The sequence below is a fragment of the Pseudorhodobacter sp. E13 genome (assembly GCF_003991405.1).
In the GTDB taxonomy this organism is placed as follows: Bacteria; Pseudomonadota; Alphaproteobacteria; order Rhodobacterales; family Rhodobacteraceae; genus Pseudorhodobacter.
In genome coordinates, this window is the sequence record NZ_RPEN01000157.1 from 226826 (window position 1) to 313005 (window position 86180).

Annotated in this window: 92 protein-coding genes (1 of these 92 cut by a window edge); 52 read left to right on the top strand and 40 right to left on the bottom strand. The window is 60.1% G+C overall.

Annotated elements, in window-relative coordinates; genetic code table 11:
- A protein-coding gene (locus EGN72_RS13360; protein WP_127048380.1) for a hypothetical protein crosses the window boundary here: on the top strand, positions 1-2143 show its 3' portion. It extends 425 nt beyond the left edge of the window; 2143 of the gene's 2568 nt are visible here — the last part of the coding sequence; its start codon lies off the left edge, out of view; it ends in the stop codon at positions 2141-2143.
- Between the two features lie 15 nt (positions 2144-2158).
- Positions 2159-4975 (top strand): hypothetical protein, encoded by a 2817-nt coding sequence (locus EGN72_RS13365; RefSeq protein ID WP_127048382.1) that lies wholly within the window; start codon positions 2159-2161, stop codon positions 4973-4975.
- A gap of 6 nt (positions 4976-4981) precedes the next feature.
- Here the strand turns inward: EGN72_RS13365 and EGN72_RS13370 are convergent, their stop codons facing one another.
- Together EGN72_RS13370 and EGN72_RS13375 are read right to left on the bottom strand one after the other, a co-directional pair.
- Entirely contained in the window at positions 4982-7075 is a 2094-nt protein-coding gene (locus tag EGN72_RS13370) for a serine/threonine-protein kinase (RefSeq protein WP_127048384.1), read from the bottom strand.
- Positions 7076-7159: 84 nt separating this feature from the next.
- Positions 7160-7741 carry an OmpA family protein gene (locus EGN72_RS13375; RefSeq protein WP_127048386.1) on the bottom strand — a complete coding sequence of 194 codons (582 nt, stop codon included), beginning with the start codon at positions 7739-7741 and terminating at the stop codon, positions 7160-7162.
- A 208-nt stretch (positions 7742-7949) separates the two neighbouring features.
- Between EGN72_RS13375 and EGN72_RS13380 the strand changes: the two genes are divergently transcribed.
- From EGN72_RS13380 to EGN72_RS13390, 3 genes are all read left to right on the top strand, one after another.
- Positions 7950-8822: a M15 family metallopeptidase gene (locus tag EGN72_RS13380; RefSeq protein ID WP_127048388.1), complete on the top strand. Its 873-nt coding sequence runs from the start codon at positions 7950-7952 to the stop codon at positions 8820-8822.
- 158 nt (positions 8823-8980) lie between these two features.
- A complete protein-coding gene (locus EGN72_RS13385) occupies positions 8981-10450 on the top strand; it encodes a caspase family protein (protein WP_233587137.1) in 1470 nt (489 codons plus the stop codon).
- 37 nt (positions 10451-10487) lie between these two features.
- The gene (locus EGN72_RS13390) at positions 10488-11291 is read left to right on the top strand and encodes a hypothetical protein (RefSeq protein WP_127048391.1); all 804 of its coding nucleotides are present in this window, start codon (positions 10488-10490) and stop codon (positions 11289-11291) included.
- Between the two features lie 32 nt (positions 11292-11323).
- Here EGN72_RS13390 and EGN72_RS13395 read toward each other — a convergent pair whose 3' ends face one another.
- The 5 genes from EGN72_RS13395 to EGN72_RS13415 form a co-directional block, all read right to left on the bottom strand.
- On the bottom strand, positions 11324-11767 hold the full coding sequence (locus EGN72_RS13395) for a molybdenum cofactor biosynthesis protein MoaE (RefSeq protein WP_127048393.1): 444 nt from the start codon (positions 11765-11767) through the stop codon (positions 11324-11326).
- Positions 11768-11771: 4 nt separating this feature from the next.
- Positions 11772-12020, bottom strand: coding sequence for a molybdopterin converting factor subunit 1 (gene moaD, locus EGN72_RS13400; protein ID WP_127048395.1), 249 nt, complete (start codon positions 12018-12020; stop codon positions 11772-11774).
- Entirely contained in the window at positions 12017-12682 is a 666-nt protein-coding gene (gene pgsA, locus EGN72_RS13405; protein ID WP_127048397.1) for a CDP-diacylglycerol--glycerol-3-phosphate 3-phosphatidyltransferase, read from the bottom strand. The genes moaD and pgsA overlap by 4 nt, the downstream gene beginning before the upstream one ends.
- Before the next feature lie 177 nt (positions 12683-12859).
- Positions 12860-14098 (bottom strand): saccharopine dehydrogenase family protein, encoded by a 1239-nt coding sequence (locus EGN72_RS13410; protein ID WP_127048399.1) that lies wholly within the window; start codon positions 14096-14098, stop codon positions 12860-12862.
- 12 nt (positions 14099-14110) lie between these two features.
- Positions 14111-15205, bottom strand: coding sequence for a carboxynorspermidine decarboxylase (locus EGN72_RS13415; protein WP_127048401.1), 1095 nt, complete (start codon positions 15203-15205; stop codon positions 14111-14113).
- 155 nt (positions 15206-15360) lie between these two features.
- Between EGN72_RS13415 and EGN72_RS13420 the strand changes: the two genes are divergently transcribed.
- Complete coding sequence (locus EGN72_RS13420) at positions 15361-16536, top strand: glycoside hydrolase domain-containing protein (protein ID WP_158623195.1); 1176 nt, start codon at positions 15361-15363, stop codon at positions 16534-16536.
- Between the two features lie 84 nt (positions 16537-16620).
- Positions 16621-17091, top strand: a complete 471-nt coding sequence (locus EGN72_RS13425; protein ID WP_127048404.1) for a DM13 domain-containing protein — start codon at positions 16621-16623, stop codon at positions 17089-17091.
- Between the two features lie 276 nt (positions 17092-17367).
- Here the strand turns inward: EGN72_RS13425 and EGN72_RS13430 are convergent, their stop codons facing one another.
- The 4 genes from EGN72_RS13430 to EGN72_RS13445 all read right to left on the bottom strand — a co-directional run bounded on the left by EGN72_RS13430 (position 17368) and on the right by EGN72_RS13445 (position 19572).
- Positions 17368-17655 carry a barstar family protein gene (locus tag EGN72_RS13430; protein ID WP_127048406.1) on the bottom strand — a complete coding sequence of 96 codons (288 nt, stop codon included), beginning with the start codon at positions 17653-17655 and terminating at the stop codon, positions 17368-17370.
- Between the two features lie 193 nt (positions 17656-17848).
- Positions 17849-18421 carry a hypothetical protein gene (locus EGN72_RS13435; protein WP_127048407.1) on the bottom strand — a complete coding sequence of 191 codons (573 nt, stop codon included), beginning with the start codon at positions 18419-18421 and terminating at the stop codon, positions 17849-17851.
- A 169-nt stretch (positions 18422-18590) separates the two neighbouring features.
- Positions 18591-19295, bottom strand: coding sequence for a helix-turn-helix domain-containing protein (locus EGN72_RS13440; protein ID WP_127048409.1), 705 nt, complete (start codon positions 19293-19295; stop codon positions 18591-18593).
- A complete protein-coding gene (locus tag EGN72_RS13445) occupies positions 19267-19572 on the bottom strand; it encodes a hypothetical protein (protein ID WP_370323292.1) in 306 nt (101 codons plus the stop codon). The genes EGN72_RS13440 and EGN72_RS13445 overlap by 29 nt, the downstream gene beginning before the upstream one ends.
- 175 nt (positions 19573-19747) lie before the next feature.
- On the opposite strand from EGN72_RS13445, the gene EGN72_RS13450 reads away from it, so the two are divergent.
- The 4 genes from EGN72_RS13450 (at position 19748) to EGN72_RS13465 (ending at position 23571) form a co-directional block, all read left to right on the top strand.
- Positions 19748-20230, top strand: coding sequence for a hypothetical protein (locus EGN72_RS13450; protein WP_127048410.1), 483 nt, complete (start codon positions 19748-19750; stop codon positions 20228-20230).
- A gap of 114 nt (positions 20231-20344) precedes the next feature.
- Positions 20345-20983: a ribonuclease HII gene (locus EGN72_RS13455; protein WP_127048412.1), complete on the top strand. Its 639-nt coding sequence runs from the start codon at positions 20345-20347 to the stop codon at positions 20981-20983.
- An 86-nt stretch (positions 20984-21069) separates the two neighbouring features.
- Positions 21070-22188: a site-specific DNA-methyltransferase gene (locus EGN72_RS13460; RefSeq protein ID WP_127048414.1), complete on the top strand. Its 1119-nt coding sequence runs from the start codon at positions 21070-21072 to the stop codon at positions 22186-22188.
- Between the two features lie 294 nt (positions 22189-22482).
- The gene (locus EGN72_RS13465; RefSeq protein ID WP_127048416.1) at positions 22483-23571 is read left to right on the top strand and encodes a bifunctional 2-polyprenyl-6-hydroxyphenol methylase/3-demethylubiquinol 3-O-methyltransferase UbiG; all 1089 of its coding nucleotides are present in this window, start codon (positions 22483-22485) and stop codon (positions 23569-23571) included.
- Here the strand turns inward: EGN72_RS13465 and EGN72_RS13470 are convergent.
- Together EGN72_RS13470 and mutY are read right to left on the bottom strand one after the other, a co-directional pair.
- A complete protein-coding gene (locus tag EGN72_RS13470) occupies positions 23568-24707 on the bottom strand; it encodes an alkane 1-monooxygenase (RefSeq protein WP_127048417.1) in 1140 nt (379 codons plus the stop codon). The two genes, EGN72_RS13465 and EGN72_RS13470, sit on opposite strands and share 4 nt — an antisense overlap.
- Positions 24708-24754: 47 nt before the next feature.
- Positions 24755-25777, bottom strand: a complete 1023-nt coding sequence (gene mutY / locus EGN72_RS13475; protein WP_127048419.1) for an A/G-specific adenine glycosylase — start codon at positions 25775-25777, stop codon at positions 24755-24757.
- Positions 25778-25858: 81 nt separating this feature from the next.
- Between mutY and EGN72_RS13480 the strand changes: the two genes are divergently transcribed.
- The 9 genes from EGN72_RS13480 (at position 25859) to EGN72_RS13520 (ending at position 33840) form a co-directional block, all read left to right on the top strand.
- Positions 25859-26401, top strand: coding sequence for a DUF721 domain-containing protein (locus EGN72_RS13480; RefSeq protein ID WP_233587138.1), 543 nt, complete (start codon positions 25859-25861; stop codon positions 26399-26401).
- Positions 26398-27027 carry a DsbA family protein gene (locus EGN72_RS13485; RefSeq protein WP_127048421.1) on the top strand — a complete coding sequence of 210 codons (630 nt, stop codon included), beginning with the start codon at positions 26398-26400 and terminating at the stop codon, positions 27025-27027. The genes EGN72_RS13480 and EGN72_RS13485 overlap by 4 nt, the downstream gene beginning before the upstream one ends.
- A gap of 3 nt (positions 27028-27030) precedes the next feature.
- Complete coding sequence (locus EGN72_RS13490; protein ID WP_127048423.1) at positions 27031-28164, top strand: CaiB/BaiF CoA-transferase family protein; 1134 nt, start codon at positions 27031-27033, stop codon at positions 28162-28164.
- Positions 28165-28319: 155 nt separating this feature from the next.
- Entirely contained in the window at positions 28320-28928 is a 609-nt protein-coding gene (locus tag EGN72_RS13495; RefSeq protein ID WP_127048424.1) for a CDP-alcohol phosphatidyltransferase family protein, read from the top strand.
- Positions 28929-28939: 11 nt separating this feature from the next.
- A complete protein-coding gene (locus tag EGN72_RS13500; RefSeq protein WP_233587139.1) occupies positions 28940-30127 on the top strand; it encodes an ABC transporter substrate-binding protein in 1188 nt (395 codons plus the stop codon).
- On the top strand, positions 30124-31827 hold the full coding sequence (locus EGN72_RS13505) for an ABC transporter permease (RefSeq protein WP_127048428.1): 1704 nt from the start codon (positions 30124-30126) through the stop codon (positions 31825-31827). Before EGN72_RS13500 ends, EGN72_RS13505 begins: the two co-directional genes overlap by 4 nt.
- On the top strand, positions 31824-32453 hold the full coding sequence (locus EGN72_RS13510; protein ID WP_127048430.1) for an ATP-binding cassette domain-containing protein: 630 nt from the start codon (positions 31824-31826) through the stop codon (positions 32451-32453). The genes EGN72_RS13505 and EGN72_RS13510 overlap by 4 nt, the downstream gene beginning before the upstream one ends.
- A 36-nt stretch (positions 32454-32489) precedes the next feature.
- Positions 32490-32831: a DUF2794 domain-containing protein gene (locus tag EGN72_RS13515; RefSeq protein WP_127048432.1), complete on the top strand. Its 342-nt coding sequence runs from the start codon at positions 32490-32492 to the stop codon at positions 32829-32831.
- A 7-nt stretch (positions 32832-32838) separates the two neighbouring features.
- On the top strand, positions 32839-33840 hold the full coding sequence (locus tag EGN72_RS13520) for a P1 family peptidase (RefSeq protein ID WP_127048434.1): 1002 nt from the start codon (positions 32839-32841) through the stop codon (positions 33838-33840).
- Between the two features lie 54 nt (positions 33841-33894).
- On the opposite strand, the gene gyrB is transcribed toward EGN72_RS13520, so the two are convergent.
- From gyrB to EGN72_RS13575, 11 genes are all read right to left on the bottom strand, one after another.
- Positions 33895-36345, bottom strand: a complete 2451-nt coding sequence (gene gyrB / locus EGN72_RS13525; protein WP_127048436.1) for a DNA topoisomerase (ATP-hydrolyzing) subunit B — start codon at positions 36343-36345, stop codon at positions 33895-33897.
- 92 nt (positions 36346-36437) lie between these two features.
- Complete coding sequence (locus EGN72_RS13530; RefSeq protein ID WP_127048438.1) at positions 36438-37058, bottom strand: LysE family translocator; 621 nt, start codon at positions 37056-37058, stop codon at positions 36438-36440.
- The gene (locus EGN72_RS13535; RefSeq protein WP_127048440.1) at positions 37055-37858 is read right to left on the bottom strand and encodes a nucleotidyltransferase domain-containing protein; all 804 of its coding nucleotides are present in this window, start codon (positions 37856-37858) and stop codon (positions 37055-37057) included. Before EGN72_RS13535 ends, EGN72_RS13530 begins: the two co-directional genes overlap by 4 nt.
- Positions 37855-38280, bottom strand: a complete 426-nt coding sequence (locus EGN72_RS13540) for a VOC family protein (protein ID WP_127048442.1) — start codon at positions 38278-38280, stop codon at positions 37855-37857. Before EGN72_RS13540 ends, EGN72_RS13535 begins: the two co-directional genes overlap by 4 nt.
- Positions 38277-39371 carry a DNA replication/repair protein RecF gene (recF, locus tag EGN72_RS13545; RefSeq protein WP_127048443.1) on the bottom strand — a complete coding sequence of 365 codons (1095 nt, stop codon included), beginning with the start codon at positions 39369-39371 and terminating at the stop codon, positions 38277-38279. Before recF ends, EGN72_RS13540 begins: the two co-directional genes overlap by 4 nt.
- A 77-nt stretch (positions 39372-39448) precedes the next feature.
- Positions 39449-40567, bottom strand: coding sequence for a DNA polymerase III subunit beta (gene dnaN / locus EGN72_RS13550; RefSeq protein WP_127048445.1), 1119 nt, complete (start codon positions 40565-40567; stop codon positions 39449-39451).
- A gap of 159 nt (positions 40568-40726) precedes the next feature.
- A complete protein-coding gene (gene dnaA, locus EGN72_RS13555) occupies positions 40727-42076 on the bottom strand; it encodes a chromosomal replication initiator protein DnaA (protein WP_127048447.1) in 1350 nt (449 codons plus the stop codon).
- 489 nt (positions 42077-42565) lie between these two features.
- Positions 42566-42841 (bottom strand): 30S ribosomal protein S20, encoded by a 276-nt coding sequence (rpsT, locus tag EGN72_RS13560; protein WP_127048449.1) that lies wholly within the window; start codon positions 42839-42841, stop codon positions 42566-42568.
- A gap of 243 nt (positions 42842-43084) precedes the next feature.
- Entirely contained in the window at positions 43085-43861 is a 777-nt protein-coding gene (locus EGN72_RS13565; RefSeq protein ID WP_127048451.1) for an enoyl-CoA hydratase, read from the bottom strand.
- Between the two features lie 62 nt (positions 43862-43923).
- Positions 43924-44775 carry a bifunctional DNA-formamidopyrimidine glycosylase/DNA-(apurinic or apyrimidinic site) lyase gene (gene mutM / locus EGN72_RS13570; RefSeq protein WP_127048453.1) on the bottom strand — a complete coding sequence of 284 codons (852 nt, stop codon included), beginning with the start codon at positions 44773-44775 and terminating at the stop codon, positions 43924-43926.
- Positions 44753-45388: a hypothetical protein gene (locus tag EGN72_RS13575; RefSeq protein ID WP_127048454.1), complete on the bottom strand. Its 636-nt coding sequence runs from the start codon at positions 45386-45388 to the stop codon at positions 44753-44755. The genes mutM and EGN72_RS13575 overlap by 23 nt, the downstream gene beginning before the upstream one ends.
- Before the next feature lie 97 nt (positions 45389-45485).
- Here EGN72_RS13575 and ubiE point away from each other — a divergent pair, with 97 nt between their 5' ends.
- Together ubiE and ubiB are read left to right on the top strand one after the other, a co-directional pair.
- Positions 45486-46238 carry a bifunctional demethylmenaquinone methyltransferase/2-methoxy-6-polyprenyl-1,4-benzoquinol methylase UbiE gene (gene ubiE / locus EGN72_RS13580; protein WP_127048550.1) on the top strand — a complete coding sequence of 251 codons (753 nt, stop codon included), beginning with the start codon at positions 45486-45488 and terminating at the stop codon, positions 46236-46238.
- The gene (gene ubiB / locus EGN72_RS13585) at positions 46239-47768 is read left to right on the top strand and encodes a 2-polyprenylphenol 6-hydroxylase (RefSeq protein WP_127048456.1); all 1530 of its coding nucleotides are present in this window, start codon (positions 46239-46241) and stop codon (positions 47766-47768) included. It begins immediately after the preceding gene.
- Here ubiB and EGN72_RS13590 read toward each other — a convergent pair.
- Genes EGN72_RS13590 through EGN72_RS13600 form a run of 3 tightly spaced genes read right to left on the bottom strand, consistent with a single transcriptional unit; the run spans position 47765 to position 51722 of the window.
- On the bottom strand, positions 47765-48589 hold the full coding sequence (locus EGN72_RS13590; RefSeq protein ID WP_127048458.1) for a phosphotransferase family protein: 825 nt from the start codon (positions 48587-48589) through the stop codon (positions 47765-47767). The two genes, ubiB and EGN72_RS13590, sit on opposite strands and share 4 nt — an antisense overlap.
- Before the next feature lie 57 nt (positions 48590-48646).
- Positions 48647-49303 (bottom strand): flagellar hook capping FlgD N-terminal domain-containing protein, encoded by a 657-nt coding sequence (locus EGN72_RS13595; protein WP_127048460.1) that lies wholly within the window; start codon positions 49301-49303, stop codon positions 48647-48649.
- A 28-nt stretch (positions 49304-49331) separates the two neighbouring features.
- A complete protein-coding gene (locus EGN72_RS13600) occupies positions 49332-51722 on the bottom strand; it encodes a flagellar hook-length control protein FliK (protein ID WP_148114250.1) in 2391 nt (796 codons plus the stop codon).
- Between EGN72_RS13600 and EGN72_RS13605 the strand changes: the two genes are divergently transcribed.
- The 6 genes from EGN72_RS13605 (at position 51701) to EGN72_RS13630 (ending at position 55727) form a co-directional block, all read left to right on the top strand.
- Complete coding sequence (locus EGN72_RS13605) at positions 51701-51991, top strand: rod-binding protein (protein ID WP_127048552.1); 291 nt, start codon at positions 51701-51703, stop codon at positions 51989-51991. The two genes, EGN72_RS13600 and EGN72_RS13605, sit on opposite strands and share 22 nt — an antisense overlap.
- Entirely contained in the window at positions 51984-52328 is a 345-nt protein-coding gene (locus tag EGN72_RS13610) for a hypothetical protein (RefSeq protein ID WP_127048464.1), read from the top strand. The genes EGN72_RS13605 and EGN72_RS13610 overlap by 8 nt, the downstream gene beginning before the upstream one ends.
- 220 nt (positions 52329-52548) lie before the next feature.
- Positions 52549-54081, top strand: a complete 1533-nt coding sequence (locus EGN72_RS13615; protein ID WP_127048466.1) for a flagellin — start codon at positions 52549-52551, stop codon at positions 54079-54081.
- An 82-nt stretch (positions 54082-54163) separates the two neighbouring features.
- Positions 54164-54538, top strand: coding sequence for a flagellar biosynthesis regulator FlaF (flaF, locus tag EGN72_RS13620; protein ID WP_370323299.1), 375 nt, complete (start codon positions 54164-54166; stop codon positions 54536-54538).
- Positions 54535-54939, top strand: coding sequence for a flagellar biosynthesis repressor FlbT (gene flbT / locus EGN72_RS13625; protein WP_127048468.1), 405 nt, complete (start codon positions 54535-54537; stop codon positions 54937-54939). The genes flaF and flbT overlap by 4 nt, the downstream gene beginning before the upstream one ends.
- A complete protein-coding gene (locus EGN72_RS13630; RefSeq protein ID WP_127048470.1) occupies positions 54936-55727 on the top strand; it encodes a DUF1217 domain-containing protein in 792 nt (263 codons plus the stop codon). Before flbT ends, EGN72_RS13630 begins: the two co-directional genes overlap by 4 nt.
- 18 nt (positions 55728-55745) lie before the next feature.
- Here EGN72_RS13630 and EGN72_RS13635 read toward each other — a convergent pair whose 3' ends face one another.
- Positions 55746-57068 (bottom strand): FliI/YscN family ATPase, encoded by a 1323-nt coding sequence (locus EGN72_RS13635; protein ID WP_127048471.1) that lies wholly within the window; start codon positions 57066-57068, stop codon positions 55746-55748.
- 84 nt (positions 57069-57152) lie between these two features.
- Here EGN72_RS13635 and EGN72_RS13640 point away from each other — a divergent pair, with 84 nt between their 5' ends.
- Genes EGN72_RS13640 through EGN72_RS13680 form a run of 9 tightly spaced genes read left to right on the top strand, consistent with a single transcriptional unit; the run spans position 57153 to position 61609 of the window.
- Positions 57153-57536, top strand: coding sequence for a FlgB family protein (locus EGN72_RS13640; protein ID WP_127048473.1), 384 nt, complete (start codon positions 57153-57155; stop codon positions 57534-57536).
- Positions 57537-57539: 3 nt separating this feature from the next.
- Positions 57540-57920: a flagellar basal body rod protein FlgC gene (gene flgC / locus EGN72_RS13645; protein WP_127048474.1), complete on the top strand. Its 381-nt coding sequence runs from the start codon at positions 57540-57542 to the stop codon at positions 57918-57920.
- A 12-nt stretch (positions 57921-57932) separates the two neighbouring features.
- Positions 57933-58223, top strand: coding sequence for a flagellar hook-basal body complex protein FliE (gene fliE, locus EGN72_RS13650; RefSeq protein WP_127048476.1), 291 nt, complete (start codon positions 57933-57935; stop codon positions 58221-58223).
- Positions 58220-58486, top strand: a complete 267-nt coding sequence (locus tag EGN72_RS13655) for a flagellar biosynthetic protein FliQ (protein ID WP_127048478.1) — start codon at positions 58220-58222, stop codon at positions 58484-58486. Before fliE ends, EGN72_RS13655 begins: the two co-directional genes overlap by 4 nt.
- Before the next feature lie 2 nt (positions 58487-58488).
- Positions 58489-59199, top strand: a complete 711-nt coding sequence (locus EGN72_RS13660; protein WP_127048480.1) for a flagellar hook-basal body complex protein — start codon at positions 58489-58491, stop codon at positions 59197-59199.
- A gap of 9 nt (positions 59200-59208) precedes the next feature.
- Positions 59209-59994, top strand: coding sequence for a flagellar basal-body rod protein FlgG (gene flgG / locus EGN72_RS13665; protein ID WP_127048482.1), 786 nt, complete (start codon positions 59209-59211; stop codon positions 59992-59994).
- A complete protein-coding gene (gene flgA, locus EGN72_RS13670) occupies positions 59994-60416 on the top strand; it encodes a flagellar basal body P-ring formation chaperone FlgA (RefSeq protein WP_127048483.1) in 423 nt (140 codons plus the stop codon). Before flgG ends, flgA begins: the two co-directional genes overlap by 1 nt.
- 13 nt (positions 60417-60429) lie before the next feature.
- Positions 60430-61149: a flagellar basal body L-ring protein FlgH gene (gene flgH, locus EGN72_RS13675; RefSeq protein WP_127048485.1), complete on the top strand. Its 720-nt coding sequence runs from the start codon at positions 60430-60432 to the stop codon at positions 61147-61149.
- Positions 61150-61156: 7 nt separating this feature from the next.
- Entirely contained in the window at positions 61157-61609 is a 453-nt protein-coding gene (locus EGN72_RS13680) for a flagellar basal body-associated FliL family protein (protein ID WP_127048557.1), read from the top strand.
- Between the two features lie 4 nt (positions 61610-61613).
- Here the strand turns inward: EGN72_RS13680 and EGN72_RS13685 are convergent, their stop codons facing one another.
- The 6 genes from EGN72_RS13685 to pheT all read right to left on the bottom strand — a co-directional run bounded on the left by EGN72_RS13685 (position 61614) and on the right by pheT (position 69148).
- A complete protein-coding gene (locus EGN72_RS13685) occupies positions 61614-61946 on the bottom strand; it encodes a hypothetical protein (protein WP_127048487.1) in 333 nt (110 codons plus the stop codon).
- Complete coding sequence (locus EGN72_RS13690; RefSeq protein WP_127048488.1) at positions 61943-63034, bottom strand: flagellar biosynthesis protein FlhB; 1092 nt, start codon at positions 63032-63034, stop codon at positions 61943-61945. The genes EGN72_RS13685 and EGN72_RS13690 overlap by 4 nt, the downstream gene beginning before the upstream one ends.
- Positions 63031-63810, bottom strand: coding sequence for a flagellar biosynthetic protein FliR (locus tag EGN72_RS13695; protein WP_127048490.1), 780 nt, complete (start codon positions 63808-63810; stop codon positions 63031-63033). The genes EGN72_RS13690 and EGN72_RS13695 overlap by 4 nt, the downstream gene beginning before the upstream one ends.
- The gene (gene flhA / locus EGN72_RS13700) at positions 63807-65879 is read right to left on the bottom strand and encodes a flagellar biosynthesis protein FlhA (protein WP_199743746.1); all 2073 of its coding nucleotides are present in this window, start codon (positions 65877-65879) and stop codon (positions 63807-63809) included. Before flhA ends, EGN72_RS13695 begins: the two co-directional genes overlap by 4 nt.
- A complete protein-coding gene (locus tag EGN72_RS13705) occupies positions 65876-66562 on the bottom strand; it encodes a lytic transglycosylase domain-containing protein (RefSeq protein ID WP_127048492.1) in 687 nt (228 codons plus the stop codon). The genes flhA and EGN72_RS13705 overlap by 4 nt, the downstream gene beginning before the upstream one ends.
- A gap of 168 nt (positions 66563-66730) precedes the next feature.
- On the bottom strand, positions 66731-69148 hold the full coding sequence (gene pheT / locus EGN72_RS13710; protein ID WP_127048494.1) for a phenylalanine--tRNA ligase subunit beta: 2418 nt from the start codon (positions 69146-69148) through the stop codon (positions 66731-66733).
- 117 nt (positions 69149-69265) lie between these two features.
- Here pheT and EGN72_RS13715 point away from each other — a divergent pair, with 117 nt between their 5' ends.
- Together EGN72_RS13715 and EGN72_RS19510 are read left to right on the top strand one after the other, a co-directional pair.
- Complete coding sequence (locus EGN72_RS13715) at positions 69266-69589, top strand: hypothetical protein (protein WP_127048496.1); 324 nt, start codon at positions 69266-69268, stop codon at positions 69587-69589.
- Between the two features lie 110 nt (positions 69590-69699).
- The gene (locus EGN72_RS19510; RefSeq protein WP_233587140.1) at positions 69700-69858 is read left to right on the top strand and encodes a hypothetical protein; all 159 of its coding nucleotides are present in this window, start codon (positions 69700-69702) and stop codon (positions 69856-69858) included.
- Positions 69859-69880: 22 nt separating this feature from the next.
- Here EGN72_RS19510 and EGN72_RS13720 read toward each other — a convergent pair whose 3' ends face one another.
- Together EGN72_RS13720 and EGN72_RS13725 are read right to left on the bottom strand one after the other, a co-directional pair.
- A complete protein-coding gene (locus tag EGN72_RS13720) occupies positions 69881-70531 on the bottom strand; it encodes a DUF4304 domain-containing protein (protein ID WP_127048497.1) in 651 nt (216 codons plus the stop codon).
- 177 nt (positions 70532-70708) lie between these two features.
- The gene (locus EGN72_RS13725; RefSeq protein ID WP_127048499.1) at positions 70709-71554 is read right to left on the bottom strand and encodes a GyrI-like domain-containing protein; all 846 of its coding nucleotides are present in this window, start codon (positions 71552-71554) and stop codon (positions 70709-70711) included.
- A 119-nt stretch (positions 71555-71673) separates the two neighbouring features.
- Here EGN72_RS13725 and EGN72_RS13730 point away from each other — a divergent pair, with 119 nt between their 5' ends.
- Together EGN72_RS13730 and sugE are read left to right on the top strand one after the other, a co-directional pair.
- Positions 71674-72633 carry an acetyl-CoA carboxylase carboxyltransferase subunit alpha gene (locus EGN72_RS13730; protein ID WP_127048501.1) on the top strand — a complete coding sequence of 320 codons (960 nt, stop codon included), beginning with the start codon at positions 71674-71676 and terminating at the stop codon, positions 72631-72633.
- A 3-nt stretch (positions 72634-72636) separates the two neighbouring features.
- Positions 72637-72954, top strand: coding sequence for a quaternary ammonium compound efflux SMR transporter SugE (gene sugE, locus EGN72_RS13735; protein WP_127048503.1), 318 nt, complete (start codon positions 72637-72639; stop codon positions 72952-72954).
- A gap of 16 nt (positions 72955-72970) precedes the next feature.
- Here sugE and EGN72_RS13740 read toward each other — a convergent pair whose 3' ends face one another.
- Both EGN72_RS13740 and EGN72_RS13745 read right to left on the bottom strand, forming a co-directional pair.
- Positions 72971-73510 (bottom strand): histidine phosphatase family protein, encoded by a 540-nt coding sequence (locus EGN72_RS13740; RefSeq protein ID WP_127048505.1) that lies wholly within the window; start codon positions 73508-73510, stop codon positions 72971-72973.
- Positions 73511-73519: 9 nt separating this feature from the next.
- Entirely contained in the window at positions 73520-74128 is a 609-nt protein-coding gene (locus EGN72_RS13745) for a pyridoxamine 5'-phosphate oxidase family protein (RefSeq protein ID WP_127048507.1), read from the bottom strand.
- A 198-nt stretch (positions 74129-74326) separates the two neighbouring features.
- On the opposite strand from EGN72_RS13745, the gene EGN72_RS13750 reads away from it, so the two are divergent.
- Positions 74327-75151 carry a PRC-barrel domain-containing protein gene (locus EGN72_RS13750; RefSeq protein WP_127048509.1) on the top strand — a complete coding sequence of 275 codons (825 nt, stop codon included), beginning with the start codon at positions 74327-74329 and terminating at the stop codon, positions 75149-75151.
- A gap of 66 nt (positions 75152-75217) precedes the next feature.
- On the opposite strand, the gene EGN72_RS13755 is transcribed toward EGN72_RS13750, so the two are convergent.
- A complete protein-coding gene (locus EGN72_RS13755) occupies positions 75218-76066 on the bottom strand; it encodes a universal stress protein (protein WP_127048511.1) in 849 nt (282 codons plus the stop codon).
- Positions 76067-76263: 197 nt separating this feature from the next.
- On the opposite strand from EGN72_RS13755, the gene ccoN reads away from it, so the two are divergent.
- The 5 genes from ccoN to EGN72_RS13780 all read left to right on the top strand — a co-directional run bounded on the left by ccoN (position 76264) and on the right by EGN72_RS13780 (position 80327).
- A complete protein-coding gene (ccoN, locus tag EGN72_RS13760; protein ID WP_127048513.1) occupies positions 76264-77865 on the top strand; it encodes a cytochrome-c oxidase, cbb3-type subunit I in 1602 nt (533 codons plus the stop codon).
- A 12-nt stretch (positions 77866-77877) separates the two neighbouring features.
- Positions 77878-78603 carry a cytochrome-c oxidase, cbb3-type subunit II gene (ccoO, locus tag EGN72_RS13765; RefSeq protein ID WP_127048515.1) on the top strand — a complete coding sequence of 242 codons (726 nt, stop codon included), beginning with the start codon at positions 77878-77880 and terminating at the stop codon, positions 78601-78603.
- Between the two features lie 11 nt (positions 78604-78614).
- Positions 78615-78812, top strand: coding sequence for a cbb3-type cytochrome c oxidase subunit 3 (locus tag EGN72_RS13770; RefSeq protein WP_127048517.1), 198 nt, complete (start codon positions 78615-78617; stop codon positions 78810-78812).
- The gene (gene ccoP, locus EGN72_RS13775; RefSeq protein WP_127048518.1) at positions 78809-79687 is read left to right on the top strand and encodes a cytochrome-c oxidase, cbb3-type subunit III; all 879 of its coding nucleotides are present in this window, start codon (positions 78809-78811) and stop codon (positions 79685-79687) included. Before EGN72_RS13770 ends, ccoP begins: the two co-directional genes overlap by 4 nt.
- Positions 79688-79769: 82 nt before the next feature.
- Entirely contained in the window at positions 79770-80327 is a 558-nt protein-coding gene (locus tag EGN72_RS13780; protein ID WP_127048520.1) for a uracil-DNA glycosylase family protein, read from the top strand.
- A gap of 2 nt (positions 80328-80329) precedes the next feature.
- Here the strand turns inward: EGN72_RS13780 and EGN72_RS19200 are convergent, their stop codons facing one another.
- On the bottom strand, positions 80330-80485 hold the full coding sequence (locus tag EGN72_RS19200) for a hypothetical protein (RefSeq protein WP_158623197.1): 156 nt from the start codon (positions 80483-80485) through the stop codon (positions 80330-80332).
- A 96-nt stretch (positions 80486-80581) separates the two neighbouring features.
- On the opposite strand from EGN72_RS19200, the gene EGN72_RS13785 reads away from it, so the two are divergent.
- The 5 genes from EGN72_RS13785 (at position 80582) to ccoS (ending at position 86119) form a co-directional block, all read left to right on the top strand.
- The gene (locus EGN72_RS13785; RefSeq protein WP_127048522.1) at positions 80582-81463 is read left to right on the top strand and encodes a LysR family transcriptional regulator; all 882 of its coding nucleotides are present in this window, start codon (positions 80582-80584) and stop codon (positions 81461-81463) included.
- A 256-nt stretch (positions 81464-81719) separates the two neighbouring features.
- Positions 81720-83150 (top strand): cytochrome c oxidase accessory protein CcoG, encoded by a 1431-nt coding sequence (gene ccoG / locus EGN72_RS13790; RefSeq protein WP_127048524.1) that lies wholly within the window; start codon positions 81720-81722, stop codon positions 83148-83150.
- Positions 83151-83181: 31 nt separating this feature from the next.
- The gene (locus EGN72_RS13795; RefSeq protein WP_233587141.1) at positions 83182-83748 is read left to right on the top strand and encodes a FixH family protein; all 567 of its coding nucleotides are present in this window, start codon (positions 83182-83184) and stop codon (positions 83746-83748) included.
- Between the two features lie 3 nt (positions 83749-83751).
- Positions 83752-85956, top strand: a complete 2205-nt coding sequence (locus EGN72_RS13800; protein WP_127048526.1) for a heavy metal translocating P-type ATPase — start codon at positions 83752-83754, stop codon at positions 85954-85956.
- 4 nt (positions 85957-85960) lie between these two features.
- Positions 85961-86119, top strand: a complete 159-nt coding sequence (gene ccoS / locus EGN72_RS13805; protein ID WP_127048527.1) for a cbb3-type cytochrome oxidase assembly protein CcoS — start codon at positions 85961-85963, stop codon at positions 86117-86119.
- The last annotated feature ends 61 nt before the right edge of the window (positions 86120-86180 follow it).

Consider the following 86180-nt stretch of genomic DNA (forward strand, 5'->3'; position numbering starts at 1 on the left):
GACGCGTGGCCGCTATGACGCCAAAGAAGCGCCGGTTCTGGCCGAGATAACCGAGGCCACCGGCAATGCCGTCACCTTGCCCATGGGCCAAGCGTTTGAGCAGGGGATGAAAGCCCTGCACGGCAAGATCGCGGCGGTGGATGCCACCGGAGATCTGGCCGCCGCGACAACGGCGCTGGACGCCATCAAAGCCGAGGCAGACCGCCTGCTGGCCACCCAGCTTGACGCGTTGGCCACCTATGCCGGTTCACCTGCCAAGGCGCAAACCATCGAAGTGGGGCAGATGGATGCCCGCCTGCGCAGCGATCTGTCCATCGCCACTTCCAACGCCGCGCAGATGATGACCTGGGGCATCCCCGATGCCAAGGCTTTCGCCGCCGATGTCGAGGCCGCGCAGAAACGCGGCGACCTTTTGTTCCGCGAAACCGCCTTTGCCGATCAGAATGCCGCCGATACTGCAAAGGCCGCGCGCAAACTGCTGGCCGATGATCTGGAGGCGCTGAACAGCCGCGCGGCAAACGCCATTCAAACCAAAAAGGCATCCTTCGGGCAGTTGTTCCGCGATGTCGAGGCGCGCTTTGCCACCGTAGAACGCGCCTTTCGCGATATTGATGATGTCAGTTTTGCCAAGGGCCAAAAAGAACCGATCGAGGATATTCTGGCGCTGACCCGGACCGCGATCAACGATCTGAACGGTTATAACACCGATGCTTTGGTGGCCGCGAAAAAGCTGGTTGACCGGGCCGCTGTCATCGTCGGGGCCGCGCAAAAGGCAACCGATACCAATGCCGAACTGAAAGACGCGCTCAAGAAGCTGGATATTCAGGTGGATCAGGGCAACCGCAAGGGCAACCCTCTCATCACGAAATTCGCGGCTTACAAAACCGAACTCGCAGAGCTGTCTGTCCGATGGCAAACCATGTTGCTGCCCGAGGCGATACGGGCGGTCGCTGCGTTTCGCACCCGGGTTGAGGCGGATGTGCAGCTTGCCAAGGATCTGGAGACGCGACGCGCCAATGCCCATGCCGACCTGAAAGCCGCCAAATCCGAATTGGCGCAATTCAATCTGGCCTATGGCAAAATGCTGAAGGCCAATGGCCGCAAGCCAAAGCCGTATGAGGGCAGCGTCACCTCTGATCTGGCCTCGGCCGAAGGCTGGATTGATACCAAAACCACCCTGTCTTTTTACGACACGATTGACGGGATGATCCTGCGGTCGCGCAAAACGCTGCAAAGCCTGACGGTGGGCCTGCAAAATACCGAAGGCAAAACCGACGATGAGATTTATGCCGAGGCGCTTGAACTGCAAAAGCAGTTGGACGCCGCCGCCGCGCAAACCTTGCTGGATATGGAAGCCAGCGGCGTGGCCCCGGACCCGACGGTGATCGCCAACGCCCGCGCCTCGGTTGATGCGCAGATCGCCCTTCTGGCCACCCGCAGCGATCTGCTGGCGCAAGACAACGCGACAGAGCGTCAAAAGGCCGAAGACGCCACCCGCAAGGAAACCTATCTGACCGAGGCCAAAGCCTATGTCAAAAAGATCAAGGAGGAGGTGAAAGCCGCCCCCGAAAATTCGGCGCTGGATCATTACAAGGACGATGTGAAGGGCCATCTGACCCGGATCGAAGAGTCGATCAAGCTGGTGGAAAAAGGCGGCATGGTCCGCGCGGCGCAATCCGAACTGACCTTCCTGCAAAAGACCATCGAGGGCATCAAGGCGCGCGGCCCCCGCACCGACAAGAACAAGCTGGACCAGATCGGAACCGAATGGGCCAATGCGGTCAAAGGCTTTGAGGGCAAATGCACCGAAATGCAGGCCGCCGTGGAAAAATATCTGGCCGATAATGACCTTGGCACAGATTATGCCGCCGCCCTGACGGCGCTGGGCAAGGCCTTGGGCGATATTCAAACCCGGCTGGACCCTGCGGCCTTTATCCGCGTGGCCAACCGTTTCCGTGACCCCACCCAATTCAAGGCCGCCCGCGAAGAGGCGCTGCAACGCGTGCGCTATTTCAACGATCTTCTGCTCAAGGATCCGGTGATCCAGCAATGCGTGCGCAACCCCTTTGGCATCCGTGATTTTGCCACACCGCTTGCCAGCCGTCTGCGCCAGATCGAACTCAACGTCCTGCGCGCGGCCTAGAGAGGAACCTGACCCATGCCCGATAGCACCCCGCAAATCGAATGGCTGACCGCGATCACCGGAAGCGCCGCGAAATCCGCGAAAGCGGGCGAACTGGCCGACCAACGCAAGGCGGCGCAGGACGCGATGAACCTGGCCTTGCCCGATACCGAACGCGCCGAAATCCGCGAGGCGCTGCTGGGCCTGTCCATCAAGGTGAAAGGCAAGATCGGCAGTTCCGAGCTTGCAATCATGTCGGCGGATGGCAATGCGATGAAAGAGGTGGATACCGTGCATCACGGTGCCAAAACCACCGAAGGGCTAAGCGCCGAGGATATCAAGATCCTCAACACCCAGATGGACAAGATCTTTGCCATTCAGGCCGAGATGCTGAAAAATCCGGCCTATACCCCGCCCGCCCCCGAATTCCCGCCGCTGCCCGAAGACCCGCAGGCGCTGAAAGCCGCGCTGAAGGAACGCGCGCGGCTGGAGGCGGAATATGACCGCGCGGTGCTGGAAGGGCAGGCGCGGCTGGCCGAGGATTTGTGGCTGCCGCTGAACCGTCAGGGCATCATCCCCGAAAACTTCATCCCGCAAAAACATTCCGCCGTGGCGGCACAGTTCAAAGCCTCGTCCGAGTTGTATGAGGACCGCTTGCAGGACTATTCCGCCAATCTGACCGCCAAGGATATTCTGAAAGAGAAGTTCGAATTCGGCATGTCGCTGGGCAAGGCCTCGTTGAAGCTGATGACCGCAGGCGTCGATCTGACAGGCAGCATCGCCGAGGTTGCAGGCGATGATGGCGTGAAGCTGGGGGCCGAGGAGGCAACGCTGATCCTTGGCCATATGGCCACCGCGCTAAGCGTGGTCGACAAGGCCGGGAACGCCGCGCTTTCGGACCGCGATTTTACCTCGGTCGGTGATGCGGTGGCGGGTGCGGTCAGCGAGATTGTCGCGGCACAGGTGGGGGATGACGCTGGCGGCAAGGAAATCGGCGCTTTGGTTGGTGGGGTCATTTCCTCGGCCACGCGGGGGGTGCGCACGGCGCAACTGCTCAAGGCCGGAGATTTTGCGGGGGCCGCGCAGGCGCTGGCCGATGGCATCGCCAAAGGGCTGGAAGGGGCCGATAATTCCGACGGCAAATGGATGACCGCGCTGGGCGCCCATATTCAGGTCGCGGTGCGCAGCACGGTCAACAGTTGGAACGCGCTGGAGGCATATAACCGCGGCGGCTCTACCTCGGACGTGTTGAAAGCGATGATCGCCGAGTTTTCGACGATTGCCGAAGCGGCGGCCAAGTCCACCGTGGGCACCTTGGTCAAGGAAATTGCGGAAACGGTGAAAACCGATGTGACGGGCAAAGCGCCGGAAGACGAAAAGGAAAAGACAGCCGAAGAATTGCGCGCAGAGGCGCTGGACGAAGCGGCAGAGAAGGTGAAAGACGCAACCGGCACGGAAGACCCCAGCCTTGGCGAAAGCTGGGGCAACCGGCGTGCCGCGCAAAAGGTCATCGCGGCCAAGTTCGACATGACCGCGCTGAAGGCCCTGCGCGATGATGCGGCCAAGAAGCAGGCCGAAGATATGGAAGCCCTTGCCAATGAGGGTGATGAGGAATTCCGCCTTGCCCTGATCACCGGTTTTGCCATGCCCGGCGATGATGACGAAGCCGTCAATATCGAGGAAAGCAACCGCCTTGCGTCGATTGATTATATCATGGCGGTGCAGGCCAAGAATGACGCCACCTTTGCGCTGTGCAAATCCATCGCGGAAAAGGGTGCGGCCTTGGTGGTCAAGCTGTGCCCCGGCGCGTCGATCGTGGAAAGCTGCCTGACGCTGACCTTCACCATTCAGGATGCGATTGCCAAAACCGAAGAACTGATCATCTGGCAGGATAATTTCAAGGATGCGCAGCGCGCCTCCTCGGCGCAGGTGGATGCCTTTATGAACCGCAAGGGGTTGCAAACCAAGCAAACCCTGAAAGCCGCGATTCAGGTGGCGCTGGATGCCGCCAAAGTGGTGGCCGAAGTGTTGAAAATGACGCCCGCCGCCCCTGCCGCCCCGATCGTCACAGCCTCCATCAACACGACCGAGGCGCTGATCGAGGTGGCCGAGATCGTGGCGACCAAGGCGCAGATGGATGCGGCGTGGAAGGTCTATGTGCGCGCCCGCGAAAACCCGGCAGATCGCTATCTGGCCCGCAAGGCCACGCAACAAAACCCGACACTGGCGAAATATGCGATGGCTTGGGGGGCGACCATGGGCGACCCGATTGCCGTGGAAGGCATGCGCCGCTGCGGCTTGAACGAACACACGCTGGCCCTGCCGGAAACCAATGTCGCCAAGGTCGTCGCCTATCTGGAGGCGAAATATGCCGATGATCCGATCTTGCTGCGCGCGGTTCCGGTCAAGCAGAAATGGCACCCCGGCAAGGTGGAGCTAACGCTGCAAAGCTGGGCCAGCTTTTACCAGATGGCGACGATCAAGGCGGAACCCTTGGTTTCCAAGACCAATGACATCAGCGGAATCAACGCCGCCTTTGGCAAGCTGGACGATGCCGAGGCCGCGTTTTCCGATGCGGTGGATGCGCTGATGAAAGCCAATGCCAAACGCACGCCGAAACAGGTCGCCAAATCGCCGGGAGAGGTGGAGCCTGCAATCGTCGCCACCCTGCAAGCCGCGATCTATACCCTGCGCGATGTTTTGCGGCGGTTCAAATCGCTGGACGTAGACGGCGGGCGCCATGTTGAAATGGCGTCTTATGTCGATGCGCTGGTGGCCTTGACCGAAACGCGGCTGACCGCCGTAGACCGGGTGCTGGATGAGGCGATCTGGGCCAAGGTCAGCGCCGCCTGACCTCGGTTATTTCGCCTCGGTCGTCAGGATGCGGCTGTCGATAGAGAACACTTCGGCCATTTCATCGCCGGTTTCCTCGCTGGCAAGGGCGGCGGCAAAGCTGCCTGTCGATTCCGAAATCGGGCGCAGGCTTTCAAACACCGGGCTGTCGGCGTGCAGCACCACAACCTTGCTTTTGCCCAGCACCGAATCATCGACCATAAAGGCCATCTTGGTGGTGCCTTTCGCTTCCTCGACCCCGAAGGCCACGCGCACCACCACATCGCCGCTCTGGCCCGCGCGCAGCCCCTCGACCGTGTTGTCGGGGCGGTTAAGGTTGGGCAGCAGGTGAAAGACCGATCCGGTCACATCAACGATAGACACCCATAGAAAGCCGCTGGTCACATCCGCCGGGATCACCACGTCAATCGCCGGGTTTTCCCCTACGAAATAGCGGCCTGCGGGGTTCGGGTCTGGCCGGTCGCCAAACCCGAAGATCACGCCAAAACCGTGCGGTTCGGCGCGGGGCAGCGCTTGTTCAATCTTGCACAGGTTCTGGTTCAGGATTTCCACGTCAATCAGCACATCGCGGTCGCCTGCGACCTCTTTCATCGCCTCGAACACCCGCACCCGAGAGCCTTGCTCTGCCAGCCGCCCGCGGATCACAATCTGATCCCCCAGCGCCCAATTGCCTTCGGGTTTTTTGCCAAAGCTGAGCGGCCCGCAATCTTCATGCGCGCGCAGCACGGCCAGCGCAGGCTCCAGCGGCAGGATGCGCGGCGCAAGGTCCAGCGCAACCGAGGTGGTCAGCGCACCGCCGGCAATCGCCGCTTGCACCGCGTCCCGCGTGGCCCGGTCCGGGGCCAAACCGGTAAGCGTGGCACTGTCATCCGAAACGGAAAGCGACCATTCCGGCAGGGTCGAAACCTGATCCAGCAGCGCCAGCACATCCGCGCCCCATGTCGGGGCCACCGTGCCTTGTGCCTGCGTCACGGCACCTTCGCCAAAGCGGGCTTGCAGCGCCGTCAGGGCCGCCTCATCGGGGGCAAAACCCTTGGCGGTTTCCACGCCATCCTTGCGCGCGGCTTCAAAGGTAAAGGGGCTGATGCTTGGCAGGTCCGGTGCCAGCAGCGACTGGAACGCCCCCGACACATAGCCACCAAGCCCCAGCACCACCACAGCCGCCAGCGCCAACAGGCCAAACAGCCCGCCGCGCCCTTTCTTGGGGCTTTTGGCCGCCGCCGGGGGGGTCGTTCTTCGGCCCGGCGATTCGGTCTGCACCACATGGTTTGCCACATAGCTGGGATCAATCGCGCGCAGCACATCCTCGGCGCTTTGAAACCGATCCTCGGGCACGGGCGCTGTCATCTTGGTAATCAGGGCTTTCAGCGGCTCTGGCACGCCATCCACGTTCAAGGGTGCCTGTTTCAGCCGCAAAAGCTGCATCGGGTTTTCGCCTACATCCGGTGGCTCGCCCCGGAAGGTAGACAGCAGCAGCGCCCCAAGCGAATAGATATCCGACCGCGTGTCGGATTTGCCGTTCAACTGCTCGGGGGCGGCATAGGCGTATTTGCCCGCGAACTCATTGCCCACCACGGTTTCGGCACCGGGGTTTTCATCCTTGGCGATACCGAAATCAATGATCACCGCCTCTTCGGGGCGGCCATTGCGCAGGATGATATTGTCGGGCGAAAGGTCACGGTGGACGATGTTCTTGGCATGGGCCGCCACCAACCCCTGCAATACCCGCGCCGCGATCTTGATCAGATCATCCGCAGACATGCCGCCGGTCATCAGCTTTTCTTCCAGCCCCACACCATCGACATAATCCATCACCAGATACACAAGCCCCTCGGCGGTGCGCTGGTTTTCGGAATAGCGCACCACGGCATCATGGCGCACATCGCGAATCGCCTCCTCGCGCGTCATCAGGCGCAGGTAGCTTTCATTCTTGGACAATTCGGTCTGCAAGACCTTGATCGCGACCAGCCGGCCCGAAATCTCGGACCGCGCGCGATAGACATCTGATGTTCCGCCCCGCCCCAGAAGCTTTTCAATCCGGTAGGTATTGTTCAAAAGGTCGCCGCTTTTGAACGTGTCAGAGGAGCGGGGGTCGGTCATGTAAGCCCTTTCAACGGGACAAAACGATTCAGGCGGGCGGGCGCATCGCCTTTGACCGGTTGCCCCCGATCAAAGGCCATAGGCTTAGCTGAGCGCCTGAAATTCAACCCGCCGGTTCTCGTCGGCTTTGGGGTCTTCGGCGTTGAACAAAAAGCGCTTGCCCATGCCCACCGCCTCCAGCCGCGCGGCATCTATCCCGCAATCATCGACCAAAAAGCGCCGCACCTCTTGCGCGCGCAGCAGCGACAGCTTTTCGTTATAGGCATCGGTTCCGGCCGCATCAGTATGGCCAACGATGCGGAACAGCTCCACATCCACCGCTTTCATCGCGGTGCAAAGGGTGTTCAGCTTTGGTTTCTCCTCGGCCCGCAACACCGCGCTGTCAAAGTCAAAGGTGATGCGCACGTTGATCTGGGCATCCTTTTCAATCTCGGAATAGGCGACGGGGGCGACCGCCGTGCCGCCTTGATCCGAAACCGTCGGCACCACAGCGGCATCAGAGTTGGGCACCAGTTTCAGCCCACGGGTCTTTTGCTTTTGGAACAGGGCCTGCAACTCCTCGGCCGTGGCGGTTGCGGCATCGGCCCCTTGTGCAGAGGCCGGGCCAGACGCGACAAGTGCCGCAATGGCGAGGACGGGAATCAGAAGTAATTTTCTGGTGGTCATGGCAAAATGCCTTTCTGATGAAAAATGAATACGACAAAGTTATACCAGACCCCGCCGTCAAACAATGTTTTTCGGGGCCATCCGCGCGGATCGGCGCGCTTGCGCGCAGCAAAAACCCGGGGCCGGGCTTGGCAAATTTGTTCCTTTGGTCGATAAAATGGGCTATGACTAACGACGTATTGAATTCATTGAAGTAACGGCTGTTTATATGCGTCTGGTTCCTGCCCTTGCTATCGCTGGCGCCGTTTTGGCGCTGCCGCTGATCTGGATCGGCTCGGCCTATATGTTCGCGCCGGACGATGGCACCAGCAAACCTTTGTTCTCTGACGCGCCCGCAGGCTCTGCCGTGGACAGTGCCGCGCGGATCGAGATTGAGATTTTGCGCCAGCAAATGGAAGATTTGCAGCAGCGACTCGGCACTGTCGAGGAGGAGCTTTCGCGTCTGCAAAACATGCCGCGCAACGATCAGCCCTTTGATTTCGGCGGTCAGGATATGAACGAACCGCTGGAACGGCTGGGCGAAAACCAGATCGTTGACAGCTATGCCCAAACGGTTCTGATCGCCGGGCGTCGCAAGATCAACGAAGGGTTGTCCGTCTCTCGGCCCAGTTTTCTGGTCGAGATGTTCGGCCTCCCCCGCGAGGTTCTGTCGGATGATTGCGAACCGATGACCAACCCCAAGCTGAAAGACATGCTGATCACTGGCGATGTCGGGCCGATCAGGGTGTCCATGCTGCGGCCTGCGGTCGAATCCATGACGCGGGTGTTCGAAAAGGTGAAACAGGTCGATGTGGACCTGTATAACCGCATTTCCACTGCGGGCGCGCTTTGTGTGCGACGTATTCGCGGCTCTCAATCCTCGGTGTCTACCCATGCGTTTGGCCTTGCGGTGGATCTGAACATCGACGGCCACCTTGATACGCTGGGTGATGGCAAAACCCAGTTGGGCCTGACCATCCTGTCGGATTTCTTTCAGGAAGAAGGCTGGTTCTGGGGCGCTGCCTTCTCCCGCGAGGACAGTATGCATTTCGAAGTCGCCAAGGAAACCATTGAGAAATGGCGCGCCGCGGGCGACATCTGACCCACGTTTTCGCGATATTTTGACAGGCGGGTCCAGCGCCGCCCTTGCAAAGGGGTTCCCAGAGGAACAGCATGGGTCTACATTAACTTTATTGAAGAGAGTCATAATCATTTGATTTTGGGGGGGCGATGCTCCGACTTATCAGGACAAGCCTGTGTTTGGCGCTATTTGTAATTTGCCTCGCGGTGCCCCAAGCGGCGCTGGCCAATCGCGTGGCGCTGGTGATCGGTATCGCCAAATACCAACATATCGAAAGCCTTGATAACACGGCCAATGACGCGCGGCTGATCGCCGACACGCTGCGCGGCATCGGGTTTGATGTGACGCTGGTGGTCGATGCGGGCTATGCCGAACTGGCGCAAACGATGGACAGTTTCGCCTTCGAGGCCGAAACCGCCGAGCTTGCGCTGATCTATTTCGCGGGCCACGGGATAGAGGTGCAGGGCGAAAACTTTCTTGTGCCTGCCGATGCGGATGTGCGGTCAAACCGCGATGTGCAGCGGCAATCAGTGTCGCTGGATAACCTTCTGGCCACGGTGGACCGCGCGCGGGTGATGCGGATCGTCATTCTGGACAGTTGCCGCAACAACCCCTTTGGTGATACGATTGACCCGAATGCCGAAGTGACAACCCAAGCCGCAGAACCACCAAAGGCGCCCGCAGGGGGCCTTGCCCCACCCAGCCCTGACCGGGGCACGCTGGTGGCCTTTGCCGCGCGTGATGGGCAGGTGGCACTGGATGGGATCGGTGCCAACAGCCCCTTTGCCACAGCGCTTGCCGAAAAGATGAAGATTCCGGGGTTGGAAATCAGCCTGATGTTCCGGCAGGTGCGCGATCAGGTGCTGGCCGATACCTTCAACCAGCAAGAGCCGCATACCTACGGCTCTCTGTCCGGGGTGCCGTTCTATCTGGCAGGCCCCGCCGAAGGCGATGCGCCCAGCACGGGTGACTTGCGCGTGGCATGGTCTGCTGTGCGCCCCGATCAGGAACAGCAATTGGTGGCACTGGCGGAATTGGGCGACACCCGTTCAATGGTCGGCCTTGCCTATATGCGCCTGAACCCCGAAGCCGACAGCTTTGATCCGGCAGAGGCGGTGGGCCTGCTGACCCGCGCCGCCGAGGCAGGCTCTCCCGAGGCGCAGTTTGAACTTGCCAAACTGTATGAGCGTGGGCTTGGCGTGCCGCAGGATTTCCCGCGCGCACTGGCGCTGTACCAGCAAGCGGCAGATCAGGATTTTGCCGATGCGATCAACGACCTTGGCTTTTTGTATTATCAGGGTGAATTGGGCCTGACCGCCGATGCCGATGCGGCCTTGAAACTGTTTGAACGCGCCGCCGATCTGCGCCACCCGCAGGCCTTGTTCAACTTCTCGGCCTTGATCGACGATGGTTTGATCGCGGGCAAAGGCCCGAATGATGCAGCGGGTTATTTGTATGAGGCGCTGCGCAGTGGGGCCAAGGATGTGCTGAACCTGCTGGAAGAACGCCCGAACATGTTTACCCCCGATGCCCGCCGCGCCTTGCAGAAACGGCTCGCGGATGCCGGGTTTTACAATGGTGCGATCGACGGAAGTTTTGGTCCGGGCACCCAAAAGGCCATTCGCCTTGCCTTTGGCCTGAAGGCTTGAATTTGAATTTTGAACCATGTTGCAGAAAGGAAGAATTATGAAACTAAGGTTGTTTTCCGCTTTTCACGTCTCCTTGGCGATCTGTGCAGGCTTTGGCCTGATCGCCCCCGCCGGCGCTGACCCAAAACCGCTGATCTGGCCACCGGTGGCACAGGTTGGCGCGCAATATGATATGTTCACGCTGGAATTCGAAAGCCTTGGCGCCGATGACGGGGACGTCATCATCCCGGAAGAACCCGATGGAGGCTGCACCGGCGAAGGCTGCACCGAGTATCCTGAGTATCCGGAATACCCCGAGGTTCCCCCAGTCACCGAAGTCCCGGAGCGTTCGGAACCCGAGGGCCGGGAGCCACCAGCCGCTACGATCAGCCAGACAAATCTGATCTTGGCCAACCTGCAAGGCACGGCCAATTTCTGTGACAGCAATTATCCGTTGAAAGATAAACTCGAATTTCAGAAATACCGGATTGATTGCCTGCGTTGGGAATTGCACCGCATTGCTCAAGGCATCCCAAGCAGCGGGGATTATGCCGATATGCGCGACGCAATTTCTGCCGCATCCGGCGAACTGGCCGCGATTGTCGCCCAAAACGCCGATCCCGCGCCGCCCGTTGCCCATGTGGGTCGCAGCCGCAGCAACAAAGCCCGGCCCAGTGCGCGCCGCCTGAAGGCGATTGCCCCGGCACGGCAGGCGCGCGCCAACGCTCAGGCCGAGGCCGTCTTGGACAAGCTGTCAACGCGGCTGTTGCGCTCGGCTTCCAGCTCGGCCTCCAAGCGGGTGCATTACGAGCGTGCGGCCCAAGCCATCAACAGCACCAAGGTGCTGCTGCGGTCAACCTGAGGGGCGGCGCACCTAAACGGGCCGCGCGGGCGTTACCAACGCTTTAGCGCGGCCTCATCCTCATCCCGTGCCGCAACCCAATCGGCGCCGCTTTGGGTGATTTCCTTTTTCCAGAATGGCGCGCGGGATTTCAGGTAATCCATCAGAAATTCAGCGGCGGCAAAGGCATCGGCGCGGTGACGCGCGGCGGTGGCGACCATCATGATCGGGTCGGCGGCCTGCAAGCGGCCATAGCGATGGATCACAAGGCAATCAGCCAGCGACCAGCGCGCCATCGCTTCCTCGGCGATTGTGGTCAGGGCGCGTTCGGTCATGCCGGGGTAATGTTCAATCTCCATCACCTCCAGATCGCGCTGCGCCGTGTCGCGCACGATCCCGGTAAAGGTGACAACCGCGCCCGCGCCGGCCACGCCTTTGGCAAAATCATTCGCCTCTGCCCCCAGATCGAAAGGCTTGGCCTGCACCACGATCCGCATCCGGTCAGCCCCCGGTCATGGGCGGAAAGAAGGCAACCTCGCGCACACCCGCCAAGGGCGCATCAAAGTCTGCAAGCTCTTGATCCACCGCGACCCGCAGGCTGGCCAGATCGGAAAAGGCAAGCGCGTAACGCTCCTCTCGGGCGGAAAGTTCGGCGATCAGGTCTTGCACGGTTGCGGCATCCGTTTCCACTTTTTCGCGTGGCACGCCAATGCGTTCCCGCAGCCAAGCAAAATACAGCACGTCAATCATGGATCATCCTTGAGATGGGGCAGCGCCTTGAAAAAGTAATCCAGCCCGGTGATCAGGGTCAGCGCGGCCGCGATCCAGATCAGCACGAAGCCCGTGATCCCCGCATACCAGCCGCCATAGGCGATCATCCAGAGTGTGTTGAAATCACTGCTACCGGCTGCTAGCAGCGCATCATATTCGGCCGGGTTCATCTGATGGTAGGTTTCAAGATGCAGGTATTCCAGCCCGGTGCCCAGAAACAGCACCGCAATCGCCACCATCTGCGCCGTGGTCTTCCATTTGGCCAGTTTGGTGACCTTGAGCAGCCCCGCCTTGGCACCCAGAAATTCGCGCAAGCCCGAGACGAAAACCTCTCGGAACAGGATCACGCTGGCGGGCAGGATCAGCCAGGGGTTCATGCCAGAATAGCCGGTGATGACCATGATCGCGATGACCACCATCGCCTTATCGGCAATCGGGTCCAGCATCGCGCCGAATTTGCTTTCCTGTTTCCACAGCCGGGCCAGATAGCCATCAAAGTAGTCGGTGATCGCGGCCGAGATGAACAGGGCAAGCGCGAACCAATCGGCCCATGGGCGATGGAAATACAGAAACATCACCGCCACGCCGGGGGCGGCGAGGAGGCGGAGGACGGTCAGAATATTGGGTAACGTCCATCTCATGGATTGATTGGTAGCTTAGCTGCGGCGCGGGGGGAAGGGCATATTCGACCCATGCGCAAGGGTTTGCGCCTGTGGCCGGGCGGGGAAGGGGGGCTGTCTGCCCCCCAAACGCCGGGCCGCTGGTGCGGCCCGGCGACCCCCCGAGGATATTTTTGCCGAAAAGAAAGCCGAAATATTTTAAAGCGGGAGCGGGCGATCGCCCTTGGCATCCTTGATGCGGCTGGGCAGGCCGATTTTGTCCAGCAATTTCAGGAAAGGTTTGGGATCAAGGTCTTCGACATTGGCCATATGGCCCACATCCCATGTGCCTTCGGCGATCAGCATGGCGGCGGCAACCGGGGGCACGCCTGCGGTATAGGAAATGCCCTGAGAGCCAACCTCGGTGTAGGCGTCTTTGTGGTCGGACACGTTATAGACGAACACCTCGACCGGTTTGCCATCCTTGGTGCCTTTGACGAAATCTCCGATGCAGGTTTTGCCGGTGTAATTGGGGGCAAGGCTGCTGGGATCGGGCAGCACGGCCTTCACCACTTTCAGCGGCACAACCTCCAGCCCTTCGGCGGTGGTGACGGGTTGTTCCGACAAGAGGCCAAGGTTTTTCAGCACGGTAAAGACATTGATATAATGGTCGCCAAAGCCCATCCAGAAGCGCACATCGGCCTGGGGGTAGCGATTGGCCAGCGAATGCACCTCATCATGGCCCGACATGTAGGATTTCTGCTTGCCCACCACGGGCAGGTCATCCTCGCGCCCCACCTCGAACATCTTGTTTTCCTGCCATGCGCCGTTTTGCCAGCTATAGACGGTGCCAGTGAACTCGCGGAAGTTGATTTCCGGGTCGAAATTGGTGCTGAAATACTTGCCGTGGTCGCCCGCGTTGATATCGACGATGTCGATGCTGGTGACCTCATCCATACATTCATCAACGGCATAGCGGGCAAAGGCGTTGACCACGCCGGGGTCAAACCCCGCGCCCAGAACGGCGGTGACGCCTGCGGCGCGGCAGGCCTCGCGCTTTTTCCATTCGTAATTGCCATACCATGGCGGGGTTTCGCAGATTTTGGTCGGGTCTTCGTGGATCGCCGTGTCGATATAGGCGGCCCCGGTGGCGATGCAGGCATCCAGCACCGTCATGTTCACGAAGGGAGAGCCGACATTGATCACGATCTGCGCGCCCGATTGGGTGATCAGGGTTTTCACCGCCTCCACATCCATCGCATCCAGCGCATAGGGGGTAAAGGCGCCCGGCACTTTCATCGCGGCCTTGTCGCGCACAGAGGCGATGATGTCTTCGCATTTGGCAATCGTGCGGCTGGCGATATGCAGATCGCCCAGAACATCATTATTCTGCGCGCATTTATGGGCCACCACTTGCGCCACGCCTCCGGCACCGATGATCAGAACATTGCGTTTCATAGTCAGCCTCCCTTAGCCCAAATTGCCTTCGAAATCCGCGTAGTCAAAGCTGCGGGCCACGGTCAGCGAACCATCCAGCTCTCGCAGCACGATTGAGGGCATCTTGACCCCGTTGAACCAGTTTTTCTTGACCATGGTGTAACCCGCCGCATCCGCAATGCTGAGCCGGTCGCCGATGGCCAGCGGCGCGGGGAACCGGAATTCGCCAAAGATATCGCCCGCAAGGCAGGATTTGCCGCAGATCATATAAGGGTGATCGCCTGCCACCGCCATCTTGGCAGCTTCGCGGTAAATCAGCAAATCGAGCATATGCGCCTCCACCGAGGCATCCACGATGGCAAGGTCTTTGCCATTGTTGAGCAGGTCCAGCACCGTTACCTCAAGGCTGGCGCACCCTGTGATCGCGGCTTCGCCCGGTTCCAGATAGACCTGCACGCCAAAGCGAGAAGCAAAGGCGCGCAGCCGTGCGCCGAGCGCCTCCAGAGGATAGCCCTCTCCCGTGAAATGGATACCCCCACCAAGGCTGACCCATTTCAGCTTTGCCAGAAAGCCGCCGAACTGGGCCTCGATCCGGGTGAGCTGTTGGTCGAACAGGTCGAAATCCCCGTTCTCGCAATTGTAATGGATCATCACGCCCGAAATCCGGTCGGCCACGGCGTTCAGCTTGGCCAGATCCCATTCGCCCAAGCGGCTGAACGGGCGGGCCGGGTCTGCCAGATCGAAATGCGAGGTGGAAAACTGCGGGTTGAGCCGCAATCCCCGCGCAATGCCAGAGGTCTTGTTGTCAAACCGGTCCAACTGGCTGATGGAGTTGAAGATGATCTTGTCGGCATAGCTGACCGCCTCATCCACCTCATCCTCGGCCCAGGCAACGGAATAGGCGTGGGTTTCCTTGCCGAATTTCTCGCGCCCCAAGCGCAGCTCATACAGGCTGCTTGACGTGGTGCCATCCATATGGTCGCGCATCGCGTCAAAGGCAGGCCATGTGGCAAAGCATTTCAGCGCCAGCAGACATTTCGCGCCAGAGAGGTCGCGCAATCGGTCCATCTTGGCCATATTCTCGGCCAGTTTGGCCTTGTCGATCAGGTAGTAAGGCGTCGGTATCATGGCGTCCCCCCGAAACTGGCAAGAAGTGGGCGATATAGGGCAGCATCCCCCCCGGTGCAAGCGATCCGATGCGCAAACGGGTGCAATCTGCGCCGGGTTTTGCTATGCTTGGGGTGTTACAAACCCATGACGTTTTTACAGAAAGCCCCTTGCCCGTGTTCCGATTCTTGCTGTTTTTGTGTCTTCTACCCGCCGTTGCCGCAGCCCAGACCCGGCCTGCGATCATTGATACCTCGGTCGATACGCGGCCCCATATGGCGGCGCTGTCGGGCTCGGGCGTGCAGGTGGTGGCCCGCTACCTTGCCCGTTGCACGCAACCCATCGCGGGGCTGGAAAGCAAACGGCTGATCGACCAAGGCCCGCGCTCCGACCCGCGCAGCGAGGTATCGCAACTGCTGCAAGGCCGCTTTGCCATCCTGTCGGTCTATCAGTTCTACAATGGTTCCACCGCCAAGCTGTTCGGCAAAGTGGGCGAGAATTCCTTGCCCGATGCCAATTGCAACCCCGCGCCCCCCGGGGGCCGCAGCGCCGATGCCGAGGCCGCGCTGGATGCCATCGCCGCGATAGAGCAGGCCCGCGCGCTGGGCCAACCGCAAGGCTCTGCGATCTATTTCGGAATGGATTTCGAATATAACCCGGCCTCGGACGGGGGCGAGATTGAGCGCCGCATCATCGCCTATTTCACCGAATTGAACCGCCAGCTTCGCCCCGCAGGCTACCGGGTCGGGGCCTATGGTAACGGCTATGTGCTGCAATTGCTGCTGGATCGCAAACTGGCAGAATTCACATGGATATCGGCTTCGGCGTCCTTTCATGAAACCTCCAAATTCTACTCCTCGGGCAAGTGGCACCTGTTTCAGCATGAGGTGGATACCGAATGGTTTGGCCAGCCTGCCGGGGATCGGTGCAGCGAGGGGCTGATACTGGATGCTGACGTGCAAAACCCGCTTTTGCCCGATAGCTATGTGGGGTTCTGGGATGCGCGGGGGCTGTTTTCCATCAACCCGATTTTCAACGAACTCATCGCCAATGATCGCCGTTTTGTCTGCAACGGCGATGCCGTGGTGCGGCGCGAGCCGGGTTCAAAGGCCAGTGACGTCACCCAAGCCCGCGCCTGCAAAGGCCGCAAACATCAGGTGTTGAACCCCGTGGCGGGCTATTCCTATCCGGTCGTCGTCGGGCAAATCTCGGGTGATATGGTCGAGGTGGATGTAGACGACGACGGCAGCTTTGACGGCTGGACGGCTCTGTCCAACCTGACCCCCGATTTCCGGCAAAAACCGGACTGGATCGGGGCCACGGCGACACGCAAGGCCGCGAAATGTGAGTGACCGAAGGCTTCTCTGACACCGCAATCCACTCTGGACCTGCGCGCCGGGTTCATTAAGATCCACGCATTCCAGAAAGGACCTATTATGCTGCGACGTGTTGCTCTCGGCCTGACACATCTCCTGGCGCTTGCGCTGGGCTTTGCGCTGGGCGTCTATTTCCTGCCCATTCTGACCGCGCCTCCCTCGCTCGGTGCGGCGGCGTTGCAGCAAGAGGCGCAAGGCGCGATGTTCACGGCGAACTTTAACCGCGCGTTGCGCGGCAGTGATTTCTTGCATTGGGGCGAAGGCAAGATCAGCGTTCTGTCGGATCGCATCGTGCATGAAGGCAGCCTCGCCCCCGGGCCGGATTACAAGATGTATCTGGTGGCGGAATTCGTTGAACACGAAGATGAATTCCTGCCTCGGAAGGCGGGGGCGCAATTGATCGGTGATGTGAAAACCTTCGATGGCGTGGTGGTGCCGGTCCCCGAGGGCGTTGATGTAAGCCAGTTCACAACCGTCGTCATCTGGTGCGAAAGCTTTGGTGAATTCATCACATCGGCACAATACCGTTGACAGGGGCCACTCCCGCCATTCGTTGACGCGTTCCGCGTCGCCTCAATGTTGGGCCGGGCCGCGCGTGCCGCGCGGCGGCAGGGCCAGAATGACGCGCGGCAACCGAATTTCTGCAATGTACTTGATCTCCGATATCGGAGTGGAGGGAAAAACCTTCAACCACTTGGGTTTTGCACGGGGCTTACGGCAGCATGAAACAAAGAGTATTGCTGGCGTGCCAAAAAGGAGCGTTTTTGAGAGAGCTTTGAATGGCAGCTGTGTGGACGGGGCGGACATTCAGTCAGTCTTGAAGCAAACGTCAATTCCCAGCTCTGCTTTGGCTTCTTCAAAGAGCGATTGCACCCGGTTCAGCAGTGTTGCCAATTCCGTGGGCACGCTTCGGCTCCCACGAACCTCGACATGGTAAGGCGGTGTTATCTCGTTGATATCATCACCGGCTATGCTGTCCCAGAGGGCGTCCAAATTGTGCCCATGCCAGTCCGGGGCGCCAAGCTCAGACAGCAACACCCTGAAAAAGGTGTCTGTGGTTCGGCACTCAGAAACATCAATGCAGATTCGCTTCATCGAAGAATAATCGCACGATCCTTGAACGGCGACTATAGGCTCAAACCTGCCGTTCGCGGCTTTCCAAAAACAACCGTTTTTTGAACGGTCAGGAATTTGGGTGATCAGGCACCTGTTTTTCGAAAGTGGCCATCGGCAAACCCACTGCTGAAGCGTAGTTCGCCCAGCTGAGAAGCCCCTTACATAAGCCGCCTCAATGCATCCGCGCCATCATCGCCTCTTGCGCGGAAACGATGCCGCGTGCGGCAAGGTCGGAAACCTCGGCGGCGTGTTTTTGCAAGGCGGCTACGGTTTCGGCATCGGCAGAGGTCTGGATGACGATGATGCCTGTGTCGGTCGGCTCCATCTCTGTCACGATCAGCGCGCGGTTCTTGAACAGTATATCCAACGTCAGGCTTTGGATCATCACGCGCGGGTCGCGGCCTTGGTCCACGCGGTCGATCATGCCGACGACGTGGCTGACCAATTGGTCGCGCAATTCGGGATTGGCTGTCTCGGTCACGGTGCGAATGCCGTTGGGCAGGTTTTCCACCCTGCGGGTGATTTGCGCGTGGGCGTCAAACATGGCGCGCAACTCGGCCTCCTCGGCCTCGGTCGTATCGACACCTTGGAACATATGGCCCATGCCCATGCCGCCCATATGCCCCGCGCCCATGCCATGCATCCGCGACATGACCATATGTTCCAGCGGATAGCGGTTGGCATAGGCCAGCCCGCCCAGCAGGACAAGCGCGCCTGCGGTCAATAGAATCGTGCGGCGTTTCATGGCGGCCCCTTTTCACATTCAATCTTTTTAATGTATTTGGCGGTGCGCCAGAGGTCAAGCCGCGCTGCTTTGGCGCCGCGGGCGGGTTAATTTTGGGTTAATTTTTCAGAGAGTATCGTTTTTAATCAGTGTCTTATGCCCAATTCCGCGCGCGATTCACCGCGCGGCACTACATCATCCGGATCACATCCTTACCCACGGCCAGAACATAGCCCCGCCTTGCAATCGTCTTGACCAGCAATTCGCTGACCAGTTGGTTTCCCAAAGCATCGCGCAGCCGTTTCACCCGCGTCGCCCCCGCCGCCTCTTCACAATCCGAGGAATCGCGGCCCGAAATCACCGCCTCAATCTGCGCCCCGGTCATCACATCATCATCCATCCGGGCCTCGGCCAGAACCGACAAGGTTTCAATCGCGGCCTCGGTCAGTTTGAATTCCAGATCGTTGATATAAACAGCATTGCTTTCCCGGCTGATCAGCAGGCTGGACACCTGAATCCCCGAGCGCTGGATCGCCGAAATCCGCCGGTTCAGCGCGATGATTGTCACCAGAAAAACCAAGGCGGCCACCATCAAGGCGGTCGCAAACATCAGCAACACGAAAATCACCACGCGGTAGCTGGCCAGAACATCGGAAAAAGCGGTGCCCGACTGGGCAAGGATTTCCAGCAGCTTGATCTCGGCCCCGGTGGTCAGCCCATCATTTTCAACGAAAATCCGCTCCACCCGCGCATTGAAAGCGTTGGCATCGGGCAGGTTCAGAAACAGAAACAGCGCCGCTCCGAACAGGATCAGGACAATCGCCCCGATCCCGCCCGCAACCACCCGGTTACCCGCCCGCAAACTGTCAGAAGGAGAGGTAGTATGCGCCTGCACTGGCTTTCCTTTCAGCAAGACCCTCCGGGCCAAAGATGGAGAGGACGTTCAGCAGTGTCCAGCCCTGCTGGGCCAGCCGTGGGGCAATCACCCCTGCCGCCGCCGCGACCGAACAGGCCGAGTCGGGCAGCGCGATCACCCCGTAATGCAGCCGCAGGGGGGGCTCTTGCTTGGCCTTGTAGTCGGCATAGCATTCCGCCTGGGCAGCACCGGCGAAAGTGACGGCAAGGGCAAGCGCCGCGATGCCGGTTTTCAGTTTTTGGATGGAAGGGGCCACAATCGCGATCCTCCTGATCTGCGGGTCTGCCCTTATCTGCACGCAAGCGGCGTTGTTATTCAATATCAACGGGCGGCAAAGGCGGGGTTATCGCATAACTTCGGGCCGATATTGCCTGTCAGCGCGGGGTCGGTCGAGGGTGAAGCATCCACTTCATCCGCAAAGGAGCACCCCGATGACCATGCTAGAAAATCCCGCCGTCCGCCGCTTTACCGCAACTGTTGCCGCCGCTGCCACCGCGCTGGCCTTGATGACAGCCGCCGCCGTGCCTGCCCGCGCCGGGCAGAACGGGGATGACCTTGCCAAGGCGCTTGCTGCGGTTGCTGCAATTGCAATCATCGGGTCCGCGATCAATGACCGCAATGATAACCACCGCCAACCCGCCCGCGTTGTCGAGCCACCGCGCCGGGATGTTTATGATCATCACCGCGACCGCCGCACCAGCGTTTTGCCCGCGCAATGCGCCGTGCAGATCCGCGGCCACCGGATGAGCGAAACCGTCTACCTCGAACGCTGCCTGCGCCGCGCCGGTGTGGATCGTCGGTTGCCGCAGCGCTGCGAGGTCAGCCTGCAAGGCCGGGGCCGTGAGCGCACCGCCTATGAAGAAAACTGCCTGCTGAACGCGGGCTTCCGGAACCAAGGCCGCCGCCGTTACTGACGCTGCGGCCGGGGCGCGCCGCCCGTCCCCAAACAGGCGCGCCTTGACTGGGGCGGAGGGGTGAGCAGCCTCCGCCCCCTTTTCTTTTTGCGCCCAATCGGCTTTGGTCGCGGCATGAAAAAGCAAGCCCCGAATGACGACTATGAAACCGCCGCCCGCAATCGGGGGGCCTTGTGTATCGCGGGGGTGGATGAGGTGGGGCGCGGCCCGCTTGCTGGCCCGGTTACGGCGGCTGCGGTGCGCCTGTTGCCGGGGCAGGTGCCTGCCGGGTTGGGCGACAGCAAGACCCTGACCGCCAAGCGCCGCGAGGCCCTGTTCGACCAGATCATGGCGCAGGCCGAGGTTTCCATCGCCCATGCCACGGTAGAGGAGATTGACGCGCTGAACATCCTGCGGGCCAGCCATCTGGCGATGGAGCGCGCGCTGCGCGGCCTGCCCACCCCGCCGGACCATGCGCTGATTGATGGCAACCTGCTGCCGCGTGATCTGCCCTGCCCCGGAGAGGCGATTATCAAAGGCGATGCGCTTTGCTTGTCGATTGCTGCGGCCTCTATTGTGGCAAAAGTGACACGCGATCGGATCATGGTGGATTTGGCGCAACAGCACCCCGGCTATGGCTGGGACAGAAACGCTGGATATCCGACAAAAGAGCATCAGTCGGCGCTTCTAAATCTTGGGGTCACCGCGCATCATAGACGTTCCTTCAAACCCATACACAATATCTTGTATCAAGAAAAATCTGTAACCCCTTGATTCAATAAAGAATTTGACGGCGAATCAGGAATGACTCATCTTTGACCTCAACAAGACGACGCAAAATGCGCGGAACAGAGGCAGAGATGACGATCAAAATGAAAGCGCCGGAGGCAGCTACGCTGCCGCTGAACCAGATCCTTGCAGGTGACTGCATTGAAGCCATGAACAGCCTGCCTGCGGGTTCGGTTGATCTGATTTTCGCAGACCCGCCCTATAACCTGCAATTGAAGGGCGATTTGCACCGCCCCGACAATTCGAAGGTGGATGCGGTCGATGACCATTGGGACCAGTTTTCCAGCTTTGCAAAATATGACCAGTTCACTCAAGCCTGGTTGGCGGCAGCGAAACGCTTGCTGAAACCGAATGGCGCGATCTGGGTGATCGGGTCTTATCACAATATCTTCCGGGTTGGCGCAACCTTGCAGGATCAGGGCTTTTGGCTGCTGAATGATGTGGTTTGGCGCAAATCGAACCCGATGCCGAATTTCCGGGGCAAACGCCTGACCAATGCGCATGAAACGCTGATCTGGGCCAGCCGGGACGAAGGCGCGAAATATACCTTCAACTATGAGGCGCTGAAGGCGCTGAACGAAGGGGTGCAGATGCGGTCCGATTGGGTGCTGCCGATTTGCACCGGGCATGAGCGGCTGAAGGATGAGGCGGGCGATAAGGCCCATCCGACCCAGAAACCCGAAAGCCTGCTGCACCGTATTCTGGTCGCGACAACCAATCCGGGCGATGTGGTGCTGGACCCGTTCTTCGGCACAGGAACCACAGGGGCTGTTGCAAAAATGCTTGGCCGTGATTTCATCGGGATTGAACGCGAAGAAGCCTATCGCAAGGTCGCGGAAAAGCGGATTGCCAAAGTGCGCAAATTCGATGCCTCGGCGCTGGAGATCACAGGCTCCAAGCGGGCAGAGCCGCGCGTGCCCTTCGGGCAGGTGGTGGAACGCGGCATGCTGCGCCCGGGCGAGGAATTGTATTCCATCGGCAATCGCTACAAGGCCAAGGTGCGCGCCGATGGCACGCTGGTCGGCAATGATGTGAAAGGGTCGATCCATCAGGTTGGCGCCGCGATGGAAGGTGCGCCAAGCTGCAACGGCTGGACCTATTGGCACTTCAAACGCGAGGGCAAGATGGTGTCTATCGACATCCTTCGGCAGCAAATCCGCGCCGAGATGGATGAGAGCCGCCCGCACTAAGCTACAGCGATAGTCAAAGTTTACCGCCTGTGTCAGGGGCCGCCCCTGACACCACTTTCCCGCCATGCTTGCATGGCGGGCTTTTTTTGTTACGGTGAAGGGGCTGGCTTTGAGGCCATGTTACCCACGCGCGCCGTTAAATTTCTGAATTAAAAAAAGAAATCGAATTATCTGGAACAGCAGTTCCGCCAAACCCCTTTTGGGCCTTGCCCGCAACTGGCCGCCTTGATGCGCATTCAGCCTCTCTGCCGACCTGTCGCCCGTATAGCGCCGCCGAGTCTGGAGTGAACGAAGATGCGAGATGTAAGTGATCCTCAGACCCTGTGGGACAAGTTTGATGCGGCGATGAACCCGATAGCGGTGCAGTTGGAACGCCAGATGCGGATGCAACGCGCGCAGCGGCGCGGGTTTTCGGGGATGATCGGCAAGTTTGAAAAGCAACGCATCCAGTTTCGAAATGAGCTGATGGTGATGGAGCGTGACCTGCGCCGCAGCTTGAAAGGGCCATTGGCCAAGCATGTTGACAGCGCCGATGTGCGCCTGCTGCGGCTGTTGCGGCGGCGGTTGCATATGATGCAGCGGATCACGGACACGATGCAGCTTATCTCGAAGGGCAAGGCGCGTCCGCTTTATCCGCCGCTGCGCAAGGTGAATGATGTAGAGCGCGTGCAAGCCTTTGCGATGGATACCGCGATGGCCTTCCTGCATCGCTTGATCAACCCAAACCCGCAATCTGACGCGGCCAAGGAGATTGGCTGTTATTCGGATATTCCGCTAAGCAGTTCGGCCTTTATTGCCCATGCCCATGCTGCCTTCCGGGTGGCGCTGGCACAAAAGCGGCCAGAGCCGTTGCGCTTTGTCGATGTGGGCTGTGGCGGCGGGATGAAGGTTCTGCTGGCCGCCGAGATCTTTGAGCAGGCCGACGGGTTCGATTTTGATGCCCGCTATGTGGACACCGCCCAAAAGGCGATGCAGCAGATGAACGTGCCGCGCTGCAAGATATTCGAGGCGAATGCGCTGACCTTTGAAGGTTACGACCAATATGACGTGATCTATTTCTATCAGCCGATGTCTGACACTGACCAGTTGGAGGCGTTGGAGAAGCGGATTGCGGAAACGGCCCGGCCCGGCACCATATTGATCGCGCCCTATCTGCGCTTTGTGCAAAGCGCGCAGGCGCTGAATTGTGGGCGGATCGAAGAGGCGGTGTATGTCACCGGAACCCCCCAAAAGGAGGCGGATTTTCTGCGGGCGCAGGCTGAAAAGATCGGGCCACAAATCTTGCGTCCGGCCCAGATTATCCGCACGCATGGGGTGGATTGGTTGCGCGGGCTGGTTCTGGCCTGTGCGGTAAATGGCCATCTGGTTGAAAAGACGATCTAGCGCGGGCTGGGGTTCAGCGCTTTGTTATAACTGTGCCAATCGGTGATATCGGGGTAATATTTGCGCCGCCATTCGCGCACGCGGGGGTTCATCATCCGTTTGTAAAGCGGTGGCACCATCGCGGCGGCGGTCATGACCGGATAGCCATAGGGAAGCTGTGGCGCATCCTCGGCCGTGTAGGTTTGCAGCAGGGGAAAGCGGCGATCCGGTTTGTAGTGATGGTCGGAATGGCGTTGCAGGTTGATCAGCAGCCAGTTCGATGCCTTGTGATCGGCGTTCCACGAATGGCGCGGCAAAACATGTTCGTATTTGCCATCGCCAAGGTGGCGGCGGGTCAGGCCGTAATGCTCGATATAATTCACCAGTTCCAACTGCCAGATCGCGGTGAAGGCTTGGTAAATGAACAAGACAAGCCCGACCCAGCCACCAAGGGCAAAGGCCAGCACAAGCATGGCGATCTGAAGTGCGCCATAGCGCCAGAACGGGTTGCTGGGGTGTGTTACGGGCAGGTTGCGGCGGGCCAGCATCGCCTTTTCCGCCTTCCAGCTAGAGGTCAACGATTGCCGCAAGACGCGCGGGAAAAAGCGGTGAAAGCCTTCGTTGTAGCGGGCAGTCACCGGGTCACGCGGGGTGCCGATATAAAGGTGGTGGACACGCAGATGTTCAGACCGGAAATGGGAATACAGAACCGAGGCCAGCAGCAGATCGCCCAGCCAGCGTTCCAGCTTTGATTTCTGGTGCATCAGCTCATGGCTGTAATTGATGCCGACGGTGCCCGAGATGATGCCCATGCCGAAAAAGATCAGGATGGATTCCAGTGTGCCAAGATGGTCCGCGCGGGGCACATAATACAACAGCCACAGCAGCAGGGCGAATTGCACGGGAAACCAGATCAGCGTGATGGCCCGATACCAGCCAAGCCCGTCCTCGGGGGTTTCAAGGTCGGGGTTGTCCGGGCTTTTGCCAACGATGGCGTCCAGCAGCGAAAACATCCCCCAAGAGGCGATGGGCATCAACAGCACCGTCCAGCCGCCCACCAAGGCGCTGACAACCGAGACGGGCACCAGGCCCAGCGAGAGCCAGAAGGGCAGGGCGTGGTTGATCCGGGTCATTTCTGCGGCGGGAATGGTTGTCATGGGGCACCTGTTACTTTGCCGCATGATGGGTGGCGCAGGTGTTTGCGTCAACGCGGCAAAAGGGTCGATGACGCAAGATCATAGGCTTTGCGCATCAATGTCGGCAGATCATCAGGGTTAATGGCTTGAAACATCCCGTGATCGGGGGGCGCTTCGGTTGTGGCGGCCAGCACTGTCATATCCGCGTGGAAATGGGTGAAGGTGTGGCGCACTTTGCCCATATCCTGCCAGTTGGCAATGACGGGGGGGGCGCCTGTGCTTTTGTCCCATCCGGTGCCGGGAAAGCCCAACATACCGCCCAGCAACCCTTTGGGTCCGCGCTGTTCCACCAGCCATCGGCCATCGGGGTGACGGGCCAGCCAAAGCGTGCCTTGTCGGGTCGGCTTTTCGGGCTTGGGGGATTTGCGGGGCAGATCAGCTTGGGTGCCTGCCGCTTGGGCCGCGCAAAACGGGCGAAGCGGGCAAAGGCCACAGGCCGGGTTGCGGGGCGTGCAGATGGTGGCACCAAGGTCCATCACCGCTTGGGCATAATCGCCGGGGCGGTCTGTCGGTGTCAGACTGCTGGCCAAAGCTGTCAACTCCGGCTTGGCTTGCGGTAAGGGCGTCTGGACATTGAACAGCCGCGCCATGACACGCTCTACATTGCCATCCACCACGGTTGCAGGTTGGTCAAAGGCAATCGCGGCCACCGCCGCTGCCGTATAGGGGCCGATGCCCGGCAAGGTCAGCAAGCCCTCATAGCTTTGCGGGAACTGGCCTGCGTGATCCTGCGCCACCGCGCGGGCGCATTTCAGAAGGTTTCGGGCGCGGGCGTAATATCCCAGCCCCGCCCATTCGGCCATCACCGCAGCATCCTGCGCCTGCGCCAGTGCCGTTACCGTTGGCCAGCGTTCGGTAAACCGCAGGAAATAGGCGCGCACGGCGGCAACCGTGGTTTGTTGCAGCATCACCTCGGACAGCCAGATCCGATACGGGTCGGGCCGCGCGCCACTGTGCGGCGGGCAGCGCCACGGCATCACGCGGGCGTGCCGATCATACCAAGATATCAGGGCCGCAGCCTCGTCACGCAAGTTTTAACCCTTTTCCCAGCGATTGAATTGGCAGGGGCCGCCTTGTGCCGTTAAGATAGGGGGAACGAAGGAAATGACCAGATGAAGCAGCCGACAGGTGGCCAATTTCAAAGCAAAACCCGGCGGATGCGCGGGTTTGAAGCGGCGTCGGGCCTGCTGAAAGAGCGGATTCGGTCGGCGGGTGAGGCGCGGGGATTCGCGGTGACGCGGCTGCTGACCGCCTGGGCCGAGATTGTGGGCCCGGATTTGGCGGCGATCACGCGCCCGGTGAAAGTTGGCTATGCCAAGGGCGGTATGGGGGCAACGCTGACGCTGCTGACCACCTCGACCAATGGGCCCATGGTGCAGATGCAGCTTCCCGCGATCAAGGAAAAGGTAAACGCCTGCTATGGTTACGCCGCGATTTCCCGCATCAGCCTGACCCAAACCGCCCCCAGCGGCTTTGCCGAGGGGCAGGCGATGTTTACCCCCGCGCCCAAGCAAACCCCCGCCCCGGACCCCGCGATCAAGGCCGAGGCGAACCGCGTGGCCGAGGGTGTTCACGATAATGCGTTGCGGCAGGCCCTTGAATCCCTGACCGAAAACTTCTTATCTCGGTCCAAATCACAAAGAGGCAGAACATGAACCGCAGAGATTTCACCCTGACCCTTGGTGCCGCACTGGCCCTGACCGCGATGCCTGTCTGGGCGCAAACCACCAGCACCGCAACTGAGGCGGCGCTGCCCGAGGTGCCGGATATGGTGCTGGGCAACCCCGAGTCGAAGGTGGTTCTGACGGAATATGCCTCTTACACTTGCCCGCATTGCGCGAATTTCCATACTGCCGTTTTCAAAGAGTTGAAGCGCGACTATATCGACACCGGCAAGATCAAGTTCGTTTACCGCGAGGTGTATTTTGACCGTTACGGATTGTGGGCCGGTATGGTGGCGCGCTGCGGCGGCGAGATGCGCTATTTCGGGATTCAGGACATTCTTTACAGCACCCAGCAGGAATGGGCTGCATCGGATGATCCGGCAACCGTCGTGGAAAACCTGCGCCGCATTGGCCGCACCGCCGGGCTGGAAGATGCCGCGCTGGATGCTTGCCTGAACGATGGGCCAATGGCGCAGGCGATGGTAGCGAAGTTTCAAGCCGATACTGAAGCGGATGACATCAATTCCACCCCCTCGTTCATCCTGAACGGCACCAAGCATAGCAACATGGCCTATGCCGAGCTGAAGGCGCTGCTTGACGCGGAATTGGCGAAGTAAGCGATGAATGCCCCGCTCAAAGGTGTGAAGGTCATCGAATTGGCCCGCATTCTGGCAGGCCCTTGGGCGGGTCAGACGCTTGCAGACTTGGGCGCGGATGTCATCAAGGTAGAGGCCCCGGAAGGCGATGATACCCGCCGCTGGGGCCCCCCGTTCATTGAGCGCGAGGGTGATCGCTCTGCCGCCTATTTCCATGCGACCAACCGGGGCAAGAAATCCGTCACCGTCGATTTCCGCAGCCCGGACGGGCAGGAAACCGTGCGCCGTCTGGTGGCGGATGCCGATGTGGTGATTGAGAATTTCAAGGTCGGTGGCCTTGCAAAATATGGGTTGGATTATGCGTCCTTGGCGCGGGTGAACCCTGGGCTGATCTATTGCTCGATCACGGGTTTCGGCCAAACCGGCCCCTATGCCCATCGCGCGGGCTATGATTTCATCATCCAAGGCATGTCTGGCCTGATGTCGGTGACCGGAGAGCCGGAGGGCCAGCCCCAAAAGGTCGGTGTTGCGGTGACGGATATCTTTACCGGGGTCTATGCGGCCACGGCGATTCTGGCGGCACTGCATCAGCGCGCCGCGACCGGGGCGGGCCAACAGATTGACATGGCGCTGCTGGATGTGGCCACGGCGATCATGGCCAATCAGGCGATGAACTATCTGGCCACCGGCACAGCCCCTACCAAAATGGGCAATGCCCACCCCAATCTTGCCCCCTATGCGGTGTTTGATTGCGCGGATGGCTGGATCATCATCGCCACTGGAAATGACAGCCAGTATCGCAAACTCTGCGATCTACTGGGCCTGTCCGCCCTTGGCACGGCACCCGAATTTGCCACCAATGCCGACCGCGTGGCCAACCGCGCCGCCATGACAGAGGCGTTGACCCGCGCCACCAATCAGCGCAGCAAGGCCGACCTGCTGGCAGCGTGTGAGGTGGCAGGCGTGCCCGCTGGCCCGATCAATGATCTGGCCGAGGTTTTCGCTGACCCGCAGGTGATGGCCCGCGCCATGCAGATCACGCCCGACGGCTTGAAAGGCGTGCGCTCGCCGATGAGCTTCTCTCACGCGGCGCTGGCGCTGGACCGCCCGGCCCCGAAACTCGGCGAACATCAGGCCGAGATTCTGGGCGAATCCTGACCGTTTCATCTGGTCAGACTATCCTCGCCGAAGGTATCTGACAGCGTCGCTCGCGCCGCGCTAACAGCATTGTGCGCGCCTGTAACAACGTAGGGGGCTGACAAGCGGGCGGGCGCTGGGTTAGGCCAAGTGCGACAAATCGACAAGGCCATACCATGATTGATGCCGCCCTTTTGCCCACCGTGCGGGCCGTGCTGGAAGCCCCGGCGCGGCGGCTGGTGGCGCGGGGGATCACGGCTGATCAGGTCAGCCTCGCCGGGTTTGGCGTTGGCCTTCTGGCCTTGCCCGCCTTGTGGCTTGGCTGGTTCCCATTGGCCTTGGCCCTGATTTTGCTCAATCGTATCGCTGATGGTTTGGATGGGATCATGGCGCGGAAGGTTGGGGCCACGGATCGCGGGGCCTTTCTGGATATCGCGCTGGATTTCGTTTTCTACGCCACCGTGCCCTTGGGCTTTGCCCTTGCCGCGCCGGAAAATGCGCTGGCGGCGGCGGTGTTGATCTGCGCTTTCGTTGGCACCGGGTCCAGCTTTCTGGCCTTTGCGGTGATCGCGGCCAAGCGCGGGCTGCGGGCCGATGCCTATCCGGCCAAGGGCATCTACTACTTGGGCGGGCTGACCGAGGGCACTGAAACCATCGTGATTTTCGTGCTGATGTGCCTGTTTCCGGCGTGGTTCGTGCCGCTGGCATATGGCTTTGCGCTGGCCTGCGCGCTTACCACCGTTTTACGCTGGCTTCAGGGCTGGCGTGCGTTTTCTGATCAATAGAAAAAGGATAGATGATGCGTTCACTGATGATTGCGGCCCTCGGCCTTGGCCTTGCCACCCCCGCGCTGGCCGATTGGCAGCAAACGCTGGAGGCCGCGCGCGGCCAGACGGTATATTGGAACGCATGGGGCGGCGATGCGCGCACCAATGCCTTTATCGCTTGGGTCGGGGAACAGACCGAAGCGAAATACGGGGTAAAGGTGGAACAGGTCAAACTGACCGATACGGCCACAGCCGTGACGCAGGTCATCTCGGAGAAGGCGGCGGGCAAGGATAGCGGCGGTTCGGTCGATATGATCTGGATCAACGGCCCGAATTTCCTGTCGATGAAAGAGCAAGGGCTGCTGCACGGCCCCTTTGCCAATGACCTGCCGAATGCGAAATACCTTGATCTGTCGCCCAATTCCGCCGCTGCGGTGGATTTCACGGTGCCAGTCGAAGGCTACGAGTCTGCTTGGCGTTTGGCGCGCTTTGTCTTTACCTATGACAGCGCCGTGGTGGCCGAGCCGCCGCGCAACATGGCGGGCTTTCTGGACCATGCCAAGGCCAATCCGGGGCGGGTAACGCATCCCGATGTCAGCAATTTCATGGGGGCGACCTTCCTGAAACAGGCGCTGATCGAATTCGCGCCAGACCAAGCCGCCTTGCAATTGCCCGTCACCGATGCTGCCTTTGACGCGGCGACCGCGCCGCTTTGGGCATGGTATGACGCGCTGCGCCCCTTCATGTGGCGCGAGGGTGCGACCTTTCCCGAAAACCAATCCGTGCAGCAGCAATTGCTGAACGATGGCGAGGTGGATTTCGGCGTTTCATTCGATCCGGCCTCTGCGGCGGGTGCGATTGCCGAAGGCTTGCTGCCCGAAACCGCGCGGGTTTTTGTGCCGGAGGGCGGCAGCATCGGGAATATCTCCTTCGTGGCGATCCCCTATAACGCGGCCAATCGCGAAGGGGCGGAGGTTGTGGCAAACTTCCTGCTCGACCCCGCAACGCAGGCGCATCAGCAAAACATCGACGTTCTGGGCAGTTTCTCGGTGCTTGATCCCGCAAAGCTGAGCGCCGAGGACGCGGCGCTGTTTGCGGCTTTGCCGACCTCGCCCGCCTTGCCGAAGCTGGAAGATCTTGGCCCGACCTTGCTGGAACCGCATGCAAGCTGGATGACTAAGCTGGTCGCGGCTTGGGGTGACCGCTACACCAAATGAAAGAGGGTCGCGCGCTTCGGGCTGTGGTGGCCTTGGCCTTGATGGGTGGCGTTGTGCTGCCCATTCTGGCCGGGTTTGCCCAGACGGGCCGCGCGGCCTTTGGCATTCTGCCCGCGATTGGTGCGGTGGAATGGTCGTTGGCCCCGTGGCAGCAGTTGATGGCGCTGCCGGGGTTTGGCACCAGCTTGCGGTTGAGTTTGGTGACGGGGCTGGGCTCTACCCTTCTGGCCTTGGCGCTGGCGGCGGGGTTTTGCGCGCTGATGCATGGCCGCATAAGCCATGGGGCGATGGGGCGCATCTTGGTGCCGTTTCTGGCTGCCCCGCATGCGGCTTTGGCGATCGGGATGGCGTTTTTGCTGGCCCCTTCTGGCTGGATTGCGCGGCTGTTGTCGCCTTGGGCAACGGGGTGGGACCGCCCGGCAGATCTGGCCACGGTGAATGATGCTTGGGGGCTTGCGCTGATTGCAGGGTTGCTGATCAAGGAAGTGCCGTTTCTGCTGCTGGTCATGGGGTCTGCCTTGGGGCAATTGCCGGTGCGGCAGCATTTGGCGGCGGGGCGGGCGCTGGGCTATGGCCGCGGGGTGGTCTGGATCAAGGTGATCATGCCGCAGGTTTACCCGCTGATCCGCTTGCCGATTTTCATCGTTCTGGCCTTTGCCTTGTCGGTTGTGGATATGGCGATCATTCTTGGCCCCTCCAACCCGCCCACCTTGGCGGTGGCCATCATGCGCTGGTTTTCGGCCCCTGATACCGCGTTGATCTTGCCCGCATCGGCGGCGGCGCTGTTGCATGCGCTGATCGTTGCTGCCGCCATCGGCGCGTGGATCGGGGCCGAGCCTGTGGCCAAGCGCATCGGCCAGTGGTGGTTGCGCCGGGGCGGGCGTGGGCACCGGGCCGAGCCGGGGCTCTGGGCCGCCAGTGCAGTGGTGATGGGCCTGATGGCGGCGGGGGCCTTGGCGCTGTTGTCCTTGCTGGTGTGGTCGTTTGCGTGGCGCTGGTCGTTTCCGCAGGCCTTGCCGCAAAGCTGGTCGCTGAAAGGCTGGATGACCCCCGGCAGCGGTTGGGGCCGCGCCTTGGAGGCAACGCTGATCATCGGCATCGCGGCCACGGTGGCATCGCTGCTTCTGGCCATCGCATGGCTGGAGGGGGAGGACCGCGCGCGGCGCGGGCGCGCAACTTGGGCGCAGGCCTTGATTTATCTGCCGCTGTTGGTGCCGCAGATCGGGTTTCTCTATGGGTTGAACGTGCTGTTCTTGCAGATCGGGATCAGCGGTGGCTTGCTGGCGGTGATCTGGGCGCAAATGCTGTTCGTGTTTCCCTATGTGATGATCGCGCTGTCGGACCCTTGGCGCGCGCTGGATCCGCATCATCTGCGGGCGGCGGCGGCGCTGGGGGCGGGGCCTTGGCGGCGGTTGTTTGCGGTGAAGCTGCCGATGCTGATCCGCCCGCTTATGGTGGCCGCCGCGATTGGCTTTGCAGTATCGGTGGCGCAATATCTGCCAACCTTGTTCATGGGCGCAGGCCGTGTTGCCACCTTGACGACAGAGGCGGTCACGCTGGCCAGCGGCTCTGATCGGCGGGTTGTCGGGGTGTATGCGGTGTTGCAGGCGGGCTTGCCTTTCCTTGCCTATGGCGCGGCCTTGCTGGTGCCCGCCTTCGTTTATCGCAACCGCCGCGGATTGTTGGGAGGGGCCGGATGAGCCTGGTTTTACAGGATGTTACCGTTGGCCCGAAAGCCGGGAATCCATTGTTTTCCGCCTTGTCCCTGCGCATCGCGCCGGGAGAGGTGGCGACGCTGATGGGGCCTTCTGGGATTGGCAAATCGACCTTGCTTGACGCGATTGGCGGGCATCTGGCGCATGGATTTGCGGTCAGCGGCACGGTGGCGTTGAACGGGCGCGATGTGTTGCGCCAACCCGCCGAGACGCGGCGCATCGGGGTGCTGTTTCAGGACGCGATGCTGTTTCCGCATCTTTCGGTGGGCGATAATCTTGCCTTTGGTTTGGTGCCTTCGGTGCGCGGGGCGGCCCGGCGTGCCGCTGTTGAAACTGCCTTGGATCAGGCCGGTCTGGCCGGATTTGCCGCCCGTGACCCGGCCACCCTTTCGGGCGGGCAACGCGCGCGGGCGGCCTTGATGCGGGCGCTGTTGGCTGAACCCGAGGCGCTGTTGCTGGATGAACCCTTCTCACGCCTAGATGCCGAATTGCGGGCGGAGATCAGGGGCTTTGTCTTTGACCATCTGCGCGCCCGCAAGATACCGGGGCTGATGGTGACGCATGACGCCAGCGATGCCGAGGCGGCAGGCGGTGTCGTGGTGCAGCTATAGCTTGATTTGCAGACTTGCGCAGCTAAGCTGAACCCCATGAGTGCAGAGCCGCCGATCCCGTTTCACGCCCAGACGCCCGAGCAGGTCAGCTTTGACCGACGAGAGCTTGGCGTCATTCTGTCGCTTTACGGGCGCATGGTGGCCTGTGGCGAATGGCGCGATTATGGCATTTCGGCCCTGCGCGAAATTGCTGTGTTTTCGGTGTTCCGGCGCACGGCGGAAAACCCGCTTTATCGCATTGAAAAGCGCCCCAAGCTGCGGGCGCGGCAAGGGATGTATGCGGTGGTCGGGATGGATGGGCAAGTGCTGCGGCGCGGGCATGACTTGGCGATGGTTCTGCGCGTGCTGGAGCGCAAGCTGATCCGACCGATTGAATAGGTGGGATATGCGGGCGGGCGCGCGTAATCTGATCACCGATGTCGCGGGCCTTTATGTGGGCAATGTGGCCGACCCTGTGCTGCGCTCTGGCGTTTCGGTGCTGGTGGGGGATGCACCGTTTACGGCGGCCGTGCATGTGATGGGCGGCGCCCCCGGCACGCGGGAAACCGATTTGCTGGCCCCTGACAAGCTGGTGCAAACGGTTGATGCGATTGTGCTTTCCGGCGGTTCGGCCTTTGGGCTGGATGCCTGTTCGGGCGTCACCGATGCCTTGGCTGCTTTGGGCCGTGGCTTTGCGGTGGGGGCGGCGCGGGTGCCGATTGTGCCCGGTGCCATTCTGTTTGATCTGCTGAATGGCGGCGACAAGGCTTGGGGCCGCAACCCCTATGCCGGTATGGGTCGCGCTGCGCTGGAACAGGCGGGAACCGGGTTTACCATCGGCACTGCTGGGGCAGGTTATGGGGCGGCGACCGGGGTATTGAAGGGCGGATTGGGCTCTGCCTCGGCGGTCTTGGGCAATGGGGTGACAGTGGGCGCATTGGTGGCGGTGAATGCGCTGGGGTCCGTGACGCTGGGCGATGGCCCGCATTTCTGGGCCGCCCCGTGGGAGTTGGGGGCCGAGTTTGGTGGGCTGGGCCTGCCCGCAGCCTTCGACGCTGGGGCAGAACCCGCACCGCGCAAACGGATGGGAGAGGCCACAACCATCGCCATAGTTGCCACCGATGCGGCGCTGACCCAAGCGCAGGCGCAACGCATGGCCATTGCCGCGCATGACGGAATGGCGCGGGCCATTGTGCCAAGCCATACGCCGATGGATGGGGATTTGGTCTTTGCGATTTCAACGGGTGCCCGGGCTTTGGCCGACCCGGTGGCAGACCCGTTCTTGCTGGGCCATGCGGCGGCCTGTGTGCTGGCGCGGGCGATTGCACGCGGGGTGTATGAAGCGCGCGCGATGCCGGGGGATTTGCAACCCAGTTGGGCCAAACGGTTTGGCGATACGGGGGCATGAAGGCATTGCGCCCATCGCGACACTGGGTCCGATGGGCGCAAAAGCTGGGCGGGATCAGAAATCCAGATGTTCCACGCTCAGGGCGTTTTGCTGGATAAACTCGCGGCGCGGCTCCACCACATCGCCCATCAGTTTGGTAAAGATGTCGTCGGCATCTGCCAGATCCTCGACCTTTACCTGCAACAAGGTGCGCGCCTCTGGGTCCAGCGTGGTTTCCCAAAGCTGTTCGGGGTTCATTTCGCCCAAACCCTTGTAGCGTTGCAGCGACAGACCCTTTTCGCCTTCGGCCAGAATGGCCTTCAGCAGATCAATCGGGCCATTGATGGGCAATTCCCGATCCTTGCGCACAAGGCGCGAGTTTTCGGCATAGGCGTCACGATGGGTAGCGGAAACCTGGCTCAGCCGCCGCGCCTCACCCGAGCGCAGGACAGCGCCGTCAAGCGTGCGGATTTCCTCGACCCCGCGCAGCACGCGGGCAAGGCGGATGCCGTGATCCTGGGTGATGCGGCCCGTCCAGCCGCGCTCATATTCGGTTGCGATGGCATCCAGGCGCTTGGCGACATTATCGGCCACGGCTTGCAGATCGGAATCCGCTTTGCCCGCGTCAAATGCGCCTGCAAGCGCGGCTTGTTCCAGAATTCCGCGCGGGTAATGCGTTGGAAACGCGTCCAGAATTCGCCGGAACTGCCGCGCGCCTTCGATCACGCGCGTCAGGTCGGCGCCTGCGATTTCCTCGCCCGAGGTCAGGCGCAGCACAGCCCCATCGACGCCCATGTCGATCAGGTAATCTTCCAAGGCTTGCTGGTCTTTCAGATAGACTTCGGACTTGCCGCGCGCGACCTTATAAAGCGGCGGCTGCGCGATATAGAGATGCCCTGCCTCAATCAACTGCGGCATCTGCCGGAAGAAGAAGGTCAGCAAAAGCGTGCGGATATGCGCGCCGTCAACGTCAGCGTCGGTCATGATGACGATCTTGTGGTAGCGCAGCTTTTTCAGATCAAACTCATCCCGGCCAATGCCCGTGCCCATCGCGGTGATCAGTGTCCCGATTTCCTGAGAGCCAAGCATCCGGTCAAACCGCGCCCGTTCCACGTTCAGGATTTTACCGCGCAACGGCAAAACCGCTTGGTTGGAGCGTGAGCGCCCCTGTTTGGCCGACCCACCAGCCGAGTCACCCTCCACCAGGAACAGTTCGGCTTTGGAGGCGTCTTTTTCCTGACAATCGGCCAGTTTGCCGGGCAGGTTGGATACATCCAGCGGCGATTTGCGGCGGGTCAGATCGCGGGCCTTACGGGCCGCTTCACGGGCCAAGGCAGCCTCGATGATCTTGCCGACGATGATCTTCGCATTGGCGGGGTTTTCTTCGAACCATTCGGCCAGCTTTTCGTTCACCATGCCCTCAACCGCTGGGCGCACTTCGGAGCTGACAAGCTTGTCTTTGGTTTGGCTGGAAAACTTAGGGTCCGGCACCTTCACAGACAGCACGCAGGTCAGGCCTTCGCGCGCGTCATCGCCGGTGAAATCGACCTTTTCCTTTTTCGCGATCCCGGTGGATTGCGCGTAATTGTTGATGGTGCGGGTCAGCGCGCCCCGCAGGCCCGCCAAATGGGTGCCGCCATCGCGCTGCGGGATGTTGTTGGTAAATGGCAGCACGTTTTCGTGGTAGCTGTCATTCCACCACATCGCGACCTCGACCACGATGCCGCCCTTTTCCCCGATGATATAAATCGGCTCTGGCATGATCGAGGTTTTGGACCGGTCAAGGTATTTGACATATTCGCGCACGCCACCTTCATAGAACAGTTCGGTGTGCAGCGGTTCGGCGGGGCGTTCATCAATCACGATGATCCGCGCGCCAGAGTTCAGGAAAGCCAGTTCGCGCAGGCGGTTTTCCAGCGTCTTGAAGCTGTATTCAAGGTTGGAAAAGGTGCCATCTGGGCGGTTGGTCTTGGCCGATGCCATAAAGCGCACTTCGGTGCCGCGTTCACCGGGGGCGGGGCCCACCTCACGCACATGCTCCACACATTCGCCGTTTTCGAACCGGGCAAAATATTCCTTGTCATTGCGCCAGACGCGCAGTTCCAGCCAGTCAGACAGCGCGTTCACAACCGAAACGCCCACGCCATGCAACCCGCCCGAAACTTTGTAAGCGTTGCCATCGGTATCGGTGTTGTTGAATTTCCCGCCAGCGTGAAGCTGAGTCATGATGACCTCGGCGGCGGAAACACCTTCTTCCTTGTGGATATCCACCGGAATGCCGCGCCCGTTGTCGCGCACGGAAACCGAATTGTCGGCGTGGATTTTGACGGTGACGGCGGTGGCATGACCGGCCAGCGCCTCGTCAATTCCGTTGTCGACAACTTCATAGACCATGTGGTGCAGGCCCGACCCATCGTCGGTATCGCCGATATACATGCCGGGGCGTTTGCGAACGGCCTCTAAGCCTTTGAGAACTTTAATAGAATCAGCGCCGTATTCTGCGGGCTTTTTGGCTTCTTCAGTCATGCGGACTTTCCTTGAACTCTGGCCCAATTTATAGGCTTTTTGGCAAGGATTGTCACGCCCAAGACACAAGATTTAGCGGTTTGTTCGCCCCGTCAGATGAACGGGATCACAAGGCCAACACCAATGAGCAGAACACCCGAAATCACGTTCAGCCGCCGCAGCCGCCGGGGGGAGGCAAGAAGCCGCCGCGCGCGGTCCAGAAACAGCGCAAGGCCAAGGTTTCCAAGCGCCGGAACTACGGCGGAAACGGCCAGAATGGCGGCAATGTCGGGGGCTGTGACGCGGCTTAGGTCAAAGAACCCCGGCAGCACGCCCATGTAGAACAGGATCGCTTTGGGGTTGCCCAGAACCGCCGCAACCCCCACCACAAAGCCCGCCCACATGCCGGGCCGCGTCATCCGTCTGTCGGTGTTCGGGCGCTCTGCGGGTTTGCGGATCAACAGCACCCCCATGATGATGAACACAGCGGCGGCGACCCAGCCAAGCGCCTCCAGAAACCCACCATAGAGCGACAAGATCCATGTCAGCCCAAAGATCGCGGCCAGCGGCCAGGCCAGATCACCCAAGGCCACGCCGATCGCCAAAGGCCAGGCGCTCGCAAACCCACCCGAAAGCGCGCGTGCCGTCAGCGCCACCCAAACCGGGCCGGGAATGACCCAGAGCACGGCCATCCCACCCGCATAAAGCAAAAGCTGATGCAGGCTGACAGTCATTCCGGCACGGCCACGGTAAAGCGTTTGTGCAATTCATTGGCCTTGGCCCAGTGGTCGGGGGTGTCCACGGGGGGCTCTTGCGCCAGCCATGCTGCTGCGGCATCAAGTTCGCCAGAAATCAGATCATCCATCGCGGCATCGGTCCGGGCGCCAGTGCCAAGCTCCCCCGCCTCCAGCTTGGTCGCGATCATGGCTTGGATGTATTGGGTAACAGCCTCTGGCAGATCGGAGCTGCGCATCAAGTCGCCCATGTTCATCGGAGCCATCGCCACATTGTAAAGCCGCATGTGGCGCAAGGCCAGCACAGGACGAATGGTGTAAAGATACCGCTTCAGCTTGATCTGGCCATTTGGCAAATGCAGCCCGTCCATCTGCTTTTTTGCCAGATTGAGGTAGTGCCATGTCACAGGCTTGCGGGTCAGCACTTGTTGGCAAAAACCCGCAATCGCCGCCCGGGCCTCGGGGGCCTCGGCATAAGTGATCGGGGACTGAAGCCATTCGGGCAGCACCGCATTGGAGCGAAGCGCCAGTTTCAAAGCCTTCGCCAAATCCCACCCCGAGATGTCCAATTCGTCCGAAATCGGATATTCGATAACATCGCGGCGTGCATCAATGCGCAGATGCCATGAGACAGGGCGCGCGTAGACAAAACGCACATCATAATCGCTGTCATGCGAATGAAACCCCCAGGCCCGAGAGCCGGATTCGACTGCAAACAGAATGGTCACCTGCTCATCTTGTGCAATCTGGGCAAGTTTGTCGCAGATCAGGGCATGCATTTCGTCGCTGACAGGTTTCATGGCAGCGTCAGGCTCCCATCCTCATTCAATGACCAGAACGGGTTCATCGCAACTTCCCAGACATGGCCGTCTAGGTCGGCCCAATAGCCGGAATAACCGCCCCAGAATACCTTTTCGGGGGCTTTCAAGCCGGTGCCCCCGGCGGCAAGCGCGGCGGCATAAGCGGCGTCAACCTCGGCCTCGGTAGCAAAGTTCTGTGCAAGTGTGGCGGCCCCCACCCCCAAGGCCGCCCCCGCGCGCCCCTGATCCTTGGCAAGCTCGTCCAGCGGGAACAGGCCCAAGGCCGCCCCATGCAGTTGGAAAAATACCACTGTTTCTTGGCTTTCTTGATGCTCTTGCCAGCCAAGACGCGCGTAAAAGGCACGCGAGGCGGCCAGATCGGCAACGCCAAGCGTGATAAGGGTGACGCGTTGCGGTGTCATAAGCTTATCCCCTGAATATGTGATTGATTGGCAGCCTCGGTCACGGAAAACCCCTGCGCGCGGGTGCCCAGACTGTCGAAAAGACTGGCCTCGGTGCCCGTCATGATGGCTTGGGCCCCCAGCGCGCAAATTTCATCGTAAAGCGCGGCGCGTCGGTTCTGGTCAAGATGGGCTGCAACCTCATCCAGCAGCAAGATGGGGGCGGTGCCAATATCGGCCGCCAAGGCACGGGCGTTGGCAAGCATCAGACTGATCAACAGGGCTTTCTGCTCTCCTGTCGAGCATTGATCGGCGCGCACGCCTTTGGCCGCGAAAACGGCTTCCAGATCGGCGCGATGCGGCCCCACCAAGGTGCGTCCGGCAGCCATATCGCGTCGCCGCCCCTCGACCAAAGCGGTGGCAAGGTCTTCGACAGGCTCGGGATTGGTCAGCGTCAGATCGGAGCGTGGAAAGGCGGTATTGGCATCGGCTTGGGCAATCGCCAGACGATGCAGGCTCTCTGCCCGGTTCGTTTCGATCAATGCGGCGGTTTCCACCATCCGCGCCTCCAACACCCGATACCAATGCGCGTCCTGCACCTGATCTTTCAGCAATCGGTTGCGGTCGCGCATCGCTTTTTCATAGGCCAGAACCGCCTCCGCATGGTCGGGCGCAAAACTCAGCGTCATCCGGTCCAAAAATCGCCGTCGCCCTTCTGCCGCTTCAATCCAAAGCCGATCCATCGAGGGCACAAGCCAAAGCACCCGCAGGATCCGCGCAAGGCTGATTTGCGTTGCGGCCTTGCCATCAATCCGCACCTGACGGCTCTGGCCTGCCTCGGCACTGGTTTCCACCTCATGCGTGGCACCAATCCCGTTGATCACTGCACTGATCTTCCAGCCGAGGGCCTCCGGTTTGCGCGCAATCTCATCCACCGTGGCGCGCCGCAACCCGCGCCCGGGCGACAGCAAGGAAATCGCTTCCAGAATATTGGTTTTCCCCGCCCCATTCGGCCCGATCAAGGCAACAGGGCGCCCGTCAAATCCAACCCGCGCCAAGCGATGGCTCCGAAAATGCGAAAGGGTCAGATCGGTGATTGCCAAACCTGCCATTTCGGCCTTTCTTTTCGGCGAAAATATCCCGGGGGGTCCGGGGGGCTGGCCCCCCGGCTGCGTCACTCGGCTTTGCGTTAAACGCGCATCGGCATCACGACATAAATCGCAGAGGTGTCATTACCCTCGCGCATCAAGGTCGGATCACCGGAAGAGTTGAACATGAACACCGCGTTCTCGCGGTCCACTTGGCTTGCGATTTCCAGCAGGTATTTGGCGTTAAAACCAATTTCCAGACGCTCATCGCCGTAAGCTACGGCCAGTTCTTCCTCGGCGGCACCGGAATCCGGGGCGTTGACCGACAGAACCAGACGGTCCTCATCCAAGGACAGCTTCACCGCGCGTGAGCGTTCGGACGAAACCGTGGCCACACGGTCCACCGCCTTGGCAAACTCCGAGGCATCCACCTCCAGCCGCTTGGTGTTCCCGGTGGGAATGACGCGGGTGTAATCGGGGAATGTGCCGTCAATGACCTTGGAGGTCAGCGAAATCGCCGGCGTTGCAAAGCGCACTTTGGTTTCCGACACCGATACGGCGATGATCGCGTCGTCGTCGTCCAGCAATTTGCGCAGCTCATTCACGGTTTTGCGCGGCACGATCACGCCGGGCATACCGTTCGCGCCTTCGGGCAAGGGCGCATCAATCCGGGCCAGGCGGTGCCCATCGGTGGCAACGCAACGCAGCACCGGGCCATCTTCGCCGGTGGCAACATGCATATAGACGCCGTTCAGATAATAGCGGGTTTCCTCGGTTGAAATGGCAAATTTCGCCTTGTCGAACAGCCGCCGCAATTGCGGGGCCGGGGCCGAGAAATTAGAGGAATATTCCGAACTTGCCATGACGGGAAAGTCTTCTTTCGGCAAGGTCGCAAGGTTGAAGTTCGACCGGCCCGCCGTAACGGTCAAACGGCCAGAGGCGGCATCTTCTGCCAGATTGACCAAGGCGCCATCGGGCAATTTGCGCACAATCTCATGCAGCATGACGGCCGAAACCGTAGTGGCCCCTGCGCGTTCCACCACGGCGGGGGCACGATCGACCACTTCGATATCCAGATCGGTGGCGCGGAACGAAACGGTATCGCCTTCCGCCTCGATCAGCACATTGGCAAGGATCGGGATCGTGTTGCGGCGCTCCACGACTGACTGGGCCTGGCTGACTGCTTTCAGAAGCGTGCCGCGTTCAATGCTGATCTTCATGTTCCGTCCCTTTGCCCGTCTTGGTGCTGGCTGTTCACCCTTTTGGCCACGCCGCAGGGAGGCCGAAGTTAGCGGGTTTTTTCCGTTTCACAAGGGGTATGACGCCGCGCGCCTTGGTTCAAGCGGCAAAACGACATGCTTTGTGGCATCCCGACCCCGTTACCCTTGCAACAACCGCTTGAGCATTTGCAGATCATCTGCAAGCTGGCTGTCGGCGGTCATCAATTCTTCAATCTTTCGCACGCCATGCATGATGGTTGTGTGGTCGCGCCCGCCAAAGCGCCGCCCAATATCGGGCAGGCTGCGGCTGGTCAGTTGCTTTGCCAGATACATCGCAATCTGGCGGGGCCGGGCGATGGTGCGCACCCGCTTCGGGCCGATCATATCGGACAGGCGGATGTTGTAATGCTCTGCCACTTTGCGCTGAATTTCCTCAATCGTGACTTTGCGATCCGAGGCGCGCAGAATATCGGCAAGGCAATCCTGCGTCAGATCCAGCGTAATCTCGCGGCCCACAAGGCTGGCAAAGGCGAACAACCGGGTCAGCGCGCCTTCCAGCACGCGGACATTGGTTGAAATGCGATGCGCAAGGAATTCCAGCACACCGGGGGCGATCACAAGGTCGCGATATTGGGTGTGATAGAATTCGGCCTTTTGTTGCAGGATACCAAGGCGCAATTCGTAATCGGTGGGGTGTAGATCAACCACAAGCCCGCATTGCAGCCGCGATTTGATCCGTTCTTCAAGGCCCTTGATCTCTCCCGGGGCGCGGTCGGCGGAAATCACGATCTGTTTGTTCTGGTCCACCAGCGCGTTGAAGGTGTGGAAGAACTCTTCTTGGGTGCTGTCCTTGCCCGCGATGAATTGCACATCATCCACCATCAGCACATCGACAGAGCGGAACAGCTCTTTGAAATCCATGACCTGCCGTTCGCGAAGTGCTTGCACAAAGCGATACATGAACTGTTCTGCTGAAAGATACAGCACGCGCAGATCGGGTTGGCGCGTTTGCAATTCATGCGCGATGGCATGCATCAGGTGGGTTTTGCCCAGCCCGACGCCGCCATACAGAAACAGCGGGTTAAAGGTGACGGGGCCACCTTCGGCGACACGGCGCGCGGCGGCATGGGCAAGCTCGTTCGGTTTGCCGACCACGAAACTGTCAAAGGTAAAGCGCGCATCCAGCGGGGCGCCGGGCACCTCATCCTCATTGCTGGCACGTTTGCGCGGGGCTGGTTCCGCCGCTTTGGCTGGTTTGGGCGCGCTGATACGATCCAGCGCAAATTCGATGCGGTCAACTTCGGCGCCGGAGCGGTGCAGGTGGTGCAGAATCTGGTCAGAGAAATTCCGTTTGACCCAATCGCCAAAGAACGTGGTCGGGACAGAAAAGCTGGCAACACCGTCACGCAGTTCCGACAGTTTCAGGGGTTCGATCCAAGTGATGTAATTGTCTTTGCCCACCCGCTTGCGCAGGTCTTCCCGAATTTCCACCCAACCATCGTTCGTCATACTTCTACCCGTTCATCGACTTCGCCCCCTCCCGTTGTTTCCGGGTGAGGGGCCTTTGTGCGCCCGACAACGGCCTGACTGAATGATGCCGCAAGGGGGCACCACGGGACAAAAAAACGCAGTCCGCTACAGGCAAGCTGTATCGGATGAAACCCAATAAACCACAGACTGCGTTTTCGCGCAGCACATGTTATCGGGCGAACCCGTCCTAATGCAGAAGGCACCGCGTAAGCGGGGCAAAGCAGCCAAACACATTCAGAACGCGGTCACGTCTTGTCCCCCAGGACGAAGTGAATCGCTTGGTGAAACTAGCAACCTGTTGCGGGGCAGAGCAACCGAACTTCTCTGTTGACAGAGAATTGACCGCCGCGAATCTGACAGGCTCGGCAAAATGGCAACGGCTGGCGTTTTTTGACCCCTTTGGGCATGAAAAAAGGCGCATCCAAGATGCGCCTTAAATCAGCCTAACCCGTTGATGGGTAATGGATTTTAGGAAGCGGGTGCCGCCAGCGCCTTCACGCGCGACGACAGACGCGAGATTTTGCGCGACACGGTGTTCTTGTGCAAAACGCCCTTGCTGACACCACGGGCCAATTCCGGCTGAGCGGCGCGCAGAGCGGCAGCAGCAGCGGCCTGATCGCCAGATGCAAGCGCCTCTTCTACCTTGCGCAGGAAGGTGCGGATGCGCGAGCGGCGTGCTTTGTTCACGTCATAACGGGCTTCGGACTGGCGAGCGCGTTTTTTGGACTGGGAAGTATTAGCCATGGGTCGAATTTCCTAACGTCTGGATCAGTTGTATGTCGGCATGCACAATAGACCCAAGACTTCCGCCCATATCAGCGGAAATGATTCTTGCCTTAAGCGGGCCCACGCGCATTTCAGGGGCGCTGTTACGGCAAATGCGCGCGAAAGGGAAGGGCAAAAGCCAAGGCATCCAAGGCTGACACGCTGATTTTGGCGCAATTCGTGGCAATTCGGCCCATCAAGCCGCGCCCGCCCTGCACGGGATCAGCGGTCGCGGAACTGCGGTGTGCGCTTTTCAAGGAAGGCGGCCATGCCTTCTTTTTGATCCTCGGTCGCAAAAAGCGAATGGAACAAGCGGCGTTCAAACAAGAGCCCTTCGCGCAGGCTGGTTTCATAGGATTGGTTCACCGCCTCTTTCGCCGCCATCGCTGACAGCAAGGATTTCTCGGCGATCTTGGTGGCGGCTTTCTTGGCCTCCTCCAGCAGGTTTTTGGCCGGAACCACGCGCGACACAAGGCCAGAGCGTTCAGCCTCGGCGGCATCCATGTTGCGGCCGGTCAGGTGCATATCCATGGATTTCGACTTGCCGACAAAGCGGGTCAGGCGCTGGCTGCCGCCAAAACCGGCGATGACGCCAAGGTTGATCTCGGGCTGGCCAAATTTCGCGGTATCAGCGGCGATGATGAAATCGCAGCACATCGCAAGTTCACAGCCGCCACCCAGCGCATAGCCAGACACCGCCGCGATGATCGGCTTACGGATCTGAAGCATGGCATCGGTAATCGGGGCGAACAGATTGGCGGTATAGACATCGACAAAGGACAGCTCTGCCATTTCCTTGATGTCCGCGCCTGCGGCAAAGGCCTTTTCCGAACCGGTGATGATGATGCAGCGCACCTTGTCATTGGCGTCTGCGGCCTCCAGCACGGTGGCCAGTTCCGAACACATTTTCACATTCAGCGCGTTCAGCGCCTCGGGCCGGTTCAGGCGAATCAGGGCGATATAATCCTCGATCTCGACGATCAGTGTTTCATAGGCCATCTGAGCTTCCTTTGGCTGAGGTTTGAGCGGGACTCTGTAACAGGGATGGGGGCAGGATCAAGTCATCTCTGGCAGGTGGGGCAGAAGAAGGATGACCGGCCAGATTGGACGATCCGTGCGATTTTGGCGCTGCAACCGGGGGTGACGCAGGGTTCACCTTCGCGGCCGTAGGTGCGGAAATTATGCTGGAAATAGCCCAGTTCGCCATCCGCCTGCCGGTAATCCCGCAAAGAGGAGCCGCCCGCCTCGATCGCTTCGGCCAGCACATCGCGGATCAGGGGCACCAGCCCTGCCACCGTTTTGGCAGACAGCTTGCCTGCGGGGCGAGCAGGGTGCAGGCCCGCGCGGTAAAGCACCTCACAGACATAGATATTTCCAAGGCCCGCGACGACCTGCTGATCCAGCAAAGCCGATTTGATCGGCGTGGCACGCCCTTTCAGGCGGGCTGTCAGATATGTCTCATTAAAGCCATTGCCAAAGGGTTCCGGCCCGATGCTGGCCAGAAGCGGGTGCGCATCGCCCAAAGCGGTTTCCAGCAGCTCCATTGCGCCAAAGCGGCGGGCATCGTTGAAGGTGATGCGCGCGCCGCCCGCCATATCGAGCACCACATGGTCATGTTTTGCAGGGGCGGGGTGGTCATGGTGAAACGCCCCCACCTGCGCCCCGGAAATCAGGATGCGGCCGGACATACCAAGGTGAATAAGCAGTGATTCCCCGGTGGACAGATCGGCCAGAATATACTTGGACCGCCGCCGCAGCCCCAGAACCCGCGCGCCCGTCAACCGTTCGGCCATGCGTGGCGGGAAGGGCCAGCGCAGATCGGGGCGGTTGACGGCAGCGCTTTGGATGGTTTGACCCGTCATCACAGGTTCCATCCCACGGCGGACCGTTTCAACTTCGGGCAGTTCGGGCATGGTCGAGGATATTCCCTGCGATGGTTACATTGACGAAGGTAAGGAAACCGCTGACGCCGACAAGGTGTTTCGGCATCCGCACATCGGTTTTCCTGAACCGCAGGATGTATTCATAATGCTTGTTGTCGCGAATATCGCGCAGGTCGGCCCAAGGGTATTCGCGTTGAAACAGGCCCCATTTGCGGATGATCAGCCTGTCATATTCCACCCGCGCTTCATAGAGAAACAGCCCAAGGCAGGCGATGGACCCGCTAAGGCTGATCACGGCGCTGGGCCATCCGGCGGCAATCAGCTCGCCCGGTGCGATAATCCACAACACCGCATTCACCAGCACGTTCATCGCCACGGCCCAAAGGCGCACCCCCAAAGTCGTGCGCAGCAAAATGGTGTTGAGCGAGGTGCGAACCTCTGCCTTCTGACCAATGCGCAGCGGGTTGAGGTTGGCCAGCCCGCCCTCGACCGGACCCGCAGGCCAGTCGGAAAACGCCGCCCCAATCTGCCGGACAGACCGCGCCAGATACCAGCGCAAGGCCTGGAACAACAGTTTTGCAATCAGCACAGCCAGCCCAAGTGACAGCAGATAGGGAAAGGCGGAGAATGGGATATAAATCATACGGGCCTTTGGCCGCAGCCACTTGCGGCACTATATGGTTTCACTGTCACCCAGTTCGGTATATCCCGAAGGCGACAAAAATAGGGCGATGCTTGCGATGACCCAAGACAGTGACAAGACCACGCATTTCGGTTTTCAAACCGTTGATGAAGGGGCCAAGGCCGGGATGGTGCATGGTGTCTTTACCAAGGTTGCCAGCAAATATGACGTGATGAACGATGCCATGTCTTTCGGGATTCACCGTATCTGGAAAGATGCGATGATGGATTGGCTGGCCCCGCGCCCCGGTCAACGCCTGCTGGATGTGGCGGGGGGAACGGGCGATGTGTCGTTCCGGTTTCTGAAACGCGCGCCGGGGGCGCATGCCACCGTTTGCGACATGACCGAAAGCATGCTGGTCGAAGGGCGCCAACGTGCCGAAGCTGCCAGCATGGCCGAGGCGCTGGATTGGGTCGTGGGTGATGCGATGGCGCTGCCTTTCGCCTCGAACAGCTTTGACGTTTACACGATCTCTTTTGGCATCCGGAACGTCACGCGCATCGGTGATGCCCTGCGCGAAGCCTATCGCGTGCTGCGCCCCGGCGGGCGGTTGATGGTGTTGGAATTCAGCCAATTGCCCAATCCCGCGATGCAAAAGGCCTATGATCTGTATTCCTTCAACGTGATCCCGGTCATGGGGCAGGTTATCGCGAATGACCGCGACAGCTATCAGTATCTGGTTGAAAGCATTCGGAAATTCCCGGATCAAGAAAGCTTTGCCACGATGATCCGTGAGGCCGGGTTTGACCAGGTGAAGTATCGCAACCTGACGATGGGTGTTGCCGCCCTTCATTCCGGGTGGAAGCTGTAAGTGCGCGGCCCGCATAATATCATCCGTCTGGTCCGCACGCTTGCCACTTTTGAGCGCACAGGTGCAATCGGTGTGGTGCTGGAGGCGTTTGAAGCCCCGCCACGCCTGCGCGTTCTGGCACGGGTTCTGGGCTGGCCGTTCAAATGGCTTGGCCTGCGCGGGGATCCGGCCTTGCCACCCGCCACGCGGGCGCTGACAGCGCTGGGCCCGGCGTATATTAAATTCGGCCAGATCCTCAGCACGCGCCCCGATGTTGTGGGGGATGAGCTGGCTTTGCAGCTGAAATACCTGCAAGACAAGCTGCCCCCCTTTCCCGTGCCTGTCGCCAAAGACATGATCGCGGCAGAGCTTGGGGTGCCCGTGGATCAGGTGTTTTCCGAGTTTTCGGACCCGGTAGCAGCGGCCTCTATCGCGCAGGTGCATCGCGCGCGGCTGGTGGAAACCGGGGCCGAAGTGGCCGTAAAGGTGCTGCGTCCGGGTATTGAACGCGCCTTTCGCAAGGATATTGATGCGTTCTACTTTGCGGCAGGTGTGATCGAATTTGTCTCCCCCGCCTCGCGCCGTTTGCGACCGATGGATGTGGTGACACATTTTGATGGCGTGGTGCAGGGGGAGTTGGACCTGCGGCTGGAATCTGCTGCGGCTGGCGAATTTGCCGCCAATACAGAAAAAGACGAAGGTTTCGCCGTGCCCAAGCCGATCTGGCACCTGTCTGGCCGCACGGTCCTGACGATGGACTGGGCCGAAGGTGTCAGCATGGCGGATAACGCGGCGATTGATGCGGCGGGAATCGACCGAAAGGCCCTTGCCTCGCGCGTTTTGCAGCTGTTCTTGCAACATGCGCTGCGCGACGGTTATTTCCACGCCGATATGCATCAGGGCAACCTGAAGGTCGCGGCCAATGGCGATATCATCGCCTATGATTTCGGCATCATGGGGCGGTTGGACGAATATACCCGCCGTGTCTATGCCGAGATTTTGTTCGGCTTCATCCGCCGTGATTATCGCCGCGTGGCCGAGGTGCATTTTGAGGCAGGCTATGTGCCTGCCGACCGCGATATCGACGAATTCGCCCGCGCCCTGCGCGTGGTGGGGGAGCCGATTTTCGGCATGGATGCGACGCGGATTTCCATGGCGCGGCTGCTGGCCTATCTGTTCGAAGTGACCGAGCGTTTCGGCATGGAAACCCGGACCGAGTTGATCTTGTTGCAGCGCACCATGGTTGTGGTTGAAGGGGTGGCCCGCAGTCTGAACCCGCAAACCAACATCTGGCACGATGCCCGGCCTATCGTAGAAAGCTATATCAAGGACAATGTCGGGCCGAAGGCGCTGCTGCGCGATTTGCAGAAAACCGCGATGGTTCTGGCGCGGTTTGGTCCCAAACTTCCGCGTCTGGTGGAGGCACAATTGGTGCGGCAATCCCAACCGCCAGAGCCGAAGCCCAGCCGGATGCGGGTGCATCCGGTGTTTTGGGTGACGTTGGGGGGTGGCTTGGCATTGGCAGGGGTTTTTCTGGGCCAATCGCTTTAAAGCGCAGCAAGTTCCAGCGTTAATGCGGTGGCGTAATCGGCATCGCCTTGTTCGGCTTTCCACAGGCAATGGGCGGCCATGCGCCAGTGGTAAAGCTGTGCCAGGTGGCGGTAGCGATCTGCTGTCGGGCGCGGGCAAGCGTCGAGAAAGCTGGCAGTGTCTGCGGCATCCAGCACCCGGCCGCGATAAAGCCATTGCATTGCGGGGGACAAAAACGTGGCCAGATCCTCTGTCGCGTCACCCAAGGCAGGGCATTGCCAATCAATCAGGGTCAGGCGGTCTTCGGCTTCTATCATATTGCCCGGAACGGCATCGCCATGGATCAGGCGCGCCGGACCCGGAGGGATGCCTGGGTCTTGGGGCGGGGGTGGCAGCTTTGCATTGCACAGTGCCGCAATCGCCTCGGCCTGCGCCAAAAGGGCGGCGCTGCCATTGGCAGCTTTGCGGAACGCGGGCAGTTTCAGATTTGCCCGCTGGTGCAGCGCGGTCAGCGTGCGGGCAACTAGACGCGGGTCTTTGCGCCAGATCGCACCCGGGACATAGCGATAGGCCACCCAATCCGGCCCCTGTGCAGTCAGGATCGGGGCAAGGCCCGTGCCTGCCAAAGCCTCCAGCGCCAGTGTCTCGGCCTGCCGGTCATTGGGAAACAGAGGGCTCTCCCCGTTGGGCTGAAACAGTTTCACCACCGTGTCGCCCACGCGCCAAAGGCGGTTCACGCGTCCGCCGCTCAGCGCCTCCCACGGTTGGTCACGCAGCGGCAGCGCCGTGCTGACACTGGCGCGCAGGTGTTCGGGGGGGAAGGCATGGGTGTGCAGGGTCATAGCGAAGCGATGCTATCGCGGCAGGGTGTCGCCCCGCAAGGGCCCGCCTTTCCTGTGCTATGGGTTGCTGCTGCGCAGGGCGGTAATCTGATCGGCAGACAAAGAGACACCCCCGGCAAGGATCAGGCGCGGTCCGGTAGCACCGGTTTGCACCTCTTGGATGCGGGCATAGCTTTCAACCGGGCTGATTCCGGTTTGCACCCCTTCGCGGTAACTTTCCAGGCTGAGCGTATAGGTGGCATTGGGCAGGGGGGTGCCGGTGATATCGGCCCCCGCCCAGCTATGGCTGGTGGCCGTCGGGGAAATATCCTCTCGTGCGACTGTGTTGCCTTGCGCATCGCGGACCACAAGAACCGCCCGGTCTGCGCCCGCATCGGCCTTCAGCGACAGGCTGACCGGCGTGCCGTTCATGTAAACCGGCGAGGCGCTGCGTGCCTCTTGGCCGACCCAAGGCGCAAGCTGGGCCATGCCCTGCACATTCATCAACCCGGCCAGCGCGTCAAGTTTCTGGTTGGTCAGGGTCTGTTGTTCCACGCTGGAAAACGTGGCGAGTTGCACGGCGTAATCGGCGGAATCAATCGGGTTCAGTGGGTCCTGATTCTGAATTTGCGCGGTCAGCATTTTCAGGAAGGTGTCGAAATCCGAAGAGATGTTAGATTTCGAGGTGGTTTGCGTGCTCTGTGGCAGGGTCGAGGTGGTTGCGGTAATGTCCATGGTCGTCCTTTCAGGGGGGTGCGTTGCGCTACACGCGCAGGTCCAACCCGGTGCTTATGCGCGGAGCGGGGGTGGGGAAGGGAATCTCAGCGGCAGGGCCAGCGATGGTCTGCACGCCCTCGCTGTTTTTCTGTGGCATGGCCGATTTTCCGGGCTGCTCGCCCCATCCACCGAAGGTGAATGAGGTGTTTGCGAACCCCGATTGCCGCAGTTCAGACGAAAACGCCTCGGTATTGCGGCGCAGCATTTCCAAAGTTTCGGGGCGTTCCGCCTGCACGACGATTCGCATCTTGTCGCCATCGGGCTGCAACAAAAGCCGGACCTGCCCCAGTTCCTCGGGCGCGAGGGTGAGTTCGATGGTTTTGGCTTTGCCCGGCGCTGCGTGATCCTTGATCATGGTCGCGACAGCCGAAACGGAGATCGGTTGGTGAACGACCACGGCGGTTGGTCCGGGCAGGGGGGTTGCGGGAAGGACAGTCGATGCAGGCAAGCTGCCCAATGCCTCGCCCCACTGGCGTGAGTTGGTGGGTAGTTCGGGCGCTTCGGTCAATGTATTTTGCTGCGGCTTTGCCGAAAAGCCGGGCAGCACTGGCGCAGGCTGGGGCGCGACATTGGCCCGGTCTGCATAGAGGGTTTGAGCCATCTGTGTTGGGGCGCTGGGCCGCACGAAAACGGTAGAATCCTCGGCCTCCTTGCCCTCCGCGATTTGTTTGCGGGGCGGAGCGATCACGGGGATTTGTGGCGTCGCGAGATGCTGCGGCGGAGCGATTTGTCGCCGCTCTGGGGTCTTCTCTGGCATGGGAGAAAGCGGTTTCGCAACCTCCATGAGCCTTACCTTTATCGGTTCTTCGATCTTGGCCACGTTTGGAAAAGCGGGCATAGCGACAGGGCTTTCGCCCCCCTGCGGCGCAGGTTTTTGCGGTGTTCCCTCAGGGTGCGGGGTTTCTGAATGCATGGGGCGCGGGGCCAGGTCGGGCTTTGCGTATGTTTGGGGGATGGGGGTGAAAGCCTCGATGATCGCCGGACCCTTTGGCTGGGGCACGGCCTCGGCGGTGGTCTTGTCGCCGTTATCAAAGCGGGTTTCGCTGAAGCTGTAAGACACGTTTCCAAGCGGGGCCGGAGCCGGTGTCACGCCGCTGTCAAAGCTCGGCGCAGGTGGCAGCGGAGGCCGCGTGGTTTTAGGCGGGGTCAGCGGCATCTGGTCTGATTGAACCGTCCGGTGCACCGGTTCCGGGGTGACGGTCGGGGCAACACCCTCTGTCGGTTTGGCAGGAACTGGCACCGGTTTTTGTTCTGACGTCTCAAACGGGGCAGGATCGGCATCGGTTGTTAGGGCCACGGGAACAGTGGGCAAGCGCGGGGCGCCCTCGTTATCTGCGGGGGCAGGCATCTCGTAGCCAGTTACATATTGAACAGCCGCGATCTTGCTGCGTTGATAGGCTGGTTCTTGCCCTTGCGCCTTTTTGGGCTGTGCCGTGATCAAACCTGTCGTTGGTTTCTCGGCTTTTTCCATGCCAGCGCCCAACGGCACAGCGCTTTCAGCCGGTTGCGGAACCGTTGTTGCGTAAGATGTCGGCGCAAGCTGTGGCTGCCCAATTGGGAAAACCGGGACTTGTTCTGCTGCCCTTGCCTTTTCTGGCAGGCCCGCAGTGGTGACTGGCACCTTGGCTGGCTGATCTGACTGGGGGAGGGCTTCGGTTGTCTCTGTCTTTTTCACCGGTTCGGAGGCTTCGTGCGTATTTTCTGTGCTTGCCTGTTGGTCGGCGCGCACTTGTTCAGCGCCCGCCGGCACCATCGGTGCTTGCCTATCTGTTGTGGGCGGTGCTTGCACCACATCCACATCCACATCCACATCCCCAGCCGTATCTGCCGCAACTGGCGCGACAGTAACGGTTTTCGTTTTGGGTTCGACCTTTTCTTCCGCCAGCATCTGCTGCAAGTCAGGAGATATAATTGGTTTCTCCGCCTTGATTGGTGTCGCCTCTGGAAAACTCGTCAAGACTTCGTTGGCTGGGTGGTCTGTCTCTCCATCCCCGCCCTTTGACACCACAGGCGCGGCCGCAATCGGCCCGTCCGGTTCAACAGGATCGTCCCGTAGTGGCGCAAGATCCGAGTCCGCCAAAACTGTGGTGTCGCCCGATTCGGCTACCATGACGGGCAGCACCTCGGCCATGAAGGCCGAAAAGGCGCCATCACCGTTCTTGGGCAAGTTTACCCAAGCAAGCTTGGTTAGGCTGGCCTTTGGTCCAAGGATGGCTTGTGGATCAACATTGGTCATTTTTGCCTCGACTTCTGCCGTGCGGTTTTTCTGTTCTCCGTCAATTTGCAGGGAACTGGTTACTGCTTGTTTACCGTGAGGGCGCACAATGCAGAAAATCCAACATAAAGGGGCTTTTGATGACTCTATCTCTTCCACCACTCGGCCAAACTGCGGCCGTTCCCCAAAAACCGAACCCTTTGCGCGCGAAGGCGGCCGAGCTGGAAACTGCCTTTCTGGCCGAGATGCTGGGCCATGCGGGTCTGGGTGCGGCGCGCGATAGCTTCGGCGGTGGTATTGGCGAAGAGCAATTCGCCTCTTTCCTGCGCAATGAGCAAGCGGCAGCGATGGTGAAAGCAGGCGGCATCGGTTTGACCGAAGCGCTGTTCCAAGTGCTCGCTCGTGTGGATGGGGGGGCGCAGAATGGATAAGAGCACAAACGCTTTGGAGCGGCTGGAGCAGGTGATGGCTGAGACAGCGAGAGCGGTAAGATCAGGTGATTTCGCATCCATGGCAGAACTGGCGATGGAAACTGAGGCCGCCCTGTCGGACCTAGGGCCAGAAACCGATGCCGCACGGCTGACGGCCCTGCGCGACATGGCGCAGCGCAATGCCGCCGGGCTGGAGGCTGCGGGCCGGGGCGTGCGCTCTGCGCGTCGGCGGTTGGCGGAAATCGCCACGGTGCGGGCTGGTGGAAAAACCTATGGCTATGACGGCAAAACCCAAAAGATCGGTGCACCCCTTGGCAAGCTGAAGGCGAGATTCTGAAAGGATTTCTAAGCTTTGGATAAAATGCGCTGCATTGTCTTCTGAACTCCGGGTCGGTCTTAGCACTCCGTTAGAAGTTTGGACCGATCAATGAACCTGCATCCCACGACGGGGTGGCGCTTTGGGCAGAGAGTTCAGAGCAATGGCAAAATGCCCTTTTCGCCGTTTCAACGGCTCTTTCCGCCGAGCGCAAAGCGCCGGCCTTTAGAAGGGACTACACATGTCTTCGATTTTGACCAACAACAGCGCAATGGTGGCCTTGCAAACGCTCAAGGGCATCAACAAAAACATGGGCCAGATCCAGAATGAGATCTCGACCGGTAAATCTGTTGCCAACGCAAAAGACAATGCCGCCGTTTGGGCGATTTCCAAGGTCATGGAAAGCGATGTCAAAGGCTTCTCCGGCATTTCTGACAGCCTGTCTCTGGGCTCCTCGACCATTTCGGTTGCGCGCCAGGCGGCTGAAACCACAACCGATCTTCTGACCGAGATCAAAGGCAAGATTGTTGCGGCGCAGGAAGGCAACGTTGATCGCGAGAAAATTCAGGCGGATATTTCGGCCCTGCGCGATCAGATCAAATCGGTGACAGGGGCAGCCCAGTTCAACGGTTTGAATATGGTCAAAGGCACAGATGATGTCAGCATCCTGTCCTCGCTGGATCGCTCGGGCAGTGGCGCGGTTGCTGCCTCGCAGATCACTGTCAATCGTCAGGATCTTTCGACCAGTGCCGGTAAGGTTGGGAACACTGCTGCGGCAACCATTTCCTACGGCTCCATCGCTCCACCTGCCGCAGCGCCTACCGCCGCAATCACTGGGAACACGACCGCCGCTGCTGGGAAAAACGCCACGATTGCCGTATCTGCGGCGACGGCAACCGGCAACAACTATTCCATCAACATCAACGGCTCCTCCATTAACTATACCACGGATGGTGTTGTCGCCGATAGCGACATGGCGGATTTCTTTGCAGGCGCTGTGAATGCGTTGGGGCTTGAAGGTGTGTCGGCATCGGCGTCAGCCGGGACCTTGACGATTTCGAACACCAACGCGTTCGAAGCGATGGAAGTCTCGGTTCAGGGGTCGCAGCTTGCCTATGGCGACGTGAACGGGTTTGCGCATAGCACCACAAACTCTGTGGTCGAGCAACGCGCTGAAACCATTGACTTCTCGGCAACGGCTGTGCCGCAAAATGGCGATAGCTTTACCGTCGGTATTGCTGGAAAGTCCTACAGCTATACCGCTGGCAAGGGCGAATCGATGGAAGACGTTGCTCGTGGGTTGAAAACCGCGATCGACTCCGAAGCTACTCCGGGCATCAAAACGGCCGTTCAGCAGGACAAGACAACTGGCGCATGGTCGCTTGCTGTGGATGATGCAACCGGTGGGCGTGCATTGAGTCTGACCGTCACCAGTGGCGGTGAAGCCTCTGGCGGCTTGTTTGGCCTCGATGCCATCGATGTGACGACGGATGACGGTGCAAAAGCGGCGCTGTCGAACATCGAAACCATGATCAGCACGTCTATTGATGCCGCTGCATCCTTTGGTTCCGCCCAAAAGCGGATCGACATCCAGTCCGATTTCGTCAGCAACCTGTCGGATGCACTGAAATCGGGGATCGGGTCGATGGTCGATGCCGATATGGAAGAAACGTCCGCGCGTCTGCAAGCGTTGCAGGTGCAGCAGCAGCTTGGGGTTCAAGCGCTGTCGATTGCGAACCAGTCGCCGCAGTCGATCCTGTCGTTGTTCCGGTAATTCCGGTTGGGGCGGGGCGTCCGCAATGACGCCCCGCTCATTCCTCTGACCCCAATTATCACCGGAAGGACCCGCCGTGAACATGATGAATTCCTTGGCACATGATGCCTACACCCGCCCAGACGCCCCCGGTCGCAATGCGCGGGCGGTTGAATATGATCTCTTTGCCCGCGTGACGCGCCGACTGTCGATGGCTTGGGCGCAACGCAAACAGAATTACCCGGCCCTTGTTTCCGCGCTGCATGAAAACGGGGCCCTGTGGCGCACCCTGGCCATTGATGTTGCCGATTCCGGGAACGGTCTGCCTCAGCAGTTGCGCGCGCAGCTGTTTTATCTGCATGAGTTTACGGCGGCCCATAGCAAAGAGGTTCTGAACGGCACCGCAAGCGCCGAGGTTCTGGTGGATATCAACACAGCGGTCATGCGTGGATTGCGTGGCACTGGTGGTGGTGCATGACCGGGCTCGTTCTCAAACTCGGTCCGCATGAGCGGGTCTTGATCAATGGCGCGGTGATTGAGAATGGCGACCGGCGATCAAAACTGGCGATCATGACCCCGAACGCGCATATTCTGCGCCTTCGCGATGCAATCCACCCAGAGGAGGTGAACACACCCGTCCGTCGTGTTTGCTATATTGCGCAACTTGTTCTGTCGGGTGATGCCGAGCCGGAGCAGGCGCGGATGCAGCTTTTGCGCGGGATCGAGCAGTTGAGTCAGGTCCTATCGGATCATGACAGCAGAATTCTGTTGAACCAGGCGAGTGCAGGCGTGCTGGAGGGCAACCACTATCAAGCGCTGAAGGCCTTGCGGGGTTTGCTTCCGCGGGAGGAGCGGTTGTTCGCCGCCTGCCCGTCATGAGCTTTAGCCCTATCGTTCCCTTCAGCGGCTATTCCGGTTGGACCTTTCTGAAACGAACGATGGCCGAACAAAAAGAGGCGTTTGTCGCCACCCCAAGTCTGGCCCGGGATGAGGATTATTTCCGGGCCAAGATCGGTTCGATCAAAACCGCAGAGGACCTCGTTTCTGATCGGCGCCTGCTATCGGTTGCGCTGGGCGCCTACGGGCTTGATGATGACATCAACAACACGTTTTTCATCAAAAAAGTTCTGGAAGACGGCACGCTGTCATCCGATTCGCTTGCAAATAAACTGGCCGATAAACAGTATCTTGCGTTGTCTTCGGGTTTTGGTTTTGGCGACTACTCCATCCCGCGCACGCAGTTGTCTGACTTTGCGGATAAGACCTTGGAAGCCTATGGCACACGGCAGTTCGAAGCCGCCGTGGGCGAGCAGAACGACGATATGAGGCTCGCCTTGAACGCAGAGCGTGAGCTGGCGACGCTGGCTGCAAAAAGCAGTGGCAATGATACCAAATGGTTTACCATCATGGGCAGCGCGCCCCTGCGCGAGGTCTTTGAAAAGGCCTTGGGCCTGCCAAGCAGTTTTGCCTCGCTTGACCTTGATCAGCAGCTTTCGACGCTGAAGACCAAGGCTGAGAAAGCTTTTGGGTCCAACGAGGTCGCGCAATTCACTGACCCTGACAAAATGGAGGATCTGGTGCGCAAGTTCCTGATCCGATCAGAGGCGCTGGCCAGTTTCTCCAGCACGTCTTCCGCCTCCATCGCGCTGACCCTGCTTCAGAATTGAGTCAACTTGCAGCCCGCTTTATCGGCGGGCTGCAAGGGCAAGACATTCGGCAAGCCGCGTGAAGCTGCCTTTGATCCCTTGCGGTGCATCCTCTGCCAGAAAGGCATCAAGCGCGGGCCAGACCTTGATTGCCGCATCGACCGCCGGGTCCGAGCCTGCGCTATACAGACCCGCTTGGATCATCAGTTCCGCCCGCTCCCATGTGCCCATGTGGCGGCGCGCCCCCGCGATCAGCGCATTTTCCTCTTCTGTCGCGGCCGCGGGCAGACTGCGAGAGACCGAGCGCAGCAGATCAATCGCAGGAAAACGCCCGCGTTCTGCGATTTTGCGATCCATGATCACATGCCCATCCAGAACGCCGCGCAAAATATCGGCAACAGGCTCTTCCATATCAGACCCGGCCACCAGAACGGTGAAGATGGCCGTAATATCACCGCTGCCCTCGACACCGGGGCCCGCACGTTCCGCCAGTGACATGATCGTGTGCGAGGTTGAGGGCGGAAAGCCACGCAGATTGCCTTCTTCGCCTGCGGCCAATGCAATCTCACGATGCGCCTCAGCAAAGCGGGTGACGCTGTCCGCCAACAAAAGCACATGCAGGCCTTGATCTCGAAAATGCTCAGCCACGGCCATGGCTGTCCACATGCAGCGGCGCCGGACCAGTGGTGACTGATCAGACGTCGCTGTGACCACAATCGCCCTTTCCATCCCTTGGGGGCCAAGCACGTTTTCCGTAAACTCCCGCAATTCGCGGCCACGCTCGCCCACAAGCGCGATCACGACAATATCGGCACTGACCCCGCGCGCGAACTTCCCCAGCAGCGAGGATTTGCCAACACCGGAGCCGGCAAAAAGGCCGATGCGCTGCCCGCGCACGAGCGGCAGCAGGGTGTTGAACGCCGCGGTCCCGGTTTCAAGTCGCGCCCCCAGGCTGCGCCGTTCGGCGGGTGGTGGCGGGGGCGCCCGCAAGGCGCGGGGATGCAAGCCGGGCATCAAAGGATAGCCATCTATCGGGCGGCCAAAAGGGTCAATGACCCGACCAATCCAACTGCTGTCCGGCGCGATTTCGGCACGACCAGCGATTTCGACCGTATCATTTATTGAGAGCCCCTCGCTCGGCCCATCGGGCAGCACCGTTACCCCGGTTTTGGACAGGCGCAGAACTTCGCCCCCGATGGTGCAATCTGCCCCGCGAATCACAACGCGGTCGCCAAGCCCGGTGCCATTGGACAGGCCCGCAACGCGCAGGGTGCCGCCGGCCAGCTCCATCACGCGGCCTACGCGCCTTGTCACTGGGATTTGCGAGATTCTGGCGCGCAGGGTGTCAAAAATATCTGTCATGGGGTTCCTCTTCTGTTCACGCTTACCCTTTCTAAAGGAATCACCCTTAAGCCTTAGTGAACTGTAATCGAGGGAGAAGCCCCGATGTTCGAAAAGCTAGAGATAACCAGAATGGCGCAAACTTTGGCGGCACATGCAGGGCAACGTATGGGAGTCATCGCCCAGAATGTCGCCCATGCGGACAACCCCGGCTATAAAGCCAGGGATTTGCCCGATTTTGCCAAAACCTATGCCGAGCAACACGGCGCTGGCCTGCGCAGCACGCGGGCAGGGCATATCGGCGCTGGCGGCACCCGTATGGCCGAGGCGGAAGTGCTGCGCATATCGGATTCGCCTAATGGCAATTCCGTCTCGCTGGAAACCGAAATGGTCAAAGCGGCTGAAGTGCGCCAGCAGCATGACATGGCCTTGTCGATCTATCGCAACACCTCCGACATTTTGCGGCTGGCACTTGGGCGGGGGCGGTAAACTATGTCTGATCTCATCAAAAGCATGTCGGTCGCGGCCTCGGGGATGCAGGCGCAATCGCAGCGGTTGCGCCATGTCTCCGAAAATATCGCGAATGCCGATACCCCCGGTTACCACCGCAAAACCATCAGCTTTCGGGATGCTGTGGACGGTGAGGGCGTGCGGCCCGGCCCTGTCCGGCTGGACCGCAGCGACCTTGTGAAAATCTTTGATCCTGGCCACCCACTGGCGGATGACTCCGGTCACTATGACGGCTCGAATGTCGATCTGGTGATCGAAATTGCTGACGCGCGTGAAGCGCAGCGCAGCTATGAGGCGAACCTCAAACTCTTCGATCAGGCACGTCAAATGACGCAAAGCCTGTTCGAAATTTTACGCGGATAAAGGAGATCCAGAATGGATATTAAAACATCACTTGCAGCGCAAAGCTATGCACAGGCACGTCAGGCGGCGGCACCAGAGCCATCGTCTGACGAAGCCGCAGGCGGTTTTGCAAAACTCGCGGAAAGCTTTGCCAACACCCTTATGGCAGGCGAAAACACCGCAAAACAGGCTATGACAGGCGATGCCGATCCGCATGCTTTGGTCGAAGCGCTTGCCTCGACCAAAACCGCCGTTGAGACGGTCGTGACTGTGCGTGACAAGGTTGTCGAGGCCTATCAGGAAATCCTGCGGATGCCGGTATGACCGAAGGCGTCATCTTCGACACTTTACGTCAAGCGCTCTGGATATCGGTCATGATTTCATCGCCGCTGCTGGCTGTTGCGTTGATTGCTGGGGTGACGGTTGGCCTGTTTCAGGCGTTGACCAGTGTGCAGGAAATGACGCTGACCTTCGTGCCAAAAGTTGGCGCGATGCTGATCGTGTTCTGGGTGTCGATGAGTTTCATGACTTCGACCCTGATCAGTTTTTTCACGGATCGTCTGATCCCCTTGATCGCAGGAGGCTGACCATGGAGTCCGGGCTCTATACCACTTTGACCCGCCAGTCGGGGTTGATGCGCGAAATGCAGGTTGTGGCGCATAACATCGCCAATATTTCAACAACGGGCTTTCGCCGCGAAGGCGTTGTGTTTTCGGAATATATCAAACGGATGGAGGGTGCCCCCTCACTTTCGATGGCAAACGGCAATGGCCGCCATATTGACCTGCGTCAGGCTGGGTTATCGCAAACCGGTGGCACCTTCGATCTTGCTATTCAAGGGGACGGGTTCTTTCTGGTGGAAACCGCGCAGGGGCAAGCCTTGACCCGTGCGGGCAGCTTTACTCCGAATGGTGAAGGCGAATTGGTCAACCCCGATGGCCATCGCCTGCTCGATCTGGGTGGTGCGCCTATTTTTGTGCCCCCAGATGCGGGGACGGTTGCCATTTCCACTGATGGCACGCTTTCGGCCAATGGGCAGCCCTTGGCCCAGATTGGTCTGTGGCAGCCCACTGATCCTTTGAAACTGTCGCACCAAGGCGGGACCGTTTTCGCAAGCGACGGGGTGGAGCCGCTGGAAGGGGGCACGATTCTGCAAGGCTTTGTAGAGGAAAGTAACGTGAATCCAATTTCCGAAATCGCCCGGATGATTGCCGTTCAGCGGGCTTATGAACTGGGCCAAGGCTTTCTGGACAAAGAAGATGAGCGCATGCGCAGCGTCATCCAAGCCCTTGGCCGATAGGAGAAAACCATGAAAGCCTTACAGATTGCCGCAAGCGGGATGGCCGCTCAACAGATGCGGGTCGATGTTGTGTCCAACAACCTCGCGAACATGTCGACAACAGGTTACAACGCCCGCCGTGCGGATTTCGCAGATCTGCATTATCAGCAATTGGCCCGCCCCGGCACTGTATCTGCGCAAGATGGCTCAATGCTGCCGACAGGGGTGCAGCTTGGCCTTGGTGTGCGGGCCGCTGCCGTTTCGGTGGTGCTGGCGCAGGGGTCTTTGTCCGCCACGGGCGGCGATCTTGATGTCGCGATTGAAGGGAAGGGTTATCTTGAGGTGACCTTGCCTTCGGGGACAACCGGATACACACGCGATGGCGGATTGAAGCGCACCGGTGATGGGTTGATCGTCACTTCCGAAGGGTATGAGGTGAACCCAGGGATTACCATTCCCTCTGATGCGCGCAGCTTGTCTATCAACGCCGAGGGCGAGGTTTATGCCTATTTCGCCGACCAGGTGCAGCCGCAGCTTTTGGGTCAGTTGTCGCTGACCGGTTTCACGAATGAAAAGGGGCTGGAGGCGATCGGGTCTAACCTCTTTGTCGAAACGCCTGCCTCCGGGCCGCCGCAACAGGGCACGGCGGGGCAAGATGGTTTGGGAACCTTTCGACAAGGCTATCTGGAGGAAAGCTCTGTCGATGCGGTCCGTGAGGTAACTGAACTGATCAAAGCGCAACGGGGATATGAGTTGAATGCCAAAGTGATCACCGCTGCCGACCAGATGTTGTCGGCCACAACCCAGTTGCGCTGATGTTGAAACTTGTCGGGATTGCATTGGTTTGCGCTACCCCATTGGCAGCAGAAAGCCTTATCGCCACACGAGTTATCCGGGCGCAGACCGTCTTGTCTGCGGCCGATGTGACGCTGGTGGATGCTGCGATTGCGGGGGCTCTGGCAGAACCAGGGGCGGCAATCGGGCAAGAAGCCCGGGTGACGCTTTACCCCGGCCGGGCGATTCGCCCCGCAGATATCGGCCCTCCCGCGTTGCTGGAGCGGAACCAGATCGTGACACTGGTCTACACCGCGGGTGGGCTTGGCATCACCACCGAAGGCCGGGCGCTTGACCGTGCCGGCCTAGGCGAAACGGTCCGCGTGATGAACCTGTCCTCTCGGACGATCGTTGCGGGGCGCGTTGCCCCAGATGGTGCCATCCACGTCGGCTCAAACCCCTAAGAGGCTAATGAATATGCGTTATTTGCTGCTTGCGATCCTTCTTCTTCCCGCATGTTCCAAACTGGGCGAGGTCGGCAAGGCCCCCGCATTCTCTCCGGTGGAGGGGAGCTACCAACATCATGCGATGTATTCCAACCCCATGCCGGCCTTTGCAGAACCAGATGGACCGACCGAGGCATCATCGCTCTGGACGGCAAATAGCGGCTCCTTGTTCGGCGATCGTCGGGCGGGTCATCGTGGTGATATCTTAACGGTTGTCATTCAGATTGATGAAAAGGCTGAGATTTCGAACTCCTCGGGTCGCAGCAGAAGCGGATCGCAAAGCATGGGTATCCCCTCCTTGTTCGGTATTCCGCAGCGTTTGAATGAGAAATTGCCAGAGGGGGCGAGCATGGGTAGCGCAGTGGAGACCTCGTCCGATTCGCAGTTTTCCGGTGAAGGATCGGTGCAGCGGAATGAAAAACTGACCTTGCGGGTCGCGGCGACGGTGGTTGAAGAGCTGCCAAACGGCGTTCTTCGCATCGAGGGCCAGCAAGAGGTTCGTGTCAATTTCGAACTCAGGGAGTTGATCGTGACAGGCTATGTGCGCCCGGCGGATATTTCGCGGCAGAATGAGATCACATATGATCGCATCGCAGGTGCGCGCATTTCGTATGGGGGGCGTGGCCAGATTACGGATGTGCAGCAGCCTCGCTATGGCCAACAGATCACCGACACCGTTTTGCCATTCTAAGGGTCCCATGAAAAAGCTCATCCCTGTTTTTCTTGTTCTTTTCGGTCTGGGCGCTGGCGTGGGTGCAGGGGTAATGCTCCGCCCGGCCAGCGAAGAGGTGGAGCCTGACCCACAGCATGTTGAGGAGGCGCCCGCTGTCACGGAGTTCGTGAAGCTGAACAATCAGTTTGTCGTGCCGGTGGTCGAAGACGGGCGTGTGATCTCTCTGGTCATTCTTGCCCTCAGTGTCGAGGTATCGATTGGCAGCACCGAAGCGGTTTTCGCGAAGGAACCGAAGCTGCGCGACGCTTTGCTTCAGGTTTTGTTTGACCACGCGAATGCTGGCGGTTTCAAAGGGGTGTTCACCGATGGTGCCAATCTGATCCTGCTTCGCAAGGCCTTGCTAGAAGCGGCCCAGAAAACCATGGGCGCGCTTGTGACCGATGTGCTCATTTCCAATATCGCCCGGCAAGATACCTGACAGGCTATTTCGCTTCTTTGCCCTGTAGCTGTCGCAAAACTTCGGCCCGTCCAAACGCATGTTTTGCCTCTGCTCTTGCGTCTAGCCATTCCGCAGTTTGCCGGGCCAGAGTGATGTTGATGTCCGCCCGTCTTGCGTCAGCCCAACGATTGTAGCGCAAAGCGACCTGTGCGTCTTGTGGGGTCTCATATTTCCCCGGATTGTTCTGAGCGAGATCGCGCAGGCGTTGCAAGCTTGCCTCGCGTTCGGCCGCGAGGCTTTGCAGAACAGCAAGTTTCTGATCAAGGATCAGGCCAGACAGGGAAGCCAGCCGTGCAAGATCTTTCTTTCGGGTCACTGCGCCCCTCCTTTCCGGCGTGTTTTCTTGCGCATGGCTTCGGCAAAACGAATGGCTGCGGCAACAGCGCGATAGTGATCGGGATGCACTTCGTCGCCGATTTCCAAAGACGCATGCAGCAGGCGGGCGGTTGGCGGGTCCGAATGCAGCGGGATGCCAGCCTCAATGGCTTTCTCACGGATACGCGCCGCGATCTCGTCCACGCCCTTGGCCAGACAGATCGGCGCCCGACCGCTTTTGCGGTCCCATTTTAGCGCAACGGCGTAATGGGTTGGGTTCACGATGATCACATCGGCTTTTGGCACATCGCCCAGCATACGGTTATTTGCAATCTCCTGCCCTCTTTGCCGGCGCTTGGCCTTCATATGCGGGTCGCCCTCGGAGTTCTTGTGTTCATCCATCATGTCCTTGCGCGACATGCGGTTGGATCTGAGATGCTCGGCCCGTTGCCAAAAGTAATCAATACCGCCGATGGTCAGCGCGATGAGGACGATCAAGGTCAGAAACCCCATGATTTTGCCCATCAGCATTGCCGTTGAGACGCCCGGTGTCAGATAGATCATCCCGATAAAGTCCTCAGACTCTCGCATCAGAAAGCCAAAAAGCAGGCAGGAGATCACAGTAAGCTTCACGAAGCTTTTTACAAATTCGAACAAGCCTTTACGGCCAAATTTGTTTTTGAAACCGGATATGGGGGATATCCGGCTAAGCTTTGGGGCGAGTTTCGACGGGGTGAACAGCATCGCGCGCTGGGCGATCATCATCAGCATCGCCGCCAACGCAGGAAGCAGGAAAAACGGGGCCAGTGGCAGAACGATTGCGCCGAACAGGCTGCCTACCCCATGGCCCGCACCTGCCAAAAGCACTTTCGCCAGGTGATCCGAATGGCCCAGAAGCGAGGTTGCCCCTTCCCCCGCGGCAAGCAAGGCGCTTCCGCCCAGCGCCGTTGCGGCCAGCAAGAACCCTGCATAGGACGCGGCGGAGATCAGGTCTGCAGATCGCGGAATCTCGCCTTTTTGTCGTGCGTCATCCAGCTTTTTCTGGGAGGCCTCGTGTTCCTTTTCTGCGCCGTCTTCTTCGTCGCTCATGGCGTCACCAGAAAGGGGGCGTTCAGATAGGCGTGAAAGGCCTGTTGCCAGACCCCTAGCAGCAGCGGTGTGGCTACAGCCAGTAGTGCGAGGCCACCCAAAGTCAGCGCAGGGGCACCGACAAAGACGACCATTAGTTGCGGCATGGCGCGATTGATGACGCCAAGTGCAATATTGTAGATGACCGAGGCTGCGACAAAAGGCGCGGCAAGGGAGAAGGCCAATGCGAAAGCGTGGCTGAACTGCGGCACCCCCCAAGCGGCAAGGGTTGTGCCCGAGGGCAGCTCACCTGCGGGCATTGCTTCATAGGAGAGGATGAACAGCTTGGCGATTTGCACGTGAAGCCCGGACATTACAGCCAATGCCAATCCCGCCATCACGAAGAGATTTGACATTGCCGGCTGCGGCTCTGCTCCTTGCCCGCCGAACAACTGGGACAGCGAGGTGGATTGTGCGGCCATGGTGCCTGCGATCTGCAAGGCCCAAACGAACAGGCGCAACCCGATACCGATGGCAAGTCCGGCGATGGTTTCGCCTGCGATGGGAAGAAGGAAAGGGCCATCATATGGCCCGATCTGGGGGGCAATGGCGGGGAATACAACAGCGGTAAAGCACAGGGCCAGCGCCAGGCGAACCCGCTGCGGCACCGATTGTTCGCCAAACGCAGGCACCAAAGCCATCGCCGCACCGACCCGCAAAAATACCAAGAACGCCGCCCAAAGCCAGTCTTGGGTCAAGTTTGTGTATTCGGTCAGCAGGGAGAATAAGGGGGTCATGCCGCGACCTGGCCAATCATCGCGGGCCGTGCCTCAACACCAATTTCCTCGTAAGACAGAACGGGAGTCGACAGGCCACGCGCGCCCAGCACTGTGCGCAAAAAACGGCGGCGCAAGGTGGAGGTGACGATGGCGGGCTGTATGCCACTTTCAGCGGCTTTGTTCAGTTTTTCGGCAAGATTATTGGCAAGGCGGCTGAATTGTTCGGGTGGCAGCGCGACATCTTTTTGCCCCTTCTCACCGTCGATCTGATGGGCCGAGAAGGTTTTTTCCCATTCCGGGGCGAGTTGAATCAGGGGCAAGGTGCCATCTTCGCGGCGCAAGCCTGCGACAAGTTGAAAGCCGAGCCGTTGGCGCACATGTTCGCAGATGGCTTCTGGTGTGCCCATTCCACGCGCCTCGGCGATGGCTTCAAGGATCAGGGGAAGATTGCGGATCGACACCCTTTCTTCCAGCAACAGCCGTAAAACAGCGAGCAGCAGATCGACGGGCACCTTATCTGGCACCAGTTCATCCAGCAGGCGGCGGTTTGCTTCGGACCGCTTTTGGTCTGACAGATTTGCGAATTCATCCAATAGCTTGCGCAATCCGCGCAAGGTGAGCAGGCGCGAAAGATTGCTTTTCAGAACCTCCAGCAGATGTGTCGCCAGCACCTCGGTCGGTGAGACGACGGTGAAGCCCATGATCGACACGTCTTCTTGGGAATCCGGGGGAATCCATCTTGCGGGGGCACCATAGACAGGTTCGCGCACCTCAATCCCATCGGGGGGCGGCAGGCCATCTGCCAAAAGCGCAAGCACGCGGTCTGGCATCAGGCGGTCGCGCACCTGTTCAACCCCTTGCAGGCGGATCCGGTAAGAGCCGGGTGGCAAAGACGCTTCATCCGTCAGCCGGATTTCCGGCAGGATCAGCCCGAAGGCACTCGCGATATGGTTGCGCATATTCTGGATGCGCGTATCAAGGCCAGTCGCGGGGTCCAACACCATCGAGACCAGATCAGGCGCAAATTCGATATGGATATCATCAAAATCCAGCACATCACCGATGCGGCGTTCGACAGGGGCGGGGGCCTCCTCCTCCGGTTCAATGGCTTTGCGCGCGGCATCACCGGCCACCCAATAGGCCGTGCCGCCGAGGATAAGCGCGCCGATCATGAAGGGCAGGAAAGGAAGCCCCGGCACCAGCGCGAACAGCGCCATCAGCAGCGCGACCGTGGCCAGCGCGCCGGGATAGCGACCGAGCTGCGCAAAGAACGACACATCTGCCGCCCCGGTCGCCCCACCCCGCGCCAGAAGCAAGGCCGCGGCGATAGAAATGACAACCGCCGGGATCTGGCTGACAAGCCCATCACCGATGGTCAGAATGGCATAGGTTTCAAAGGCAAGGCCCAGCGGCATCCCATGCACCAAAGTGCCGATGATCAGCCCCATGACAATGTTTAGCAGGGTGATCAGCAGGCCCGCGACCGCATCGCCTTTGACGAATTTTGAGGCCCCATCCAGAGAGCCAAAAAAATTCGTTTCCGCAAGTTCGTTTTCGCGCCGCGCCTTTGCCTCGGCATGGTCGATCGCGCCAGCAGACATATCGCTGTCAATCGCAAGCTGTTTGCCGGGCATCCCATCCAAGGCGAAGCGCGCGCCCACCTCGGCCATACGGCCCGCGCCTTTGGTGATCACAACGAAATTCACGATGAGCAGAACGCAGAAAATCACCACGCCCAGCAGAACTGACCCGCCCATGATGAAATTGGCAAAGCCCTGGATCACATCGCCAGCGGCATCCGTGCCGGTATGGCCCTGCCCGATGATCAGCTTGGTTGAGGAGACGTTCAGCGACAGCCGAAGCATCAAAGAGGCCAGAAGGATGGTCGGGAAGGCCGAAAACTCCAACGGGCGTTGGATGAAAAGCGTGACCGTGAACATCAGGATTGCCAGCGCAAAGGACAGTGCCAGCCCGATATCCAGCATCCATGCGGGCACCGGCAAAACCATCATTACGATCACGGCCATCAGGGCCAATGCCAGCAGGATGGTCGGTTGAAAAATCGTCCGCATTGAAAGGGATTTCATTTCAGCCCCCCGATGATCGGACCGGATTTGCGCGAAAACTGCACCAGAGGCGCGCGTGCGGAAACAAGACCATACCGTTCGCTCACCTGCGGGGTGGGGCGTTGCTCTGGGGGGCTGGGTTGCGGGGCTGCGGGTTGGGTGCCGATATAGCGGTTGTAAAGTGTTTCCAGCCGCGCGACATAGGTTTCGGCCTTGCTTTGGGTGCGCGAATGGTAGTGGCCAACAGCGCGGCGCCAATCGCCGGTTTCTTCATACAACGCGTGCACAAATTGCGCGGCATAGAGCGCGTTTTCCTTCGGCGACATCATTGCCGCAAGGTCGCTGAACCCTTTGGCATGCCAATGCAGGTTAAGCTGAAAGCACCCGACATCAATATTGGTCAGACCTTCGGCGCGCTTTGTGTTGATAAACCGCAGGGCAGTTTCAGCGTCGTCAAACCAATAACCTTGTCCGCCGGCGTGAACCGACCAAGGCCAAGGCCCGAAGGGCGCGTTGGCCGAAGGTTTCCGGCCGGTTTCTGCCAATGTCAGCGCCCGCAGGATTGAAAGTGGCACCCCGGTTTCAGCCGCCGCATAGCGCGCGGCCTGATCGCATTGCTGCGAGGGCGAGGCGGAAGCGGCAAACCAGACCTGTGAGAAAACAGCCACCATTAGCACGATGCGAAAACGTAGACAGGTCAGCATAAGGGCTCCCACCGCTTGCGGGCGTTCTGCCCTTGCCCCCATAGCTACGGAAAATTCCTTTCCAATTGGTAACCTTGATCCGGGATTTTATCGGGTGGTGATAAGCCGCGGCCAGTAAAAAGGGGCGGCCCTGCGGCCACCCCCGTTTTTGCTTCCTGTCCGGATGGCTTAGCCGCGCAGGGTGCCGCCTGTGGCTTTGCTGACCTTTTCGATGATCTTCGCGGAAACGGCCTCAATCTCTTTGTCGGTCAGGGTGGCGGTGGTCGGTTGCAACCGCACGGTCAGCGCGATGGATTTCTTACCCGCGCCCATTTGCGCCTCGGCTTTCTCGCCGGTGAACTGGTCAAACAGGCGCACGCTTTCGATCAGCGCTTTGTCAGCCCCTTGCGCTGCGTTCAGCGCGATTAGCGCCTCTACCCCGGTATCGACGACAAAGGCGAAATCACGCTCCACCGCTTGCAGGCCACTTAGGGTCAGGGCAGGGCGCATGGTGGTTTTTGTCTTTGGTTGCGGGACATTGGCGGGATAGACGGTAAAGCCCATTACGGGGCCTTTCAGGTCCAGCTCGGCCACGATCTTGGGGTGAATTTCACCATAGGTGGCAAGTGTGTTCGGCCCCAGCGCAATCGTGCCTGCGCGGCCGGGATGGAACCACGCCGGAACCTTGCGGTTGATCTGCGCGCGGGCAGGGGCACCAAGGGCGGCCAGAACAGCTTCGGCATCGGCCTTGGCATCATAGATATCGGCGGGGCGGCGCGAGCCGTAGGGATCGCGCGGGGCGACATGGCCAACCAGAATCCCTGCGGCTTGGGTGTGTTGTTCACCCGGTTCGCCGCCCGAAAACGCGGGCCCAACCTCGGCCAGCGACAAGTCCATGAAACCGCGGGCCTGATTGCGGGCCGCAGCGCGCAGCAGGCCGGGCAACAGATCGGGGCGCAGATGCGACATTTCCGACGAAATCGGGTTGTCGACGCGCACCGCATCGCTGCCGCCACCGAACAAACTGGCAGAAGTCTGGTCGATGAAACTGTAGGTCACACATTCATTATACCCCAGTGTGGCCAAAGTGCGCCGCGCCGCGCGTTCGCGGATTTGCGTAGCCGTCAAAATCGGGGCAGGCACACCCGCCTGAGTGCGCGGCAAAGGTTTGCCCACCAGTTTGGACAGCGAGGCGACCCGCGCGATTTCCTCAACAAGATCGGCCTCTCCCTGCACATCGGGGCGCCATGACGGCGGGGTCGCCTGCGTGCCCTCCAGCGTGAAGCCCAAGGCGGTCAGGGTCTGGCGCTGCACGGCTTCGGGGATATCCATGCCGACAAGCGATCCGGTGCGCGCGGCGTTGAACTTATACCGGCGGGTGGTGTTGATGGCTGCACCATCGACCACGATGGCCGAGGCCTCGCCGCCGCACAGATCAAGGATCATCTGGGTGGCCAGATGCAGGCCGGGCAAGGTGAAGGCCGGGTCTACGCCGCGTTCAAAGCGATAGCGCGCGTCCGAGTTGATTTTCAGCGCGCGGCCTGTGGTGGCGATGGTGATCGGGTCCCACCAAGCGGATTCGAGGAACACATCGGTGGTGTCTTCGGTGCAGCCCGAATGTTCGCCGCCCATGATCCCGGCAAGGGATTCGGGGCCGTTGTCATCGGCGATGACCATCTGGCCGGGGCGCAGCGCATAGGTTTTGCCATCCAGCGCCAGAAGGGTTTCGCCTTCGGTCGCCGGGCGGATGTGCAGATTGCCCACAACCTTGCCAGCGTCAAACACATGCAAAGGGCGGTTCAGGCCGATGGTGAAATAGTTGGTAATATCCACCAGCGCCGAGATTGGCCGCAAGCCGATGGCCCGCAGGCGCGCCTGCATCCATTTCGGCGACGGGCCATTCTTGACGCCGCGGATCAGGCGCCCGGTGAAATGCGGTGCTGCCTTGGTTTTCAGATCGGCGTCGATCTCGATGCTGATCGGGCAGGGGAAGCTGCCTGCGATTTCAGGTGTTTCCAATGGCTTGAGCGTGCCAAGGCCACGCGCCGCCAGATCCCGCGCCAAACCGCGCACGCCAAGCCCATCGGGGCGGTTGGGGGTGATTTTCACATAGATCATCGGGTCATTGAGGCCGCGATAATCAATGAAACGCGCGCCTAAAGGCGCATCTGCGGGCAGGTCGATGATGCCGTCATGATCGTCCGAGAGCATCAATTCGCGTTCGGAACACAGCATCCCGTTGCTGTCGACGCCACGGATATTGCCGGGTTTCAGATCGACCCCGGTGCCCGGAACATGGGTGCCCACGGGCGCAAACACGCCGACCAGCCCGGTGCGGGCATTGGGTGCGCCACAAACCACTTGCACCTCTTCTGCGGCGGTGCCGGGGCCGTTTGGAAAGGTTTCCACCCGGCACAGGCGCAAGCGGTCGGCATTGGGGTGCTGCACAGCCTCGATCACCCGGCAGATGCGGAAAGCGCCCAGCGTATCAGCGGGGTTTTCCACGCCTTCCACCTCATGCCCCAGATCGGTCAGGGCGAACAGAATATCGTCCAGCGTGGCGGTGGTTTCCAGATGATCCTTGAGCCAGGACAAGGTGAATTTCATGGCAGGCCCCTTTCTCGTGCAGCAGGAAGGCAGTGGCCGAGGAAAGCCCCGGTTTGCCCCAATTTTAGACAGATTTCGCATATCTTATGCGGATGAGTTGCGAAAGGTGGTACGATTATGTCAGGCAATTGGAAAGACCGGATTGACGGAATTAAGCGCATTGTGCTGGCTTTGGGCGTGATGAGCCTGTGTATCGTGATGAGCCTGCATTACAAGGCGCAGGCCGAACCAGACGCACCGAACATCGTCAGCACGCGCAACGCTCAATACGAAAAATGTTCTGCCGCAGAGCGAGAATCCCGGCTTGGCCTGTTTGGCTGTGCGGTTGTGTTAAAGCCAAAGGTCAAGACATCCAGCATCCGTTTCCTGAGTTCGGAGGCTGGCGGCTCTGACGCGCGGTCGCAAAACCGCCCATTCTTCAAGGCACCGGGCAAACCCTGAGGCGGGGCATACAAGGGGCATCTGCGGTCGTTTCCCGATGGGAAACGGCTTGTTGCGCGTTTTATCTTGGAAAATGGGCTTTTTGTTCATGAAATCGGTGTAAAAGCCGAATGATGGACAAATGGCTCGACATTCCGAAAGATCGAAGGCGCCTGCCCGTGGGTCGGCTTTGCCTGATTATGGGGCTGACGGTGCTGCTGTTGCTGGCGGTGGCGGGGCGCAAGGTCACGGTGGTTGCGGATTTGGGGTTTGCCGCGCTGTTTGGCTAAGCCGGGGCTGCGGCTGAGGTGATCAATCCAACGCGGCGGGGCCTGTCAGGAAAGGCGCGCGCCAGGCGTCCGGGTTTTCCAGATGGGCCAGAAGCCAAGGCAGGGCCCTGCTTTCCAGCACCTGCATCGGACCCGTCAGGGCAGCAGTATCTTCATGCACATCCAGATAGATCAATGCGCCGGGTTCACCGGAGGCCGTCAGATCGGTTGGGAAAAAGCGGCCGAGGCGCACAAAATCATCCTGTGCCCAAGGGCCATGGCTTGCCTCGGAAAGCGGCTGAAAACCAAGGTTGATGTAGCATTCGAACCCGTAGCGGCTGCGCTGCAAATGCATGGAGACGGTGCCGAGCGGGCCGCTTTTGGCCCAGGATTTCGCCTTTTTGGTCAGGCCATGCGCCTGTGCGACCTTGTCCATCGCGGCGGTGATCGCTTTGACAGCAGCTTCGCGTTTGGCGGGAAAGGCGGGATCGTTGGCGGCAATATGCATGCGGACGCCGTTGTCGATAAAGGCTTGGTTGGGCTGCCAATTGGCGCGCGCTTCTTCATATAACGCGGCATGTTCTGCACGGATATGATCGTCCGCAGCGGTCAGGCTGGTCTGGTCTGGGGGCGTTTCATGCAAGCTGGCCGCAGGTTTGCGGCGCAGGGCGCGAAGCCATTGAACGATGAGCATTGCGGTGCCTTTGCGTTGCGTTTTCCCAAACTGGCACGGTTTGGCGCAGGAAGAAAGCCTGAGTGGCCTGTGCGGCTTATTGGTTGGCAGGGCGGGGGGCTGTCTGCCCCCCAAACGGCTTTGGCGTTACGCCAAAGCCGACCCCCCGAGGATATTTTTGCCGAAAAGAAAGCGGGGTCATTTGAGGGGGAGGCAGATTTCGGTCAGCAGATCTTCGGGCGGGGTTTCGCGCGGGTTGTTGAGGTAAAGCTCGAACGCAGGCGAATCGCCGGGCTCTTCATTGGACTGGGGGAGCCATTCGCGGAAGAGTTGGCTGTAGCCCGCGGGAAGCCCTGTGTAGGGGCCCTTGAACCGCAGAACAGCGTGGCGCCCTGCGGGCAGGGTGGCGCGTTCAATCGGTGGCGCGAGGTCTGCATCTGCGGGAAATTCAACGGCGGCGAGGGAGCGCAGGTCCTTGGTGGCGGTGCTTTCCGGGTCGTCGAGATAGATGCCGATCATCGCGCCGGTCTGCTGCATCTGACCGCGAATGGCCAGAGTGGTGAAGAGTTTTTCGAAGTTGCGGCTGATCAGTTGGTAATCGCCTTTATGCGGGATCGCGGCAAGGTGGCGGGCGGGTTCGATGCGGATGCTGATGGGGAACATGGCGGTGCCTTTCGGGGTGAGGTTGGGTTTTACCACGCTGGGCGCGGGCTGCGTGCCGGAGTTGCGAAATGCGCTGGGGGGTGTGCCGAAGGTTTCGGAAAACACGCGGCTGAAGCTGGCAAGATTGGGATAGCCCACGGCGCGCGCGATCTCGTGCAGCGGGGCATTGCTGTGGATCAGCGCCACCGAAGCGCGATGCATACGGATACGGCGCACGGCCTGGGCTGCGGTTTCACCTGTCAGCAGCCGATAGGTGCGCTGGAAGTGAAAGCGCGACAAGGCGGCTATATCGGCCAGATGATCCAGCGACAGATCACCCGCCGGATGATCGTGGATGTAGGTTTGCACCCGGCTCATGCGTGCTTCGTATTCGCCTGCCATGCGGTTTTCCTTTGTGATTTGCTTGTTTCTTATGGCCTATGATGCTTTTGCAAATCTTGCTGAGTTGCAATCGGCCTGTGCGCGCGTCATATACGCGGAGGTCCTTTGGGGAGTTTGCGATGAACTATCTTGAGTTTGAAAAGCCGTTGGCCGAGATCGAAGGCAAGGCCGAGGAGCTGCGCGCGATGGCGCGTGCGAACAAACAGATGGATGTAGAGAAGGAAGCTGCGGCGCTGGATGCCAAGGCGGCGACCATGCTGCGCGATCTTTATAAGAACCTGTCGCCTTGGCAGAAATGCCTTGTGGCCCGCCACCCGGACCGGCCCCATTGCAAAGATTACATCGACGCGCTGTTCACCGAATATACCCCTTTGGCAGGCGATCGCAATTTTGCCGATGACCATGCGGTGATGGGCGGTTTGGCGCGCTTTAACGACAAGCCGGTGATGGTGATTGGCCATGAAAAGGGCAACGACACCAAAACCCGGATTGAGCGGAATTTCGGTATGGCGCGGCCCGAGGGCTATCGCAAGGCCGTGCGGCTGATGGATATGGCGCATCGCTTTGGCCTGCCGGTTGTGACCTTGGTGGATACGCCCGGCGCCTATCCCGGAAAGGGTGCGGAAGAACGCGGGCAGTCCGAGGCGATTGCGCGATCGACCCAGAAATGTCTGGAGATCGGCGTGCCGCTGGTGTCTATCGTCATTGGCGAAGGCGGATCAGGCGGGGCGGTGGCCTTTGCGACGGCGAACCGCATCGCGATGTTGGAACATTCGGTTTATTCCGTCATCAGCCCGGAAGGGTGTGCCAGTATTCTGTGGAAAGATGCCGAGAAAATGCGCGAAGCGGCAGAGGCGTTGCGCCTGACCGCGCAAGATTTGCAAAAGCTGGGGGTGATTGACCGGATCGTCACCGAGCCTTTGGGCGGTGCGCAGCGGGATCGCAAGCAATCCATCGCGGCGGTTGGCAAGGTGATAGAGACGATGTTGGCCGAACTGTCGGGCATGAAGCCGGATGCGCTGATCAAGGATCGTCGTAAGAAATTCATCGACATGGGCTCCAAAGGGCTTGCTGCCTAGGCCATGGGAAGCGCATGGCCCGCCCTTGTGCTTGCTGGCCTGTTTGAGGTTGGCTGGGCGCTGGGCCTGAAATATTCGGATGGGTTCACCAAGCTGGTGCCCTCGGTTCTGACCTTGCTGGGCGCTGCGGCGAGTTTCTGGTTGCTGAGCTACGCGATGAAAACCTTGCCCGTGGGCACGGCTTATGCGGTGTGGGTCGGGATAGGCACGGTTGGCACCGCCGTTTTGGCGATATTTCTGTTCGCAGAGCCAGCGAATATGTTGCGCATCACCGGCATCGCCTTGATCGTTGCGGGTATTGTGGCGCTGAAACTGGCCTGAAGCTAAGGCGTCATGGCTATTGATAGCGGTGAATCTCGCAGTTGCGCATTTCGACCCCCGCGAGGGAGCGGAATGTGTTGCAATGGCCGACAATTGCCAAAGGGCGTGGGTGAAGGCTTGGCAACGTCTCACGGAAACGGGCGATGCGGGCGTGGAACAGGTGTTCCGGCTCCTCTGGCACGCCATTGGCGTTTTTTGGGCCGTCATGCCACCAGACGGGGGGCAAGTGGTCAAACCGCAGATCGGGGAATTCGGCGGCCAGCAATTCGGGGCTGCGGCCCATGTCGCAGCTATGCGACAGGTGTTCGACCGGGCCAAGCGAGACGGTAATCGGCGCGATACCGTCAAAGATGATCTTGGCGGTTTGGATCGCGCGGGTCAGTGGTGTACAGATCACTTGCTGAATACCCAGCGTTGCGGCCTGTTCGCGGGCGGCCAGCGCCTGCTGCTTGCCCAAATCGGTCAGGGGCGCGTCAAAGATCATCGGGTCGGGGCCGCCACCCGCATGGGCGGCGTTGAATTCTGATTGGCCGTGGCGAATGAGGTAGATGGGCATGAAAATTCCTTACCACATGGTCTTTGCGGCCCGGCCGGGCCATTCGGCATCATAGGCCGCGCCGTCGAAGGTGCCAGAGGTAACCTCGGTCAACATATCGCCAATGCTGGGCAGGCCTGCGGATTGGTCGCCCCCGGTCCACAGGGCGGAACGCAGAATCGCGCGGGCGCATTGCGGGTAAACCTCGGCGATGGAGATCACGATGACGGTGCGCGGGCGGTCCTTTCCACGGGCGAAACGGTCGCGCAGGCTGTCATCGGCGGTCAGCTTGGCGGTGCCATTGACGCGCATCGCATTGGTGGACCCATTGACCAGAAACATCAGGCTGACGCGGCCATCGGCGATGATATTGGTCAGGCTGTCGATGCGGTCATTGCCGCGCCAATCGGGCAACGCAAGGGTGGTATCGTCAAGGATTGTGACCACCGGCCCCTCATCTCCGCGCGGGGTGCCATCGGTGCCGGATGGGCCAACCGTCGTCAGCACGCAAAAGCGCGCACGCTCCAAAAAGGCGCGATAGGTCGGGATCAGGCGGTGCATGACCTTGCGCTGCGCCGCCTCGCCCGGTGTGCCGTAAAGCGCCAAAAGCGCCGCTTGGGTTTCGATGAATTCGGTCATGCCACCGCCTGTTATTCGAAATGTTCGGGCACAGCATAGGGGCAGTTTTGGCTTTCGCACCCAAAATCGGCGGCGATTGGCCGCCCGTGCGGGTTTCCTGTGCCCTTCGCTTTTTTGTGGAACCGATCACCGGGCTGCGGGGTTGATAGGGCAGAGTGCGAAAGCTGCACTGAAAAATCTAACCTACGGAGAAATATGATGAAAAATCTTATGATCTCGACTGCGGTCGTGGCATTTTCTGCGATTGCCGCACAGGCACAAGACGCCAGCCCCTTCCGCACCGAAGCCGTTGCTGGCGAGGTTTACGCCTCTGATTTTATCGGTATGCGGGTCTATGCTGCGGAAACCGAACTGGCTGGGCCGGGTGTGGCAGGGCTTCAGACCGATTGGGATGACATTGGCGAAATCAACGATGTGATCTTGTCGCGCGAAGGCACGGTGGATGCTGTTTTGGTCGATATCGGTGGGTTCCTTGGTATGGGTGAACGTCAGGTTGCGGTGAACATGGATGCGATCCGCTTTGTGTCCGATGACGCCACGGGCGAAGACCCGGATGATTTCTTTCTGGTGATGACCGCCGCCGATGCGATGTTGCAAGAGGCCCCGGCCTATTCGCGGATGCCCGGCACCGATATGAAAACCGATGCCGAGATTATCAGCGGGCAAACCACCGTGGCAGAGGCCCCGGCCAGCACCGATATGACGCCGGGCATGATGGTCACGCGGGATGGCTATGTTGCCGCAGAGCCGGACGTGCTGACGGCCGAAAAGCTGACGGGTGCGCGGGTCTATGATGCGACCGATGCCGATATTGGCGAGGTGGGCAGCCTGATCCTTGGCGCTGATGGCCAGATCACCGAAGCGGTGGTAGATGTGGGCGGTTTCCTTGGCCTTGGCGAAAAGCCGGTGGCCCTGAGCCTCTCGGAACTCAGCATCCTGCGGTCGGACAACGGTGACGATATCCGCGTCTATGTCTCGCAGACCAAAGAGCAATTGGAAGCGATGCCTGACTATGTGAAGTAAGGCCCCTCGCCTGCCAGACGAAAGCCGCGCCCTGTCTGTTGACGGGGCGCGGTGCTTTGCATTCGGTCAATGCGCCATAAAGACCGGGATTTCTGCCCCTTCAAGCATATGGCGCGTCGCACCCCCCAAAATCGCCTCGCGAAAGCGGGAATGACCGTAGGCCCCCATCACCAGCATATCGGCATCCACATCGCGCACATGGCGCGCCAGCACATCCGAGATGCGCGGCATGGTGCGGGCCAGCACGGACACCTCGGCCTTTACACCATGGCGCACAAGCATCTGGCACAGCGCGCCACCGGGGTCCGAGCGTTCGGCGCCGTGCTGTGGCGGGTCGATGATGGTGATCCAGACCTGATCGGCCTTTTTCAGGAAGGGCAGGGCGCGGCGGATGGCGTTCATTGCCTCGCGGCTTTGGTTCCAGGCAATCACGATCCGTTTGCCGATATTGGCCCCGTCAATCGGTGCATCGGGCAGCACCAGAACCGGGGATTGCCCTTCGAACATGGCGGCTTCGACGATGGCCTCTTCTTCGTCGCTGTGCTTGTCGCCGTATGGTTTTGCCAAAACCACCAGATCCGCAAAGCGCGATCGAAGCGCCACAAGATCAGCAAGCCCCCCGATCATCGCCAAGGCCCCTTCGGAGGACCAGCGCAGGGAAGGGCCGAACTGATCGGCTGCCGCACGGATCGCGGCTTCCACCGCTTTGACATCGGATGTCGCGCGTTCCTGCGAGATTTGGATGATGGCGGCACTGGCCCCAACATAGGAATAACCGACCTGCGTCCGATCAACCCCAAGGGCAAGCGCGTCAAGATGTCCATCCTGCGCCATTGCCAATGATGCTGCACTTGCGAAGGTTTGTGGTGCGCGTGTAGGGTCGGCACAGATTGTGAGTAACGATTTGTAAGCCATGTCGGAATTCTCCTGCTTATCAGATTAGTCGAGCATAAGATCACCCAAAGGTTGTTGCCTTGATCCCGGTCAATAAGATGGCTGCGATTTCTTGACATGGATCAAGGCGCTATCACTGGCGGACGTTCAAAAGCAGGCTGTCAACGAATGCCCGGCCGAATCCTGATTTGGACTGGGAGAAGACGAAGGGACGCGAAATGTGGGATTACTTCAAACTGATTGCGCTGGGTCTGATCACGGTTTTGGCCGCGATCGGCGCCAATTATGCGCGCGATCCGGCCTATCTGGTCAATGCACTGACGATAATGCTTGTGGCGGGGGGGCTGTTCTTGTGGTCCGTGCGCCGCGTGGACGAGCCGAAACTGGCAACGCCACAAAATGAATATTTCGACGGCGTGGTGCGCGCTGGCGTGATTGCAACCGCCTTTTGGGGTGTTGTGGGATTTTTGGTGGGCGTGTTCATCGCGTTCCAGCTTGCATTCCCAAGCCTCAACTTTGAATGGGCGCAGGGCTTTGCCAACTTCGGCCGTCTGCGGCCGCTGCACACCTCGGCTGTTATCTTTGCCTTTGGCGGTAACGCGCTGATCGCGAGTTCCTTCTATGTCGTGCAGCGCACCAGTGCCGCGCGCCTGTGGGGCGGCAATTTGGGTTGGTTCGTGTTCTGGGGCTATCAGCTTGTGATCGTTCTGGCCGCGACCGGCTATTTGCTGGGTGCCACACAATCCAAGGAATATGCCGAACCGGAATGGTATGTTGATCTGTGGTTGACTGTGGTTTGGCTGGCCTATCTGGCCGCCTTCCTTGGCACGCTGCTCAAGCGTAAAGAGCCGCATATCTATGTGGCCAACTGGTTCTATCTGTCCTTCATCATCACCGTGGCGATGCTGCATGTGTTCAACAACCTTTCGGTGCCGGTGTCTGTCTTTGGCTCCAAATCGGTTCAGGTGTTCTCGGGCGTGCAGGATGCGATGGTGCAGTGGTGGTATGGCCACAACGCCGTGGGCTTCTTCCTGACCGCGGGCTTCCTTGGGATGATGTATTACTTTGTGCCGAAACAGGCAGAGCGCCCTGTGTTCAGCTATAAGCTGTCGATCATCCACTTCTGGGCGCTGATCTTCCTGTATATCTGGGCGGGTCCGCACCACCTGCATTATACCGCGCTGCCGGATTGGGCATCGACCCTTGGGATGGTCTTTTCGATCATGCTGTGGATGCCAAGCTGGGGTGGTATGATCAACGGTCTGATGACGCTGTCGGGCGCATGGGACAAGCTGCGCACCGACCCGATCATCCGGATGATGGTTGTGTCCATCGGCTTTTACGGGATGTCGACCTTTGAAGGGCCGATGATGTCGATCAAAGCGGTGAACAGCCTGAGCCATTATACAGACTGGACCATCGGCCATGTGCATTCCGGTGCGCTGGGCTGGAACGGCATGATCACCTTTGGCGCGCTGTATTACCTGACGCCGAAACTGTGGAACCGTTCGGGGCTGTATAGCCTGAAGCTGGTGTCCTGGCACTTCTGGCTCGCCACTATCGGGATCGTGCTTTACGCTTCCTCGATGTGGGTCACGGGCATCATGGAAGGCCTGATGTGGCGCGAAGTCGATGCAAACGGGTTCCTCGTGAATGCTTTTGCCGATACCGTGTCTGCAAAATTCCCGATGTATGTGGTTCGTGGCTTGGGTGGGACGATGTTCCTGACCGGTGCGCTGATCATGTGCTACAACCTGTGGATGACCGTGAAAGCACAGCCTGAAAAGGCCAGTGACAACGCGTTCGTTCCGGCCGAATAAGGAGAGGGAACAATGGCTTTTCTTGACAAACACAAGGTCATCGAGACCAACGCGACCCTGCTTCTGGTTCTGTCCTTCCTGGTCGTGACCATCGGCGGTTTGGTGCAAATCGTGCCGCTGTTCTATCTGGAGAACACGATTGAAAAGGTGGAAGGGGTTCGCCCCTACACGCCTCTGGAACTGGCGGGGCGGGATATCTACGTCCGCGAAGGGTGCTACGTCTGCCACAGCCAGATGATCCGCCCGATGCGCGACGAGGTGGAACGCTATGGCCATTACAGCCTTGCAGCCGAATCCATGTATGACCACCCGTTCCAATGGGGGTCCAAGCGCACCGGCCCCGATCTTGCCCGCGTGGGTGAACGGTATTCGGACGCGTGGCATGTGGACCACCTGACCAACCCGCAATCGGTTGTGCCGGAATCCGTGATGCCGAAATATGGCTTCCTGACCAACAAGATCATCGACGGCAGGTATATCGAGGACAGCATGAAAGTGCATCGTGTCGTGGGTGTGCCTTACACCGACGAGATGATGGAAAATGCGGTTGCCGATTTCAAAGCGCAGGCCGATCCTGACAGCGATTATGATGGCTTGGTCGAACGCTATGGCAAAGCCACGGTGCGCAACTATGACGGCACGCCTGCGCTGACCGAAATGGATGCACTGGTCGCCTATTTGCAGGTGTTGGGCACGATGGTTGATTTCTCGACCTTCCAGCCTGACGCAAGCCGGTAAGGGGGCACGCCATGGAAACCTATAGCCTGTTGCGTGAATTCGCTGACAGCTGGATGCTGATCTTTCTGACTTCGGTGTTCGTGGGTGTGGTGCTTTGGGCCTTCCGGCCCGGCAGCCGCCCCGTCCACGATGACATCGCCGCATCCATCTTTCGCAATGATGACAAACCCGCCGATACTGCGGGCCGTTCCGAGGAGGCGCGGACATGAGTAAGAAAGCAAAAAACCACCAAGAAGGTGATCCGAACACAACCGGTCACTCTTGGGATGGGATTGAAGAGTTTGACAACCCGATGCCGCGCTGGTGGTTGTGGACATTCTACGCCTGTATCGCTTGGGCGCTGGTCTATTCCATCGCTTACCCTGCTTGGCCGATGATCAGCCGGGCAACGCCGGGCCTGCTTGGCGCGTCCACCCGCGCCGATGTCGCGGCTGAGATTCAGGAGTTTTCGGACCGTAACGCCCCGATCCGCGCCAAGCTGGAAGCGGCAGAGCTGACCGAGATTTCCGCCGACCCCGAACTTTCGGGCTTTGCGAACAATGCCGGTGCTGCTGTGTTCCGCACCTGGTGCGCACAGTGCCACGGTTCGGGTGCGGCTGGGGTGCAGGCTTCGGGCTATCCGAACCTGCTGGATGATGACTGGATCTGGGGTGGCGATATCGAGGCGATCCACACCACGATCACCCACGGTATCCGCAACACCACCGACGAAGATGCCCGCATCTCGGACATGCCGCGTTTTGGCGTGGATGAGCTGCTGGAAAAGCCGCAAATCGACGAAGTCGTTCAGCATGTGCGCGCGATTTCGGGGCAAGAGCATGATGCAATGCTGGCCGCAGCCGGTGCCGTTGTGTTCGAGGAAAACTGCGCCGCTTGCCATATGGAAGACGGCACAGGGAACCGCGATCTGGGTGCGCCGAACCTGACTGATGCGATCTGGCTCTATGGCGGTGACGTGGCGGCCCTGACCCATACGATCACCTATTCGCGGGCGGGCGTGATGCCGAACTGGAACACGCGCCTCTCCGAAGCGGATATTCGTGCGGTTGCGCTCTATGTCCACGGTTTGGGCGGCGGCGAATAAGCCTGACCTCTGAAGAAAATGGGGCCCCCCGGTTTGCGCTGGGGGGTCTTTTTTGTTTGGATGGAGGCGAAAGGGGGGCGGGATGCAGGATCTGCTGACAAAAGTTCGGGCCTGTCAGGTCTGTGCGGGCCTGCCCTTGGGGCCGCGCCCTTTGCTTCAGGCCAGCGCAGGCGCGCGCCTGCTGATTGCGGGCCAAGCGCCGGGGCGCATCACCCATGCCAAGGGCATCCCATTCGATGACCCCTCGGGCAATCGTTTGCGCGATTGGTTGGGGCTAGACCGGGCGACGTTTTACGACGCCACGAAGGTGGCCATTGTGCCGATGGGGTTTTGCTTTCCCGGCACGGGCACAGGCGGCGATGCCCCGCCGCGCCCGGAATGTGCGCCGCTGTGGCGGGACCAAGTGCTGAGCGCGATGCCCGATCTGGCGCTGGCGTTGGTGATTGGCCGCTATGCGATCAATTGGCACCTGCCGCAGTCCAAACATTTGCCCATCGCCGCGCTGGTGCGGGCCGAGGGGCCAGCGCAGGTTTTGCCCCACCCCAGCCCGCGCAACAACCGTTGGCTAAAGCAAAACCCGTGGTTCGAGGCCGAGGTGCTGCCAGCCTTGCGCCGCCGCGTGGCGCGCGTGCTTGCCTAGGCTTACAGCTTGTCCAGATCAATCTGCCGCCATTTGCGGCCGCGCCAAAAATACTGATCCGCGCTGCGCTTTGCTGCCTCTGGCTTGGCATCCCTTGCCCAGACCGTGTTTTCGGTGCGGGTTGCGATCATCAGGCTTTGTGCAAGTATTCCTAGCATGGCTATTCTCCTTTTCTCGTTTCATACTCTTGAAAATAGACCTGAAAGCAGCAAAACTCACGCCATCAAGATTCTTGCCATGTAAGGAAATATTACATGAAAAACTGGCGTGATCTGCCGCCGCTCAATGCGCTCAAGGCCTTTGCCGCCTTTGCCGAGGCCGGGTCGGTGGCGCAGGCCGGGGCTGCAACGGGTGTGACCCATGCCGCGATCAGCCAGCAAATTCGCGCGCTGGAACAGCACATGGGCCTTGCGCTTGTGTCGCGTGCGGGGCGCGAGTTGGTGTTGACCGCCCAAGGCCGGATGCTGGCCGATGCCGCCTTGCTGGCCTTTGGCAATGTGGCGGAGCTTGCCGCCAGCCTGACCGGGGCAGATGCCAACCGCGCGCTGCATATCACCACCACGCCCTCTTTCGCGATCGGGTGGCTGATGCCGCGTCTGGCCGATTTTCGCAGCCATCATCCGGGCATTGATCTGGTGATCGACCCTACCCCGGATCTGCGCCAGCTTGGCCCCGAAGGTGCCGATATAGCCTTTCGCTATGGCAATGGAAGCTGGCCGGGCACCGAGGCGCGGCTGCTTGTCTCCTCCTCCATCGTTGCGGTTGCCGCCCCGTCCCTGATCGCGCCTGCGGCGGTGGGGTCGGTTGCCGACCTTGCAGATTTGCCGTGGTTGCAAGAGCTTGGCACCAGCGAGGCCACCGCGTTTCTGGAAAAATACGGGGTGGAACGTGGCGCGCGCTTTGGCCTGACCTCGCTTCCCGGCAATCTGATGCTAGAGGCGGCGCGCGCAGGGCAGGGTGTGGCCGTGACCGCCCGCGCCTTTGTCGAGGCCGATATCGCCGCTGGCCGCCTGCATGTGGTGGTCGAGGATGATGAGCGGGAAGGCTATTTTCTGGTCACGCCCGCAGGGGTGTTGCGCCCCCCCGCCAAAGCCTTTGCGCAATGGGCGCGGCGGCAGGTTTTTCCCATCGCTTGACTTGCGTCAATGCAGCCGCGCCCCAACCGGTGCAAAGTGATTCTGCCGCCGCTTGGCGACCGGCCGCCGATGCCCCGTTTCCATGTTCGCGCGTTTCCTCCGGGGTGTCGGCGGCCTGATTTTCCCGAAAATTCAGTGAACTGCGCGCAGTTGTCGCGGTCAAAACATGACTCGGCGATACCTATTTGATGCATATCAAAGCGATCTATGCCCTGTTACCAGATACCAGTGGCAGAATTGATGCCGGAGATATGCCGTGACCAGCCCAGATACCGAACCCAAAAGCCTGTATGCCAAACGCGAGCCGATCTTTCCGCGCCGCGTGAAGGGCGCGTTCCGCACGCTGAAGTGGTGGATCATGGCGTTTACGCTGGGCATTTACTACATCACGCCATGGATCAGATGGGATCGTGGGCCAAGCCTGCCCGATCAGGCCGTCTTGGTGGATATGGCCAACCGCCGATTCTTTTTCTTCATGATCGAGATTTGGCCGCATGAGTTTTACTTTGTCGCGGGCCTGCTGATCATGGCGGGGCTGGGCTTGTTCCTGTTCACCTCGGCGGCGGGGCGTGTGTGGTGCGGCTATGCATGCCCGCAAACGGTGTGGACCGATCTTTTCATTCTGGTGGAGCGTTGGGTCGAAGGCGACCGCAACGCGCGCCTGCGCCTGCACCGCAGCAAATGGACCGGCGAGAAAATTCGCAAAACTGCGATGAAATGGTCGGCCTGGCTGTTGATCGCCGTGGCGACAGGCGGGGCTTGGGTGTTCTATTTCACCGATGCGCCGACCCTTGCGGTGAACCTTGTGACCGGTCAGGCCAATCCGATTGCCTATATCACCATTCTGGTGCTGACCGCGACGACCTTCTTTTTCGGCGGATTCTTCCGGGAACAGATCTGCATCTATGCTTGCCCATGGCCGCGCATTCAGGCCGCGATGATTGATGAGGATACGCTGACCATCAACTATCGCCACTGGCGCGGTGAACCCCGCGGCAAGCTGCAAAAAGGCGAAGTCGCGGCGGGGCAGGGCGATTGTATCGACTGCATGGCCTGCGTCAACGTCTGCCCGATGGGGATTGATATCCGCAACGGCCAGCAGATGGCCTGCATCACCTGCGGCTTGTGCATTGATGCCTGCAACGATGTGATGGACCGTATCGGCAAACCGCGCGATCTGATCGGCTACATGGCGCTGACCGATGAAGTCGCCGAAGTGGCGGGCAAAGAGCCGAAATCCGTCTGGAAACACGTCTTCCGCCCCCGGACCATCATGTATACGACCCTGTGGTCAGGCGTGGGGATCGCGCTTGTGGTTGCGCTCTTCATGCGCTCTCCGATTGATCTGAACGTGACACCGGTGCGCAACCCGACCTTTGTCACCTTGTCCGATGGCTCTATCCGCAACACCTATGAATTCCGTATCCTGAACAAGCATGGCGAGGCGCGCGATTACCATATCTCGCTGTCGTCGGATGCCGCGCTGCGCATCTCGCTGGAGGGCACGGATGAGCTGAAAGTGACCGTGCCGGCCAATGAACAAAAGTCGCAAAAGGTCTATGTTGTTGCAGAACCGGGGTCTGAGGCCGCGCTTGCTGACCGCACGGACCTGCGGTTCTGGGTCGAAGATATCGGCGCGACCGACCGGGTTCATCACGATACGATCTTTAACGGCAAGGCAAACTGAGCCATGACACCGAAAACCCAAAGGGGCCGATATGTATAACGCGCAGAACATGACCTTCCTGCACTTCATCACCCGTCCCGAAGTCCTGTTCTGCTTTGGTCTTGTCGCGGTGGTCATTGTGCTGGGCCTTGTCTTTACCCGCGTGAAGCTGACGGGCGGGCGCGTGTTCGGCATTGTCGCCCTGTTTTTCGGGGTCATCATCGGGGCCAACCTGATGTTGGCCAATCGCGCGGTATCCACATTTCCGGGGCTGGAAGTGGCAAACTCCTATGTCGCCAGCCAAGCCTTTGATGCCGACCGCAGCGCCCAGCTTGATCTGGGCTGGTCGCTGGTGCCCGAATATGATGCAGCGGCCAAGCAGTTGCGGCTGAATTTCACCGACAAGGCAGGCTATCCCGCCGAGGTGACGGGCCTGACGGTTCTGGTGGGCCGTGCCACCGAAGCCCGCGATGACAGCCGCCCCGAATTCGTGCGCGAGGCGGGGGTTTTCGTGGCTCCGCTTGATCTGCCTGCCGGGAAATGGATGATGCAGATCGAGGCGTTCTCGACCGATGGCACCCCCTTCCGCCAACGCATTGACCTGCTTGTAAGGGGCTGATCCATGACACTGGCTTCGGGCTTTGATGGCAAGGAATATGATGCGGGGCATGTGTCGCCTTCTGCCTGCCCTGCCTGTGCTGTTGCCCCCTCGGCCGAGCGTTTGGCCGAACTCAGCCGCTCGGTGCAGGCACGGCTGGTGCTGTCCCTGCCCACGGCGCATTGCGCGGCCTGTATGTCGACGGTGGAAAACGGTTTGCAGGCGCTGCCCGGTGTGCATTCGGCACGGGTGAACCTGACCCAACGCCGCGTCAGCGTCGAGGCTGAACCAGAGATAACCGCCGAAAGCCTGATCCCGGTTCTGGCAGGCCTCGGCTATGAGGCGCATGAGCTGGACCCCGGCCTGCTGTCGGCGACCGAAACCGACAGACAAGGCCGCGAGCTTTTGATGCGCTTGGGCGTGGCCGGATTTGCCATGATGAACGTCATGCTTTTGTCCGTCGCGGTCTGGTCCGGGGCGGCGGATGCCACGCGTGATATGTTCCACTGGATTTCGGCGGCGATCGCCTTGCCGACCGTGGTGTTTGCGGGGCAACCCTTCTTCAAGTCGGCATGGGCCAGCCTGCGCGTGGGCCGTCTGGGCATGGATGTGCCGATCTCTCTCGCCATCATCCTTGCCTCATCGATCAGCTTGTTCGAGACGTTCTATTCCGGCCATCACGCCTATTTCGATGCCGCCGTGATGCTGACCTTCTTTCTTCTGGCCGGGCGTTATCTGGATCATCGCACCCGCGCCGTGGCACGCTCCGCTGCCGAAGAACTCGCCGCGCTGGAGGTGCCGCGCGCCATCCGGGTCAGCGACGGGGTGGAAGATACGGTCGCCATTTCCGCGCTTGCGGTTGGCGATCTGGTGCGCGTGCGCCCTGGTGGGCGGATGCCGGTGGACGGTGTGGTGACCGAAGGTCGCTCCGAGGTGGATCGCTCCTTGCTCACGGGTGAAAGCCTGCCTGCCATGGCAGGCCCCGGCACCCGTGTCGCCGCTGGCGAAATCAACCTGACGGGGCCGCTTTTGGTGCAGGTCACTGCGGCAGGGCGCGACAGCAGCCTGCATCGCATGGCTGATCTGGTCGCCGTGGCCGAAAGCGCCAAGACGAAATACACCAGCCTCGCCGAACGTGCCGCGCGCGCCTATTCGCCGCTGGTTCATCTGCTGTCCTTTGCGGCCTTCGGCTATTGGATGTGGGCCACGGGCGGCGATCTGCGCTATGCCATCAATATCTCGGCGGCGGTGCTCATCATCACCTGCCCCTGCGCCTTGGGCCTTGCTGTGCCTGCCGTTGTCACGGCGGCGAGTGGTAAACTGTTCCGCAAGGGCCTTCTGGTCAAACATGGCACCGCGCTCGAACGTCTGGCCGAGGTGGATCACGTCGTCTTCGACAAAACCGGAACGCTGACCATGGGCACCCCGCGCCCTACCAACCTCGACACGCTTCCCCAAATGGCGCTGTCCGTGGCGGTGGCGCTGGCCCAAGGATCCTCGCATCCGCTGGCGATGGCCTTGGCAAAAGCCGATGCCCTGCCCGCAACCCTGACAACCCTGCATGAGGTGCCGGGTTACGGCGTCGAAGCACAGCTTGACGGTCAGATCGTCCGCCTTGGCCGGGCGGAATGGGTAGGGGCACCCCCTGCGTCCCAAACCGCGACCTACCTGTCTTACGCCGGCAAAACCCACGCCTTCCACTTTGCCGACAGCCTGCGCCCGGGTGCCGAAACCGCCATCGCCGCCATGCGCGCCGCCGGGCTGCGCATCACCTTGCTTTCGGGCGATGCAGCGGCCCCTGTTGCCGACCTTGCGGCTCGGCTTGGTATCGCCGATTGGCACGCAGGCCAATTGCCTGCCGAAAAGGTCGCCTATGTAAAGGCTTTGCAAGACAACGGCGAAAAGGCTCTGATGATTGGTGACGGCTTAAATGACACCGCCGCCCTTGCACAAGCTCATGTCTCTATCTCGCCCGCGTCGGCCTTGGATGCCGCCCGCACGGCGTCTGATATCGTGCTCTTGGGCAAGGATATGGCCCCGGTGGCCGATGCCCTGCGCATCGCCAAACAATCCACCCGCCGCATCCGCGAAAATTTCGGCCTCTCGGCGGGATATAACGTGATTGCCGTGCCGCTGGCGCTGATAGGGCTGGCAACCCCGCTCATGGCCGCCTTGGCGATGTCGCTGTCTTCGATTACAGTGTCATTGAACGCTTTACGCCTAAGGTAGCCACATGGAAATCCTCGCCGTCCTCATCCCCGTGTCCTTGCTTTTGGGCGGCATTGGCCTCGCAGCCTTCTTCTGGGCGCTGAAATCCAAACAGTTTGAGGACCCGCAAGGCGATGCCGCCCGCATCCTCAAAACCGATTACGACGACCACCCGAAACCCTGACCCGCCTTCATCTATTCAAAAATATCCTCGGGGTGGGGGTCTGGGGGAGGGGCAGACAGCC

What these genes read in the sequence shown, in the direction of transcription:
- EGN72_RS13755 (WP_127048511.1), bottom strand. Translation starts at nt 76,066, where the DNA reads ATGGCTTACAAATCGTTACTCACAATCTGTGCCGACCCTACACGCGCA.
- EGN72_RS13450 (WP_127048410.1), top strand. Translation starts at nt 19,748, where the DNA reads ATGACCATGCTAGAAAATCCCGCCGTCCGCCGCTTTACCGCAACTGTT.
- EGN72_RS13605 (WP_127048552.1), top strand. Translation starts at nt 51,701, where the DNA reads ATGACTCTATCTCTTCCACCACTCGGCCAAACTGCGGCCGTTCCCCAA.
- EGN72_RS13460 (WP_127048414.1), top strand. Translation starts at nt 21,070, where the DNA reads ATGACGATCAAAATGAAAGCGCCGGAGGCAGCTACGCTGCCGCTGAAC.
- sugE (WP_127048503.1), top strand. Translation starts at nt 72,637, where the DNA reads ATGGGAAGCGCATGGCCCGCCCTTGTGCTTGCTGGCCTGTTTGAGGTT.
- ubiE (WP_127048550.1), top strand. Translation starts at nt 45,486, where the DNA reads ATGACCCAAGACAGTGACAAGACCACGCATTTCGGTTTTCAAACCGTT.
- recF (WP_127048443.1), bottom strand. Translation starts at nt 39,371, where the DNA reads ATGGCAGGTTTGGCAATCACCGATCTGACCCTTTCGCATTTTCGGAGC.
- EGN72_RS13505 (WP_127048428.1), top strand. Translation starts at nt 30,124, where the DNA reads ATGAAAGAGGGTCGCGCGCTTCGGGCTGTGGTGGCCTTGGCCTTGATG.
- EGN72_RS13720 (WP_127048497.1), bottom strand. Translation starts at nt 70,531, where the DNA reads ATGCTCATCGTTCAATGGCTTCGCGCCCTGCGCCGCAAACCTGCGGCC.
- EGN72_RS13640 (WP_127048473.1), top strand. Translation starts at nt 57,153, where the DNA reads ATGTTCGAAAAGCTAGAGATAACCAGAATGGCGCAAACTTTGGCGGCA.
- EGN72_RS13380 (WP_127048388.1), top strand. Translation starts at nt 7,950, where the DNA reads ATGCGTCTGGTTCCTGCCCTTGCTATCGCTGGCGCCGTTTTGGCGCTG.
- EGN72_RS13370 (WP_127048384.1), bottom strand. Translation starts at nt 7,075, where the DNA reads ATGACCGACCCCCGCTCCTCTGACACGTTCAAAAGCGGCGACCTTTTG.
- EGN72_RS13770 (WP_127048517.1), top strand. Translation starts at nt 78,615, where the DNA reads ATGGAAACCTATAGCCTGTTGCGTGAATTCGCTGACAGCTGGATGCTG.
- EGN72_RS13465 (WP_127048416.1), top strand. Translation starts at nt 22,483, where the DNA reads ATGCGAGATGTAAGTGATCCTCAGACCCTGTGGGACAAGTTTGATGCG.
- EGN72_RS13485 (WP_127048421.1), top strand. Translation starts at nt 26,398, where the DNA reads ATGAACCGCAGAGATTTCACCCTGACCCTTGGTGCCGCACTGGCCCTG.
- EGN72_RS13435 (WP_127048407.1), bottom strand. Translation starts at nt 18,421, where the DNA reads ATGAAACGCCGCACGATTCTATTGACCGCAGGCGCGCTTGTCCTGCTG.
- flaF (WP_370323299.1), top strand. Translation starts at nt 54,164, where the DNA reads ATGATGAATTCCTTGGCACATGATGCCTACACCCGCCCAGACGCCCCC.
- flbT (WP_127048468.1), top strand. Translation starts at nt 54,535, where the DNA reads ATGACCGGGCTCGTTCTCAAACTCGGTCCGCATGAGCGGGTCTTGATC.
- EGN72_RS13690 (WP_127048488.1), bottom strand. Translation starts at nt 63,034, where the DNA reads ATGAGCGACGAAGAAGACGGCGCAGAAAAGGAACACGAGGCCTCCCAG.
- EGN72_RS13725 (WP_127048499.1), bottom strand. Translation starts at nt 71,554, where the DNA reads ATGGCAGGCGAATACGAAGCACGCATGAGCCGGGTGCAAACCTACATC.
- EGN72_RS13800 (WP_127048526.1), top strand. Translation starts at nt 83,752, where the DNA reads ATGACACTGGCTTCGGGCTTTGATGGCAAGGAATATGATGCGGGGCAT.
- EGN72_RS13575 (WP_127048454.1), bottom strand. Translation starts at nt 45,388, where the DNA reads ATGATTTATATCCCATTCTCCGCCTTTCCCTATCTGCTGTCACTTGGG.
- ccoS (WP_127048527.1), top strand. Translation starts at nt 85,961, where the DNA reads ATGGAAATCCTCGCCGTCCTCATCCCCGTGTCCTTGCTTTTGGGCGGC.
- EGN72_RS13715 (WP_127048496.1), top strand. Translation starts at nt 69,266, where the DNA reads ATGTCAGGCAATTGGAAAGACCGGATTGACGGAATTAAGCGCATTGTG.
- flgC (WP_127048474.1), top strand. Translation starts at nt 57,540, where the DNA reads ATGTCTGATCTCATCAAAAGCATGTCGGTCGCGGCCTCGGGGATGCAG.
- ccoP (WP_127048518.1), top strand. Translation starts at nt 78,809, where the DNA reads ATGAGTAAGAAAGCAAAAAACCACCAAGAAGGTGATCCGAACACAACC.
- EGN72_RS13795 (WP_233587141.1), top strand. Translation starts at nt 83,182, where the DNA reads ATGTATAACGCGCAGAACATGACCTTCCTGCACTTCATCACCCGTCCC.
- EGN72_RS13660 (WP_127048480.1), top strand. Translation starts at nt 58,489, where the DNA reads ATGGAGTCCGGGCTCTATACCACTTTGACCCGCCAGTCGGGGTTGATG.
- EGN72_RS13535 (WP_127048440.1), bottom strand. Translation starts at nt 37,858, where the DNA reads ATGAAACCTGTCAGCGACGAAATGCATGCCCTGATCTGCGACAAACTT.
- EGN72_RS13425 (WP_127048404.1), top strand. Translation starts at nt 16,621, where the DNA reads ATGCTGCGACGTGTTGCTCTCGGCCTGACACATCTCCTGGCGCTTGCG.
- ccoO (WP_127048515.1), top strand. Translation starts at nt 77,878, where the DNA reads ATGGCTTTTCTTGACAAACACAAGGTCATCGAGACCAACGCGACCCTG.
- EGN72_RS13780 (WP_127048520.1), top strand. Translation starts at nt 79,770, where the DNA reads ATGCAGGATCTGCTGACAAAAGTTCGGGCCTGTCAGGTCTGTGCGGGC.
- EGN72_RS13365 (WP_127048382.1), top strand. Translation starts at nt 2,159, where the DNA reads ATGCCCGATAGCACCCCGCAAATCGAATGGCTGACCGCGATCACCGGA.
- EGN72_RS13615 (WP_127048466.1), top strand. Translation starts at nt 52,549, where the DNA reads ATGTCTTCGATTTTGACCAACAACAGCGCAATGGTGGCCTTGCAAACG.
- EGN72_RS13490 (WP_127048423.1), top strand. Translation starts at nt 27,031, where the DNA reads ATGAATGCCCCGCTCAAAGGTGTGAAGGTCATCGAATTGGCCCGCATT.
- fliE (WP_127048476.1), top strand. Translation starts at nt 57,933, where the DNA reads ATGGATATTAAAACATCACTTGCAGCGCAAAGCTATGCACAGGCACGT.
- EGN72_RS13410 (WP_127048399.1), bottom strand. Translation starts at nt 14,098, where the DNA reads ATGAAACGCAATGTTCTGATCATCGGTGCCGGAGGCGTGGCGCAAGTG.
- flgG (WP_127048482.1), top strand. Translation starts at nt 59,209, where the DNA reads ATGAAAGCCTTACAGATTGCCGCAAGCGGGATGGCCGCTCAACAGATG.
- EGN72_RS13750 (WP_127048509.1), top strand. Translation starts at nt 74,327, where the DNA reads ATGAAAAATCTTATGATCTCGACTGCGGTCGTGGCATTTTCTGCGATT.
- dnaN (WP_127048445.1), bottom strand. Translation starts at nt 40,567, where the DNA reads ATGAAGATCAGCATTGAACGCGGCACGCTTCTGAAAGCAGTCAGCCAG.
- EGN72_RS13455 (WP_127048412.1), top strand. Translation starts at nt 20,345, where the DNA reads ATGAAAAAGCAAGCCCCGAATGACGACTATGAAACCGCCGCCCGCAAT.
- dnaA (WP_127048447.1), bottom strand. Translation starts at nt 42,076, where the DNA reads ATGACGAACGATGGTTGGGTGGAAATTCGGGAAGACCTGCGCAAGCGG.
- EGN72_RS13530 (WP_127048438.1), bottom strand. Translation starts at nt 37,058, where the DNA reads ATGACTGTCAGCCTGCATCAGCTTTTGCTTTATGCGGGTGGGATGGCC.
- EGN72_RS13495 (WP_127048424.1), top strand. Translation starts at nt 28,320, where the DNA reads ATGATTGATGCCGCCCTTTTGCCCACCGTGCGGGCCGTGCTGGAAGCC.
- rpsT (WP_127048449.1), bottom strand. Translation starts at nt 42,841, where the DNA reads ATGGCTAATACTTCCCAGTCCAAAAAACGCGCTCGCCAGTCCGAAGCC.
- EGN72_RS13745 (WP_127048507.1), bottom strand. Translation starts at nt 74,128, where the DNA reads ATGACCGAATTCATCGAAACCCAAGCGGCGCTTTTGGCGCTTTACGGC.
- EGN72_RS13430 (WP_127048406.1), bottom strand. Translation starts at nt 17,655, where the DNA reads ATGAAGCGAATCTGCATTGATGTTTCTGAGTGCCGAACCACAGACACC.
- EGN72_RS13630 (WP_127048470.1), top strand. Translation starts at nt 54,936, where the DNA reads ATGAGCTTTAGCCCTATCGTTCCCTTCAGCGGCTATTCCGGTTGGACC.
- ccoN (WP_127048513.1), top strand. Translation starts at nt 76,264, where the DNA reads ATGTGGGATTACTTCAAACTGATTGCGCTGGGTCTGATCACGGTTTTG.
- EGN72_RS13655 (WP_127048478.1), top strand. Translation starts at nt 58,220, where the DNA reads ATGACCGAAGGCGTCATCTTCGACACTTTACGTCAAGCGCTCTGGATA.
- EGN72_RS13515 (WP_127048432.1), top strand. Translation starts at nt 32,490, where the DNA reads ATGAGTGCAGAGCCGCCGATCCCGTTTCACGCCCAGACGCCCGAGCAG.
- EGN72_RS13500 (WP_233587139.1), top strand. Translation starts at nt 28,940, where the DNA reads ATGATGCGTTCACTGATGATTGCGGCCCTCGGCCTTGGCCTTGCCACC.
- EGN72_RS13415 (WP_127048401.1), bottom strand. Translation starts at nt 15,205, where the DNA reads ATGATACCGACGCCTTACTACCTGATCGACAAGGCCAAACTGGCCGAG.
- EGN72_RS13565 (WP_127048451.1), bottom strand. Translation starts at nt 43,861, where the DNA reads ATGGCCTATGAAACACTGATCGTCGAGATCGAGGATTATATCGCCCTG.
- EGN72_RS13740 (WP_127048505.1), bottom strand. Translation starts at nt 73,510, where the DNA reads ATGCCCATCTACCTCATTCGCCACGGCCAATCAGAATTCAACGCCGCC.
- EGN72_RS13390 (WP_127048391.1), top strand. Translation starts at nt 10,488, where the DNA reads ATGAAACTAAGGTTGTTTTCCGCTTTTCACGTCTCCTTGGCGATCTGT.
- EGN72_RS13540 (WP_127048442.1), bottom strand. Translation starts at nt 38,280, where the DNA reads ATGACACCGCAACGCGTCACCCTTATCACGCTTGGCGTTGCCGATCTG.
- flgH (WP_127048485.1), top strand. Translation starts at nt 60,430, where the DNA reads ATGCGTTATTTGCTGCTTGCGATCCTTCTTCTTCCCGCATGTTCCAAA.
- flgA (WP_127048483.1), top strand. Translation starts at nt 59,994, where the DNA reads ATGTTGAAACTTGTCGGGATTGCATTGGTTTGCGCTACCCCATTGGCA.
- pgsA (WP_127048397.1), bottom strand. Translation starts at nt 12,682, where the DNA reads ATGAGATGGACGTTACCCAATATTCTGACCGTCCTCCGCCTCCTCGCC.
- EGN72_RS13480 (WP_233587138.1), top strand. Translation starts at nt 25,859, where the DNA reads ATGAAGCAGCCGACAGGTGGCCAATTTCAAAGCAAAACCCGGCGGATG.
- flhA (WP_199743746.1), bottom strand. Translation starts at nt 65,879, where the DNA reads ATGAAATCCCTTTCAATGCGGACGATTTTTCAACCGACCATCCTGCTG.
- EGN72_RS19510 (WP_233587140.1), top strand. Translation starts at nt 69,700, where the DNA reads ATGATGGACAAATGGCTCGACATTCCGAAAGATCGAAGGCGCCTGCCC.
- EGN72_RS13785 (WP_127048522.1), top strand. Translation starts at nt 80,582, where the DNA reads ATGAAAAACTGGCGTGATCTGCCGCCGCTCAATGCGCTCAAGGCCTTT.
- moaD (WP_127048395.1), bottom strand. Translation starts at nt 12,020, where the DNA reads ATGATTGACGTGCTGTATTTTGCTTGGCTGCGGGAACGCATTGGCGTG.
- EGN72_RS13375 (WP_127048386.1), bottom strand. Translation starts at nt 7,741, where the DNA reads ATGACCACCAGAAAATTACTTCTGATTCCCGTCCTCGCCATTGCGGCA.
- EGN72_RS13590 (WP_127048458.1), bottom strand. Translation starts at nt 48,589, where the DNA reads ATGACCCTGCACACCCATGCCTTCCCCCCCGAACACCTGCGCGCCAGT.
- EGN72_RS13730 (WP_127048501.1), top strand. Translation starts at nt 71,674, where the DNA reads ATGAACTATCTTGAGTTTGAAAAGCCGTTGGCCGAGATCGAAGGCAAG.
- gyrB (WP_127048436.1), bottom strand. Translation starts at nt 36,345, where the DNA reads ATGACTGAAGAAGCCAAAAAGCCCGCAGAATACGGCGCTGATTCTATT.
- EGN72_RS13635 (WP_127048471.1), bottom strand. Translation starts at nt 57,068, where the DNA reads ATGACAGATATTTTTGACACCCTGCGCGCCAGAATCTCGCAAATCCCA.
- EGN72_RS13520 (WP_127048434.1), top strand. Translation starts at nt 32,839, where the DNA reads ATGCGGGCGGGCGCGCGTAATCTGATCACCGATGTCGCGGGCCTTTAT.
- EGN72_RS13470 (WP_127048417.1), bottom strand. Translation starts at nt 24,707, where the DNA reads ATGACAACCATTCCCGCCGCAGAAATGACCCGGATCAACCACGCCCTG.
- EGN72_RS13510 (WP_127048430.1), top strand. Translation starts at nt 31,824, where the DNA reads ATGAGCCTGGTTTTACAGGATGTTACCGTTGGCCCGAAAGCCGGGAAT.
- pheT (WP_127048494.1), bottom strand. Translation starts at nt 69,148, where the DNA reads ATGAAATTCACCTTGTCCTGGCTCAAGGATCATCTGGAAACCACCGCC.
- EGN72_RS13595 (WP_127048460.1), bottom strand. Translation starts at nt 49,303, where the DNA reads ATGGACATTACCGCAACCACCTCGACCCTGCCACAGAGCACGCAAACC.
- EGN72_RS13680 (WP_127048557.1), top strand. Translation starts at nt 61,157, where the DNA reads ATGAAAAAGCTCATCCCTGTTTTTCTTGTTCTTTTCGGTCTGGGCGCT.
- mutM (WP_127048453.1), bottom strand. Translation starts at nt 44,775, where the DNA reads ATGCCCGAACTGCCCGAAGTTGAAACGGTCCGCCGTGGGATGGAACCT.
- EGN72_RS13705 (WP_127048492.1), bottom strand. Translation starts at nt 66,562, where the DNA reads ATGCTGACCTGTCTACGTTTTCGCATCGTGCTAATGGTGGCTGTTTTC.
- EGN72_RS19200 (WP_158623197.1), bottom strand. Translation starts at nt 80,485, where the DNA reads ATGCTAGGAATACTTGCACAAAGCCTGATGATCGCAACCCGCACCGAA.
- EGN72_RS13610 (WP_127048464.1), top strand. Translation starts at nt 51,984, where the DNA reads ATGGATAAGAGCACAAACGCTTTGGAGCGGCTGGAGCAGGTGATGGCT.
- EGN72_RS13695 (WP_127048490.1), bottom strand. Translation starts at nt 63,810, where the DNA reads ATGACCCCCTTATTCTCCCTGCTGACCGAATACACAAACTTGACCCAA.
- EGN72_RS13395 (WP_127048393.1), bottom strand. Translation starts at nt 11,767, where the DNA reads ATGCGGATCGTGGTGCAGGCCAAGCCTTTCGATCTGGGGGCAGAGGCG.